Here is an 83,924-nt window from a genome sequence, read left to right on the forward strand (position 1 = left end):
GCTTTGGATGCCCCAAAAGGAGATAGCGGAGCTGTTTGGCACGACGAAGCAGACAATCAGCTACCACATGTGCCCACCCGCCCGCTCGAGCAGAAGCACGCGGTGAACTACATCGTGGAAACCATTATGGCAAGCGAGCCGGGCACCATCACCTTGGTTCCCACCGGCCCGCTCACCAATATCGCGATGGCCGTGCGTATGGAGCCGCGCATCGTTGAGCGCGTGAAGGAAGTCGTGCTCATGGGCGGCGGCTACCACGTGGGCAACTGGAGTGCCGTGGCCGAGTTCAACATCAAAGTCGACCCCGAAGCCGCTCACATCGTGTTCAACGAGAAGTGGCCGCTCACCATGGTTGGCCTCGACCTCACGCACCAAGCGCTGTGCACGCCCGCCGCGCAAAAGAGGATCGAAGAAGTTGGCACGCCGCTCGCTACGTTCGTCTCGGGCCTCATGGACTTCTTCCGCAAGACCTACCAAGACAACCAAGATTTCGTGGATCCGCCGGTGCACGACCCCTGCACGGTCGCTTATCTCATCGACCCCACGTGCGTGGAAACGCGCCGCTGCCCGCTCGACGTGGAAATCCACAGCGAGCTCACGCTGGGCATGACGGTTGCCGACCTGCGCGGGCCGGAGCCTTCTGCCGAGGAATGCCACACCCAAGTGGCAACGAAGCTCGACTTCGACAAATTCTGGAACCTCGTGACTGACGCTATTGAAAGGATCGGCTAAGTTCGCATGGCCGCTGAATCTACCAAACCCAAAACTCTCGACGAGGGCGGCAAGAACATCGTTGCCCTCATGACCGCACTGCTCGTGGCCATCTTCGCCTTCCAGCTCAACGCTTCTATGCTCTCGCCCGCGCTTGTGGCGATGCAAAACGAGTTGAACACCACCGCCACCGAAATCGGCAACACGCAAACGGTGTTCTTCACGGCCGCCGCGCTGTTCTCGCTGTTCCTTCCCCGCCTGGCCGACATCGTAGGCCGCAAGAAGGTACTCAGCGGCATGCTTCTGATTACCGCCATCGGCTGTATCGTGAGCGCTGCCGCGCAAGATGTGACCATGCTCATGGTGGGCCGCATCATGCAAGGCGTTGCCGGCCCGGTTGTGCCTATGTGCCTTATCATGCTGCACACGCAAGTGACCGAAGAGGCCCGTTATACCAAGCTGATGGCCATCCTGACCTCGGTCAATGGCGGCATCGCAGGCGTTGACGCCATTCTGGGCGGCTGGCTTGCCGGCAACTTCGGCTTCCGCTCGGTATTCATCTGCATGGCCGTCGTTGCCGTGCTCGCCGTGGTGCTCGTGTGGTTCTGCTCGAAGGAAAGCAAGGCCGAAGGCTCGCCGAAAATGGACTGGGCCGGCGTGGTTACGCTCGGCATCGCGTTTCTTTCCGCCTACTTGGCCATCAATGAGATTCAGAAGCTGGCCAAAGCCGACCTCGTGATGGTGGCCGTGCTGGTGGTCGTTGCCGCCGTGTTCTTCGTGGTGTTCTGGAACATCGAAAAGAAGAAAGACGCCCCCATGGTGTCTACCCACTATCTGAAGCAGCGCCGCACGTGGGGCCTGCTGCTTACCACGCTGCTTACCATGACCGGCGTGTTCGCCATCATGAACGGCGTTGTGCCCGCCATCGCGCAAGACGAAGCCTGCGGCGTCGCCATGGGCGCCGACGTGGTGAGCTTCGCCACGCTAACCCCGTATGCACTGCTCGGCCTGTGCTTCGGCCCCGTTGCCGGCATTCTTGCCAGCAAATTCGGCTACCACGCCGTGCTGCGCGCGGGTCTCGTGGTGTCCATTTTGGGCGCGCTGTTCGGCATTTTCGTCGCGCACAACACGAGCATCGCCACGCTTGTCGTGATTTCGGTCGTACTGGGCATTTCCTATGCAGGCACCGCGAACATCATGCTGAACGGCCTGGGCATCGTGCTTTCCCCGAAAGACAATACAGGCTACCTGCCGGGCATGAACGCAGGCGCGTTCAACCTGGGCGCAGGCCTTTCTTTCGCCGTGCTGTACGCCGCTATGGACGCCTACGCCGCGCAGGCGGGCGCCGCCGGCGGTTATGCTGCCGCCATGGTCATGGGCGCCATCCTGCTGGCGCTGGCGCTGGCAACTTCGTTCCTTATTCCGAAGGCCGAGGACGCCGACAACAGCTAGTTTCATTTGCGCCGGCTGCGCGTTCGGTCGCACAGCCGGCGCCTCTGTACGAAGCTGCGCCTTTCCTGGCAGGAATCACCGCGACTAGGTACTCTTGTTGATGGCAGATGTTGCTTCTCGAGGGCTTTCCCGCTAGAAATAGCCCTCGAGAAGCAACATCTGGATGCCATTTTTCAAATTTCGCAAGTTTCAAAAGACCTAATTTTCGCATTTTCTGCCAAAACAGCCCCGGTTTTAAACAAAAAGACCCACTCGCGACTCCCTCGCCAAAAGCAAGCCGCGCTTGGTGTTCCCCGGCGAGCGCATCGAACGCGTTCCAATGCACTCGAATGCATTCGCCAAAGAACACATCCCACCCGACCATCATTCGATTCCACGTAACGCGAAAGATCATCATGAGCAAAGTCATCGTTTTCGGCAGCCTGAACATGGATCTATCCATCGAGAGCGACCACATGCCCAATTTGGGCGAAACCATTATCGGTCGCGGATTCATCACCAACCCCGGCGGCAAGGGCGCAAACCAGGCCGTAGCTGCGGCGAAAATGGGCGCCGCGGTGTGCATGCTGGGTGCCGTGGGCGCTGACGCATTCGGCGATCAGATGATTGCAGGCCTCGCCGAGCACGGCGTGACGTGCGAATACATCACGCGCTCGGAAAGCTGCCCAACAGGCGTGGCCATTATCACACGCGTATGCGGCGACAACTTCATCACCATTGACGCAGGAGCAAACGCAAGCACCCGCATCGATGCAGTGCGACGCGCGCTCGACGAAGTGGCCGAACCGGGCGACGTGTTCTTGGCTCAGCTAGAATGCGACTACGAAACCACCTGGGCCGCGCTTGCCGAAGCGTGCAAACGAGGCCTATACGTGGCAATAAACCCCGCGCCCGCGCACGAGATTCCCGAAGCCGTGCTGCCCTGCCTGGATTTGGTGGTGGTGAACGAGGGCGAATGCGAGATGATGACGGGCATCTACCCCGCCGATGCGACGAGCGCTCGCGCCGCCGCCGACAAACTGAAAGAAAGCGGCGTGGGCTGCGTTGCCATTACGCTGGGAGCGCGCGGATCGATGGTGTTTTGCAGCAATGAAACCATTGAATCGGTGCCGCCGAAGACGCGCGCAATCGATACCACCTGCGCAGGCGACACCTATATCGGTGCGATGGTCGCAGGGTACGCACGTGGCCTGTCGCTCGCCGACTCAGTAGCGCTCGCCACGAAAGCAAGCGCCATGGCCACCACGAAGGTAGGCGCCCAGCAATCCATCCCCACGCTCGCCGAGGTCGAGTAACTCAGGGCCTCAGTAAGCGAAACCTGTTAAATGCTCGTAGCGTTTAACAGGTTTTCGCGGGCCTAATGATCCCGAGATTGAGATTGGCCCCAAGGCACCCGGCCGCCTCAAGCACCTTGCGCCTGAGGCGGAATCAACTTCAGCCGCATCCAACAGTGCCGAAGCACAACCATCGAACATGGTGATGCCGAATTCACCAGGCAGAAACCCATACACCACGCCTAAGAAAACGCGTTACATGCTACGAGTATTAGCGCGTTCACAATAGACGGAAAGTATCGCTATGCTTTTTCCAGCTTCACGCGGAAGCTGATGGCGCGGGTGGTATCGAGCCCATCGAAGCGCACGATGTAGGCGCGCTTTTGCATGTCGATTTCCTCGACAATGCCTTCGCCGAACACGGCATGGCGCACGCGGCTGCCCTGGCGGAATCGCACATCGGTACTCATGCCGGCAATCCACTGGTCGTTGGCCGCATACGCGGCGCGTGCAGCCTCGAGCGCGGTTTGATCGGGCTTGTGGGAAAACATCAGGCACTCAGGGTCGATATCGAGCAGAAACCGCGACGGATAGCGCGGCGTGCCCTTGTGCGTGAAACCTTCGGCCTCGGTAAGATACAGGCCATCTTCGGCGCGCGTCATAGCAACGAACGCGAGCCTGCGTTCTTCCTCCATTTGCTCGCGCGTTCGCGTTTTCTTCGAGGGCAGCACGCCTTCGCTCATCGAACACAAAAACACATGCTTGAACTCCAAGCCCTTCGCCGCATGAATCGTCATGAGCTTCACCTTATCGGCTGCGCCATCCATCGCGTCGGCATTGGTAAGCAGCGCCACATGCGACAGATAATGCTCGAGCGTCACTTCCTCGCCGCATGTAGTTTCGAACTCATAGATGCTCTGTTTGAGCTCAGCCACATTATCGAGCCGCTCTTGGCTTCCCTCGGTGCGCAGCATGCGATCGTAGCCGCTCTCGTTAAGCACGGCCGCCATAACATCGCTTACCGCACGCCCCTCGAACTGCCCGCGGAATCGCTCGACGAGCGCCAGAAGCTGCTTTGCCTTGGTGCGTTTGAAAATCTCATCGTCGATGGTTTGCTCGAGCGCCTCGTACAGCGTGCACTCATGCTCATCGGCCCACTCGCGCAGAAATGCCATGCGTCGCTGGCCCATGTTGCGTTTCGGCACATTCGCCACGCGCGCAAACGATAAATCATCTTGATACGCCACGAACCGCAAATAGCTCAGTGCGTCTTTCACTTCGCGGCGACCAAAGAACGGAACTCCAGAATACAGTGTATAGGGAACTTTGGCCTGCATTAATGCTTCTTCTACCGCCCGCGATGCATAATGCGCGCGATACAGCACCGCCATGTCGCGATACGCCACCCCCGCCTCATGCAGCTTCTGGGCGCCTTCCGCAATCCACGCCGCTTCTTCTTCGGGCGATTTCGCATGGTACCACACCGTGGGGCCATGAACGTCGCGCTGCGCCTCGAGCCGTTTGGGAATGCGCTGTTTGTTCTTCTCGATGAGCGAATTCGCCACACCGAGCACTTCAGGCGTGCTGCGATAATTCTCGGTCATAAGAATGGTCTTGCAACCCTCGTGAGCATCGGCGAAATCGAGCAGGTACCGAACGTCGGCGCCACGCCACGTATAAATCGTTTGATCAGGGTCGCCCACGACGAACAGGTTGCGATGGTATTCAACAAGCTTTTCCATGAGCGCGATTTGCAGCGCGTCGATATCTTGAAACTCGTCGATCATGACGTACTCAAGGCGCTGTTGCCACTTCAGCGCGATATCGGGGAAATGGTCGAAAATATGCAGCGTGATAATGATGAGGTCGTTGTAATCGAGTCCAAAGCATTTTTTCTGCTGATACAAATAACCGTAGAAAATGATGTCGTCAACTTTGCGTGCATCAAGGTATTTCTGCTTGAGCTCCGCCAGCGGAAGCGAGATAAGATCGATGTAATAATCGGGGCGCTCTATCGTTTTCAAAATCTCGATCATATCGCGCGCCTTGCTGAAGGTTTTCTCGCGCAGGGTGATTTTGCGCTCATCGTAAATCACCTGCAGCATCGCATCGATATCGGCATTGTCGAGCACCAGAAAGCTTTGCGGATACCCCACGGCATGCGAATCTTCCTGCAGCACCGAAACGCAGAAGCTATGGAACGTGCAAATGTAGCCCGTATCGTTATCGCCCGTCACGCGACGAATGCGCTGGCGCATTTCGTTGGCCGCCTTATTGCTGAACGTAACGCACAAAATATTGCCCGGCAGAATGCCCAGGTCGTTGACCAAGTACGCGAACCGATGCGTGAGCGCGCGCGTTTTGCCCGTACCCGCACCCGCGATCACGCGAACGAAGCCCTCAGTCGTGGTAACGGCTTCGAGCTGCGCAGCGTTCAGCTGAGGCTCCTCAGACATCGCAAGCCCCGTAGCTTTTTGTATGTTTGTGAAATATGTTTGCTCGTTTTCCATGCGGAACAGTATAGCAAAAGCGAACAGGTGTTCCTATATAAAAGTTAATGTGCCTGGCGAAACATGCGCTTCCGCTTCGGTCAAGTCCTGCTCGCGACGAAGGCGCCACTGGCGCCTTCTGCTCGTGCGGAATCTATCGGAAACGCACGTCTCGCCAGGCACACCACATCAAATCGATGCCTTGGCCGGCTGACCAAAGCGCTTTCGGTACGCAAGCCGCAGCTCGAACCCGAAACGCGTCGCAAGATCACCGCGCAGCATCGAGCCAACACCTTAATCATCGGGCCAAAGTATTACCTGTTCTCAATGTTTCCGATATTCTTCAGCTCGATCGAAATCATGCCGTTCGGCATGCTTACAAATTCGATGAAATCGGGGTTGTGAGAGTACTCCGTAGGGAAAGTGATTTCGATGCCCGTATCGGTACGAATTTTGTGGTTGCGAGCCAAACGCTGCGCCGCCTTCTTCTCCATAGGTACCTTGTCGGGCAAGTTTTCGGCTGCGACCGCTTCTTCAAAACGCTTCTGCATAGGCTCGTCATCGAATACTTCTTCGGCCATGTCCCACGGCGCAAGATACGCCGAATCGTCGGCGTTTTCGTTCACGTAAGCCTTTGCCTTCGAAGCCGCTACAGCCGTGTTCGCGCCGAATTCCTGTGCGACTTCCTCAACGATACGCGTCACTGTGTCGACGACTTCCTTGCTCGACGCTTCACTTGAGCATTGCAGCAAACCCTCGGGCAAAAGCAAACGCTTCTCACCCGAAATCTCGCGTTCCTTGTCACAGAACAGCACTTCGAGCGTTTTGCTTTCCACGAGCGCGTAGCTCGAAAGCTTCTGCGAAGGATTCGGCAAAATGGCGTGATGGCGCGCGATGTCGACGCGCGTGCCGAGTTCTCCCCCGCCCACTTCATGCATGAATGCAGGACGGCTATTCAGCAAAGCCACAACAAAGTAGCGCTTGCCCTGCGCCTCATATGCGGCTTCCTGATCTTCCTCACGCGTATCAGTTGAAACCTTGGGTGCATCATCTTCAAAATCGGCCACGAGCACGTCGCAGCTTTCAGGCGATTCCATATGGCTCAACTCTTCGGCGATAAACTGAGCGCACTGGCGCGATAGGCTCACGAAATCGACCTGATTGGCGAAATAATCGCGCACCTCGCCCTCAAACGATGAGCCGGGCTCAAATTCGCCACGGCGATTTTCCACGCTCGAAAGCGCTTTTCGGCACGTCTTGCCCACATACGACTTCACCTTGCGATCGGAAAGATCGAGCTCCTCTTCGGAAAACACGTTCACGCACGACTCGAAGTCGCACACATGAAGAATCGCATGGTTCACACGCAGCATACGCACCCACTTTCAAACGCCAATAAACACAGCATTCCATGGTAGCGAACTCCAGCAAACGCGCGGCCCATTCCCCGAGAAAACCTAAGAACGCGCCCCGGCCAAAAACCTGTTAAATGCTACGAGCATTTAACAGGTTTGGGCAAAAAAGAAGAGCCCGCGATTTCTCGCGAGCCCTTCTGTAAGAAGCAGGTGCTTCAGGCGAACTACCAAGGCTTAGTGAGCCAGGTCGTCCTTGCCGGAAATGTTGTGCTTCTCGATGTCGTAGGTCAAACCACCGTGCTCTTTGCCGAAGAACATGAGCATGGAGGGTGCAAGGCCTTCAATGTTTGCCAAGTAAGCATGCAACAGCGTGAAGGCGATGAACACGAACATCATGAAGTAGTGGATGATGCGCACGCTCATAGCGCCACCGAGACCATTAATAGCGGCCTCGAACAGCGGCATGTTCGCGCAGGGCGGCCACAGGCAAAGACCGGTGAAGAACATGAAGATGATCAACACAGGAATGCACAGGTAGCTGATCTTCTGCGGAACGCCAAGCTTAGCGGACAGCGGGTGATCCTTCTTGAGGAACAGGTAGTACTTAATCCACTGCGGGCCCTGGTGAAGGTTGTCGGCCTGAGGCAGCCACGTTTTGTAGTCAGGAACCACTTCGCGGGTGCCAGCGGTCGGGGCGCTCTTCACGATGAAGGCAAGCACAACACGCAGCAGGCAGTTGATGAAAAGCACGAAGCCAAAGGCAATGTGCAGGCCACGGGCAATGCCCATGAACTCAGGCCAGTACGGGAAGTGAATCGCAAAACCGGTGACGATAAGAATCACCATGGAAACGAGGTTCACCCAGTGAGTGAAGCGGAACGGAGCCGGATGGGCCTCACGGTAGTGTGCGAGATGTGCCATCTTACTTCACCCCCCACGGGCTGGTTACGGTCTCGAACTTCTTGCCGGTCTTCGGCTCGACGATATGCACAGCGCAAGCGGTGCAGGGGTCGAAGCTGTGAACGGTACGCAGCGCGTTGATCGGCTTCTCCACATCGGCAACGGGCACGCCGATGAGAGCCTGCTCCAACGGGCCATAGTTGCCCTTCGGGTCGTGCGGAGAGAGGTTCCACGTGGACGGAATGATGATCTGGTAATCGGTGATCTTGCCGCCCTTGACCTTCTCGGAATGGTAGAGAGCGCCACGCGGGGCCTCCCAGAACGCGGTGCCTTCGCCGTCGCTCTTCTCGGGAGCGCGGAAGTACTCAGAGTCGCCGCTCTTGATAGCTTCGCACAACTCGTTGACCCATTCCTTCATCAGGGTAGCGATATAGAGGGTCTCAACCTGGCGGGCAGCCGTACGACCGAGCGTATTCTGCAGAACAGAAAGGTCGCCAGCCTGAGCGCCCAAGGCCACGAGCATCTCGTCGACGTGCTGCTTGACGAACGGAACGCCACGCTTATAAGCGACGAGCACACGAGCGAACGAGCCGGTCTCGAGAGACTTGCCATCGTAGAGCGGGCACTTGTCCCAGGTGTAGCGATCGTTGACGTCGTACTCAGTAAATGCGGGCTTGGTGTCCTGCTCGAACGGCGGCAGGTCGGCGTCGCCCTCGTACCAAGAGTGGCCAACGTACTCGGTGATCTTCGACTCGTCGGGGTCGGAGATGTTGAAGTTCTCGTCAAGAACGCCAGCAGGCAGATAGCGGTTGCGCATGCGATCGGCGTAGGAAGTGCCCTCGTCGAACGGGCTCTCGAACACGCCCCAAGCAGCATAGCGGCCAATGCCCTTGCCGAACGTGGTGGCCTCGGGATAGAACTTCGCAATGGCCAGCGTGTCGGGAATCATGGTATCGGCGACCCACTGATACACCTCGTCGACGAGGCCCTTCAGGTCGTCAAGCTTCTCGGCGGTGGGAACGAATGCCGTGCCGCCAGGAACGATGGTCATGATGTGAGGCATCTTGCCACCGAGCAGCGCCGCGATCTCGGAAGCCTTCGACTGCATCTGCAGGGCTTCCAGATAATGAGCGGTGAGGATAAGGTCGGCCTCGGGAGTCATGTTGTACTCGCCGGTGTCGAACCAGTTGCCGCTGAAGATGGAGAGCTGGCCGTTGTCGGCGAACTTCTTCAAGCGATCCTGCAGGCCAACGAAGTCGGCAGACGGGGTGCCCAGCTCAGCCGCCAAGTCGTAGGCGTCAGCCGCATCGGCGCCAAGGGCGTTCAACGGGTTCACGTAGTCAAGGCCGGCCAGGTTGTACAGCCACAGAATGTTGCTGTGCAGGAACTGCGCGCCCTCAATGAGGTTGCGAATGATGCGGGCGTTGTTGGGAATGGTAATACCCAAAGCCTGCTCAGCCGCGATGGAAGCGGAATGCATGTGCGAAACGGGGCACACGCCGCAGATGCGCTGCACGATGTAAGCGGCATCTTCGGGGGTACGGTCGCGCACGACGAGCTCCATGCCACGGAAGCAGCCGCCGGAAATCCAAGCGTCGGTAACGACGCCGTCGGTAACCTCCATCTCGGCGCGAAGGTGACCCTCGATACGGGTAATGGGATCGATAACGGAACGCGTCATTTACTCGTCGCCTCCTTTCTTGGCGTCAGATTTCGGGGCGTCGTCATACACGCCGATGGACTTTTCGGGATGCTTAGCGTCCCAAGCGCGCTTCTTCTCGAACTCGGCGCCGTTCGGCACGCGGCCGGCGGCCTTCATGCCGAAGCCATGGATGACCAGGGCGACAGCTTCGATGCCGAGAACGGCAGCGGCAATGGTGCCAGGCTGGAACTTGAAGTCGCCGATGTTCAGATCGCGATGACGCTTGAAGAACGGAGTGTTGACCTCGATCCAGTTCTGGCCCGGGTTGTTCGGGTTGGCTTCGCAGCAGCCGATGCAGGGAGCGCCGGCTTCAACGCACCAAGAACGACGGTGGTTATAGCGAACAACGCCGCAGTTGGCCTTGGTTTGCGGACCACGGCAGCCCAGCGGGTACAGGCAGTAGCCCTTAGCCTCTTCGGGAGAACCGAACTGGTAAACGAATTCGCCGTTCTCGAAGTGGCCACGACGCTGGCAATTGTCGTGAATGGTCTGGCCGAAAATCTGCGTGGGCTTGTTCTCGGCGTTGAGCTCGGGCAGCTCGCCCAGCAGCAGGTACTGGATGAGCACCGCGCAGAGCCACTCGGGGTTCGGCGGGCAGCCCGGGATGTTGATGATGGGCACGTTGATGCCCTGCTCCTTGAGGAACGCCTGCACGCCCGTCGCGTTAGACGCGTTGGGAGCGGCAGCCATCCAGCCGCCATTGACGGCGCAAGAGCCGAGCGCGACAACCGCGGTCGCCTTTTCGGCGGCCTCGATCAGGTGCTCATTGCCGGTTTTGCCAGCAACGCGAAGCGCATTGCCGTTCCAACCGTTGAGCACAGCGCCTTCATACACCAAAATGTAGTTGCCGGCTTCGATGGTCTGCTCCTTGGCCTTTTCCATCGAATGGCCCGCAGCAGCGGACAGGGTCTCGCTGTAGTTGAGCGAAATGAGCTCGAGCACGACGGCGGCAGCGTCGGGAGCGTCGATCTGAGCGAAAGCCTCGGTGCAACCCGTGCAAGAAGCGCCCTCGATCCAGATGACCGGGTACAGGTCGCCCTGGCTTGCGCCGATAACCGACTCTTCCAGAGCCTGGGCCACGCGCGGAGCGGCGGCTTCACCCAAGCCAGCCATAATCGCGAGCGTGCCACACAGTTTCATGAAGCTACGACGCGAAACACCGCGCGCTTCGAGCATTCCCTGAAACTCTGAGGCAGTGGACTGTTTGTCCATTCGTACACCTCCTATTAGATGCATGGTGGAATCACTGACGGCTATGCATTATGGCGCAAATGATGCATGCAAGGTGGCAAAACCCGCCAACGGTAGCCTGTTGTGAAGACAATGCGGGAAATGGCACAACTATGTTACGCCGTCGCCGAATCGTAACATGAATGTTGACCCTGGGTATCTTTTTTTCGCCCAAATGGGGCGTTTCTGTCCGTCGTGTTCCCTTATAAGGTATCGCTGAACTGGGAATAACCTTTTTATAGTGAGGGTATACTTCTAATTATTTGGACACTTTTTAATATTTGTGGCTTGCGGAATTAAGGCAGGCTCAAAAAGTGACTAACAGGATATCCCCTAAAGCGGGGTACTTACAAATTAAGTACGACGGCCGCGCGAATCTGTCCTATTCACCGTAATGCATAAGCTTGAAAACACTACGCAAGCCACCCGTCGCCTTCGCGATGGAAGAAGCCTTCGCGCGCAAGATCGGCCATAATGGATTCGAATTCGTCGCCCTCTACCCCATCGCGGCCCGACTTACGCTCCTCGACATTCAATCGACGCAGCAATTCAGCCGAGGAAAGCCCCGGCGCGGCCATAACTTCGCGCACAAGCCATGCGCGCTTTTGGCGGCGCGAGCCTTCAAATTTGCTTTGCCGCGTATAGGCCGCAGCCCTGCGAGTCGGGTTTTTGTGGTCTTTCTTCAAACGGGCGCCCACATCGAGCAACGCGTAATACCAGCCTCGTACATCTTCGGCGGGGCATGCGCGCTCCACAAGCGGGCGCAGCTCCTTGTCGGTCACGCGTTCGGCATCGCGGAAGAAGCAGTGAATGAACACCGCGCGCACGTTCGTCTCGAGATACAGGCAGGGAACATCGCGCGAGAACGCCGTGATACCCGCCGCGGTGGCATCACCAATGCCGGGAAGCTTCACGAGCTTATCGACGCCTTCGGGCATACGCCCAGCGTATTCCGTGGAACATATATCGGCAGCGCGCTTCAATGCGAGCGCGCGGCGGTTGTAGCCCAAGCCCTGCCACTCCTCAACCACATCGGCCGAGCTCGCCGACGCGAGCGCATCAACCGTGGGAAAATGGCGCAAGAACCGCTCCCACCGGGAAAGCACACGCGACACCTGCGTTTGCTGCAGCATAGCTTCAGAAATCCAAATGGCATATGCGTCGCGCGTATTACGCCAGGGAAGGTCGCGATAGAGCGCCTGCCCCGCCTCGCGCACCCACGCTTGGAATTCCGCGATGTCGGCATCGCTGGGCTCACTCGTAAAAAGGGGCGCCTCAAGCGCCCCTTCAATGATCATCGAACCTCTCCTGAAAACAGTTTTTCGAGCGTGATCGATTCGAAATAGTCTTGCATAAGCCTATCGGCATGCTTCCAAATGCCGTGATACTCGCAACCGCCGCAACGTTCGCAATACTCCGGGTCGGCCGAGCACGGCGACATATTCATGGGCCCCTGAAGCGCAGTGAGCACATCGAGCACCGTGGTTGTCGCGGGATCGCACGCGAGTGTAAGGCCGCCCTTCGCGCCGCGCACAGTTTTCAAAAGCCCCGCATGCACCAAATCGTGCTGAATGGAGCGGGCGAACGCGTAAGGAATGCTTTCAGCGTCGGCCACATCGGACACCGACACATACGCGTCTTTATTCGCATACGCCGCACGAATGATGCGGCAGGCGTAATCGGTTCGGCGAGTAAGTTCCACGGCTATTCAACACTTTCGTCATCGTCACCAAGCGCGTCGTAGCGCCGGCTTTCGGCTTCGGCTTCTTCTTCGAAATCGCATTCGATATCTGCAATCTGCTTGCGGAAATCAGCGATCACGGCGTCTTCGAGCGCACGGTACTCGGTGGAATCGAGCGGCTGGAAGTTCGAAATGTGTTCGAACATGAGCTCCTGCGTGATGGGCTTATAGCAGCGCGCCTTCAGACCTGCGCGGTAAGCGTCTTCCACGGCCTCGCGGGCAGCGGTCACGATATCGGTGCGCGAAAGGTTGCGCGACATCTTCGTGAGCGTCGCCATGTCGAGCGATTGCACCGACGGATGCTCGGACGCAATAGTTTCCCAAATCTGACGGCGCTCAAGCTCATCGGGCAAATAAATGTCGACCACGCTCATGGGTTCCATAAGGTCGTACAAATATCCTTGGTCAGGAGCTTCGCCTCCCACGGAAGCAAGCACGTAGATGTTCGGGTTCTCGACAGCCGCGGTAACAAGCGCAACGGCTTCGCGCGCGGCACGCGACATGCTCGCGAACATCGCGCCCTCGCCCTCGGTGGAGCTGGCGGCGTCGATGAGCGGCGCGCCCCACATGTCGATGTCTTCAAGCACGAGCACGCTCGGAGCCTCAAGCGCAACGCGACCAAGCATGCGCGGCTGGTTTTTCGCCGACACCGTGACGCACAGCATGGGCACGCCCATGGGGCCCTGTTGCATTTGAATGCGCATAGCGGGAAGGCCGAGCTCGCCCACCACGGCCTGCATGAATGTGTTCGCGTCTTCGCGCGACGACGTGCGGAACACGACCGAGCCAACGGCGGAAAGGCCGTCGAGGCCGTGCTGTTCGCGCAACGTGTCCACGAGCGCACGGTATTCCTCATCGTCTTCAACGCCCAACCCGAGCGAGCGAGCGTCTTCGATAATGCTGTCGAAGCCCACCAAATCGGAATAGCGCAGCATGGGCACGGCCTTCGAAGGCGCAGCCTTGTGCACATCGGCCGAAGCGGTCGTCGGGCGCGGCTCGTCGGAATCGTCGGCAGAATCGGCGCCAGTATCGCCCGGAATATGCATCGACATGATGGGCGAAATGCCCGTAATATGCGCGTTTTGGCCGATTTCCTCGGAAATCATGTCAGCCACGCCTTCCAGATCGGCACGCGAAATGCCGAATTCGGAAAGCTTGTCGAGCGCCAAATTCTGCAGGCGCTTGGCGTATTCAGGCGCCTCGTCGGTGGACAGGTGCGGCTCAAGTTTGTCGAAAATGTATTCGGCGAGCGAGCGCTCCTTCATATCGCACGCAATGCCCCACGCCCTGCGCAGCGCCGCGATGGCCGAATCGTTCGCGACTGGCGAACGCTTGCATGCTTCCTCATAAGCCGTAAGGAACAGATGCATGGCGAGCTCACGGTCGCCCGCTTCCGCCGCCGCCTGGGCGCGCTCGAGGTAATCGTTACGTGCGATGAAATCAGCCGCCAAAGCCTCGCCATGCACAATGGCGGTGCCATGATCAGAATATTCGTCACGTTCGAAAGAGGCGTTGTCCTCTGCAGACGAGCTGCATTCAGCGCAATCGCCCTGAGGCCGATGGGCTTGATCGGGCTCTTGATTGTTGGCGATATTCGCCTCGTCGTTGTTCTGGTTGAGCACTTCGCCCACCCCCTTCAATGAATTAAACGACAATACTACAAAGGTAAGTGTAACCAAGCACCTAGCGATGTGCAAAAATTTCACGAAACGTTACTTAGAAAGAAACAGTTCCACAAATATGGAATGGGTAACGGGCGCCTCGTTTGCAGATGCGTCCGCTCGAACAGCTCGATTGAAGGCCCAAACCCCCGAGGATGTGTGATGGGCATGCACGGGGAGCTCGACGCCATAGCGAGCGGCGGGCAAACGCGAACGCCCCGTCGAAATCGCGAGCCCGGATGCCTCGTTCGCGCGCTATTTCTCGGCCTTGCAATTCCAATCGAGCGCATGCCAATCGTTTTCCCTGGCGGTGCGCGAAAGCGTGGAATCGGGCGTGACGGCGAACGCGTCGGCGGCGCGGCTCAGCATGGGGATGTCGGAATGGTGATCGCCAAACGCGCATGAAAGCTCCCAGTTGCCTACGCCGTATTTCTCGTTGGCCCATTTCGTGATAGCGCGCACCTTCGCTTCACCCTCGACGCACTCGCCGTCAACCCGGCGAGTGTAATTGCCGTTGGCGTCGACTTCCATTTCAGTGCACAGGCTCACATCGAACGGCTCGAATTCCTGGGCTCGGCGCACGATGGGCCCAAACGTTGCCGACACGATGACGACCTCAACGCCCGCATCGCGCAGCGCGTTCATGGCCGCACGCGCCTTGGGGCGAAAACGCTTCTGGCCAGCGATAACCTTGTCGTAAAAATCACGCAGGTATTCGTCGACCTGCTCTTTAGGGCCACCCTCGAACGCGGTGAACACCTGGCCGCGAACCCATGCCTCGCTTTGCGGAAGACGCAGCTTGTAGGCAGCGCCCCACGCGCCCACCTTTGCCAAAACGCGCTTGCGCAGCAAATCATCGCCGCGCAAATAGCGCACGAGCAATACGGGCGAATTGCCCTGGATGGACGTTCCGTCGAAATCGAACGCGGCAATGGCGTGCTTGCCCGTTGCCTTCGCACGTCGAGCCGCTGCTGCTGCCGCCGCCACGACCTCATCGTCAACCGCGCACGATTCCCCCGCAATGCCCGTCTGTGCCTCGCGCAGCTTCTTTTCCATACAGAAATTCGCCCCTCATGTGTGCCGGGCAATCGCCCGACTGGCACGGGGCGCACCTTTCGAGGGCGCGCCCCAATAATGGTTATTCAGCAAACTGTGAGTTATAGAGTTTAGCATAGGCCCCATTCGCCGCAAGTAGCTCCGCATGAGTTCCTTGTTCCACAATGTCACCTTTTTGCAAAACGAGAATTAAATCGGCATTGCGAATGGTCGACAAGCGATGAGCGATGACGAACGACGTGCGCCCGCGCATGAGGTTATCCATGGCCGCCTGGATGCGCCCCTCGGTGCGCGTGTCGACCGAGCTTGTTGCCTCGTCCAAAATGAGCATACGACGATTAGCCAAAATAGCTCGGGCGATAGTGAGCAGCTGGCGCTGGCCTTGGCTGATATTGCTCGCATCCTCGTTGATCACCGTGTCGTAGCCTTCAGGCAGCGTGCGAATGAAATGATCGGCGAATGCGGCTTTCGCGGCGGCCTCGACTTCGGCATCGGTTGCATCGAGTCGACCGTAGCGAATGTTCTCGCGCACGGTGGCGTTATACAGCCAGGTATCTTGCAGCACCATGCCGAATTGCGAGCGCACGTCTTCGCGCGAGAATTCGCGCACATCGTGGCCGCCGATGCGAATGGCGCCGCCATCCACATCGTAGAAGCGCATAAGCAACTTCACCATGGTGGTCTTGCCTGCTCCCGTGGGACCGACAAGCGCCACGGTTTGTCCCTCGCCCACGCGCGCCGAGAAATCGCTGATCACCGGATGCTCGGGGTCGTAGCCAAAGCGCACATGGTCGAACTCCACGTCGCTTGAAACATCGGCGGCCTGCGCCTTCGGCTGCTCGGACGCTTCTTCAGGAGCTTCAAGGAATTCGAAAATGCGTTCCGCCGCCGCGGCCATTTGCTGCAGCACGTTGGCGACCTGAGCGAGCTGCGTGATAGGCTGCGTGAAGTTTTTCACATATTGAATAAACGCCTGAATATCGCCCACCGTGATTCGACCCTGCACGGCAAAAACCGCGCCCGCAATAGCCACAGCCACATATCCCAAATTGCTCACGAAGCTCATGACGGGCATCATGAGACCCGAAAGAAACTGAGAGCGCCACGCCGATTGATAGAGCGCCTCATTCGTTTCGCGGAAAGCGGCGAATGCCGCGTCTTCCTTGTTGAACGCGCGCACGATGGCTTGGCCCGAGAACGTTTCCTCAATTTGGCCGTTGATTTCACCGAGCTTCTTCTGCTGAGCGCGGAAGTACCTCTGGCTGCGCTTCACGACGACTTTCACCAAAATGAGCGACAGTGGAATCACAAGCAGCGCGATAAGCGTCATCTCAACATTGATGGACAGCATCATAACAAGCACGCCGATCATGGTAGTGGCGCTCGTGATGAGCTGCGTCACGCCTTGGTTCAGGCTTTGCCCCAGCGTATCGACATCGTTGGTGATGCGCGAAAGCACGTCGCCGGTGCTCGTGCGCTCAAAATAGCCCACGGGAAGGCGATCAATTTTCTCGGCGATTTGGCGGCGCAGACCATAGCACGTGCGCTGCGAGACCGAGGTCATCATCCAGCCTTGTACGAACGAGCACGCCGCGCTCACGCAATACAACGCCAGCGTGGCGAGCAGAATGGCGCCAACTGCGTCGAAATCGATGCCGCCAGTGCCGCCGATTTTGGCGACGATGCCGTCGAACAGCTCGGTGGTCGCTTGCGAAAGCACCTTCGGGCCCACGATATTGAAGGCGGCCGACGCCATGGCGAACACGATGGCCGCAATGAAAGCTACTTTGAATTGCCCCATGAAGCGCACGAGTTTGCCAATAGTGCCCTTGAAGTCTTGTGCCTTTTCTCCGGGCATCATGCGACCCATGGGGCCACGCCCGCCGCGGCGGCGCGGCGATGCCGCCTTCAGCTTTGCCATTTCCTCCTGCTGGCTCATTGCGCATCACCTCCTTCCAGCTCTTCTTCCGATAGCTGCGAAAGCGCGATTTCGCGATACGGTTCACAGGCGTCCATGAGTTCGGCATGCGTGCCGCAACCCACGACGCGCCCCTCGTCGAGCACAACGATTTGGTCGGCATGAAGCACCGTGGAAATGCGCTGAGCCACGATGATCTGAGTTTTGCCGCCAAGCTGTTCGGCGAGCGCATGGCGCAGCGCGGCGTCGGTTTTGTAGTCGAGCGCGCTGAAGCTGTCGTCAAACAAAAACGCGCGAGCATCGGTGGCAAGCGCGCGGGCGATAGCCAAGCGCTGGCGCTGGCCGCCCGAAACGTTCGTGCCGCCTTGGGAAATTTCGGTTTTGAAGCCCTCGTCCATGTCGTCCACAAAATCGGCCTGGGCGATTTCCGCCGCAGCGCGCACGCGTTCGGCATTCAGCTCGTCGGCAGCGTAGTCGACGTTTTCTTCAACCGTGCCGCTGAACAGGAAGGCCTTTTGCGGAACGTAGCCCAATTGGCCGCGCAGCGCATGCAGCGACAGGTCGCGAATATCGATGCCGTCGATGGTAATGGAGCCTTCCGACACGTCAGCGAAACGCTCCACGAGTTTAATCACCGTAGACTTGCCCGAACCGGTCGAGCCGATGATGGCCGTGGTTTGACCAGGCTTCGCGGTGAAGTCGACATGCTCGAGCACGCAATCTTGCGAGCCAGGATATCTGAAGCTCACGTCGTTGAAAGCGATTTCGGCACCACCCGTGCGCGCGGCGAGTTCGTCGTCGCGACACACTACAGTCGAAGGGTCGGCGATCGAGCTTTCCGTCTTAAGCACCTCATCGATGCGCTGGGCGGCAACATCGGCACGCGGCAGCATGATAGAAAGCATGCCGATCATAAGAAAGCCCATGATAATAACCATGGAATAGGTGATGAACGCGATGAGGTCGCCCGTTTGCAACGTGCCCGCATCAACCGCGTGGCCGCCGAACCAAATGATGGCAACCGACACCAAATTCATGATGAGCATCATGAGCGGCATCATGAACGTCATGACGCGGTTCGTGAACAGCTGCGTTTTCATGAGGCGCAGGTTTGCTTCGTCGAAACGCTCTTCCTCATGGGCCTCGCGGCCGAACGCGCGCACCACGGGGATGCCCGTAAGAATCTCACGCGACACGAGGTTCACGCGGTCGATGAGCTTCTGCATGATTTTGAACTTCGGCATTGCCACTTTCATGAGGAACAGCATCACCACGGCGATGGCAAGCACGGCCGCCACGATAATCCAGCCCATAGAGAGGTTTGTGCGGGCAATCATGATGATGCCGCCGATAGCCAAAATGGGAGCGTAAAGAATCATGCGCAGCATCATGACCGACACCATTTGCACTTGCTGCACGTCATTGGTGCCACGCGTGATAAGCGAGGCGGCCGAGAAGCTTTGGATTTCAGCGTCCGAAAACGACAACACGCGCTCGAACAGGCGGCTTCGCAAGCTGGCGCCGATTTTCGCCGCCGTGCGGCTCGCGATGAAGCCCACGATTACGGCGATGACCATGCCGAGCGCGGCGAGGCCGAGCATCTTGCCGCCCGTGGTGAGCAGGTAATTCATCTGCATGGCGTTCAGATCGTAACCGAGCTGTTCATATTCGGCCTTGGCGGCGGCAATCGCCTGCTGGCCCACGATGGAATCGGCCATGTCGCCCATCTGCGACTTCACTTCATCGAGCATGGTTTGAACGTCGGGCTTCTGCACCATGCCGGCATCGTAAGCGACTTTCAGCTGGTCGAGGTCCATGCCGGTTTGATCGGCGTAATGCACTGCAACAAGCGGCATAGACATGGCATCGTCGAGTTCCGCGCGATGCTCGCGGCCGAAGTCGGTGAGTTCGTAGGTGCCATCGGAGCGTTGGAAGTAGGAATCGGCAAACAGGCTTTCGTTCTGCTCGGTTTCCATAATGGCGACCAAGTCGTGCGTGCGCTCGGTGAGCGCATCGGTCGACGCATGCTCGACGCCCGATTGCTGAATACCCACGTCAACGATATCGGATGTATAATTCGGCAACGATAAATCACAAAATGCTTGAACCGCGAGCAGTACCACGACGATCACTACCGCGATTTTATGATTCGCGAAATTCTTGATTAGGCGCATGGCTCGCCACCTTCCTTTTCGCAGCGAGGGGCGTTGCTGACGGCGGCATCCTTCCAGGGATGCGACTCTTCGAACTCGAGCATGCGGTTCACGATACGCACGAATTCGCGAGCATCCTCTTCGCCCAAGAATTCGAGCATATGCATGAAACGCTCGTCATGCAGGCGACGGCCCTCGTTTTCGAACTCGTGACCCGCATCGGTCAGGGAAATCGCGACGGAGCGAGAATCGCCCTCGCCGCGCTTGCGCACGATGAGGCCTTTTTCCTCAAGCGACTTGAGCGTTTGCGAAACCGCGCCCGGCGTCGCATGAGTGCACGCGGCAAGCATGCCGGGGCGCACGGTCTCGCCACGGGCTTCCATCATGGAAAGCATCATGAGCGTGTTGATTTCGCCACGCGTGATCCCCGGTGGCAACGGAGGTGTCGAGCGGCGTTGGCGCATGCGCTGCATCGTTTCAAACATTTCGGTGCGCAACGCTTCCAAAGATTCGCTCATATCAGCTCCTTTCGAAACTCGGATTGTTTAGTTCCTAAATATTTAGCTACTAAACAATATCGAACCTAAAAGGAATTTCAAGCGCTGTTACCTATATGTAGTCATTCGCTGAAAATGATTCATATTTTCGAGTCAAGTGCTACGCCGCAATTACCACGCCACGCAAGAGCGTCATTTTCCGAATAGCCACGAGCCACACCGAGATCAAGGCGACGTGTAGCGATTGGAATCGTAACGGCGTGCGGCTGCCGAGCCCCAAGAGCCTGCGAAAATGCGAGAATGAAGCCAAACGCCCAGAAGCCATGGGGCACAGCGAAAAGAGGCGCGTCGTTTGGAACCCACCTGTTGAAGACGCGTTAGCGTTCAAACAGCATTCGCTTCGAGCGACATGTGGCCCAAGTGGCATGACACACTTTTGTCCTATAGGCTCCACGCTTCGCGCATATCACGCTAACGTCGATTGTCACAACACCTCGGAGAATCAAGACCACCCGCATAGCGGGTGGTTTGCTCTTAGGGTATAACCTTTGGATGCCGGCCAGCGCCTCAAGGCGCCGGCCCTCACTTCGTTCAGGCCCAATAGCGTTTTGACCCGTGTCGCCGGTAGAAACCGGCCGGCAGTCACTTCCCGCCGAACGGGTCCTCGTACTCCTTCACGCTCAACTTGTCCTCGGCGATGTCCCGGGATTCCTGCTCCCGGATGTATTTCGCGATCGTCGCCTCGTTGAGCCCGACGGTCGACACGTAGTAGCCCTGCGCCCAGAGCTTCCTGTTGCCGAATTTGTGCTTCAGGTTGGCATGCCTGTCGAATATCATCAGCGAGCTCTTGCCCTTCAGATACCCCATGACGCTCGCGACGCTGTACTTCGGGGGTATCGCGGCCAGCATATGCACGTGGTCGGGCATCAGGTGGCCCTCGATTATCTCGATCCCCTTGTATTCGCAGAGCTTCCTCAGTATCTCGCCGATGTCGGCCCTTATTTGGTTGTAGATGATTTTGCGCCTATACTTCGGCGTGAACACGATGTGGTACTTGCACATCCACTTCGTGTGCGCCAGGCTGCACGCTTTCTGCGCCATGGCCTTCACACCCTTTCGTCTCGAAATCTTGACGGCCTGAACAATCGTCAATATCGAGCGAAAGGGTGGCTTTGTAAAGCGGATTGTCGTCCGCCCGCATAGCGGGCGGTTTCCTTGGCGCGGCTACGCGCGCGCCAGACTAAAGTCTTTAATGGAATGCCTCATTAAGTTCTTCTTCGCGCCCCCCTTCTAATCATGTTTTGGGTATCAATACGGGATTGCTTGAACTCAGAAGAGGCAACAGTTCCATTATGCATTCCCACAAGAACATAGATAATTACAAACGGTGCTGCGATGGCATTCAGTATTAGGATAGCGGCCAATATACCGTCCATGTTTATCCCCGCCTACCGAGAGTAAGGCTATATCCATCCGAAAAGCGCATTGGACGCAGCGTCCATCATGCCCATCAACCACACCATTACAGGCCCAGCGAACGCGCCAAGCCGGTAATGAAGAAACGGGTTAATATGCCATATGAACAGAAAGCCGATCGCGCCGAAAATCAATAGAATCAAAGCAAGCGCAAACCATCCTACGCCAGCGAATATTTCCTTAGTTCTGCTCTTCGTGTCAAGCGACTTGCCGTTTTCTGCTTCGTTCTTCTCCGTATCTGGATTCAATGTTGAACCTCTTTTCGCACTTATTGAACAACCTCAATCTGGCTCGGTGATTCGACTTCAATATTGCATGCCCCGTTGTAGACGTATATCTCGCCAGTCACGCAAATGGTCTTGCCCTCATATAAGGCTTTTGGTGATGGAGTGAACTTAGACCTGTTCTCTCCCCATATGACTGCGGTAACCCTGCTTGCATCGGGGTAAGATGCCCCAATGTCCATAAAGGTAGGTGCGCCGTTTGCTCCGCTCTCATAGTCCACGTCTATCACCTTGCCGTAAACGGTCACGGTTTCTCCAATGTGGGAACTTGCGTCTTTCCAAGAAATCGCTCCATCGGGGATGCTGCTTGTAGACGACTTCTTAGCATTTGCGTCTGGAGCTGTCGTGGACGAACCACTCTTTGAAGATTCGGCCGCATCAATACGCGGAGGCAGAAGCGAATTCTCGAAAACGGCATTGCCTTCGCCGCCCAGCTTTATTGTCTTGTAGTAATCAGTGACCCAATCGCCGAAGACATCTGCATTTGCGTCGTTGTAATCGAGCATGACGGTGTACTTGTTTGCACCCGATACGAAATGAAGATTGACCTCATGGGAATCTCCAAAATCCATACTGGTGTCTAAGACCATGTCTATTCCGTCTGCGCTAACCAATTGCAGATTGGGATAGCCCTTGTCTTGCAGCGTTCGCAGGATGGTTTCGGCGGTTTGACCCTCGGCTGGGTCTGAAAAAACCGTGAGGTACATGTCTGTTGTGGGCAAATAAATCATTGTGTACGCACTTACGTTAGGCTCTTGCAGCGACATCTTCAAAGGAGCCTCCATCGAGAAGCCATCGAATTGAACGCGCGTAAGCTCGTCCTCTTCTGCAACTTTCTCGAACACAAAGCGCATCCCATCGCCAGATGCGGAAGTCATCAGCTTGCCGTCTGATGGTTCTAGCCTGAATGCGACCTGATCATATAGATTGAAAAGAACATCGCCTTTATTCACAGACCACTTATATTCGGTTATTTCTCTTCGGCAATCAGTGCTGATCGCCCATTCGTCAGAGTTGATGGCTATAACGGCTGTGGCCATTGTTACGTAGCTTCCATCCTCTATGAGCTGTTCGGAGCTAACATTCTTACCGTCGTATTCGACACCCGAACATTTCCATATGCCCTCGTAGACAATGGAGCTACTTGAGGCATCTCGATTCCCGCAACCCGTGAGGACAAGAGAAGCAGATAGCAATAAAAACAACGCAATGATCGCCGTGATAAAGCATCTTGTCCTGCTGACATTAGACATATCTATCCCTTGCTATGTTTATCGCTTTGTAAAGGTCGCCCATCTAGAAGAGCCCTCCATTGCTGGAAGCTTAATCTCGGTTTCCGAAATGACTTCGCCAGGCATGGCACTCTTTGTGCCGTCGGGGTCGGTTCCAATCATTCGGAGCTGGTTGCCTTTGCGTTCGTAGTCGCGCCACACGCCAGTGTTCGCCTCGGTCGATACCCTGAATTGGTTGTCCTTGAACTCGACGCAGGCTTCCATCCCGTTCACGTAATTCGGGCAGTAATACTTTCCCGATACGGGTATTTCGACATCGGCTTCGGAACTCGCGCTTTGCGAAGAGCTGGATGTAGCGGTAGCCGAACTGGAAGATGAAGAGCTTTTAGAGCTGGAACACGCCGAAAGTGTAAGACACAACGATGCAGCTAGCATAAACGCTACAGCTGTTTTCAGGATGTGCACGCGTCTCGATTCGTTTCCATTGCTATGACCTGCGATACGCAGCTTGTCCATGACCCCTCCTTGCACTGGCTCCGTTTGCCAAGCCGGGATGATTTCAGGCCACGAACAGTTCCAACGACCATGAAAGAGGGCATCCCGCCTAACAGTCGCCAAACTGACCTAGAGCTACAGAACTCCAGAAGGGTACAAGATGCCCTCCTGCATACGTTCTGTAGCTATATGAGGCCTTTGCTCACGCAGAGGCTTTGTCAGTTTGGCGGTGTCTATTATAAAGGCTACGTGTGAAGAATGGGTGCTTGATGCTTATTGTGACGGCGCGTCTATGCCAAACGGTTTGTGAGCCAGCAGGGCAACGCCGCCATATCGCAACGGTCGTTCGTTAAGAGAAGGGTCGTTTGTCCAACGCAATTCGCGGACAGCTTCTTGCAGTTCCTCCGTGTTAGCCAAGGTTTCTTTTTCTGCATCCTCAACGCTTTCCCTGCGGACGACCGCTTTGAGATTAGTGAACTTGTTGGTGTGTTTGGCGCTGCACGTGTTCTTGGGATGGCCGCCCGTTTCGCCTCTGCGCCTGTCAACCACTTTGCCGCACACAGGGCAAAGGCCAGGAAGTTGCTTGTCGTTAGCTCAACAATCGTTTGCCAAAGCTCATCTACGCGAGACTTAGGCCGAAACTTCGGCTTTCCGTCAAACGTCCCCACATAGATGCTTGAAGTATGCGCGTTCGCTATGACTTGTCCAAGAAGCTTGTATGGCATTAGCGCATCGAAGTTGTCGGAGTTGCCGCTCCTGTCCAATAACTCCAAGCGCACAATCGCATGCATTTCGAAGATGACATAATCGCCGCCACCAATCCGCTCAACACTCAATGAGGGGACGAGAAACCCATTAGAGCCAAGCACGCTGTCATATTCATCGGGAACTTGAAAGTTGCCTTGACCGATATAGAAGCATTGTTCCATGTACGGAAGAACAGCCTAAATCTCTAGGGCTACATCATCATTACCATAGGCTCGCTCACGCGTAAGGATTTGGCTTTTGCCCGTGAACCTGCACACATCCTGCCAGCTCGCTAAACCTATTCCGTAGGCGATAAGAGAACAGGCGCGGTACATGTTCTCGCTCTGTACCATTGCAAGCCGCCCAACCTCATATTCTGGGGTTTGCGGAAGTTGGCCGCACATGTAAGGTGGTAGCCGCAATGCTTAACACGATAATTTCAAGCCAAGACAACAACGGCGCGGAAACCCCGCTTACGCAACTGCCAATCGTCGAAGCAATCACGGAAGAGGCGAAGCTGCCAGAGCTTCCTAACGAGCTTATCGAAGGTGTCATCAGGCGCGGAAGCAAGCTGCTCGTCACTGGTGCGTCGAAATCTGGGAAGTCTTTCTTGTTCATCGAGCTTGCGTTGGCCGTGGCAACTGGCGGCAAGTGGTGCGGCACGCAATGCGCCAAAGGGCGCGTGCTGTACGTGAACCTAGAGATTCAGGAGCCGCAGTTCATGCGCCGCGTCTATGAAGTAATGGAGAAGCCTGGCATGGTTGGCAACAGCATACCGAGAAACTTCCACATCGCAAACCTGCGGGGAAAGTTCTCCGACATCAAATCCCTTGTGAATGCCATCTTAGAATTGCTCGACGCGCGGACATACGACCTCATACTCATCGACCCAACATACAAGGTACAGTCGGGGTCGGAGAACAGCGCGGATGCCATCACGGCCTTTTGCAAAGAACTTGACAGGCTCGTTGAAGGACATGGCTGCACCGTTGCCTACACACACCATCACAGCAAAGGAAGCCAAGGCAACAAGAACGCCGAAGACCGCGCCTCTGGCTCTGGCGTGTTCGCCCGCGATGCCGACACGATAATCGACATGGTGCAGCTTTCATCCGATGAGGAAGCTGCACATTCGAAGTTCGCAATCATGCACCCGACAGCAGTGCCGTTCCGTCTGGAGTTCATCCTACGAGACTTCCAGAAGAAGCCCCCAGTCAAAATCTGGTTCGCACATCCGCTGCATGTAGTGGATGAAGACGGGGAGCTGAAAAGATGCAATCCAAGAAAAGCTGGCAGCAACAGCAACGCTATAAAAGCCAAGAGGGAAGCCTTGGAAAAGCTGGAAGGAAAGCTCGATCGGTTCATGGGCAGTCACACCGAGATAGATCGTAAAGACTTCCTTGCAGCACATCCTATGAAAAGGGAGACCTTCAACAAGCGCATCAAGAAAAGCGAGCGCTTCGAGGTTGAAAGCGGAAACCACACGTGCAAGGTAAGGCGCATAGGTTAGAAGAAGTTGTATGCAGCTTACGGGGGTACCCTCCCCTATAAGGTGTCTAGCTAGGTAGGTACCCCTAAGCAACCTTGGCAAGCCAAGTTGCCAAGGTTGCGTTTGTTCCTAGGCAACCTGCCTACCGAGATGGGGGCGACGAGAGAGACAAACAGAGTTAGCTTGGTTAGCTTGGTTAGCTTGGTTAGCTTGGTTAGCTTGGTTAGCTTGGTTAGCCATATTGAAATCGAACCAACCCAACAGGCGCATCTCTTTTGCTTTGTCACATGGCTAAGCATGGTAAACAAGTGACCTGGATGTGGCTGCGAAGATATGATTTGGTTTGTTAGCTCATAAACCTACTCAAAAGCGCCCCATCCTGGTAGCTGTGTTTAAGCTCTAGCCCCTACCTATCCCGCTTGTTAACGGGTCGCTTCGTTGGGAATGCCCGCGCTCGTGCTTGGCAGCACCGATACCTAGGCCGCTTCGGCAGACCATGCGGACAGTCCGAAAGAACCTCCCGTTCGCCCGTAACGCATGATTAGCAAGAAATCCGCTCTTGAACTGGGGATTTGCAGCCAATCAGATTCTGGAAAACAGGCGGGGTTGTTGGTCGGGAACTTCCCCATATTCCTAATATCCAGATTGTTGATATATACCCACCCCCCTACACGCTAGGGAAACGCGCGGAGCGTTAGTCCGTTGCTCGTTTTCACATTTCGGTTGCGGGGGTTGCCTGTCGTGCAGTTCGGAACATGCGACCCCTAGGGAGCATCGGCTTGCCCGTGGTTCCGAATCTCGCGGACGGCACATCGACGCGCCATCTCTGGAACAGGTGAAGCCACGGCTCGAAATGCGCCCCGTGCTAGTGGCGGCAGCAACGCCAACCAACATGAAAGGTTAGGCCAGCAATACACGGCGTTTGTGCTCGCGGTGGCAAGCGCACCGACACATGCAAGTCAGCCAAGGGAGCACCCGTAGGCTTGCTTTCAAGGCTTGCATTAACGGTGGAACGAACAGGTAACCAGCCACCACGACAAGAAAGGAGCCGACCATGACGGCAACAGCAATGGCAGAGCGCAAGGCAACGGAGACGGCAGCGGCAGCGCAGCCAGCGCGCACAGGGCGCACAGGGCGCACAGGGCGCAAGGAGCGCAGCATCAAGCAGCGCACGGTGGATGCAGCCAAACCTACCTAGTGGCGAGGGGCTACAACGTGCGCAGCACGTGGGAGTCGGAAAGCCAGTTCGGGTTCGTCGCGCAGGACGATGGGGCAGTGGCGTTCATTCGTCTGCTCTCAAACGGCATCGGCAAGGACAAGCTGCCAGACGAGCCGACCATGACCCGCGAGCAGTTCGAGCAGGTGGCCATTAAGTGGCTGAAGACGGCGGACAAGGAGCTGGTGGACGTGCCAGTGCGATTCGACGAGCTTGCACTCACGGTGCTATGCGCCGATCGCGCGCTAATCCGCCACCACATCAACATGCTTGGCATGGGCGAGAACCGACACATGCAAGTCACATACCAGATACATCCATGTGACATGCCACCAGCCCACATCCCGCCCATGTCGCCAAATTGCGGGGAGGTTCTAGCCAGCCTCCCCGCCTAACTAGCTATTCTAAGGAAGTGTTCATACATGAAGAAACACATAAAGCCGGCATCGGTTAGTCAGGTGAAGAACTGTCACGGCACACCGGCAAAAGGCTCATGGAGGTTAACGCCCACAATCGGAACTGACCCAATCACCAAGAAGCCAATTCGCAAATACAGAACATTTCACGGCACTAAGACGGAGGCAAAGCAAGCCGCCATAGACTTCGCGTGCGAAGTCGAGAGCGGCCTCAATGTTGACTTGGAGCGTCTAACATTCGGAGAGTATGCAGCTCAATGGATAGCAGAGCGGGAAGCGAGTGGAACCTTCGCTGCAACAACCATCAAGAGGAACAAGGAACTGGTAGAACACCTGAACACCTATCTTAGAGGCGTTCGCATATCAGACATTGATGCGCCGACAATCCGCAACCTATACATCTACATGACGCAAGATGGCGTTGGACATCCTACGCAGAACAAGGCAAGCGTCGTGTTGAAGCAGATAATGAGACAAGCAGTGATCAACGGAATCATCCTCACGAATCCTTGCGATCTAGTGAAGCCTCCAAAACAGGAGAAATCGACTGTCAGCATTTCCCTCGACAAGAGCGAGGTGGCCGCACTATGCAAAGCTCTGGATAAGTTAGAGACGAAGCGATACCCCCACGCTAGGGAAGCCTGCCAGAAGGAAACAGCCAACAAAGCTCATGCAACAGCAGTTAGGCTGATACTTGCAACAGGCTTGCGTCAAGGCGAGGCTTTAGGGCTGACACGGAACGATGTGGATTTCGATAACGCCATGCTTTATGTGCGCCATACGCTAGACAGGGCAACAGGCAAATTGAAAAAGCCTAAGACTGACAGCGGCGTGCGCATTGTCGCGCTTGATGAAGCAACCCTATTAATGCTCGGAAGCTGGAAAGCAGCGCAACGTTCCTATTTGAACTCACTCGGCATTGAGCAAGGAAACGACACACCAGTGATCACGAGCGAAGCGGGCACTCATATGGAAGGAAACAACCTCTATCACTGGTGGAGCAGATTCTTGAAAGCCAACAACTTGAAGAAGTGCAGACTTCACGACTTGCGCCACACTCACGCTACGTTGCTCATATCAAGCGGCACGAACATTAAAGCCGTGTCAGCTAGACTAGGCCATGCAAACATCGGCATCACATTGGACTTGTATGCTCATGCGCAAATGGAAGATGACAGGAAGGCCGCATCTGTGATTGGCTCAATCATGTACTAAGCCGCAGCATAAGCCGCAAAAGCGAATCTCATTGTCGTAGCAGTGTCGTAGCCGCCTGATTGTGTGCCTATGAAACCAAAAAGGTCAGAGGTAAAATAGCCTCTGACCTGGTGTTTTAATGGCGGGATGTACGAGACTCGAACTCGCGACCTCCGACGTGACAGGCCGGCGCTCTAACCAACTGAGCTAACACCCCGAATGGTGCGTACTTGAAAAAAGATGGCGGGATGTACGAGACTCGAACTCGCGACCTCCGACGTGACAGGCCGGCGCTCTAACCAACTGAGCTAACACCCCGTGCTACACACGTGAGTTTGAAAAAAAGATGGCGGGATGTACGAGACTCGAACTCGCGACCTCCGACGTGACAGGCCGGCGCTCTAACCAACTGAGCTAACACCCCGTATTTTCAAACTTCACCTCTCTCAAGGCAGCCAGGATAGTCTACACAAACGAAGAGATTCGGGCAAGAACTTTTTTGAAAAAATTCTTGAAGGCGGAATTTCGCCTATTTTGCCTTGAGGTCGCCCGTCTCGGAATCGTAGGCGACGTCGGCCTGCAGGTATTCCTTGCCCTTCATCCAATCGAGAACAGGGTCGACCATGTCTTTCGTGGGAAGCTCGGCTTCGGGGTAAGAAGAAATGGGATACGTGTCAGCCACAATACCGGGCAGATTCGCTTTTTCCACGAGCAAATCGCGGAATCCCTCGGGGTCGGCCTCAATCGCGACCACGGCATCGTTCCATGCGAGGCGTACGCTCTCGAGCGCAGCTTTGCCGCCCTCGAGCCACGAAGAGCGCACGGCGAGAACCGACTGGCTTACGTTGCCCACGCCTTGCGTGTCGTCGGCAAGCGTGATCATGCCCGTCGCCTCGCCCAGCGCAAGCAGGCTGCCCGGCAACGCGGCCGCCGCGACCTGGTTGTTCGTCATAGATTCGTAGCGAACTGGAAGCTTTTTGATCTCTTCGTTGACGATTTCGCCTTCTGAAGCGCCAGCGGCCTCCATAAGCTTGTCCATCACATATTCGGGCACGGTATTCGAGCCAACGCCAATGCCTTTGCCCTTCAAATCGGCGAGACTCTTGATGCCCGATTCAGGCGACGTTTGAATGCCGAAACGACCCTGTTCGGGCGTGGCGCCAAGCGTAACCCATGCGAGGTTCAAACCAATGCCGCTCACCACGAGCGACGCGGAAACCATGATATCGGTCATCGCACCGTCGATTTCACCCGCTGCGAATGCCGTGGAAAGCTCCTGTGCGCTTTGGAACGTAACGATTTCGACCTCGACGTCGTGATCGCCATAGAAGCCCTTTTGCTCGGCAACCCAGAAAGGCAGCGAGTCCTCGGTCTGCATGGTGCCGATTTTCATCGAAGTAGCTTCAGGCGCGGCGCTCTCCTGCGAAGAGCAGCCCGAAAGCGCGACCGCCGAAAACGCGGCAACCGAAGCAAGCCCGATGAAATCGCGACGCGACATTGCGCCCTTGCTCGTAACGTCGATGACGTTTTTCATGAAACACATCTCCCTTCATTGATGCGTTGCGGTGAATTGTTACCGTTTAAACAGCACATGCGATAGTACCGACATCGCTAAGCAACACAAGCAAATAATGATAGCGCCCCGCATAAGGACGAATAATCCATGCGGACGAACAAGGAAGCGGCCGCCGACTGGCGACCGCGTAGGCATCAGATGGCAAATACTCAATCGCATTTTTCTTTGCGCACCAATACGAATACCATTGAAACAATAATTCAATTCTGTGGAGAACGCATGGGGCCACGAGAAAACCCGCCCGCAATTCCCGACGCGCTCCTTGATAGATCGGCGTTCGCCAAAGGTCGGTCAGCCGATCCGCAACCGGTCGATCCGCGCTTCCTCAAAAGGAGATTCGAAAAAGTCCGCACGACGAGTTCGACAGGACCTGGGCGAATCGGAGTTCAGCATGTCAAAACATGACGGCAATGGCCAAACTAATCGAGGTTCAAGTATTCGAACGCGGCCGTAGCCGCATTTGCCCCGTCGGAAGCGGCAGTTATCACTTGGCGCAGCGGTTTTTCGCGCACATCGCCCGCAACGAACACGCCTGGCACATTGGTCGCTCCGCTCTCGCCCGCAATCGCATAGCCCGCTTCGTTAAGGGCGACGCCGGCAGCCTTGAGCACGTTCGATCGCGGATTCGTACCCACAGCAATAAATACCGCATCGGTATTCACGACGCGCTCATCGCCCGTATTCCTATCGCGAACGAGAATCGATTCCACATGCGGCATGGGCACTTCCCCATCGGTCGTCGACCGAATCGCTTCAACAGTCGAATTCAACACAAGCTCTACGTTCGACAGTTCGGAAAGAGCATTGAGGTAAAGGGCATCGGCACGGAACGAATCGCGCCTGTGCACCACGTACACCTTCTCGCAAATACGCGATAGATACAGGGCATCGCCCACGGCCGTGTTACCGCCGCCGACTACCACCGCGACCTTGCCGCGGAAAAACCCGCCGTCGCATGTTGCGCAATACGAAACGCCTCTGCCACGCAGCTCAGCTTCCCCCGAAACACCGAGCTCTCGAGGCTCGGCTCCTGTCGCGACGATAACTGCCCGAGCGGAATACTGAACACCAGATGCGCAGGTCAGTAATTTCTTTACAGCGTCAACATTAAGATCAACCACTTCATCGGGAACGCGCTCAGCGCCAAATCTTTCGGCTTGCGACGCCATTGCAAACGAAAGCTCGAACGCATCTACGCCCTCGGCAAAACCCGGATAATTATCGAGTCGCTCCGTTTGGGTCATTTGCCCGCCTGGCCCCATTCGCTCGAAAACCGCCACCGACAATCCAGCGCGAGCCGCATAGAGCGCTGCGGTCATGCCGGCAGGCCCGCTTCCTACTACGGCAACATCGAGCTCGGTTCGTTCATCAATCATGGCGCGACCCCTTTCCTTTAAGAAAAAGGCGGCAAGCATTGATGCCTTGCCGCCTTAGCCGTACATTCGCTCTAAAGCGCCCGCCAAGACGCCATTTTCTCAAAAGGTCCATCGCGATGCGATCAGGGATCTCAATAATTAATCGAGCAACGCGAGCACGTTCGCTTTCGGTTGCGCGCCCATTGCAGTGCGCTTCACCTGACCGCCCTCAAACACCATAAGCGTGGGCACACTCATAATGCCGTAACGCTGGGCGAGATCAAGCGATTGATCGATATCGACCTTGTACACCGCGGCCTTGCCGGCAACCTCGTTCGCCACCTCATCGAGCACAGGAGCGAGCATCTTGCAAGGACCGCACCACGTTGCGAAAAAGTCAACGAGCACAGGGCCGGTCGCCTGCAACACCTTGGAATCGAATTCTTGAGAAGTAATGACCTGAGCCATAACGCCCTCCTTCGTTTGTCGCCTTACATTCGCGACCTCTTAATTGTTACCGATAAGATAGCATATAGAATATGAAAAGCAAGTAAATCTCTGTAACGTTGCCCCAACGTCAACTAAGCAACGCTTGACCCATGGGCTCAAATTGTTCACCATGGAAATAAAACAGCCTGCCCATGCGTGCAGGAAGCTCTGGGAAGATACGTGAAGCACTCCGATGCGTACCCAGCACCCAGCCCGCCCTTGCGCGCGGGAAGCTCAACCGAAGGAGCAACAATGCAATCATCATACGTCTACGATACCTCCGATCGGGCCCCGGCATACAAAGACGCCCAAACTGTTAACGTGAACCTCGTTTTGGAGGGCGGCGCAATGCGCGGACAGTTTACTGCAGGCGTGCTCGACTTCTTCATGGACCAAAACCTTTGGTGCGAGCATGTAATCGGCACGAGCGCGGGCGCGTTGAATGGCTACAACTACGTTGCCGGCGAGCTCGGGCGCACCTGCTTTTTGAACACGAAATACTGCGACGACCCGCGCTATCTTTCCATGAAGAATTTTGTACGAACGGGCGATGCCCTCGGTCGCGATTTTGCGTTCCACGAGATTCCCGAAACGCTCGAACCCTTTAACTTCAAGGCATTTCGCGAATCCCCCATGGAGCTCACGACCGTCGCAAGCGACCTTGAAACCGGTGAAGCCGATTACCATGTAATGGAGACCGCCGATGACGAGCGCGATATCGAATACCTACGCGCATCGGCAAGCATGCCTTTGGTGTCGCATATCGTTGAGCTCGACGGCAAAAAGCTGCTCGACGGCGGCCCGTGCGACAGCATACCGCTGCTGCATTCCATGCTCATGGGCAATACCGACAAACACATCGTGGTGCTCACGCAAGACTCGACATTCGTGAAGGGCCCAAACAAAACCATGCCCTTGATCAAGCGCATATATTCCGACTACCCCCGTTTCGTCGATCGCGTCGAATATCGCCATTTCGAATACAACCGTTGCTATCGATGGATCAAACGCCTGCATGACGAAGGCAAAATTTTCATGATTCAACCGAGCGAGCCAGTAACGGTTTCCAGCATGGAACGTGATGCCGACAAACTGTTCGCGCTTTATGAACAAGGTTTACGGGTCGCGGCGGAAAACTGGAACGCACTGCAGGATTACCTGGCGAAATAAGCGAACTCGATTTCGTCCGCAGAGGCGCCGGCACCAATGCAACCGCCTATGCTATTTCCCCGAGCTTGGGCATATATCAGCCAAGAAGCACTCCTGGCATTTCGGGCGACGGGCCACGCAGAATTCGCGTCCAAAATGGACCCACTGATGATTGATGTACAACCAATCGGGCTGAGGGTAGATTTTCATGAGCTTCGCCTCAACCTTTTCGGGCGTATCGTCGTTGCGCGTCGCAAACCCCAGCTGATGGGCGATGCGGAATACATGCGTATCGACGGCGATGCCCTGAGGGTCTCGAAACGCCTGACACATAACCACATTTGCCGTTTTGCGCCCTACCCCAGGAAGTTTCTGCAAATCGACCATAGTACGCGGCACTTCGCCACCAAATTCGGCAAGCACCGTTTGCGCACACGCCTTCAAGTTCTTCGCTTTACTGCGGAAAAACCCGAGCGGATGAATAATCGCCTCTATGTCTTCAATGCTCGCCGCCGCCATGGCCTCTGGAGTGCCGAATCGCGCAAATAATTCGGGGGTCACCTTATTCACGGCCGCATCGGTGCACTGAGCCGACAGAATAACCGCCACGGTAAGCGTAAACGGGTCGACGTGATCGAGCGAGCATGCGCCTTCGCCGTAATGCTCAAACATGCGCTGTTCGATTTCGGCAGCACGCTCACGTTTCTGCGTAAGATTCTCACGAGGCATGGCTATTCGTCACCCTTCGCATCAATATCGCTTTCAAGAACCTCGGCCGAATCGCTTCCGTCGCCGATCATGGCGCCAGCAGCACGCTGTTCGGCAAGTTCAGCGAACTTCGCTTGCATAGTAGGGTTTTTTCGCGTGAGCTTCTTGATGGTGAGGTCTTGTGCCTTATCGTTGGCCAGGCGCAAATTACGCTCGCTGCCGAGCAAAGCATCTTTTGTTTTCTGCAAATGGTCGATGGTCTTGTCGATTTCCTCAATCGCCGTTTGGAACTTGCGGCTTGCCAGGTCATAGTTCTTCGAGAACTTCGTTTTGAACTCTTCCATCGAGTTTTCGAAGTTCGTAATATCGATATTCTGGTTGCGCACCTCGGCAAGCTGCGTTTTGTATTGCAGTGCCGAAAGCGCAGCATTGCGCAGAATGGAAATAATCGGAATGAAGAACTGCGGGCGAATGACATACATCTTCGGGTAGCGATACCCCATATCGACAATGCCTTCGTTATAAAGCTCGTTGTCGGGCTCGAGCATGGTGCACAATACCGCGTATTCGCAACCTTTCTTCGTTCGATCGGAGTCGAGCTTTTTAAAGAAGTCTTCGTTTTTATGCTTGGTTTTCGTTTCGTCGTTCTCGTTCTTCATCTCGAACATGATTGAAACGATTTCTTCGCCGGTTTCGGGGTCGCACTCGCGGAATACGAAGTCGCCCTTCGTGCCTTCGACAATGTCGTTATCTTTTTCAAAGTATGCATGCGGGAACGCCGTAGCTCGAATTTTGTTGAACTCGATTTCGCAGTGCTGTTCGAGCGACTCGCCCACCATTTTCGTCGAAAGACGCGCCTTCATTTCTTTCACGCGGGCAATTTCGTCGTCTTTGTACTTGATGAGTTCGTCTTTCTGAGCAAGCTCATGCGTCATTTGCTCGCGCAACGCCGCCTGAGCCTGAGCCGCCTTAGCGCGCTCGAGTTCAACAGTCGCCTTCGCTTCGTCACGCTCGCGCTCAGCCTGAACGCGCGCCTGCGACACAGCAAGATCTTTCTCGGCGGCGAACTGCTGCGATTGCGATTCGATTTGCTGCCTCTGGGTTGCGATGGTCTGCTGCAGCTTCGCCGATTCCTCGGCGGCCCGTCGCGACGCCTCGATCTTCTCCAACGCCAACTTCTGCGAGTATTCCTTCGACTGCGATTCGATTTGTTGTTTGAACGCGGCTTCTTGCGAAGCGATTTGGGTTTTGAGCGCTGCGATTTCAGCATCGCGTTTCGCGGTGGCATCGATAAGCGACTTTTCATGTTCGGCCTGCGTGGCGCGCTTTTGCGATTCCTGGTCGGCCGAAAGCTTCTCGACTTCGGCCTGAAGCTTGGCAATTTCCGCCTGTTTTTCAGCAAGCGCCGTTTTTATATCGGCATCGGCCTTTTGGCGCTCCGCCTGCTGCACCTGCTGCATTTCTTTCTCGGACGCCTTCGCCGCCTGTTCGCTCTGCTCAAGCGCCGCCGCAAGCTTCGCTTCAAGCTCCGCGATACGCGCCTCGCTTGTGGCCTGGGCGTTTTGCGCCTCGCTTTTCACCTTCGACACGGCAAGCGCCACAGCTTGCTCGTTTTGCTGCTTCAGCATGCCTTCGCGCTGGGCGATTTCCTTATCGAACTCCTGCGTGCGAACCTGACGCACAATGTCGGCGAACCCACGCTCGTCTACCTGGAACACCTCGCCGCAATGGGGGCACTTGATTTCATTCACGTCGCACGCCTTTCAACGAATCGTTTTCTGGCGCTTATTATCGCTCAAAGTCACGTGATATGCGAATGTCATTTCGAATATCTGTTCGAATTATTTGGTATCGAAAGCATGATGCCCTATTGCGCGAGATTCAAGCACAGCACGCAACTCAGCCTGCACCGCCTGCTCGGTATTCTTGCCAATAATGCGCTTTGAAATCTGCTTCACCGCCCAGCGGCCATTCCCCATAGCACAGCTGTGGCCCACCATGCGCAAGATCTCGTAATCGTTCATGGAATCGCCGAACGCCATCACGTTTTCAGCCGCAACGCCGTGGGCAGCAAGCACTTGATTAATGCCGGTCGCCTTGTTCACGCCGCGCTGCATCACGTCAATCCACTTCGCTCCCGAAGGAGCGAACACGAAATCGGCCTCGAGCTCGCGCGACAGGATATACGCCATGTCCATTTGAGCGCTGTCGCATGAAATCGAGACTTTCACAATCGACGTGTCAGGCGACGGCAAATCGCGCAGCACCACCGGGTTGGGCAAATCTTTGTCGAATTCCGCATCGAAGCATGCGGGGTCGTCGAGCAAATAGCTGTTCGTGCGGTCATACACCACCATGTGAAGGTTGTCGAACTCTTCCACAAGCGCATACAAGCGGCGCAGCGCAGCATGGGAGAACACTTCGCGATCGACGAGCTTTCCGCGCACGAATACCTGCGCGCCATTGCTCGCAACGAAATCCATGCGATCGGCCACGGGCTCGAAAAACGCGCGCAACGTATCGTAACGACGGCCCGACGCCGCGACAAAGCGAATACCCGCGGCATCGAGCGCGCGAACAAGGTCGAATGTTTCAGGGGGAACCTGCGAGCGCTCGTCAAGCAACGTGCCGTCCATGTCACAGGCAATGAGTTTAATGTCTTCATACGTTTCCATATGCGGGCCTCCTTCAGACTCGCGCCCGAACCCTTCGGGCGACCTAGCAATTCTTCTTGGTGCAGCCATAGTACGTCCCGCAAAACGAATCGACGCCAAGCGTTACCGCTTTGACGTCGATTTGACCGGTTGCGCATATTCGCGCCACGATATGGAAGATGAAAGCCGCGCTCGATTGCGCAAAACCGCAGTCCGAAAGCCGACGCGGCCTTTACGCGCCCAGCTTCTTGCAAATAGCCTCAACAATCTCGTCGACTGGCGAGAGCGTACCCTTAGCCACATCGCCGCACGCAAGTTTGCCAATACCAGGGCCAACCAGCTCAATGCCACGCGCGGCAAGCGTCGCAAGGTTCGCCTGGGTTGCGGCGTTTTCATACATATGCGTGTTCATCGCGGGGCATACAATAACCGGACACGTCGTTGCCAAAAACGTGGAGGACACCATATCGTCGGCGATGCCGTTGGCAAGCTTCGCGATGATGTTCGCCGTCGCAGGCGCCACACACATGACGTCGGCCTCCTGCGCAAGCGTGATGTGCTTGATGGACGCATCGTAGCTGTAATCGAACGTATCGGTGAACACCATATTCTTGGAAAGCGCCTCGAACGTGAGCGGCGTCACGAATTTCGTCGCATTCTCGGTCATGATAACTTGCACGTCAACGCCGCGCTTGCCCAAATCGCTTACAACCTGGCACACTTTGTACACCGCGATGCCACCCGAAACCGCGATAAGCGCCTTTTTCGCCATGGAGCATTCCTTTCCGCAACTCAAATTCCGCAGGCAAGTATAGCCCAAAGAAAAAGGGAACCCACCCGATTGCGAATGAATTCCCCCACATTTCCCTACCGATAAGATAGGGAATTTCAAAAAAGGGCCGGCACGAAGCCAACCCTTTTCAATCGCAAATCTATGCAGTTTTCGCAGCGCAGTTCAACTACAGAATCTGATCGGTTTCCTTGAACTTCACCACATCAACCTTCTTGGCCGACTTGTAAATGGTCATAGCGCCCCAGTACGCAACACCGGCGAAGATAAGCGAGTTCAGGCCCGGAATGCCAATAGCCAGAATCGAGGAGCCCTCGCCCACGCAGAACGCGAGCGCCCACACGATAAGCGCGATGGGGTTCCACTTCTCAACCTTCTGAGGCAGCTTGCCCGACGGGCGGGTTTCTTCCAGAACAGCACGGTTGCGCTTCAGGATGAAGTAATCAATAACCATGATGCCAGCCGCAGGCGGAATAGCAACGCCAAGCAGCGTCAGGAAGTTCGTGAAGTAGTTGATGACGCCGATAACGGAAAGCAGCGTGCCAATGATACCGAGCGTCCAAGTCATGACGTTGCGGTTAATCTTCACGTTGAACAGCGCATTGATGGCAGTGGCAACGCCAAGGCCCGACGAATACAGGTTCATGTCGTTGAGCTTGACGGTGGAAGCGACGACGATAATCACGCCCAAAACACCCGAAGTCGCCATCATAATATCGGTCACGTTGTCGGTGCCGGTTGCGTGAGCCAGAATAACGGCAAGCAGGTTCATGCCGAGCTCGCCCACGAAAGTGCCGATGAGGGTCATCCAAAACACTTGGGTGCCATTCTTCAGGTAGCGCGCGTAGTCGGGCGTGCAAATGGCGCCCGCGATAAAGCCGCCGGCGACCATGGTAGTAGCCGTGCCGAACGCCAACTCGGGACCGGGATGCGGCGAGTTAAGGAATTCGATGAGACTGTGGTCCTGCAGCACAATGGCAGCAGAAATAACGACGGCGGCAATGAACAGCGGCACGAACACGGTAGCAAAGCGGGCAATCCAACGAATGCCAGCAATAACCAGAAGCGTAATACCCAAGCCGGTAATGATTGCCCAAATGGGGAAATTCAGCACGCCGGTGATGGAAAGCATGCCTTCAGCGAACACGGAGTTCTGAACGCCGAACCAGCCAACCATCGAAATGGCAACGACGCCGCCCAAAATAGCTGAACCATTTTTGCCGAGGCCGCACCAGCGAGACAGCAAGCTCGTCGAAAGGCCTTCGCGAGCGGCCGCGGTGCCGAGTGCCCAGCTTACGACCTGCAGAATAACCGAGCCGAGCATGGTTGCCCAGAATGCGCCCCAAAACGTCATACCATAGCCAAGTGTTGCACCCAAAACCAGCTGGGAGACGCAGCAAATGGCGCCAATACGAATCATCAAAATTTGCCAGAGCGGTTGCTTGGCTCCCTCAGGAACGCGCGACAGTGAGTAGTCGTTGTCGATGGGTTCGTTCGCCATGGAGACCAACCCCCTTCTTTCTTTACGGTAGTGTTCCGAATACGACCGACGGTCTTCGAAGCGAACGTCGCGCACCGCAGGCGTGGCCAACCCGCACGCGACGGCCCTTTCGGCGACCGTCAAATTAAAGCGAGATTATACACTGTTACTTTAGTGTGACAGAGTAACAAGTTTGTTAACACCCCTATATATGGGAATTTCTAGCAGCTGAACACAAAAGGGGCCCAAAGGCCCCTTTTTGGAAGAGATGTTGCAATTCTACACGACAGGCGAGCGGCTCTTTTGTTCCGCCGAGCGGAAAATGCGCAGCGTGGCCGCACTCGCGTGCAAGCAAGCACCCCATGCCGCCTTAATTGACGCCCTGGCTCAACACCCCGAACCACGTTCGCCGCGTGCTCGGCCGCATAGCCCGCCCCGCGACTAGCCGCAATCTGAGTTTTCGTTTGACGGCTAGCCAGGCAACCGGACAGCCCGGCCAACAAGCCAACCAATCAATTAGCGGGCCGGCCGGCCAGTCAGTAAGCCAACCAGCCAGCCCGTCAACCTTTCAGCTTGCCGTTTACTTCACCTCGTACTGCGGCAAATCTTGCAGCGCGATTACCGGCAAACCATACGGATTCTCGTCAAGCGCTTCAAGCGCAGCCGTAAACGCGCTTGCGCCCGAAAGCGCGGTCACGCACGTCACGCCATGCTTCACAGCTTCAGTGCGCATGAAGTACCCATCGCCACGCGTTTCCGAACCATATGGTGTATTCACGATAAGCGCGATTTCGCCATTGGAAATCATGTCGCCAACATTGGGATGCGGCTCGGAAATCTTGCGTACGACCTCACAGCGCACGTTTCCGCCACGCAGCGTGCGCGCGGTGCCTTCAGTCGACACAATGCGGAAGCCCAAACGCTGAATCGTGCGTGCGATGGGAAGAATATGACGCTTGTCGCGATCGCATACCGAAATGAACACGGTGCCTTCCTTCGGCAGCTCGTAGCTCACGGCGAGCTGCGTTTTCGCATAAGCCTCGGGATACGTGCTCGCGATGCCCATGACCTCGCCCGTCGATTTCATCTCGGGGCCCAGCACCACGTTCGCGCCCGGGAAGCGACCCCACGGCATAACGGCTTCCTTCACGCAGAAGTAATCCATACGGCGATCGTCAGCCGGCAAGCCCAGGCTTTCGATGCTGCGACCGCTCATGATAAGCGCCGCGCACTTCGCCAGGGGCACACCGGTCGACTTCGACACGAACGGCACCGTGCGGCTCGCGCGCGGGTTCGCCTCAATGACATAAATCGTCTCGCCTTTGATGGCGTACTGCACATTGAGCAGGCCGCGCACGCCCAGGCGCAGCGCCAGACGACGCGTGATGTCGCGCAGCTCGCCGACCAAACGGTCGCTGAACGAGAACGGCGGAATGCAGGTGGCCGAGTCGCCCGAGTGGATGCCAGCTTCCTCAATATGCTCGAGCACGCCGCCCACATACACCTGCTCGCCGTCGCACAGCGCGTCAACGTCACATTCGATAGCGCCCTCGAGGAAGCGGTCCAAATACACCGGATGATCAGGAGAGATGCGCGTTGCCTCGGCCATGAAGGTGCGCAGATGCGACGGGTCGTAGGCGATTTCCATACCGCGGCCGCCGAGCACGTAGCTCGGGCGAACGAGCAGCGGGAACCCAATGCGATTGGCGACGCGTTCGGCTTCCTCGAAGCCCGTGGCCATACCTGCGGCGGGGTACGTGATGTCGAGCTCGTCGAGCACCGCGCTGAAACGTTCGCGGTCTTCGGCCAGGTCAATCGCCTCGGGGCTCGTGCCCATAATGGTCACGCCCGATTCCTGGAGCGCATGCGCGAGCTTCAGCGGCGTTTGGCCACCGAGCGTCACCACAACGCCGTCGGGCTGCTCAACATCGACGATGTCCATGACGTCTTCGTAGGTGAGCGGCTCAAAATACAGACGGTCGCTCGTGTCGTAGTCGGTGGACACGGTTTCGGGGTTGCAGTTCACCATGATGGTTTCATAGCCGGCCTCGTGCAGCGCGTAGCTCGCATGCACGCAGCAGTAGTCGAACTCAATGCCCTGGCCAATACGGTTGGGACCTGCGCCCAAAATCATGGCTTTAGGCTTGTCGACGGACACGATTTCAGAATCGCCGAAGCTCGGCGCCGCGCCCGCTGCCGCAACATGGGGCGTTTCGTAGGTCTTGTAGTGGTATTCGGTTTTGCCCGCGAATTCGGCCGCGCACGTGTCGACGGTTTTGAACGTAGGCACAACGCCAAGGCCCTTGCGATAGGCACGCACAATAACTTCTTTCGTGCCCGTGAGGTGGGCGATTTGAGCATCGGAAAAACCGTATTGTTTCGCGATGCGCATAGCCGGCGCGTCGAGGTCTTCCAGGCGCAGACCTTCGAGCTGGTTTTGCACAGCGGCCATATCGGCGATGCGATGCAGGAACCACGGGTCGATGCCGCACGCCTCGTGCACCGCATCAACGGTCCAACCGCGACGCAGAGCCTCGGCCACATAGAAGATGCGATCTTCCGTGGGGCGTGCCACGCATCCATCAAAATGCTCTTCGTCGAAATCGTCTTTGCCATCGGCGCCCAGACCCGCGCGGCCGTTTTCCAGCGAGCGCATGGCCTTGCCGAACGCTTCCTCAAACGTGCGGCCGATGCTCATGATTTCGCCCACGGCCTTCATACGCGTGGACAGCGTGGTGTCGGTACCCTTGAATTTCTCGAATGCGAAACGCGGCACCTTCACCACGCAATAGTCGATAGAGGGCTCGAAGCATGCTGGCGTGACGCGTGTGATGTCGTTCGTGATTTCATCGAGCGTGTAGCCCACGGCCAGGCGCGCAGCAGCTTTCGCGATGGGGAAACCGGTCGCCTTCGACGCGAGCGCCGATGAGCGGCTCACGCGCGGGTTCATTTCGATGACGATCAGGCGGCCGTTTTTCGGGTTGAGCGCGAACTGCACGTTCGAGCCGCCCGTTTCGACGCCGATTTTCTCCAGGATCGCGAGCGAGGCCACGCGCATGCGCTGGTATTCCACGTCGGAAAGCGTTTGCGCAGGCGCCACCGTAATAGAGTCGCCGGTATGCACGCCCATGGCATCAACGTTTTCGATAGAGCACACGATGATGCCGTTGCCGGCCTTATCGCGCATGACTTCCATCTCGTATTCTTTCCAGCCGATGATGCTTTCTTCCACAAGCACCTCGCCGGCGGGAGAAAGCTCCAGACCCTGCGCCACAATCTCGCGCAGCTCCTGCTCGTCGTAGGCGATGCCGCCGCCCGCGCCGCCGAGCGTGAAGCTCGGGCGAAGCACGCAGGGGTAGCCCACCTTGCCGGCAAGCTCAACGGCATCTTCAACGGAGTACGCATAGCCGCTGCGCGCGCATTCCAAACCAATTTCTTCCATGGCCTCGGCGAACAGCTTGCGGTCTTCGCCGCGCTCAATAGCCGCCAAATCGCAGCCAATCATTTCGACGCCATATCGATCGAGCACGCCCGATTTCGCCAGCTCAACGGCCGCATTCAGACCCGTTTGGCCACCAAGGGTAGGCAGCAGGGCGTCGGGATGTTCTTTAGCGATAACGCGCTCGATGAACTCAGCGGTAATGGGTTCCACATAGGTGCGATCGGCCAAGCTGGGATCGGTCATGATGGTAGCGGGGTTCGAATTTACGAGCACCACTTCATAGCCGTCTTCCTTGAGCACCTTGCACGCCTGAGCACCCGAGTAGTCGAACTCGCACGCCTGGCCAATAACGATGGGGCCCGAGCCAACAACGAGAATGCGTTTGATGTCGGTACGTTTGGGCATTGTCTAGGCCTCCTTCGAGCCGAAGACCCAACCAGCGAGGCGGTCTTGCGAAATGTTGATGTTCAGGTAGTCGGCGTCGCCGTCCATCAGGCGGCAAAACGCCGTGAACAGGTAGTGCGCATCGGTGGGACCAGGATTGGCCTCGGGATGGTACTGCACCGAGAAAGCATTCTGGTCGAGCAGCTGAATGCCTTCGCATGTGCCGTCGTTCAAGTTAACGTGCGTCAGGCGAATGCGGCCGAAGCGCTCGTTTTCAACGACGGGGGCAATGCGGCGCTGCGACCAGAAGCGAAGGTCGCCGTCGGCCGTATGCTCGGCCACGCCGCCCGAAAGTTCGGGCACAAGCTTGCCGAGGCTCGGGAACACCAGGCCGAAGCCGTGGTTCTGCGCGGTAATTTCCACCTGGCCGCTCACGAGGTTCATGACGGGCTGGTTGCCGCCGCGATGGCCGAACTTGAGCTTTTCCATTTCGCCGCCGCTTGCAAGGCTAATCATCTGGTGGCCCAGGCAAATGCCAAACACCGGCACCTTGCCAATAAGCTCGCGCGCCTGCTCGTAAGTTTCGGTCACGGCATCGGGGTCGCCCGGGCCGTTGGAGAGGAAGACGCCGTCGGGTTCCATGGCAAGCACGTCGGCAGCGGGAGTGTCCCACGGCACGACGGTAAGGTCGCAGCCCACACGCACGAGGCCCACGAGAATCGACTCTTTCACGCCGCAGTCATACGCAACCACGTGATATTTCTTCGGCGCGGGAGCCGCCACGGCGAACGCCTGGCTTTCAGGCACCTTATCGAACGATTCCGTGGCGGCGCGGCTCACGGTTTTGGCGAGGTTGCGGCCCACCAGGCTCGGAGCTGCGGCGACCTTTTCCGCGAGCGAAGCAGCGTCAAGATCTTCGGTGGATAAAATAGCGGTCTGCGCACCGAAATCGCGAATATGGCGAACGAGCGCACGAGTATCGATGCCCTCGATAGCCACAATGTTCTCGCGCTCGAGGAATTCGGGCAGGCTCATGCTCGAACGCCAATTCGAAGGGGTGCGGCACATGTCATGCACGACCAAGCCACGCAGAGCGGGCTTGGCCGACTGCGTGTCGTCGAGGTTCACACCGTAGTTGCCAATCTGGGGATACGTCATCGTGACAATCTGGCCCGCATACGAAGGGTCGGTAATAACCTCAAGATAGCCCTCGAGCGATGTGTTGAAGCAAATCTCGCCCGTAACTTCGCCCGGGGCACCGCATGCCCAGCCGTCGAATCGGGTTCCGTCCTCCAATAACAAAATAGCCGCCTTGCGAGCTTTTTTGCTCGTGGCGGCTATAAGTTTCTCTGCAATTGTCATGGCTTTGGCCCCTTCTTGGCCAGCTGCCAACACTGTTGCCGCAGACACGTGCCCTGTGGCGGTTTGGGTAGCTTCCATTTGCGTCTCCTTTTCGGTCTCTCGGTACCGGTTTAAAGGCACTTTCGCTCCAAATTGCATATTTATAACGAAAAGTGTATTAAACAACCCTTGATTTGCATTTGGGCGATTATAACGGCGAATCCCGTCTATGGGAGAAATTTCTATAATCCACCACACTAAAGCGCGGTGAGCGGCGACGTAAATCAGAATGCGATTTTCTGCCAAAAGTTGCGAATTCGGGGGCTTGGCAAAAGTGCGAGCCCGTTGCTTTAGTCATATATCCCCAGGTCGCGGTTAGGCCATGTTAACAATTCGTGGGACAATTAGCCTTTTCAACAGCGTATTCCCTTGAAAAAGGGCGTTTCATGCCCCCGAATTCGCAACTTTTGGCAGAAAACAGAGGAATCATTTACGCTGAGCCCGAAAGGCGGGGGCACGAACAAAAAAAGTTGGACCGATAACATCAGCCCAGATTGGAGTTTGTATGCATACGAAAGAACACGTCGAGCCGCTCATCGTCCGCGTCAGCGCCTGAGCGCAAAACCCACGTAGCGGCTAAACTGCGTCGCGGCGCGTATTGCTCCGAAAGCGTCATCTTGGCAAAAACGCTTCTCACGTGACGGTGCGCCTTCGCTGCTCAGCGACGCGCCTCATCTAACGACATGTCTTACCTGGCAACATGTCCGCCTAGCGGGGCGTCTTGTCTAATAAGGCATACCGCCCAGTAGCACGTCCTCCCTGCGGTGCGCACCCCATCCAGCAGCACATCCCGCCTAGCGACGCAGTGCATCTGGCAAGCACTTCTCACCTGGCGGCGCTTCGTGCCTTATGGTACGCCCCGCCCAACGGCCGATAATACAGCGAGTCCCGTGGCAGTCGTGCCGCCACGGGACTCGTCAAACCATATTCAAATGAGGCTAGCAGAAAAGCAGCAGGGGCAAAAGCCTACAACAGCGCAGGCACATACGTGAGCACAGCGAGCATGCCAACACCCACTACGATGCAAGCCGCCATCGATTTCGTCTTCGCACCCACCACGAGCACCACAGCGGCAGCCAACAGAGGCATGCCCCACAGCGCGATGTCGCCCGAAGCGACTTTCGCGGGATCAAACAGGTCATTCGTCACCAGGGCGGCAAAAGCCGCGGGCGGAATGAAATTCAGCGCACGCACAAACCGTTCAGGCAATTGTTTGCCCTTGAGCAAGAAGATGGGAAGGCAGCGGCAGGCGAGCATACACGCCAGGCACACGCCAAAAATAATGAGGAAGCTCGTAACGTCCATTACCTACTCCCCCACTTTCATAGTCGTGTTGCGATTATCGTGGTGCACGCTCGAAAATGCAAACGCGGCACCCACGCCCACAAGCGCTCCGATCAAAATGGCGGGACCAGCAAGGCCCACGCATTTGCAGGCAATGACACCCGCGATGGAGCCAAACACGGCGACCAGATTTGCAGGAGTCACTTTCTGCATGCACAGCAAGCAAATGAACAGCGACGTCATGGCAAACGAAGCGAGTGCGGTGGGCAGCGAGATCGCCGAACCGATGAGTGCACCCGCGACATTGGAAACGGTCCACGACGTAAGCGAGAACAAATTCACGAGCAAGGCGTGCTTCACCGACCAGTTGCCATTAATCATGCGCGCCAAATTCACGCCGAAGCTCTCGTCGGTTACCGTGGCGCCGAAAATGAACGCCAGGCGCTTGCCCGCGCTGCCGCAGAATTGCGAAAGCGATGCACCATAGAGCATTTGGCGCGTGTTCACAAGCGCGACGCTGGCGATAATGGCCGAAATCGGGTTGCCCGCGAGCCACATATTGGGAATCATGTATTGGCCAGCGCCTGAATAGAACAGCAGGCTCATTATCGCAATCATCCACACGTCCATGCCAGCAGCCACGCCCAAGATGCCGCACGGAATGCCCAGCACGATATAGCCGAGCACAATGGGCCATGCGGCCTGGAAGGCCTCTTTTTGCATAGCGGCAGAGACGCCGCTTTTATGAGCGACGCTCGTTTCGGCAACAACGGGTTCGGATGCGGCCGATTCAACGACGCCCGATTCAGCGCCGTCTCGTTCGGCGGCGGCAGATTCAACCGCCGCCTGATTTTGTTTCAAATTTGTTTCAGACATAGTGCCGTGATTATAGAAGGGCGCTGCCGCTTTTCCAACCGTCACGCACAGATATTTCACGCTCGCCAGGACGTATTTGGGTTGTAGAGGCGCACCACCAGCACGAACCCGCCACCTGTTAAATGCTCGTAGCGTTTAACAGGTTCTCCTCGCGCGCGTTCCAACCTCCCATGCCTGCCATCAGTTACTACCCGCTAAATGTTCGACATCTGCTAAGTGCTCGTAGCATTTAGCAGGTTTTCCACAGCAGATTCCCCGCAATGCGCTTCCCTATAGCGAACCTCCCATAGTGGACCCCCCCTCACAACAGGCCCCATAGCGGAACTCCCCAGCACCTGCCGTAACCGCAAACAGCTCGCCATCTGACAGAGGAATGCGAACTGTACGCGAGAACGCAGAGACACGAGCTAAGGACAGCCGGCGGCACGTCATGAAATCGGAGCAAAGTCCAAACCGCCTCGAACAAAACCAAAACGCACTAAAGCTGGAACTGAAACCTGTTAAACGCTACGAGCATTTAACAGGTTTCGACGCATCAAACAGCGACCCATGCTTCAGCCCGCCCGGGCTTGGTGCAACCTACGCTTCGCGCGGCACGCCTTCGGGTGCCTCAGCATCCCGCGCCGCCAGCCTCGGCTCGCCTTTCGAAACCCACCCAAGCTTCTTGCCGAAAAGCGCGGCCACAACGAAAACGACGATTGGGTACAAATAGCAGAAGAAGGCATACCCCATGTAATCGACGCAAGAAACGCCCAGAATGGTAACCATGTAAATAGCACACGTGTTCCACGGCACAAGCACTGACGTAATGCCCGCCGAGGAATTCACGATATTGCCCCACGCCGCGCGGTCGACGCCGCGGCGGTTGTATTCGTCGCGGTAGACCAACGTCGACATCGTGATCGCCGGATACTGGTCGGGCAAAAGCGCGTTGAACAGCGCGCCCGAGAACACGGTTGCGCCTGCAAGCGCCACAAAATTCTTGAGCCTTCTCACAATAGGCTCAACCATCGAAGCCATGAGCCCGCAATGCTGCATGATGCCCGCATACGCCATAACCAGCAAAATAATGGAGATGGTCTCGAGCATCTCGTTGATACCACCCGTGGAAAGCAGCGTGTCGATAAACTGCGCGCCCGTATTCGACTCGGCGCCCCTCACCATAGCGCCCAGAAGCATCGACGCATCGACGCCCTGGTAAAACACGGCCTCAATCGCGCCAACGGCGATGCCCGCCAAAAACGACGGAATCGCAGGCACCTGAAAAGCGATGCAAACGACCATGACCACAAGCGGAATGAGCGTCACGGGGCCAATATTGAAAGAACCCTCCAGCCCAGAAAGAATCGCCGCCGTAGACGCGCCAGCATCGCCCGACGTATCAAGGCCGAAGCCGATAACGGCATAGATTCCCGTGCACGCCAAGCACACGGCAATCACCAAAGGAAGGAACCGCTTGCACAGCGCAAACACGTCGACCTCGGCGATAGCGGCCGCCAAATTTGGACCATCGACCAGGGGCGATACAATCTCGCTCACATACGCCGCGCCCACAATGGCGCCCGCCGCCATGCCGAGCGGCACATCGAGCGCCGCAGCGATGCCGATGAACGCCAGGCCAATGGTGCCAGCGGCGCCCCATGCGCCCACGACAATGCCAATCACGAGCGTCGCCAGGAAGCACACCGGCAAGAACAGTTGCGGCGTAACCACCTCAAGCCCGTAATAAATCATCGTGGGCACCGTGCCCGACAGAATCCAAACCGCGACCATAACGCCAATGCAAATAAGAATCAGGCACGCTTCCATCGAATCATCGATGCCCTTCTTCATGGCATCGAGAATTTCCTCCCAATCAAACCCCAGGTACAGCGCGATAAAGCCCGAAATCACGCAGCCGATGAGCATGGGAATCTGCGGATCGGTGCCCAGTCCCACAACGCAGCCGAACATTACCGCCGCAAGCAGACCGAAGGCGAGCATCCCATGGCGAAACTTCGCCTCTTTTTTCGTTTTCTCGGCCATAATGCCAACCCCCATGCCCCTCGAACAGGGCACAACAAAAAGAGGACGCACGCCCTTCTCGCGTACGCCCCTTTCTCTCATTTCCCTTACATGTTCGCCCTGCAATGAGCGCCTTCTTGGCCGCATGAACGCGTCGGCCCATCGAGCCGACCGAAGCAATCCGAGGGCAAACTCGCGCAACGCCGCGCAAGCTTCGGCCCGAAAACAGGCACGCGCTCACTCGCGGTCGCCCGCATGCAACAGCGCTTATTTCACAAGCAGAATGATACCAATCACCGTGAGCAACACATAAGTCACCTTAATGAACGTTGCCTGGCTGATACGCTTCTGCAGCTTGTTGCCGAGCCATATAGCCACGAGCAGAAGAGGGATAGCAATGGCGACCATGACCAGGCAATCGGGCGTGTAGTGCCCTTGGCTAAGCTGCAGCGCGGCATACACGAAATTGAGCACCATCCAAATGCACGAAAGCGTTGCGCGGAACTGGTCTTTGTCCTGAAGGCGCTGGAGCGCATAAATCGCGAGAATGGCGCCGCCCGAAACGAACATGCCTTGAATGAGGCCTGCGAGCACTAGCAGCACAGCGAGCAGCCACTTTGGCATGAATCGCTGTTGCTTGAGCACCAATCCGCGCACACCCACGACCACCACAATGGCGCCGTAAATCTTCGACAGAATGCCCAGCGGCAACACCGCGTCGAGCCAAATGCCCACAAACATGAACGGCGTCATAACCGCAAGCATAATCGCGAGCTCGCGCCAATTGATGTGCTTCCAATTTTGAATGGCGATAAGACCGCAGCCGATCATGCCGGTGGCGTTGAGCATGGCGACGCTCTCTTGCATGCCGACGGTCGCCATGCCCGCAGGCATCGCGATAATATTGCCGGCAAAACCCGTTATCGCCTGAATGGCATAGGCAATGAAGAACACGCCCAAAAATAAACCGCGACCAACCACGAAAAACAGCCTTTCAATCTCTCATATTCGAAACAAGCAGCCTCTACCGGCGTACCTCATTCGGGAAACGCGACGGCATACATCGCAATCGATTCGCCCAAAGGCCAAGCCCGACCAAAGAGAAGCCCGCGCCCAGCGGAAACGAATCATCCTGTAAGTTTCGCACGCATTCTCGCCGCTTGCGGTTGCTAAATTGTAAACAACGAAGTCTTCGCATCAACTCTGTACTATCGTGCGCTAAAGTATACAGAGCAATTAACCGACGCGGCACGCCACGCCGCGCATTTCGCCGAACGTTCAAGCAAAACTAGAGAGAGTGCACCCATGCGCCCTTATCAAATCTGCGTGTGCGGAGATTCCGCCATCAATATCGTTGTCGCCGATACCATCTCGGCCGAAGCAAGCGCCCTTGTGCGCAGCGCCGCCGCGCGCATTCAGGCAGCGGGCATTGCAGGTATCGAAGACATCGTTCCCACGTTTTGCGCCGTCATGGTCGCATACAACCCCGAAACTATTTCCTATGAGGAATTGGTTTCAGCCGTGCACGCCAATCTCGACGGCCTTTCCGCCGAAGGGGCCTCGGCCGGCAAAACCATCGTGATTCCCGTGTGCTACGGCGGCGAATTCGGCCCCGACCTGGAGCATGTCGCGCAATTCCACAGCATCACCCCCGATGAAGTGGTGCGCTTGCACACCGAGCCCACGTACCTCATCGCGATGCTGGGCTTTCTGCCGGGCTTCGCCTACCTAAGCGGTTTAAACCCCGATTTGGAAACGCCCCGTCTCGAAGTACCGCGCGTGCGCATCGAAGCCGGCGCTGTGGGCATTGGCGGCGCGCAAACGGGCATCTACCCCTTGCCCTCGCCCGGCGGATGGCAAATCATCGGCCGCAGCCCGCTGCGCCCCTACGACGCAGAACGCGAGCCAGCGTTTTTGTATGCCGCGGGCGATTCCATTGAATTCGAGGCCATTTCCCCCGATGAATATGCGGAAATCGAGGCCGCGCTGCAAGCTGGAACCTACGAATACCGCGTGAAGGAGGCGATGTAAATGGCAAAATTCACCGTGTGCGTGCCAGGTCTTCTGACCACCGTGCAAGACCGCGGCCGCATGGGATACGCCGCGAGCGGCTTCTCGCCTTCGGGCGTCATGGATCGCCGCGCGTTCTCGCTCGGGAACCTGCTTGTGGGCAATGCGGCGAATGCGCCAGCCATCGAATTCGCCTTCGCGGGCCCTACGCTCGAATTCGAAAACGACGCCGTCGTCGCCATTACGGGCGCCGATTTCAACCCGCGCCTCGACGAAGAGCGCGCGCCCATGTACCAGGCGTTCGTGGTGCGCGCCGGCCAGCGCCTCTCGATGCCGGCCGCCGAGCGCGGCGTATACGGATATTTGGCCATCGCCAACGGCGGCGTGGATGTGCCCCGCGTCATGGGCAGCGCTTCCACCAACCTGAAGTGCGGCCTGGGCGGCTTCGAGGGGCGGCGCTTCACGTTCGGCGACGTGGTGAACTTTCACGACACCACGCCGAACCCCTACTACGATTTCGGCCCCAACCACTACCGCAACGACCCGTTCTACCATTTCGAGTACCTCACGCAGGAAATTCGCGTAGTGCCCGGCCCGCAAAGCGATTTGTTCACGAGCCGCGGCATTGACACGTTCTATAAGGAACGCTACCAGGTAAGCGCGCAAACCGACCGCATGGGCTGCCGCCTCGATGGTCCGCAAATCGAATCGAGCCGCGGTTCCGACATCATTTCCGACGGCATTGCGCTCGGCTCAATCCAGATTCCCGCGCAGGGCACCCCCATCGTAATGCTCGCCGACCGCCAAACAACGGGCGGCTACGCGAAAATCGCCACCGTCGCGAGCGTCGACATTCCGCTGCTTGTGCAGCGCGCGACCAAGCAGTACGTGCAGTTCAAGCCCGTTTCGGTCATCGAAGCACAGCGGCTGCTCGTGGCCGAACGCGATTACTACCGCAACGTGCGCGCCAACGCACGGGGCAGGCTCACGCTGGAAATGCCCTGCATCGAGCCGAACGACCACGCGGGCGAGCCCACCATGCCTCCGGTGGAATAAGCGGAGGAAGAAACGGTCGCGGCCCGGAAAACGAGCCGCCCGCGCAAACCGACCGATGCGATACGCGCGACATACGGCTTTAGCCGAGCGCCGCGCGCAGCATACAGAACGCGACCACGGCGTATGAAGTGGCGGGCGCCGCCCCGACAAAGCGGCAGAAAGATACGCGAGGAAGCACCATGGCACAAGAACAGCTCAGCATTTCCGACATTCCCGCAAACATCACCCCGCGCGAAATGCGCCATATCATTCGCGAAGGACGCTTCAGCGGTCCCACGAGCGGCTTGTGCCCAGGCTACGCGCAGGGCAACCTCATCGTGCTGCCGAAGGAAGACGCCTATGACTTCCTGCTGTTCGCGATGCGCAACCCCAAACCCTGTCCCATTTTGGAGGTTTCAGAGGTGGGCGACCGCTTCTTCCATACCAGCAGCGCCGACTGCGACATCGCCAACGATTTCCCGCGCTACCGCGTTTACCGCGACGGCGTAATGGTCGACGACCCCATGAGCGTCGAAGATTTGTGGCGCGACGATTTGGTCGCATTCCTCATTGGCTGCTCGTTCAGCTTCGAAAGCGAGCTCATCGAGGCCGGCATCGAGATGCGCCACAACACGCAGGGCCGCAACGTGAGCATGTATATCACGAACATCGCGTGCGAGCCGGCGGGCAAGATGTCCGGCAACATGGTCGTGAGCATGCGCCCCATCCCGTATGAGCAGGTCGTTCAGGCTGTGCAAATTTCAGGCGCCATTCCGAAGGTCCACGGCGCACCGATTCACATCGGCGACCCCAGCGTCATCGGCATTGACGATATCTCCAAGCCCGATTTCGGCGATGCGGTCGATATTCACGAGGGCGAGGTGCCCGTGTTCTGGCCGTGCGGCGTCACCCCGCAGTCGGTCGTCATGAACGTGAGGCCGAAATTCGCCATCACCCACGCGCCCGGCTGCATGCTCATCACCGACACGAAGAACATCTCCCTGAAGTTTTAGCAACCTTGAACCGCACCTGTTAAATGCTCGTAGCGTTTAGCAGGTTTATCGCAGCCCGGAAGCGCCCGAGACAATTGCCAAACACAATTGGTAGGAATCGCGTCGGCAGAAACCGCGTTAACCCATCGGCGATTTTCCGTCCGCAATGCCGCCCGCGACCCGCACTCCATGACGCATTCGACCTTGAACCTGTTAAATGCTACGAGCATTTAACAGGTCTCAGCGTAAAGCAAATTCTGTCCCACCACATCCGAAAGGAACGCCTTTATGACACGCGTAGATCTGAACAGTGATTTGGGCGAAAGCTTCGGCCGCTATTCCCTCGGTCTCGACGACCAGGTGATTCCTTTGGTCACGAGCGTGAACATCGCATGCGGAATGCACGCTGGCGACCCGTGCGTCATGCGTCGCACCGTTGCCGCCGCAGCGGCCGCCGGCACCTCGATTGGCGCGCACCCGGGATATCCCGACCTGCAGGGCTTCGGCCGCCGCGACATGGCGCTTTCCCCCGATGAAGCCTACTCATTCGTGCTGTATCAAATCTCGGCGCTTGCCGGTTTCTGCAAAGCGGAATGCACTGCGCTCGCCCACGTGAAACCGCACGGGCAGCTTTACAATCGTGCCGCAAAAGACGCCGCCCTCGCCGAGGCAATCGCCGCCGCGGTGCACGATTTCGACCCCACGCTCGTGCTCGTAGGCCTCGCTGGCGGAAAACTCATCGAAGCAGGGCGAGCGGCGAACCTTGCCACCGCGCAGGAATTCTTCGCCGACCGCAATTACATGGCTAACGGCACGTTGGTGCCGCGCAAACAGGAAAACGCCGTGATCGCCGACGAGGACTTCGCCGTAGCGCGCGTGGTACGCGCGGTTCAGGAAGGCACCATCGAAGCGGTTGACGGCAGCACTATCGAGGTTGCCGCCGACACTATTTGCATTCACGGTGACAATGCCCACGCGCTCGAATTCGCCAAGAAAATTCGCACCGCACTCGCGCAAGCAGACGTAGAGCTGAAACCCTGCCGAACACAATAAAAAGAAGAGGCCTCGCGCTATCCGGAAGCGTTTCATGCAGAATCTTAGAGCGCTTCTGGATAATTCAAACAACCTATCAAGCTGGCAGGAATAGCGCACGTCTTTTCACACTGAATAATTTACATACCATTTCTTATACATGCTTATCCACGTCATTATTTCGGCATGGCCAGTTACCGACTTGTTAAACTCTTCCACTGCCACTCTAATGCGCTAAAGCGTTGAGTACCATCATAATAAACAAGTTACATTATTCGGTTTTGCGCTCGCACCGCCCACCACGACGGGGCGCACGCAAGGCCGAAGCCCGAAAAAAGAAAGGAACGCCATGAGCAAAGTCATCGAAAAGCTCAAGAACGTTGGCCCGGGTGCTCTCGTGGCCGCGGGCTTCGTCGGCCCCGGCACGGTTACCACGTGCACCGTTTCTGGCGCGAGCGTCGGCTACACCATGCTGTGGGCCCTCGTGTTCGCCACCGTCGCCACCATCATCTTTCAGGAAATGGCCGCCCGTGTCGGTATTGCCAGCCAGAAAGGCCTTGGCGAGAACATTCGCGACCACATCCCCAATCCCGTGCTGAAGGGCCTGGCTATCGCGATCGTCATTATCGCTATTTTCATCGGCAACGTCGCCTATGAAACCGGCAACATCACCGGCGGCATTTTGGGCATCCAGGCCGTCGCACCTGGCATTCCCATGGGCGCCATCGTCGTTGTCGTGGGCCTGCTGGCAGCCGTCGTGATGTTCATCGGCCACTACAACCTCATCGAAAAGGTGCTCACGGCCATCGTCGTATTCATGGGCGTGGTGTTCTTGGTCACCGCGCTTGCTTCCAACCCCGATTGGGGCGCCATCGTCTCCGGCATGTTCACGCCTCAGCTGCCCACAAATAACTCCACCGGCCTTATGACCGCCATCGGCCTCGTCGGCACCACCATCGTTCCGTATAACCTGTTCCTGCATGCCTCTTCCGCAGCCGAGCGCTGGAAGGACCCCGAGCAGATTTCCGATGCCCGCTTCGACGCCGTGCTCTCCATTGCCTTGGGCGGCATCATTTCCATGGCCATTCTGGTCTGCGCCGCTGCAAACCTTCACCCGCTGTGGACGACCTGGGAAGTTGACGGCGCTACCGTCGCCGGCATCACGACCGCCGCGGGCGACCAGATTACAAGCGCAAAAATCAACGGCCAGGTCATGGCTCTCGCCCTCACCCCACTTCTGGGCGACTGGTCTACATGGATGATCGGCCTTGGCCTTCTTGCCGCAGGTTTCTCTTCGGCCATCACCGCTCCCCTTTCCGCAGCGTACGCCGTGAATGGCGTGCTCGGCTGGGGCAAGGGCCTGAAGGACGCGAAGTTCAAGATCGTTTGGGCCATCGTCCTCGTATGCGGCTGCTGCATGGCAATCGCTTGGGGCAAGAGCCCGACACAGCTCATCCTTGTTGCGCAGGCCGCAAACGCAATTCTGCTGCCCATCATGGCGTTCTTCGTCATCTTCTGCGCAAACGGCAAAGACCTGGGCAAGTTCAAGAATCATGCCTTCGCCAATATCGCTGGCGTCATCATCATCGTGGTTACGCTGTTCATTTGCTACCGCAACATGACGAACTTCCTCACCTCACTGCAAACCCTCATCGGCATGTAGCTATCAATGCTCGGGAAAGGCCGCTCTTCGGAGCGGCTTTTTTCATGCACCGCTACATGTCCACTGCCCACCTCGTTTTACGAAGAGCTTGCCGAGACCAAGGTACGCTACCTTTCCCTTCGCTCGTTTTGCGCTCACCTGGCTGTGCTTAACTTTGAGATGAAGACAGGCGCAAGCGCAGACGACCTCGGTATACCCATCGAAAAACAGGGTGTGCTGCCAACAGGCGTTCATGATGTTTCGCGTCTAGTCTGCGAGCCAAACGCGAAACGACGGAACACACAAAAAAGGCGCCCTCCCGAAGGAGAGCGCCTTTGAGCCTCTTGAAGAGTCGTCAGCAGGATTACTGCTTGTCGGCGATAGCAGCCTGAGCGGCAGCCAGGCGAGCCAACGGCACGCGGTAGGGGCTGCACGAAACATAGTCGAGACCAATCTTGTGGAAGGTCTTGACCGAATCAGGGTCGCCGCCATGTTCGCCACACACACCGCACACCAGGTCGGGATTGCCCTCGTGACCCAGCTCAACGCCCATCTTCACGAGCTTGGCAACGCCCGGGTCGACGGTCGCGAACGGGTTGTAAGGCAGCAGCTTCTCGGCGAGGTACTGCGGAATGAACTCAGCCTCAACGTCATCGCGGCTGAAGCCGAACGTCGTCTGAGTGAGGTCGTTGGTGCCGAAGCTGAAGAAGTCAGCCTTGGTGGCGATTTCATCAGCGGTCACAGCAGCACGAGGCAGCTCAATCATAGTGCCAATGGGAAGCTCGAGCTCAACGCCCTGCTCCTCGGCAACTTCGGCGATAACGCGCTCGGCGACGCCGCGCATCTTGTCGAGCTCCTTCACCGTGGAAACCAGCGGAATCATGATCTCGGGCTTGGGATCGAGACCTTCCTTCTTGAGCTTGGCAGCTGCGGTCGCGATAGCGCGCACCTGCATCTCGGGAAGAATGGGATACACGATACCCAAACGGCAGCCGCGCAGGCCCAGCATCGGGTTCTGCTCAGCCATGGAATCGATCTTGTCCATGAGCTCGCGCTTGGCCGCGATTTCCTTCGCGTCGGCGCCAGTGGCCTCCATGCGGGCAATTTCCACGTCGAGGGCACGCGGGCTCTCGAGGAACTCGTGCAGAGGCGGATCGAGCAGGCGAACGATAACCGGCAGGCCATCCATAGCTTTGAACATGCCGTAGAAGTCGCCCGTTTGAGCCTCGAACAGCTGCTCGACAGCTTCCTTGCGAACCTCTTCATCCTCGTTCAGGATGAAGGTCTGAATGATCTGCTTGCGCTCGCCCAGGAACATGTGCTCGGTGCGGTCGAGGCCAATGCCCTCGGCGCCGAAGTCGCGGGAAAGCTGTGCGTCGGCCGGGTTGTCGGCGTTGGCGCGAACGCCCAGGCGGCGATACTCGTCGGCCCACTCGAGAATGGTGTCGAGGTCGCCGGTGAGCTCAGGCATAACCAGGTCGACGGCGCCCAGAACGACGATGCCGGTGGTACCGTCGAGCGAAATCATGTCGCCCTCGTGAATCACGATATCGGTGCCGGTGAGCGCGGCTTCCTTCTTCTCAGAGTCAATCTTGAGCTGCTCAACGCCGCAGACGCACGGGGCACCCATGCCACGGGCGATAACGGCAGCATGGCTGGTTTTGCCACCATGGCTGGTGAGAATGCCTTCGGCGGCGATCATGCCAGCAAGGTCGTCGGGAGTGGTCTCCCAGCGAACGAGCACGCACTTCTTGCCCTCTTCAACAGCCTTCACGGCGTCGGCAGCCGAGAACACGGCACCGCCCACAGCAGCGCCCGGAGAAGCGTTCAGGCCACGAGCGAGCACATCGTAGTTAGCGTTCTTGTCGAACTGCGGGTGCAGCAGCTGGTCGAGCTGGGCAGGGTCGACGCGGCACACAGCCTCTTCCTTGGTGATGAGGCCTTCTTTTTCCATCTCAATGGCGATATGCAGCGCGGCGGCGGCGGTACGCTTGCCCACGCGGGTCTGAAGCATCCACAGTTTGCCCTGCTCGATGGTGAACTCGATGTCGCACATGTCGCGATAGTGGTTCTCGAGAATGGTGAACACGCCCTCGAGCTCCTTGCCGGCTTCTTGCAGGCCGTCGACATGCTTCAGCTCGGCGATGGGGCTCGTGTTGCGAATGCCTGCAACGACGTCTTCGCCCTGGGCGTTCACCAGGTAGTCGCCGTAGAATTCCTTCTCGCCGTTTGCGGGGTTGCGGGTAAATGCAACGCCGGTAGCGGAAGTCTCGCCCTTGTTGCCGAACACCATGCACTGCACGTTCACGGCGGTGCCCAGATCGTCGGCAATCTTGTTCTGCTTGCGGTAGAGCACCGCGCGCGGGTTGTTCCAGCTGCCGAACACGGCCTCGATGGCGAGCTTCAGCTGAACGTCGGGGTTCTGCGGGAAAGCGACCGCGCCGTCAACGACGAGCTCGGGATGCTCTTCGGCGGAAACGTTCTGGGAGAAAATCTGCTTGAATTCGGCAACGAGTTCCTGCAGGTCTTCAGCGGAAAGCTCGGTGTCGCTCTTCACACCGCGAGCGAGCTTCTTGGCGGTAATGGCGTTTTCGAACAGGTCGCCGTCGAGGCCCATGACCACGTTCGAGAACATCTGGATGAAGCGACGATAGCTGTCCCACGAGAAGCGGGCGTTGTCGGTGTGCTTGATAAGGCCATAGACCGACTCGTCGTTCAGACCAAGGTTCAGAACCGTGTCCATCATGCCGGGCATCGACATGGGGGCGCCGGAACGAACGGAAACAAGCAGCGGATCTTCGGCATCGCCAATGCGCTTGCCGATACGCTTCTCGAGGTCGAGGCGATACTCCTGAATGGTGTCGAGCGCGCCTTCGGGCCACGTGTTATTCGCGTTTGCATATTCCATGCAGGTTTGGCAGGTGATCGTGAAGCCCGGAGGCACGGGCAGGCCAATGAGGGCCATTTCAGCGAGGTTCGCGCCCTTGCCGCCAAGGATGTTCTTCATATCCTTGTTGCCTTCAGTAACGTTGTTGCCCTCAGCGTCCTTGCCGAACGCGTAGACACGCTTAACGTCTGCAGTCAATGTCTTCTCCTAACATATGAAGTCTAAAAAGTACTGCACCGTGTAATTATCACTCAATCGCACTTTTTTGAAGAGGGTGAGCCAGCTCGAAGTACCGTAATATCTCCTGAGCGGTTTCTTCTACGGCTTTATTGTCGGTTCTAATCACAATACATCCAAGTTTTCGCATAAGCGCGCGAGCCTCTTCGAGGTCTTGATAGACCATTTCGGGCTCGGCGTAGCTCGCGGCGACCATGGAAGCGATGCGCCCCGAACCGCCCAAGCGGCGCTGACGAATGCCCACGAGTACATCGGGAGTCGTCATAAGGCCGAAGATGCGCGACGAATCGCAGTCGTAAATCTCCTTCGGCGGCTCGGTTCCAAGCGCAAGCGGCACATTGGCAACCTTATAGCCCTCCATGCCCATGTAGATGGAAATAGGAGTTTTGCTCGAACGCGAAACGCCCAACAGCACAATATCGGCATCAGGCAAATCTTGCGGATTGCGGCCGTCGTCGTGCTCCACCGTGAATTCCATAGCGGCGATACGGCGGAAATAATTCTGGTCAACCGTGCGCATAAGGCCCGGGTCGCGACTCGCTTCAAGCCCCGAGGCTTTCTCGAGAGCCGAAATAGGACCACCCATCAAGTCGACCGCATGCATACCGCGCTCATCGCAAAACGCTTGCATCAAATGACGCATTTCATCGTCGACAAGCGTATAAAACACTACCAAGTCATCGGGTTTGCCCTTCGCGCGATGCGATTCCTGATGTTTGGTCAAAAAACCTGCGATTTCGTTGAAGCTGCGTACCTTAGGCAGCGTTTCAATGTATGGGTCGGAATAACCGAACTGCCCCGCCGCGGCGCGTGCGAGCGAATGAGCCGTCGCGCCAAGCGAGTCGCTTACAATATGAATCGTGGGAAACGGCGTGTCGTTGTTCACTCCAATAAATCCTTCATTCGATGCCATGCATGTCCCCTCTCTGAAGCGCCCTGCTTTGCAGCACTCACTCCATATTGTTTCATACACCACAAAAGAAAAGGGCGGCAATCGTCCCACGAGACCGTCGGGTTCAAGCATGCTCTTCTTTCGAAAACGAAACCCCGCCGGACAAGCACAACAAAAGCAACAGGAACGATAGCCTGCTGCGGCCTTGGCGAAAGCCTCGCTGCCCTCTCGGCAAATAGGAAAGGGCCCGCCGCATGGCAGGCCCTTCAAAACTCTATTTCTTAGCCATTTTGCCGAAATCGGCGACGTCTTTGAACACAGCGACGAAACGGTTGAGCAAGCGCAGGCGGTTCTCGCGAATCGTCTCATTCTCGTCCATGACCATAACGCCGTCGAAGAACGCGTCGATGGGAGCGCGCAAATTCGCGAGCTCGGCCAAGGCGGCAGCGTATTCGTTGCCGGCGAGATGCTCTGCGACTTTGCCTTCAGCAGCGGCAACCGCGTCGAGCAGCGCACGTTCCTCGTCGCCAAGCAGCGACTCGTCAACGTTCGTACCCAGCTTCTCGTCGCGCAGGTTGTTCGCGCGAGCGTACGCAGTGGCCAAATCGTCGAACGTCTCAGCCTGCTGCTCGCGGGCGGCTACAAGCGCGCGCACGCGCTGCATGAACACAACGGGCTCTTCAACGCTCACGGCGAGCACGGCGTCGATGGCATCGGGGGCAGCGCCCTCGTCTTTCGCCATGACCTTCGTGCGCGTGATGAAGAAGTCGACCACATCAGCGCGAACGGCGGCGGCATCGAACTCGATACCCTGAGCCGCGTAGCTCGCAAGCGCCACGTCAATGGCGGCACCGAGCGAAATGTCGAGACCCTTATCGGAAAGCAGCATAGTCACAATGCCCAGCGCGCTGCGGCGCAACGCGAACGGGTCGGAAGAGCCCGTGGGGCCCTGGCCAATGGCGAACAGGCCGCAAATAGTGTCGAGCTTGTCGGCAATGGCCACGATGCAGCCAACGCGCTCGGCCGGCACATCGTCGCCCGAGAAACGCGGACGGTAGTGGTCGGCGATGGCACGCGCCACGGCGTCGGTCTCGCCGGCGGCCTTGGCGTAGTAGCTGCCCATGATGCCCTGCACGCTCGTGAATTCCACAACCGCGCCCGTGACCAGGTCGGCCTTGGCCAAATAGGCGGCGCGCTCGGCGTCGGCGGCTTCCTGGCCCGTCGCGCCGGCGTCGGCGGCGATGGCCTTGGCGAGCGCAACAATGCGATCGGTCTTGGCGCGCGTGGTGCCAAGCTTTTCCTGGAACACGACGGTGTCGAGGCGCTCAACGTAATCTTCGAGCGGCCGCTTCAGGTCTTCGTCGTAGAAGAACTTCGCGTCGTAAAGGCGAGCGGCCACGACGCGCTGGTTGCCGTCGACGATGTTCGCCTCGAACTTCGGATCGCCGTTCGAGGTGATGAGGAACTTATTCGCAAGCGTCCCATCGGCGTTGAACAGCGGGAAATAGCGCTGGTGCACGAGCATGGCGTCAACGGTGATTTCCTTAGGAACCGCCAAGAACAGCTCGTCGAACTCGCCCACCATAACCGTGGGGAACTCGGCGAGGTTCACGACTTCAGCCATGGTTTTCGCGGGAAGCTCGGCCACAAGGCCCGTCTTCTCTTCGATAGCCGCGACCTGCTCGCGAATGGAAGCCTCGCGCTCGGCCTCGGTGGGCACCACGTTGTGCTCGCGAAGCACATCGATAAGAGCGTCGGCCGAAGCGACCTCCCACGGTCCGGGCGCTAAGAAGCGATGGCCACAGGTGGTGTTGCCGGCGGTAAGGCCCGCGAACTCAACGGGAACCACCGCGTCGCCGTGCATGGCGAACAGCCAGCGAACGGGGCGGCTGAAGTGCTCGTGGCGCGAACCCCAGCGCTGCGAACGCGGCCAGTAGATGGAGGTGATGAGGTTCTGCAAAATATCAGGCAGAAGCGTGACCACCTGCACCGACGGGGTCGATTTCACGGCGTATACATATTCGACGCCGTTCTCGTCGCGGCGCTCAAGAGCGCTTGCGTCAACGCCCTTGCCGCGAGCGAAGCCCAGGGCAGCCTTCGTGGGGTTGCCGTCGGCGTCAAACGCGATTTTCGCAGCGGGGCCGCGGAAGGTTTCGGTCAAAGCCTCGGTGGCCTCGGGCACAGCGAGCGCGCTCACGATAAGGCGGCGCGGCGTAGAGTACACCGAAATCTCGCCATGGGGAATGCCCGCGCCATCGAGCGCGTCGGCGAACATGCCGCCGAGCTTTTCGGTTGCGGCATGCAGAGCGAAAGCAGGCAGCTCTTCGGTGCCGATTTCAAACGTTAGCGTCTGATTCGCCATGATTTACGCCTCCTCGCCTTCCTCGGCCGGCTTCACGCCAACCACGTGTTCCAAATAGCTTGCGCAGCACGCCTTGGCAATGGTGCGCACACGCAGAATGTAGCCCATGCGCTCCGTGGCCGAAATCACGCCGCGCGCGTCGAGCAGGTTGAAGGCATGCGAGCACTTCAGCACGTAGTCATACGCGGGAAGCGGCAGGCCAGCAGCCAACACGCGGTTGCACTCGGCCTCGTAGCGGTCGAATTCGCCGAACAACATGTCGGTATCGGCAACCTCGAAGTTGTACGCCGAAAACTCGCGTTCGTTTTCCAAGAACACGTCGCCGTAGGTGAACTCGAGGCCGTCGTCGCCACGACTCCACACGATGTCGTACACCGAGTCGACGCCCTGCACGTACATAGCCAAACGCTCCAGGCCATAGGTAACCTCAGAAGGAACAGGGTCGCACTCGAAGCCGCCAACCTGCTGGAAGTAGGTGAACTGCGTCACTTCCATGCCGTCGATCCACACTTCCCAGCCAAGGCCCCAAGCGCCCAGCGTGGGCGATTCCCAGTCGTCCTCGACGAAGCGCACGTCGTGCTCGGCGACCGTGATGCCGATGGCCTCCAAGCTGCCCAGGTACAAATCCTGAATGTTGTCGGGCGAAGGCTTCATGAGCACCTGGAACTGGTAGTAGTGCTGCATGCGGTTCGGGTTTTCGCCATAGCGGCCGTCAGCCGGTCGGCGGCACGGCTGCACATAGCACGAACGCCAGGCGTCGGGGCCCAGCGAGCGCAGCGTGGTGGCCGTGTGGAACGTGCCCGCGCCTACTTCGTTGTCGTAAGGTTGCATAACAACGCAGCCGTTGTCTGCCCAGTAGCGCTGCAGTCGCAGGATGATCTCCTGAAACGTGGGCGCCTCGGGCCTGGGAGCTTTGCTCATTTACAGCACTCCTATATGGTTGAGGGGCCAATAGATCGCGACAGCGCGGCCGGTGACGGTTTTGCTGTCGATGGGTCCGAAATAACGGGAATCCGCAGAATCGGTTCGATTATCTCCCATTACCCAAAGATAGCCTTCGGGAATGGTATAGGGATAGCTTATAGAAACATTCGCCGCAGTTTTCAGCGGCTCGGAGGGCTTGCCTTCGGTATAGGGCTCGTTTTGCGCCACGCCGTCGATATACACGGTGCCATCGATGAGGTCGACCGTTTGGCCGCCCGTGGCAATAACGCGCTTGATGAGCGTGCGACCCGCGATTTCAGGGTCTTCGAACGTCACGATGTCGCCGGCCTGCGGCTCGTGCGTGTAATAGGTGATTTTCTCGGACCACACGTTGTCGCCCACTTCAATGGTGTCTTCCATAGAGCCCGAGGGAATCGTGTACGGGCATACCACGAAGTTTTGGAGCAGCCACACCAGACCGATTACGAAAACGATGTAGAACACCCACGAGAGCGCTTTGCGTAAACCCCCACCGGCGCTTGAGCCATGCTGGCCATAAGCCATGAAACGTGCATCCTCTCAAATAAAAAGGCGCCCCGTTAGGCGCCTTCGATTGTGCCATCGCGCAATGATAGCAAAAAAGCCCGCTCGGCTTGCGAAACATTGGCACTCTCCAACAAATCGGGACGCAAGCGTGCCGTACGAATGAGCGATTGCTGGCGACGCCACGCATCGACCTTGCCATGGTCGCCCGACAACAGCACACTGGGAACCTCCATGCCGCGGAAATTCGCGGGGCGCGTGTACTGCGGGTATTCGAGCAGACCGTCGTAGAAGCTCTCGTCGATGGAGCTGCCCTCATCGCCCAGCACGCCCGGAATCAGGCGCACCACGGCGTCGATGATCACCATGGACGCAAGCTCTCCCGACGTGAGCACGTAATCGCCCAGCGAAATGCACTTATCGGCAAGCGAATAGGCGCGCTCGTCGATGCCTTCATAATGCCCGCAAATAAACAGCAGGCGGTCTTTCTCGGAAAGCTCGGTGGCAACGCCCTGGTCGAACGGCTCACCGCAGGGTGTGAGGAAGATGGTGTAGGGTGCGGCACCCTGCGCGACGATATCGTCATACGCCTCAAAGATGGGCTCGCACTTCATCACCAGGCCCTGGCCGCCGCCGTACGGGTCGTCGTCGGTGGTGCGATGGCGATCGTGCGTCCAATCGCGCAGGTCGTGCGCGTGGAAATCGAGCGCGCCCGATGCCTGCGCGCGCTTCATGATCGACTCGCCCATAACCGAATCGTACATATGCGGGAACGTGGAAAGCGTATCGATGCGCACGGTACTACTCCTCCTCCGATTCCGACATATCAACCAAGCCGGCCGGCAGGTCCATGTAGATCACGCCCTCGGCTTCGTCGATATCGACAATGAAATCTTCCACAAAGGGAATGAGCACCTGCTCGCCCTCTTCGGTTTCCACCACAATGAGATACTGCGTCGGCATCTCGCGCACTTCCACGATCTCGCCCACATACCCCTTGGTTTCGTCTTCCACCTCAAAGCCCACGATGCGCTCGGTGGCATACGAGGCGCCTTCCTCGAAGCCTTCTGGCAAATCGGCGCGCTCGACAATCACATGGCTTCCCACGAGCTTCTCGGCGACATCGAGGTTTTTCACGCCGGAAAACGCCACAAGCCAATCGTGGCCGCCGGCATGCGTTGCCTCTTTTACTTTTGCTTCGCGCGGCCCATCGATCGTGGGCGGCACGAAGTGAACGCGAAGGCCCTCAGATAAAAGAAAAGGAAGGCCCCGTACTGGGCGTACGGTGAGCCTTCCCTTCAAGCCTTGCGTTGCGACGAGTTCGGCCACATCGGCCCAACGACGCGACATATACGCTACCCTTCGACGAGTTCGACTTCCACGGCGTTGCCGTTGCCACATGCGGCAGCACGGGCGAGCACGCGAATCGACTTGATTACGCGACCCTGACGGCCAATCACCTTGCCAGCGTCGTCTGCGGCCACGCGAATCTCCACGAGCTCGCAGCCGTCGTTGGTAAAGGTGGAAGTAACTTCCACGGCGTCTACGTCATCGACGAGAGGCTCGACGATGCCGCGCACCAACTCGACGATGCCGGATGAAGTCTCGGCCATGACTACTGAGCCTTCTTGACCGTATCGATCAGACGAACAACGGTGTCGGTAGGCTGAGCGCCCTTGGCCATCCAGTCGGCAACCTTCTCGAGGTCGAGGGTGATCTCAGAGGGATCGGTGTTGGGGTTGTAACGGCCAACCTGCTCGATGTAACGGCCATCGCGGGTGCAGCGGCCATCGGCCACGACGACGCGGTAGACAGGATGCTTTTTTGCGCCATGGCGGGCGAGGCGAATCTTGACTGCCATTTAGAAAACTCCTTAACGTGTTTTACTACGAATTCAAAACATGCGAGGGAACATGATATCTCCTGCTCCCCCACTTTTCAAGCCGACCTCGCGAAAGATGTGCCCAGCGGGGCCGGTTTATGCGGGGTTTGTGAAGCCGAAGCCCCCAAACCCCGATTATTTGCGTGTGCGGCGGCGCTTAGTGACGACGACGCGGGGTGCGATGCTCGTTGGCTTCGCGGTTGGAACGACCTGGACGATGGTCGGTTTTCTCGCCGCGGTCGCGACGCTCGCCGCGATCTTCGCGCTCGCCGCGATCTTCGCGCTCACCGCGCTCGTGGCGAGGCGCCGGGGCAGAACCTTCAGGAGCATCGGGCTTCTCCAAGCGGTCGAGCGAGATTTTGCCCGACTTCGGATCGATCTCGATAACCTGGACCTTCACCATGTCGCCCATGGAGAGCACGTCCTCGACCTGGCCGACGCGACCATTGGCCATGCGGGAGATGTGCAGCAGGCCGTCCTTGGAAGGCGTGAGCTTGATGAACGCGCCGAAGCTCTGGATGCCAACCACGGGGCCTTCGTAAACCTCGCCCACTTCGGGGACCTTCACGATAGCCTCGATGGCAGCGCGAGCAGCCTTGCCGGCTTCCTGGTCGACGGACGCGATATGCACGGTGCCGTCTTCCTGAATCTCAATCGAGGCACCCGTGGAATCCTGGATGCCGCGAATGGTTTCGCCGCCCTTGCCAATGACCTCGCGAATCTTGTCGACCGCGATGTGAATGGTGTCGATGCGCGGCGCGGTGTCGCGCAGCTCTTCGCGGGGCGCGGCGATTTCTGCGAGCATGGCCTGCAGAATGAAGTGGCGGCCAGCCTTGGCCTGCTTCAGCGCGCGGCCGAGAATCTCGGTGGACAGGCCCTTGGCCTTGTTGTCCATCTGAAGGGCGGTAATGCCCTTCTCAGTGCCCGTGACCTTGAAGTCCATGTCGCCCAGGAAGTCTTCCAGGCCCTGGATGTCGGAAAGAATGACGATGTCGTCGCCTTCCTTAATAAGGCCCATGGCGATGCCGGAAACGGGAGCCTTGATAGGCACGCCCGCGTCCATGAGCGCCAGGGTGGAACCGCAGGTGGAAGCCATCGAAGAGGAACCGTTCGATTCCATGATCTCGCTCACCACGCGAATTGCGTAGGGGAACTCGTCTTCGCTGGGCAGCACCGGCAGAAGTGCGCGCTCGGCGAGGGCGCCATGGCCGATTTCGCGGCGCTTGGGAGCGCCCATGCGACCCGTTTCGCCCGTGCAGTACGGCGGGAAGTTGTACTGGTGCATGTAGCGCTTGGATTCCTGCGGGTCGATGGTGTCGAGGCGCTGGGCTTCGTTGAGCAGACCCAAGGTGCAAATGGAAAGCGCCTGGGTTTGGCCGCGCTGGAACAGGCCCGAACCATGCACGCGAGGCAGGTAGCCGGGACGAATGTAGAGCGGACGAATCTCGTCGGCGGCGCGGCCGTCGGCACGCTCGCCCGACTCGATGACCATGCGGCGCATGGCATGCTTCTCAAGAGCCTTGCAGGCGGCGGCGATGTCGCTGCCCCATGCGGCGCGCTCTTCCTCGGTGAAGTCGTTTTCCTTGATGGACGACTTCAAGGCCTCAACCTTGGCGATGCGCGAAAGCTTGTCGGCATCGTGCAGGGCTGCGCTCATCTCGTCATAGTGGGCGTCGACGCGCTCGGCGATGGAGGCGTCGGGCACATGCACGGGATATTCCTTGGGCTCGGGAGCGACCTTGGCCAAGAATTCCGCCTGCTTCTCGCAGAAGGCGGCGATGGCCTGCTGGCCGAACTCCATGGCGGCGAGCATGTCTTCCTCAGAAACTTCCTGAGCGCCGGCTTCGACCATAGAGATGTAGTCTTTGGTGCCAGCGATGGTGAGCTCGAGGTCGCTCGTCTCCTGCTCGGCATAGGTGGGGTTCACGATGAACTCGCCGGTCTCGGCGTTGCGGGCGATGCGCACGCAGGCCGCCGGGCCGTCGAACGGGGTGCCGCCGCACAGAAGCGCGGCAGAGGCGCCGCCCACGCAAATGCAGTCGGGCGGGTTCTGGCCGTCGCACGCAAGCGTGGTAGCCACAATGTGGACTTCCTGCTTGAAGCCGTCGGCGAAGCCGGGACGAATGGGACGGTCGATCATGCGGGCGGTAAGGGTGCCCTTGTCGGAAGGCTTGGCCTCGCGCTTGAGGTAGCCGCCCGGAATGCGGCCGACGGCGTACATCTTCTCGATGAAGTCGACGGTCAGCGGGAAGAAGTCGTAGTCCTTCTGCTCCTTGGAGACAACAGCGGTGACCAGGCACGTGGTTTCGCCCTGCGTGACGAGCACGGCGCCGGTGGCCTGCTTGGCGAGCTCGCCGGTTTCCAGGCGGTAGCTCTTGCCGTACAGCTCGAAGCTCTCGACGATCTTTTCCATGTAGAAAGTTCTTCTTTCTCTTCTTCTTCGGAGGCATGCTCTTCATGCCCCTCGCGAGCAAGCGGGGCCCCTGCCCTGCCCGACCGCTATATACTGCAAAAGCCCGCCGAAGCGGGCTCCATGCAAGACTTAGATGTTGTCGCGAATGCCGAGCTTCTTGATGAGAGCACGGTAGTTCTCGATGTCGCGATCCTTGATGTACTTGAGCAGACGACGACGCTTACCGATGAGCTGCATAAGGCCACGACGGGTGTGGTTGTCCTTCTTGTGCTCCTTGAGGTGCTCGGTGAGGTGCTTGATGCGGTGCGTCATGATGGCGACCTGAACCTCGGCGGAACCGGAATCGCCTTCGCCTTTGCCGTACTCAGCGATGAGTGCCTTGACGGTCTCTTTGTCAATGGAACGAGTGGTTGCAGTCATTGCTCCACCTTTCTTGACACGCGAACGTGCCATCGCGCGGCTGTTGCGAGCCGCTTGCTTTCATTCGCCCAATGCCGCGAATCCATGCAGGTGGTGCGTGGAAACAAGGCCCTGGGTAATTGCAACCGTTGCAGTATATCAGACAATCCCGGCACTTCGCGGGAATTTCACAAGCTTCGAAACCTGAAAACCTACCGGACGCCTCCCCGCCGCGAAATGCCCGCCACGCGTGGGACACTCGCCACCCGCCAACGACCGCCACCTGTTAAATGCTCGTAGCGTTTAACAGGTTGGCCGAACCGCGAACACGCCAGGAGCGCAAAAACCTGTTAAACGCTGCGAGCATTTAACAGGTTCCCGCAGACACCAACCCCAAGCCCGCACTAACACGCATAGAATCGCCAGGTGCCGTCGACTTCCTCACGGCGGAGCTTGCCTTGGTTTTCCAGATAGCGCACGCCAACGAACGCTTCGAGCATAGAGTAATATCGCGAAATCGAAGGCGCCGCACGCCAGGCGGTCTCATCTTTCTGCGTGAGCGAACGCCGCGCCAACTCTTCGCCACCAATGCCGGGGCACTCGCGTGCGGTCGCGACCATGCGGTCGCAATGGCGCAGCTTGCGCGACACGATATCGGCCGCGCGCGAACGCAGCGTTTGTCCGCCGAATCCCTCGCCATGTCCGGGAAGCGTCCAGTGCACGTGCTGGAGCCATTCTCCATCAACGCCATGCGGCTGCGAATCGTCACGCTCATGCACACCGGCACCGACAGCCCCATCGGCCATCTGCACGCGCGCATCGACCCTGCCAAGCTGCAGCTCATCGGGCTCCTGCACGCGCGCGCCACGCGGGCCATGCAGCTGCCGCCCGCCCGAACCGAAGAAGCGCTTCTCACCGAAGCGCTCCGACTGCATGCCGCTCGCGCCGAACACGCGCTTGCCGTCGGAACGCCACAGGGCAAGCCGCTGCGGACCATCGCCGCTCAGGCCAAGCCCTTCCATATACAGCGCAAGCGCATCTTCGCCATCGAACGGCGCATCGACGCTCGGCGTGGTGCCGAAAATCACCTCGTCGCCCGTAAACGACGGCGCGCCGTCACGCCCCACCAAGCACACCAAATCGAGCGTATGCCCCGGTACCTCAACGACGTCGAACACGAAGCGCCCCACATGCACCTCGTCACCCTCGCGCACGAAACGGTAGTCGAACGCGCCCGGCGGCAGAAACGTGGGCTCGTAATCGTTGCGCGAATATTCCTCGGCATCGGCCGGCGTCGCACCCATCTTCAGCATGCGCCGCACGAACAGCCCGCGCGCGGCTTCGGCGCGAATAGGACTGCGCTCCTCGAAGCCCACCTCGGACACATACACGCACGTGCCCTCGGGAAACAGCACCCGCGCCGCCTCGGCATGATCGAAGTGCGTATGCGTCAAAAACACCTTGCACTCCCCTGGCGCCACGCCAAGCTCGAAGAGCGCATTGCGCACACGGCGCATACCCACTTCATTGGCCGCACCCGGGTCAACCACCAAGCAATCGCCGCCGTCGCGCACAATGTAGCAATTCGACTCGCCCGAGCCTAAATTAACGAAAGGAACCCGAACGCAATACACGTCCGGGTTCGAAAAAACTTTGTCCATGAATTAACGTGCCTTGTAAACCGAATCGATTCCCTCGAGCGCGCTCGTCTCGGCGAGCGACTTGCCCTTGGTCTCGGGGGCAATGAACCACGACATAACCAGGCAAATGCCCACAAGCACCGCCGCCACGAGCATCGTGGGGCCAACGCCGAACGCAGCCAAGAACAGCGGCGTGCCGTACGTCGACACAATAGTGCCAATGCGCGAGAAGCCAATGGCGATACCCACGGCCGAAGCGCGAACCTCGGTCGGGAACAGCTCGTTGGGATAGAGCCACTGCAGAATGCCCGGGCCTCCGCTGAAGAATGCGTACATGCCGAACGCAAGAATCACAACGAAAATCGGTGCCGCGGGCCACACGCCAAGAATGGTAAGGCCCGCACCCATGAATACCAAGCTAATGAGCAACAGCTTGCGACGGCCCATGGAATTCAGCCAGAACATCGCGGGAATAGAACCAATCAAGAAGAACAAGCTCACGACGCTCTCGCCCAAAATCGACTCCTGGCCCTCGCCCAAGCCGAACGCGGTCATAATATCGGGGCCGAACGTGTAAATGGCGTACATCGGCACCACCTGGCACAGAATGAACACGCCCATGAACACCATGCGTTTCATGTAGCCGGAATGCAGCAACATGCGCAGCGAGGTCTTCGGCTGCTCTTCCTCATCCTCGAGCTCGACGTCTTCGCCGAACACGCGGTGCACGATTTCGTCAGCCTCTTCCTTGCGACCCTTCTTCGCGAGCCACATAGGCGATTCGGGAATATCGTGACGGCCAACCAACAGAATAATGCAGGGAATAACCGCCGAACCGAGCATCCACTTCCAGCCGTCGGGCACGGTATACAGGAAGTAACCCACGAACGCGGCCACCGTAGCACCCAAATACCACGCCGCCGACACCGCGCCCATCGAAATGCTGCGGTATTTCTTCGGCGTGAACTCGGCGATAAGCGAAGTCGCAATGGGATAGTCGGCGCCTACGAACACGCCGATGAAGAAGCGCGCCGCGACGAGCTCCCACGGGTTGCTGCAAAAAACGCTCAGGATCGAGAAGAGGGCAATGGCAACCAGGTCGATTATGAACATTTTCTTACGGCCGATGGCATCGGTCAGATAGCCGCCGGCAATGGTGCCCACCAGAATGCCCAGCATAACCGACGCGCCAATAGCGGCCGATTCGGACGCGGTGAGGTTGAACATGGGGGTAATTTGCGTAAGCGCCACGCCGATAAGCGAAAGCACGTAGCCGTCCAAGAATGAACCGCCACTCGAAAAAATCGCGATCTTGCGCAAAAACGGCGTCATCGCAACGTCGTCGATGGTCTTTTTCGCCTTGCGTTTCACATATCGAGCGACGCGCTCGGGCGACCATTTGCCATGTTCTTCGACGTACGCGCGCTGCGTGCGCACGTCGGGGCTCGCCTGGTGCAGAATCTCTTCACGAGCCATATCGTTGTTTTCGCGAGCCATATCGCTGTCGTTCTTAGGCGGACTCACAACTTGAGTCGTTTTCTTAATAGTGCTCATTGTTCCTCCTTTGAAACGTAATCGCCTATAAGAAGGCTCGCCGAACCACTCCAGCGAGCCCCACTACTAACTAGAAATGCCGCGTGTGAATGCTATGCGCGCTCGGGGTCCCATTCAACGATACCATTGTTAAGGAACGGCTTCGAATCGGGAGCGTCGGCGTTGACCATTCGGAACCTTGCCTCGCCCTCGGCCGTCTTCCATACCACGGTGCGCAGGCGCACGCCAGGCAGAACGGGGGAAGTGAAGCGGCACTTGAAGCGCGTCATAGCCTCGGGATGACCCGGGAACAGCAGGGAAATCACATGGCGCATCGCCACGCCCGCGCTGCTCACGCCGTGAGCGATCGGACGCTCGAGGCCGGTCTGCTCGGTATAGGACCAGTCGATGTGCTGCTGATGCCAGTCGCCCATCATGCGGTATACGAGCGGCCAGTTGTAGCCGTAGGTTTCCTCGTAAGCGAAGTCGGCTTCGCGATCGGGGTAATCAACAGCGTCCTTCGGGGGAAGCTCGCCGCCCCAACCGCCGTCGTAGATGCAGCAGTCATAAGTATCAACCGTGCACAGGTGCGTGCCGTCGGCGGAATACGACTTGCCCACCTGCTTCGAGAGCGAGCCGCGACCCTCGCCGCGGTCCCAAATGGCCTCTTGAGTCACATAGGTCTCAATGTGGTCAGACATCTTGAACGGAGCATGGAAATGCACGTCAATGCCGTAGTGCAGCGAACCGGAATAATCGAAGCCGTAGTCGAGCGTCGTCGTCATTTCCTCGTTCACGGTCAGCGGCACGGCGAAGATCGGGAGAACCTTCAGGTCGGGGTTTTTCGCGTCGTGTTCGTTGACATATTCCAAGTCAACGCGACCGTCCCAGCCAGCACCGCATCCGAGCGCACAAATCTCCAAATCTTTGAAGGTGTAGTCACGCACGAAGGGCCCGAAGGTCTTACCTACGATTTCAGTTGAAATAGCCAATGTCCTCCCCTTTCAGCAAACAACTGATCTATATGAAGAAACCAATTTAATGCAGAAGCTTCTTCGCACACTTCCCCACACTTGTATGGGGCAGCGCATCCACCACCTCTACGATGGTTGGAACCTTGAAATGGGCCAGGTTGTGGCGGCAATGCTCAAGCACGGCCTCCACATCGGGCTCGACGTTCGGCTCGAACACGAGGAACGCCTTCACCGCCTGGTCGCGAACCGGGTCATCAACGCCGATGACCGCCACCTCGGCAAGGCCGGGGAATGTATTCAGAACCTCTTCAACTTCAGAGGCGGAAATGTTTTCGCCAGCGCGCTTGATCATGTTGGACTTGCGATCGACGAAATACATCCAGCCGCCCTCGTCGAAATAGCCCTTATCGCCCGAGCGCATCCAGCCTTTGCAGTCAACGCAGGAATTCGTAGCGGCCTCGTCGTTGTAGTAGCCCTTCATAAGGGAGACGCCCATCTCGCCATGGAAGACGATGTCGCCCACCTCGCCGGCAGGAAGCACGTTGCCCTCGGAATCGACCACGCGCACGTCATAGCCCAGGCCGCTGCGGCCCACGCTCGGCCAGCGGCGCTCGCCATACGGCAAATCAGTCGTGACCCAGCACACCGACTCGGTAAGGCCATAGCAGTTCTGCAGGCGCACGCCGAAACGGTTCTCGAACTCGTCTTTCTCAGGCTCCTCAATAGCCAGGTAATACTGCACCGACTTCACGTTGTGGTCGCGCTCGCCTTCCACCACGGGCTGCATCATAAGGGTGCGCACCATCATGGCGACGAGCTGCAGAGCGGTGGCACCGAATTCGCGCACCTGCGACCAATAGCGACGCGCGCTGTATTTCTCGACGAAAACGAGCGTCGCGCCACAGGTAAGCACGGGCATAAGCGCCGCCGTTTGAAAATTGGAATGGAACGCCGGCATGGTCGTGAGCAGTCGGTCGTCGGGCGAAAGGTTGCACTGCCAATCGCCGTAGTAGCCGCCATAGAGCATATTGGCGTGGGTTAGTTCAACACCCTTCGGGTCGCTCGTAGTACCCGAGGTGAAAATAATCATGGCCGTATCGAGCGGGTCGATGTCGATCGAAACCGAAAGCTCGCTTGTCTGCTCAGCGACTTCCGCATCGAAGTCGCGCGCCGTGCCGAAAAGCCCCTCGTCACCCGCGTGCGCGATGAACAGCGTAGGCACATTGTGCGGCTCTCCGCCAAGCGGACCGGCAATGCAGCTTTCCACACCCGCGCAGTAGTAGCACTGGCAATCGGGCTCGGCGATAACCACCGAAATGTCGCACTTCTCGTACACGTACACGCATTCGGCAAGCGTGTGCTGCATATTGATGGGCACCGCCACCGCGCCGAGCTTGGCGCACGCCATGCAGCATGCGATGTGCTCGGGGCTGTTGTAGAGCTGCACGCCCACATTTTGGCCGGCAGTCACGCCGACCGAGCAAAGAAGATTCGCAACGCGATTGATGTATGCATTGAATTCGGCATAGGTGAAATCGCGCTGCGAGCCATCTTTGCCATGAAATTCAAGGAAGGTATGCGACCCCCTGTTAGTGGCGAGCCATTCCCACATGTCAGCCAAATTCTGGTTTCCCACAATAGTTGCCATGCGCTAAACCTTTCCCCGAATTCCTGGTAAAAATCCCCAGTTTTAAATGTGGCCCGCACGAATGCGGGCCACATCGGCAATTACGCCGCGATAGAAATCGCGAAATCCCGCTTAGTTCTCGCCAATCTTGACGACGTTCTTCTCAGCGAGCTCCTGCACCTGCTCGGCGGTGTAGCCAAGCTTGGTGAGGACGTCCATGGTGTCGCCACCCTGGGCAGGCATCGGGCGCCAAATCTGGCCCGGGGTCTGCTCGAAGCGAGGCATGGGAGAGAGGCCCTTGAAGGTGTCGCCGTCTTTGGTCTCCCACTCGACGAAGTTGCCACGGGCAGCCATGTGCTTGTCGGCAACCATGTCTTCGAACTCGTAAACGCTCTGAGCGGCGATAGCATGGTCGGCCAGAATTTCTTCGAGCTCCAGCTTGTCATGCTCGAGCAGCCAAGCCTCAAGGCGCTTCTCAAACTCTTTAGCGATGGGCATGGACAGCCACAGGGAAGCGGTGTCCTCGGGCAGCTCGGGGGTGCCCCAGTGCTCGCCCAGGCCGAGCTCTTCGATGATCCACTTGTTCTGGCGAATGCCGAACAGGTTCAAAGCGATGAAGCCGTCCTTGCACTTGTACACGCCAATACCGCAGAGGTTGACGTTGCGAGCGCCAGCGCGAGGCCACTTGATGCCCTCGTTGAGGAAGTCAACCAGGTAGTACTGGCTCATGTACATGATGCCCTCATACATTGCCCAGTCGATGCTCTCGCCCTTGCCGGTGCGATCGGCCTTGCGCAGTGCAGCCAGGGAGGCACCAATGAGCAGGTAGGAGTTGATGTAGTCACCGGAGTACGGCATGGAAATCATCGGCTGCTCAGCGGTGCCGTTCTGGCAAGTGAGGCCAGCGTAAGGGCCAACGGTGCCGTCGTAGGCAGGACGCTTGACGCGGTCGGGGTCGCCGAATTTACCGTAGCCGGAGCAGTGGACGATGATGAGCTTGGGGTTAACGGCCCACATATCCTCATCGGTGAAGCCCTTGCGATCCCACGTGCCGCCCTTGGAGGACTCGAAGAAGATGTCGGTGTCCTTGAGCATCTTCAACAGAACTTCTTTGCCCTCGGGGGTGAACTGGTTCAGAGCGACGGAGCGGCAGTTACGACGCTCGGCCTGAGCAGCGTTCTTAGCATCGCGAACGGTGTCGCCATAGCCCGTGTTCTCGAGCCACGTAACATCGGCACCCCAGTCAGCCATGATGTTGCAAGCGCGAGGAATAGCTTCCTCCATTGCAGCGAAGACGATTTTGACGTCGTCGAGAACACCAAAGCTCGGTTTTTCGGTAGGAATGGCAGCCATATTGCTGGTCCTTTCTCGTTTCTCAGGGTGCGCCGCGCCCTCACACGGCGCACCTGTTGAGATTTCCCCAAATGCGAGGCGACTTGCGCCTCACGTTATTAGTAAACGCTGCACGGCCCCGCCCACGACGGGGCCATACGATGCGAATTACTGGCGATACGCCTTGATAGCGTTCTTGGAAGCGGTGAGAATCATCATCTCGTCGGTGCCACCGGAGACACGGTCGACACGCAGGTCGCGCCAGATGCGGTTGATGCGGTGCTCAGAAGCAACGGCGATGCCGCCCATGACCTGCATAGCGTCGTCAACGACCTCGAAGGAAGCGTTGGCGCAGAAGTACTTGCACATTGCAGCCTGGCCAGCGTCGACGTCGCCGCCGAGGTTGGTGTCGGCGTTCCAGGCAGCTTCGTAAAGCATGTTGCGCATGGAGTCGAGCTTGATGGCCATGTGGCAGAACTTCAGGGAGTTCAGCTGGAAGCGAGCGACCGGCTTGCCGAAGGCAACGCGAGCCCAAGCATGCTTGGCAGCGTCTTCGAAAGCAGAGATAGCCGTGCCGTAGTCGCACGCAGCAACGAGCCAGCGCTCGAAGTTGAAGTCAGCGACGCCGCGGTTGAAGCCGTTGCCCTCTTTGCCGAAGAAGTCCTTCTCTTCCATCTCGACGTTGTCGAGGTAGACCTCGCAGCAGGAGTCCATACGCAGGCCCAGCTTGGTGAGCGGGGACAGCGAGATGCCCGGCTTGGACATGTCGACGAAGAACTCGGAAATGACGTCCGGGTTGTCAGCGTCGCGGCACATGATGATGAGATACTTAACGCCCTTGGAAGAGGTGATGAAGGTCTTGGTGCCGTTGAGGTAGATCTTGCCATTCTCGCGCTTGTAGGTGGTCACGAGGCCGGAAACGTCAGAGCCGGCGCCCGGCTCGGTGCAAGCGGAGTTCACAACCTGCTCGCCCGTGCCCAGGTACTTCAGGCAAGCATCGATCTGCTCCTGAGTGCCCTCGCGGACGATGGTGTTGTAACCGGTGAGCAAGTACAGAACATAGGTCGGGGCACCGTACTGGCCGAGAACCTCGTAGATCGCCATCAGCGTGGTGATGGGCTGCTCGAGGCCGAGGCCACCGTGCTCCTCATCGAGCATGATGCGGTCGAAGCCCATTTCGCAAAGGCCCTGGGCCCAGCGCAGCGGGTACTCATGCTTCTCATCGCACTCGTGGAAGTAGGTCTCCCAGTTCTCGCTCTCCATGTAGTCGCGGTAGGACGCCACGATGAGCTCTTGTTCGTCGGTCAGATTGAAATCCATTGAGGAACCTCCTTATTGGTTGCACTCACATCCGGCCTCGCCGGAATATGACAGGATTGGGGGTGGGCATCTGCCCTATTGAAGCTACGCCTGATGGCGGGTCTTCCAGAATTCAGCGGAATGTTCGATGCACTCAGCAGCTTCATCGAGCATTCGGGAGTAGTGAACGAATGCATGCAGCACGCCTTCGAACACTTCGTGCTGGTTGCGCACGCCGTTGGTGTCGAGAACGCGATGCAAAAGCTCGGAATCGTCGCGCAGCGGGTCAAGACCGGCAGCGGCGATGTAGCACACAGGCATGCTCGTCGTAAGGTCGTTGTGGAACATATCCACGTACGGTGCCTTGGTTTCGGTAGCCAGGTCGTTGAGCCAGCACTCGTTGTAGTAGATAAGGTCTTCCTTGCGCATGCCGTCGATATCCCAACCGTACAGGCGCTGCGACATGGAATCTTCCAGGCCATAGAAGCCGTAATACAGAAGCAGGCTCTTCACGAAGGAGTTGTCACCCTCTTCGTCGCGCAGCCACAAATTCGATGCCATCGAAAGCACTGCGCCGCCCGAGTCGCCGGCGAATGAAAGGTCGTCGCCGTCGATGCCTTCTTCAGCACCATGCTCGTGCAGGTGTTTGGCGACCATCACGCACTCCTGAATGTTGGTGGGATATTTCGACTCAGGAGACAGGTGGTAGTCGACGCTCACGACAACCGCGCCCGTTTTCTCGGCGAGAATGCGGCACACGCGATCGTGGGTGTCGGGGCTGCCCACAACAAAACCGCCGCCGTGAATAAATTCAATCACGGGAAGCTTCTCAGCTTCGACGGGGTAATAGTAGCGAGCCATGAATTCGCCCATGGGACCTTCGAACGTACGCTCGACGGTCTTGGCCATAACCGGACCGCCCTCGTTCCAGAAGCGGCGCTCGCGCACGTAGTTCTCGCGCATCTCGGCGAATCCCACGTCGGTGACGAAGGCGTCGCCTGCAAGCTCTGCCGACTTCTGGAGGACGGCTTTCATCTGATCGTTCATGAGCAACTGCGGATCGACTTTGTTTTCCATACTCAATCCTTTCTCGATGACTTGGGAAAGTGGAGAGGCGTTTGGCGTCGCCTCTCCACGAGGCCAGCGGATTCGCTGGTAGTAAGGGACCTGTGCGGCCGGTCAGCGTTATGCGAGCCGGCCGCTAAAGTGCTTGAGAGTTACTTGGCCTGAGAGGCAGCGTGCTTCTTGGTAGCACGGATGCACAAGACCAGGAAGAGGATGCCGAGGACGGCGAACATGATCTCGAAGCCGAAGATCTGGTTGAAGGCTGCGACGCCGGAAGCGTCGATCAGCGAGCCGTACCAGGTGTGAATGAACACGTCAGGCAGGAAGCCGATAACGGAAAGGATGCCAGCGGCGGTGCCGAAGATTCGCATCGGAATGCCGAGCTCGGAGAGCGGCGAAGAGCCGATGGAGAAAGCGCCGTAGGTGGCGAAGCCGAACACGACGACCAGGCAAGAAGCCATGATGGACATGCCGGGATCCTGCGGCAGAACGATGAAGGCGCCCAGAACCACGATGGCGAGCACGAAGCAGCCCATGATGGTCTTGGAGGACTTAGCCTTAGCGGCGATGGCGCCGATAACCGGGCCAGCGAGCAGGCCAATACCATAGGTACGAATGAGGCCAACAACGTTCACGACGTTGGCGTCGGTACCCAGAGCCTGAGACAGGTACGGAGTGGTGTAGGTAGCGCCCTGGTACACGCAGTAGACGCAGAAGTAACCGAGGCAAGCCCACAGAACGCCGGGGGTCTTGATGGCCTCAGCGGCATCGGAGAGGCTGAAGAGCTTGGAATCCTTGTTAATCTCACCCTTGAAGTCGGGGATGAAGATGAAGGACAGAACGCCGAGGATGGCAATCAGAACACCAAGGAAGATGATGACCGACTGCATAGCGAAGGTCGTATCGGGAATAGCAGCAACGATAGCAACGTTGATCATGCCGATAACGAGGCCGGCAACACCGTAGATGGAGTAGGAAACACCGATGCGGGCAGGATACTCATCCTCTTCGCAGCACAGACGAATAACCTTGAAACGGGTGCCCCACCAAATCAGGATGGAGGTAAGGCCCATGCCACCGAACAGCACGTAGCACATCTGCACGGAAGGAAGCATCGCGTAGAGGAGCGTGAGCACTGCGGTGCCGATGAAGCCAACCCATGCGAGGGTACGCATACGGAACTTGTCGGCGAGAATGCCCGAAGGCAGGTAGCAGATAAGAGCGACGATGCCGTAGAAGGACACCATTGCGCCCAAGTCGGCGTTGGTGCAGCCGAGAGCCGTCATCAGAGGATCGTAGAAGACGCCCTTCAGATACATCGGCGTGTAGATGATGGAGGAACCCATCGAAATGAGGATGATCAAGAACCACTTGTGGAAACCAGTGAGGTCCTTGTACGTCACCTCGCCCTTGCTCTTTGCAAGAATGGACATGTGTTTTCCCTTTCTCGTTTACCTTAAGAAAGCATTGCTTTCCGGTACGAGCGCCCCTCTCCTTGCTTATGAAGTTCTTGATCGTTTTCCGAATTGCTCCGTTCAAAAGAGCCAAGGACTTCATAAGAACTCGCGGGACGCGTGTCGCGCATGCGCGACGCCAAATAGGTAGGCCCCTTAAGCCCAGCGAATTCCGCCTCCTTCCAAGGGATCGTGCCATCGTATGAAGCCTTATTCCGGATATTCAGCTTTGTTGCCGACTCCCGGTTCCCCAAAGGCCTCATCGATCAGACAAGTTGCATTTTGTGGCCGAATCGTGAAGTGCGCTATCGCTTGTTGACTATGAATCGCTCTTTACTGGCAAACGAGTTAGTGGATAATTGGAGCATACTTAAAAAACTGTGATGCAGGTTTAATCCAGGTGAATTACCCTATTCAGCATAAATCTGGCCTATTGGAACAAAAAAATCGATAAGCCAGATTAATAAATCGGCACATGCCGCACTGCGCGAGGGAAAGGATGGGGAACGCTGTGAGTATGGTTTCCTTCTTCGGAAGCGATGCGGAATCGGTAGAAAAAAGGGATGCGTTAGGCGTCCATTATCTTGGTCTGAGCCTTGCACTCGCGTGGTTTTATTGCCTGTGGTTCTCGCCAAGCGTGTTCGTGTGCATGCCGCTCATGGGCCGTGCCATGGTGTATTCCTGGCTTGCGAGCCTCGCGTTTTCGGCGCTTGCATTCCTCGTAATGCCGTTGGCGCTCCGACGCATCAATATATATGAGCACCCTACCCTTGTATGGGTTTCGGCCGGAATGCTCGCCGCAGGCACGCTGTTGTTCACGCTTGCGAAACCCTTGGCGACACTGCCCCTTTTTATTTGGGTCGTGTTCCCCATTGTGCTGGCCGTGGCCAACGCACTTCTGTGGGCCGCATGGGGCGAATTCTACACGCGCAAACGCTCGACGTTCGCGGTAGGCGAATTCGCGCTTGTCTACGGATCGGTGATGCTCGCAGCAATGATCATGACCGAGATTTTGCCCGCGCCTGTATCGAATGTGTTCGTGGCGCTGCTGCCCATTGCGTGCGGCGCAGTATATAAGTACGAAAGCAAGACGATTGAGGGACTTGTATTCCCCACGCTTTTGCCGAAGGCGATTCGCAAAAAGACGAATCGCGCAACGCTTATTATATCGGTTTCGCTGTGCATCGCGTGCGTGGCCTGCTACTTCACGATTGCTATAGTTCCTGAAGATAATATCCTCACAGATGCGGCGGCGTACCCCTTGGGAATGGGTTTGGCAGCAATTCTGTGCCTTGTTATTGCGTCAATCGCGCGCGTTGGCAAACGCACCGAAGCCGCATACAAGCTTCTTCCCTACTTCATGGTTGCTGCCATTGTCGCCATTGCCTTTTTCCTGAGCAATCACGTCGAATTTGACACAATTGCGTTCACGCTCGCTGTGATTCTGGCCGGCATTTTCGAGTTGTTCGTGATTTCGTATTTCGGCACCATGTCGTCGAAGGGTTACATGGCTCCCGTTGCGGCGTTTTGCGCGTCGAGCGCCATTGTGCGCCTGGGCTTTTCGATTGGCGAGGTTTGGGCCGTGCTCTATGAAGACATTCAGGGCATTTGGAACACGCTTGTTGAGCCCACGTCGCTGTTCCTTATGTGCCTTGTAGCGCTGTCGCTTATTCCGCTCGTGCGCAGCGAAGGCGACATCATTCACATAACCACGACGCCTGCCACGCAGAACGATACCGAAGAGATTTGCGACGCGGTTATCGTGGAATTCAAGCTCTCGAAGCGCGAGGGTGAGATTTTGAAGCTCGTGGCACGCGGCTACACCGTGGACAACATCTCGAACAAACTCGTGATTAGCCCCTACACCACACAGACGCACATTCGCCACATTTACGCGAAGATGAACATTCATAAGCGCAGCGAGCTATTGGACTACATCAACATGCACCGCGACAGCGACAAGCCCGTACGACCCACCGCAAAGGCCGAAAAGAAGTAACGGGATCGGGAGAAGATGATTGAGGCGCCCTGCGGGGCGCCTCTTTTTATTTCATCTTCGAAATCTCGACAATCCTGTCAACCAGCATGTCCACGTAAGTCACAGGACGACCGAATATCGGGGTTTCGCCATCGGCGGAAAGCTCCGCACGCCTTGCCACGGCGGCCTCAGAAGGCCCACCAGCCCGATACAATTCCCACAGTTGATCATAAGGAAGAACTGGCTTTCTGTATTCAGGAATGCGATCTTTCCTTCTAAGCTCCGACACCGCCTCTTCGGGAGTGTAAACCTTTGCACCGGGCGCAAAATGCAGCAAAAGCCAGTACTCGAAACAAGGGCTGGAGTTCGCCGCGCGAATCTTCTTCGAGGCAGCCTTCTGAAGCACATCACGATAACGCCGCCTTTTCTCCTCGACCTCGCTTTCCGCGTCGATAAGAATCCACGCCTCGACATCAAGTCCTTTCGCGCAATGTTTCTTAGCCTCGCGTGCAGCACACTCCATTACGCCGTTAGGATCAGGCTTATCGGACTTGAGGGGAATCATCCAGCTGGCGCGAAACCTGCTTTTCAATTCCTTGAAATAGTTATATTCAGTCTCGCCTTCGCAAACGATCAACAAGGTCGGCTTAGCACTCCTGCCACCTTCGGTTCGACCTCGGACTCTACGCTTTGCCGCCATGCTACAGCACCTCCTCAATGAAGGGAACCGCGCCGTAAGCACCATATAGATACCTGTTCAGTATGTTGTCATCCTTTCGCGGAGAATAAGCGGACAACGGATAGAGCTCGCTTGCTCCCTCTCTTCCCCCCTTCTCAACAAACCAGAACTGGTCTCGGCGCATGAAGTCGCCATCCATGATGGACAAATCGTGGGTAGTAAAGATAAGTTGGGCATTCTTGGAATTAAGCTTCCTATCGAAGAACAGCGACACCAAGTTTCTCAGCAAAATCGGATGCAGACTTCGCTCAGCCTCATCTATGACAAGAGTCTTGCCCGTCGCGATGGCGTCGAGGAAGTCGACAGCCAGATTGAGCATGGTCACCGTGCCGAGAGACTCGTCCTCAAATCCAAAACCAACTCTCTGACCCGCAATCACGTGCTGGAACTGGAAAGTAATTTTCTTGTCAGAAGGTTTTATCTCGTCGATGCCCTTGCCAGTAAGAGCCTCAAAAATAGCCTTGACCTTATCGGTCGCTACTTTCTGGCTCTCGCGCTCCTCGTCAGTAAGGTCGCTCACCGCAAGCTGAGCACCGGTAATCCCAAGATCGGCAGACTTCACTGCCTCGACAGCCTTAGAGAAACCGTCCTCTCCCAAATCTTTCAGTTTTTCCAGCAGAATCCCGTAATCCACAGGCTGAGCATGGTCATACACCCTAAGCCCGTTCACAAACCAGTCGAAAACCGTCACGCAATCCGCAACTCCGAACTTAGAAAGGAGCCCTATCACCAAACCGTTGTCGGTGAAACCCTTTAGTTTGGATGAAATCCCAGTGTAGGTAGATCCCTGCTTCACGCGATACGTGCCATCGTCGAGCAAAAAGCGCTCGAACACAAGCCTCTCGCTCTTTGGCTGAGCCTTCAGGGTCTCACGAACGACGCCTCTATCATCAATAACAAACTCGTAGCTAAAGCGCGTCATCCCAAGAAGAATGGAAAACGAAAACAAGGACGGCTCGCCCGCATTGTTAACGAAAGCCTCCCTAACACCACCGTTGCCCAAAGGAACCCGTCCGAGGACGATGCCCCTGGCAAAATCCATTGCCCTCAAGAGGTTTGTCTTGCCCGAAGCGTTGGGACCATAGATAACTGCAACGCTGAGAACTCCAGCAGCATTCGTACCCGCAGGCCTCACGGGTGCCATATTATCAGGGTGTTCCTTATAAGCATTGACAGGAAGCATGCTAAGGCAGGCATCGCCCTTGAACGAGCGGAAATTGCTGCACTTGAACTCGATTAGCATAGCAAATCCTTTCTATATTGATTTATCGTTATATTACGCTCTTTATTGTGAGATCCCCACATTTATTTGCCGTTTATAACGATTTCTTCGATTTTGAAGCATGTTGCCATGATTGGCAGACACCCCACAGACCCCCACGCGTACCCCGCATGGACAAGGCACTGCGTAGCGCTCGCGGGCAAAACCGCGACAGTGACCTGCATCAAGATTTTGGACGCCGAAACTCAAGGGATTAAGGTGGGCACTTTGACAATCACCCTAAAGCCCGGAATTAGCCTCGTTTTCCAACAAACTGTCGGGAAGGGAAAAACCATGCAGAACAAAGGCGTCTCTTAAATCCGATAAAATCTCTTTACTAAGAGAGCCGCAGTCAATAAGCTCAATCGCTTGCTGATAGCCCTCGCAACCCACGCAATCGATGCTAGCGCCCTTCATACGCGCAATCAAGAATTTCGCCTTGTCCTCATTCGCCAAGGCGCTTTCGCCAATTAAAGCAATCAATTCCTTGTCGAGAAAAAAGTCGTTCTCATATTTCCAATTGCAGTGCTCCGAAAAGATCTTAACAGCCCCCGTAATCACGTAGGAATCGTCGTTCTTCTCTTTATTGCATAAACGAAGCAAGTGATGGGCGGATTTTCTATAGCACGCCTCGTCTTCCAATAGCAGATTGATTGTCGAATTAATCCATCCGCGCCATTCTCGCTCGCGGTCCGCTTTCGAGAGACGCACGTCCATTCGACGAGAACCCATACAGCAGCCGAACACGACGCAGGATTGTGTCTACATGCGCCAAAGAGCTCTTCTCTCGACGCGGAACCGTCGTAGAGAATCGACGACCAAAGAAACGTCTTCTTTATCCTCGCATTGCGAACATCTTCATACGGCTCGCCATCGGAAAGAACTTGGCGCCAATAGACCCGAATGTTCCGCCATAATTCTTCAGATATGACACTCAAATAGCTCAAACCGCACCAAGCTCCCTGAGCGTAACCGGAATCTTCCTCTAGTAAAGGAAGCATTTTCGATGAGAAAACATCGTTCACGGCGTTGATCCAGTAGTTCGCCTCAGAAAAGACAATCGTCGCGAAGGAATTACCCGCTTCTTTATCGCTCATCGAAGCCAATAAAAGTTGCTTAATTCTTATCTGAAATGCGCGTTCTGTGCATTTAGTCTCGGAAAGAAGCTGTTCACCTCCCGAATCCCATCGGATACCATTGTTTAAGCGGCATTCGGGCGAGGGGAGGTGGAGAGAATGCCGAGAAGCAAGAACGGGCAGCTCACCCAGGGGGACCGCATGGCGATCGAGCAGCAGCTCAAGGATGCCGGCCGCTGCCGGAAATCGCCAGGGGACTGGGCGTCGCGCCGTCGACCGTGGCCCGCGATGTTGATGTTCACTAAGAAGTGGTCCGAGTGATCACTGGGAAATGAGCACCGTGAGCACGAAAAATTGAGCAGTTTAAGCAAGAGGGCCGCGCCCCGGGGACCGGGGGCGCGGCCCTCGCCGTATGG

The 83,924-nt window shown here is 57.4% G+C and carries 66 protein-coding genes and 3 tRNA genes; 14 read left to right on the forward strand and 55 right to left on the reverse strand.

Annotated elements, in window-relative coordinates:
- The 3 genes from DMP05_RS06290 to DMP05_RS06300 all read left to right on the forward strand — a co-directional run.
- The coding region (locus DMP05_RS06290) for a nucleoside hydrolase (protein ID WP_148039698.1) at positions 1 to 732 on the forward strand (732 nt) is incomplete at its 5' end.
- Positions 733 to 738: 6 nt separating this feature from the next.
- Positions 739 to 2,163 carry a uridine transporter UriT gene (gene uriT / locus DMP05_RS06295; RefSeq protein WP_123219648.1) on the forward strand — a complete coding sequence of 475 codons (1,425 nt, stop codon included), beginning with the start codon at positions 739 to 741 and terminating at the stop codon, positions 2,161 to 2,163.
- Between the two features lie 395 nt (positions 2,164 to 2,558).
- Positions 2,559 to 3,458 carry a ribokinase gene (locus DMP05_RS06300; RefSeq protein WP_123219649.1) on the forward strand — a complete coding sequence of 300 codons (900 nt, stop codon included), beginning with the start codon at positions 2,559 to 2,561 and terminating at the stop codon, positions 3,456 to 3,458.
- Positions 3,459 to 3,739: 281 nt separating this feature from the next.
- Here the strand turns inward: DMP05_RS06300 and DMP05_RS06305 are convergent, their stop codons facing one another.
- From DMP05_RS06305 to DMP05_RS09745, 16 genes are all read right to left on the reverse strand, one after another.
- The gene (locus DMP05_RS06305; RefSeq protein ID WP_123219699.1) at positions 3,740 to 5,893 is read right to left on the reverse strand and encodes an ATP-dependent helicase; all 2,154 of its coding nucleotides are present in this window, start codon (positions 5,891 to 5,893) and stop codon (positions 3,740 to 3,742) included.
- Positions 5,894 to 6,240: 347 nt separating this feature from the next.
- Complete coding sequence (locus DMP05_RS06310) at positions 6,241 to 7,299, reverse strand: nucleoid-associated protein (protein ID WP_244595077.1); 1,059 nt, start codon at positions 7,297 to 7,299, stop codon at positions 6,241 to 6,243.
- A gap of 216 nt (positions 7,300 to 7,515) precedes the next feature.
- Positions 7,516 to 8,202 (reverse strand): cytochrome b/b6 domain-containing protein, encoded by a 687-nt coding sequence (locus DMP05_RS06315; protein ID WP_114615442.1) that lies wholly within the window; start codon positions 8,200 to 8,202, stop codon positions 7,516 to 7,518.
- A gap of 1 nt (position 8,203) precedes the next feature.
- Positions 8,204 to 9,862 (reverse strand): nickel-dependent hydrogenase large subunit, encoded by a 1,659-nt coding sequence (locus DMP05_RS06320; RefSeq protein WP_123219650.1) that lies wholly within the window; start codon positions 9,860 to 9,862, stop codon positions 8,204 to 8,206.
- Positions 9,863 to 11,095: a hydrogenase small subunit gene (locus DMP05_RS06325; protein WP_123219651.1), complete on the reverse strand. Its 1,233-nt coding sequence runs from the start codon at positions 11,093 to 11,095 to the stop codon at positions 9,863 to 9,865.
- Between the two features lie 431 nt (positions 11,096 to 11,526).
- On the reverse strand, positions 11,527 to 12,411 hold the full coding sequence (locus DMP05_RS06330) for an HhH-GPD family protein (RefSeq protein ID WP_123219652.1): 885 nt from the start codon (positions 12,409 to 12,411) through the stop codon (positions 11,527 to 11,529).
- On the reverse strand, positions 12,408 to 12,815 hold the full coding sequence (locus tag DMP05_RS06335; RefSeq protein ID WP_114615446.1) for an RrF2 family transcriptional regulator: 408 nt from the start codon (positions 12,813 to 12,815) through the stop codon (positions 12,408 to 12,410). Before DMP05_RS06335 ends, DMP05_RS06330 begins: the two co-directional genes overlap by 4 nt.
- Before the next feature lie 2 nt (positions 12,816 to 12,817).
- Positions 12,818 to 14,476, reverse strand: a complete 1,659-nt coding sequence (locus tag DMP05_RS06340) for a hypothetical protein (RefSeq protein ID WP_148039699.1) — start codon at positions 14,474 to 14,476, stop codon at positions 12,818 to 12,820.
- Between the two features lie 294 nt (positions 14,477 to 14,770).
- Positions 14,771 to 15,571: an HAD family hydrolase gene (locus DMP05_RS06345; RefSeq protein WP_123219654.1), complete on the reverse strand. Its 801-nt coding sequence runs from the start codon at positions 15,569 to 15,571 to the stop codon at positions 14,771 to 14,773.
- 82 nt (positions 15,572 to 15,653) lie between these two features.
- A complete protein-coding gene (locus DMP05_RS06350) occupies positions 15,654 to 17,510 on the reverse strand; it encodes an ABC transporter ATP-binding protein (protein ID WP_123219655.1) in 1,857 nt (618 codons plus the stop codon).
- The gene (locus DMP05_RS06355) at positions 17,507 to 19,663 is read right to left on the reverse strand and encodes an ABC transporter ATP-binding protein (RefSeq protein ID WP_123219656.1); all 2,157 of its coding nucleotides are present in this window, start codon (positions 19,661 to 19,663) and stop codon (positions 17,507 to 17,509) included. Before DMP05_RS06355 ends, DMP05_RS06350 begins: the two co-directional genes overlap by 4 nt.
- Positions 19,654 to 20,160, reverse strand: a complete 507-nt coding sequence (locus tag DMP05_RS06360) for a MarR family winged helix-turn-helix transcriptional regulator (protein WP_123219657.1) — start codon at positions 20,158 to 20,160, stop codon at positions 19,654 to 19,656. The genes DMP05_RS06355 and DMP05_RS06360 overlap by 10 nt, the downstream gene beginning before the upstream one ends.
- Before the next feature lie 621 nt (positions 20,161 to 20,781).
- Positions 20,782 to 21,240: an IS200/IS605 family transposase gene (gene tnpA, locus DMP05_RS06365; protein ID WP_123219658.1), complete on the reverse strand. Its 459-nt coding sequence runs from the start codon at positions 21,238 to 21,240 to the stop codon at positions 20,782 to 20,784.
- A 362-nt stretch (positions 21,241 to 21,602) separates the two neighbouring features.
- Positions 21,603 to 21,863 (reverse strand): hypothetical protein, encoded by a 261-nt coding sequence (locus DMP05_RS06370; protein ID WP_123219659.1) that lies wholly within the window; start codon positions 21,861 to 21,863, stop codon positions 21,603 to 21,605.
- Positions 21,864 to 21,883: 20 nt separating this feature from the next.
- Complete coding sequence (locus DMP05_RS06375; protein WP_123219660.1) at positions 21,884 to 23,152, reverse strand: hypothetical protein; 1,269 nt, start codon at positions 23,150 to 23,152, stop codon at positions 21,884 to 21,886.
- An 18-nt stretch (positions 23,153 to 23,170) separates the two neighbouring features.
- Positions 23,171 to 23,647, reverse strand: coding sequence for a hypothetical protein (locus DMP05_RS09745; RefSeq protein WP_148039700.1), 477 nt, complete (start codon positions 23,645 to 23,647; stop codon positions 23,171 to 23,173).
- Between the two features lie 1,147 nt (positions 23,648 to 24,794).
- Between DMP05_RS09745 and DMP05_RS06390 the strand changes: the two genes are divergently transcribed.
- From DMP05_RS06390 to DMP05_RS06405, 4 genes are all read left to right on the forward strand, one after another.
- Positions 24,795 to 25,883, forward strand: a complete 1,089-nt coding sequence (locus tag DMP05_RS06390; RefSeq protein ID WP_123219663.1) for an AAA family ATPase — start codon at positions 24,795 to 24,797, stop codon at positions 25,881 to 25,883.
- Between the two features lie 1,033 nt (positions 25,884 to 26,916).
- Positions 26,917 to 27,060 carry a hypothetical protein gene (locus tag DMP05_RS09825; protein WP_161957486.1) on the forward strand — a complete coding sequence of 48 codons (144 nt, stop codon included), beginning with the start codon at positions 26,917 to 26,919 and terminating at the stop codon, positions 27,058 to 27,060.
- A gap of 17 nt (positions 27,061 to 27,077) precedes the next feature.
- Positions 27,078 to 27,473 (forward strand): hypothetical protein, encoded by a 396-nt coding sequence (locus DMP05_RS06400; protein ID WP_148039701.1) that lies wholly within the window; start codon positions 27,078 to 27,080, stop codon positions 27,471 to 27,473.
- 27 nt (positions 27,474 to 27,500) lie between these two features.
- Positions 27,501 to 28,709 (forward strand): tyrosine-type recombinase/integrase, encoded by a 1,209-nt coding sequence (locus DMP05_RS06405; RefSeq protein WP_123219666.1) that lies wholly within the window; start codon positions 27,501 to 27,503, stop codon positions 28,707 to 28,709.
- Positions 28,710 to 28,828: 119 nt separating this feature from the next.
- Here the strand turns inward: DMP05_RS06405 and DMP05_RS06410 are convergent.
- From DMP05_RS06410 to trxA, 6 genes are all read right to left on the reverse strand, one after another.
- Positions 28,829 to 28,905: transfer RNA gene (locus DMP05_RS06410), tRNA-Asp, on the reverse strand.
- Between the two features lie 24 nt (positions 28,906 to 28,929).
- Positions 28,930 to 29,006, reverse strand: a tRNA-Asp gene (locus DMP05_RS06415).
- Between the two features lie 29 nt (positions 29,007 to 29,035).
- A tRNA-Asp gene (locus DMP05_RS06420) sits at positions 29,036 to 29,112 on the reverse strand.
- Positions 29,113 to 29,217: 105 nt separating this feature from the next.
- Entirely contained in the window at positions 29,218 to 30,222 is a 1,005-nt protein-coding gene (locus tag DMP05_RS06425) for an ABC transporter substrate-binding protein (protein ID WP_244595078.1), read from the reverse strand.
- 461 nt (positions 30,223 to 30,683) lie between these two features.
- Positions 30,684 to 31,640 (reverse strand): NAD(P)/FAD-dependent oxidoreductase, encoded by a 957-nt coding sequence (locus tag DMP05_RS06430; protein WP_123219667.1) that lies wholly within the window; start codon positions 31,638 to 31,640, stop codon positions 30,684 to 30,686.
- Between the two features lie 138 nt (positions 31,641 to 31,778).
- Entirely contained in the window at positions 31,779 to 32,087 is a 309-nt protein-coding gene (trxA, locus tag DMP05_RS06435; RefSeq protein WP_123219668.1) for a thioredoxin, read from the reverse strand.
- Positions 32,088 to 32,360: 273 nt separating this feature from the next.
- Between trxA and DMP05_RS06440 the strand changes: the two genes are divergently transcribed.
- Positions 32,361 to 33,278, forward strand: coding sequence for a patatin-like phospholipase family protein (locus DMP05_RS06440; RefSeq protein WP_123219669.1), 918 nt, complete (start codon positions 32,361 to 32,363; stop codon positions 33,276 to 33,278).
- Between the two features lie 51 nt (positions 33,279 to 33,329).
- Here DMP05_RS06440 and nth read toward each other — a convergent pair whose 3' ends face one another.
- From nth to DMP05_RS06495, 11 genes are all read right to left on the reverse strand, one after another.
- Positions 33,330 to 33,986, reverse strand: coding sequence for an endonuclease III (nth, locus tag DMP05_RS06445; protein ID WP_123219670.1), 657 nt, complete (start codon positions 33,984 to 33,986; stop codon positions 33,330 to 33,332).
- 2 nt (positions 33,987 to 33,988) lie between these two features.
- Positions 33,989 to 35,716, reverse strand: a complete 1,728-nt coding sequence (locus DMP05_RS06450; protein WP_170151667.1) for a DUF2130 domain-containing protein — start codon at positions 35,714 to 35,716, stop codon at positions 33,989 to 33,991.
- A 90-nt stretch (positions 35,717 to 35,806) separates the two neighbouring features.
- Positions 35,807 to 36,640, reverse strand: coding sequence for an HAD family hydrolase (locus tag DMP05_RS06455; protein WP_123219671.1), 834 nt, complete (start codon positions 36,638 to 36,640; stop codon positions 35,807 to 35,809).
- A 211-nt stretch (positions 36,641 to 36,851) separates the two neighbouring features.
- A complete protein-coding gene (locus DMP05_RS06460; RefSeq protein ID WP_123219672.1) occupies positions 36,852 to 37,391 on the reverse strand; it encodes a flavoprotein in 540 nt (179 codons plus the stop codon).
- A 187-nt stretch (positions 37,392 to 37,578) separates the two neighbouring features.
- Entirely contained in the window at positions 37,579 to 38,910 is a 1,332-nt protein-coding gene (locus DMP05_RS06465) for a purine-cytosine permease family protein (protein ID WP_123219673.1), read from the reverse strand.
- A 559-nt stretch (positions 38,911 to 39,469) separates the two neighbouring features.
- Positions 39,470 to 42,736 carry a carbamoyl-phosphate synthase large subunit gene (gene carB, locus DMP05_RS06470; RefSeq protein ID WP_123219674.1) on the reverse strand — a complete coding sequence of 1,089 codons (3,267 nt, stop codon included), beginning with the start codon at positions 42,734 to 42,736 and terminating at the stop codon, positions 39,470 to 39,472.
- Between the two features lie 3 nt (positions 42,737 to 42,739).
- Entirely contained in the window at positions 42,740 to 44,155 is a 1,416-nt protein-coding gene (gene carA, locus DMP05_RS06475; protein WP_123219675.1) for a glutamine-hydrolyzing carbamoyl-phosphate synthase small subunit, read from the reverse strand.
- Between the two features lie 927 nt (positions 44,156 to 45,082).
- Positions 45,083 to 45,421, reverse strand: coding sequence for an AzlD domain-containing protein (locus DMP05_RS06480; protein WP_114616415.1), 339 nt, complete (start codon positions 45,419 to 45,421; stop codon positions 45,083 to 45,085).
- Positions 45,422 to 45,424: 3 nt separating this feature from the next.
- A complete protein-coding gene (locus DMP05_RS06485) occupies positions 45,425 to 46,321 on the reverse strand; it encodes an AzlC family ABC transporter permease (protein ID WP_311718979.1) in 897 nt (298 codons plus the stop codon).
- 534 nt (positions 46,322 to 46,855) lie between these two features.
- A complete protein-coding gene (locus DMP05_RS06490) occupies positions 46,856 to 48,316 on the reverse strand; it encodes a Na+/H+ antiporter NhaC family protein (RefSeq protein ID WP_244595079.1) in 1,461 nt (486 codons plus the stop codon).
- 231 nt (positions 48,317 to 48,547) lie between these two features.
- Positions 48,548 to 49,261, reverse strand: coding sequence for a sulfite exporter TauE/SafE family protein (locus DMP05_RS06495; protein WP_123219676.1), 714 nt, complete (start codon positions 49,259 to 49,261; stop codon positions 48,548 to 48,550).
- A gap of 324 nt (positions 49,262 to 49,585) precedes the next feature.
- On the opposite strand from DMP05_RS06495, the gene pxpB reads away from it, so the two are divergent.
- The 5 genes from pxpB (at position 49,586) to DMP05_RS06520 (ending at position 55,012) form a co-directional block, all read left to right on the forward strand.
- Positions 49,586 to 50,311 (forward strand): 5-oxoprolinase subunit PxpB, encoded by a 726-nt coding sequence (gene pxpB / locus DMP05_RS06500; RefSeq protein WP_123219677.1) that lies wholly within the window; start codon positions 49,586 to 49,588, stop codon positions 50,309 to 50,311.
- Positions 50,312 to 51,346, forward strand: coding sequence for a 5-oxoprolinase subunit C family protein (locus tag DMP05_RS06505; protein ID WP_123219678.1), 1,035 nt, complete (start codon positions 50,312 to 50,314; stop codon positions 51,344 to 51,346).
- A gap of 179 nt (positions 51,347 to 51,525) precedes the next feature.
- Entirely contained in the window at positions 51,526 to 52,338 is an 813-nt protein-coding gene (locus DMP05_RS06510) for a putative hydro-lyase (RefSeq protein ID WP_123219679.1), read from the forward strand.
- Between the two features lie 267 nt (positions 52,339 to 52,605).
- Positions 52,606 to 53,370 (forward strand): LamB/YcsF family protein, encoded by a 765-nt coding sequence (locus DMP05_RS06515; protein ID WP_123219680.1) that lies wholly within the window; start codon positions 52,606 to 52,608, stop codon positions 53,368 to 53,370.
- A gap of 328 nt (positions 53,371 to 53,698) precedes the next feature.
- Positions 53,699 to 55,012 carry an Nramp family divalent metal transporter gene (locus tag DMP05_RS06520; protein WP_123219681.1) on the forward strand — a complete coding sequence of 438 codons (1,314 nt, stop codon included), beginning with the start codon at positions 53,699 to 53,701 and terminating at the stop codon, positions 55,010 to 55,012.
- 343 nt (positions 55,013 to 55,355) lie between these two features.
- On the opposite strand, the gene ppdK is transcribed toward DMP05_RS06520, so the two are convergent.
- The 19 genes from ppdK to DMP05_RS06615 all read right to left on the reverse strand — a co-directional run bounded on the left by ppdK (position 55,356) and on the right by DMP05_RS06615 (position 78,433).
- Positions 55,356 to 58,076 (reverse strand): pyruvate, phosphate dikinase, encoded by a 2,721-nt coding sequence (ppdK, locus tag DMP05_RS06525; protein WP_123219682.1) that lies wholly within the window; start codon positions 58,074 to 58,076, stop codon positions 55,356 to 55,358.
- Positions 58,077 to 58,125: 49 nt separating this feature from the next.
- Positions 58,126 to 59,028 carry a pyruvate, water dikinase regulatory protein gene (locus DMP05_RS06530; RefSeq protein WP_123219683.1) on the reverse strand — a complete coding sequence of 301 codons (903 nt, stop codon included), beginning with the start codon at positions 59,026 to 59,028 and terminating at the stop codon, positions 58,126 to 58,128.
- Between the two features lie 253 nt (positions 59,029 to 59,281).
- Positions 59,282 to 61,369: a glycine--tRNA ligase subunit beta gene (glyS, locus tag DMP05_RS06535; protein ID WP_123219684.1), complete on the reverse strand. Its 2,088-nt coding sequence runs from the start codon at positions 61,367 to 61,369 to the stop codon at positions 59,282 to 59,284.
- Positions 61,370 to 61,372: 3 nt separating this feature from the next.
- Positions 61,373 to 62,290 (reverse strand): glycine--tRNA ligase subunit alpha, encoded by a 918-nt coding sequence (locus DMP05_RS06540; RefSeq protein ID WP_114616038.1) that lies wholly within the window; start codon positions 62,288 to 62,290, stop codon positions 61,373 to 61,375.
- The gene (gene lepB / locus DMP05_RS06545; RefSeq protein ID WP_114616039.1) at positions 62,291 to 62,857 is read right to left on the reverse strand and encodes a signal peptidase I; all 567 of its coding nucleotides are present in this window, start codon (positions 62,855 to 62,857) and stop codon (positions 62,291 to 62,293) included.
- Between the two features lie 35 nt (positions 62,858 to 62,892).
- Positions 62,893 to 63,633 carry a tRNA (guanosine(37)-N1)-methyltransferase TrmD gene (trmD, locus tag DMP05_RS06550; RefSeq protein WP_123219685.1) on the reverse strand — a complete coding sequence of 247 codons (741 nt, stop codon included), beginning with the start codon at positions 63,631 to 63,633 and terminating at the stop codon, positions 62,893 to 62,895.
- Between the two features lie 4 nt (positions 63,634 to 63,637).
- A complete protein-coding gene (gene rimM, locus DMP05_RS06555; RefSeq protein ID WP_123219686.1) occupies positions 63,638 to 64,186 on the reverse strand; it encodes a ribosome maturation factor RimM in 549 nt (182 codons plus the stop codon).
- Positions 64,187 to 64,191: 5 nt separating this feature from the next.
- Positions 64,192 to 64,449, reverse strand: a complete 258-nt coding sequence (locus DMP05_RS06560) for a KH domain-containing protein (RefSeq protein ID WP_114616042.1) — start codon at positions 64,447 to 64,449, stop codon at positions 64,192 to 64,194.
- 2 nt (positions 64,450 to 64,451) lie between these two features.
- Positions 64,452 to 64,697: a 30S ribosomal protein S16 gene (rpsP, locus tag DMP05_RS06565; RefSeq protein ID WP_114616043.1), complete on the reverse strand. Its 246-nt coding sequence runs from the start codon at positions 64,695 to 64,697 to the stop codon at positions 64,452 to 64,454.
- Positions 64,698 to 64,875: 178 nt separating this feature from the next.
- Positions 64,876 to 67,131 (reverse strand): polyribonucleotide nucleotidyltransferase, encoded by a 2,256-nt coding sequence (locus DMP05_RS06570; RefSeq protein ID WP_123219687.1) that lies wholly within the window; start codon positions 67,129 to 67,131, stop codon positions 64,876 to 64,878.
- A 129-nt stretch (positions 67,132 to 67,260) separates the two neighbouring features.
- Positions 67,261 to 67,551, reverse strand: coding sequence for a 30S ribosomal protein S15 (gene rpsO / locus DMP05_RS06575; RefSeq protein ID WP_123219688.1), 291 nt, complete (start codon positions 67,549 to 67,551; stop codon positions 67,261 to 67,263).
- 383 nt (positions 67,552 to 67,934) lie between these two features.
- The gene (locus DMP05_RS06580; RefSeq protein WP_123219689.1) at positions 67,935 to 69,191 is read right to left on the reverse strand and encodes an MBL fold metallo-hydrolase; all 1,257 of its coding nucleotides are present in this window, start codon (positions 69,189 to 69,191) and stop codon (positions 67,935 to 67,937) included.
- A gap of 3 nt (positions 69,192 to 69,194) precedes the next feature.
- Positions 69,195 to 70,724: an MFS transporter gene (locus DMP05_RS06585; RefSeq protein ID WP_244595080.1), complete on the reverse strand. Its 1,530-nt coding sequence runs from the start codon at positions 70,722 to 70,724 to the stop codon at positions 69,195 to 69,197.
- 92 nt (positions 70,725 to 70,816) lie between these two features.
- On the reverse strand, positions 70,817 to 71,695 hold the full coding sequence (locus tag DMP05_RS06590; protein ID WP_123219690.1) for a MaoC/PaaZ C-terminal domain-containing protein: 879 nt from the start codon (positions 71,693 to 71,695) through the stop codon (positions 70,817 to 70,819).
- A 46-nt stretch (positions 71,696 to 71,741) separates the two neighbouring features.
- Positions 71,742 to 73,325: an AMP-binding protein gene (locus tag DMP05_RS06595; RefSeq protein WP_123219691.1), complete on the reverse strand. Its 1,584-nt coding sequence runs from the start codon at positions 73,323 to 73,325 to the stop codon at positions 71,742 to 71,744.
- A 111-nt stretch (positions 73,326 to 73,436) separates the two neighbouring features.
- Positions 73,437 to 74,657, reverse strand: coding sequence for an L-carnitine CoA-transferase (gene caiB, locus DMP05_RS06600; RefSeq protein ID WP_123219692.1), 1,221 nt, complete (start codon positions 74,655 to 74,657; stop codon positions 73,437 to 73,439).
- Between the two features lie 147 nt (positions 74,658 to 74,804).
- Positions 74,805 to 75,956, reverse strand: a complete 1,152-nt coding sequence (caiA, locus tag DMP05_RS06605; RefSeq protein ID WP_114616050.1) for a crotonobetainyl-CoA dehydrogenase — start codon at positions 75,954 to 75,956, stop codon at positions 74,805 to 74,807.
- Positions 75,957 to 76,040: 84 nt separating this feature from the next.
- Complete coding sequence (gene aes / locus DMP05_RS06610; RefSeq protein ID WP_123219693.1) at positions 76,041 to 77,012, reverse strand: acetyl esterase; 972 nt, start codon at positions 77,010 to 77,012, stop codon at positions 76,041 to 76,043.
- A gap of 140 nt (positions 77,013 to 77,152) precedes the next feature.
- Positions 77,153 to 78,433, reverse strand: coding sequence for an MFS transporter (locus DMP05_RS06615; protein ID WP_123219694.1), 1,281 nt, complete (start codon positions 78,431 to 78,433; stop codon positions 77,153 to 77,155).
- A gap of 538 nt (positions 78,434 to 78,971) precedes the next feature.
- Here DMP05_RS06615 and DMP05_RS06620 point away from each other — a divergent pair.
- Positions 78,972 to 80,453, forward strand: a complete 1,482-nt coding sequence (locus tag DMP05_RS06620; protein ID WP_244595082.1) for a helix-turn-helix transcriptional regulator — start codon at positions 78,972 to 78,974, stop codon at positions 80,451 to 80,453.
- 46 nt (positions 80,454 to 80,499) lie between these two features.
- On the opposite strand, the gene DMP05_RS06625 is transcribed toward DMP05_RS06620, so the two are convergent.
- From DMP05_RS06625 to DMP05_RS06635, 3 genes are all read right to left on the reverse strand, one after another.
- Positions 80,500 to 81,072 (reverse strand): RloB family protein, encoded by a 573-nt coding sequence (locus DMP05_RS06625; protein ID WP_161957488.1) that lies wholly within the window; start codon positions 81,070 to 81,072, stop codon positions 80,500 to 80,502.
- A gap of 61 nt (positions 81,073 to 81,133) precedes the next feature.
- Positions 81,134 to 82,414 (reverse strand): AAA family ATPase, encoded by a 1,281-nt coding sequence (locus DMP05_RS06630; RefSeq protein WP_123219697.1) that lies wholly within the window; start codon positions 82,412 to 82,414, stop codon positions 81,134 to 81,136.
- 258 nt (positions 82,415 to 82,672) lie between these two features.
- Complete coding sequence (locus DMP05_RS06635; protein WP_123219698.1) at positions 82,673 to 83,149, reverse strand: hypothetical protein; 477 nt, start codon at positions 83,147 to 83,149, stop codon at positions 82,673 to 82,675.
- Between the last annotated feature and the right edge of the window lie 775 nt (positions 83,150 to 83,924).

Origin of the sequence: Slackia isoflavoniconvertens, from assembly GCF_003725955.1 — a bacterium.
In the GTDB taxonomy this organism is placed as follows: domain Bacteria; phylum Actinomycetota; class Coriobacteriia; order Coriobacteriales; family Eggerthellaceae; genus Slackia; species Slackia isoflavoniconvertens.

What these genes read in the sequence shown, in the direction of transcription:
- uriT (WP_123219648.1), top strand. Translation starts at nt 739, where the DNA reads ATGGCCGCTGAATCTACCAAACCCAAAACTCTCGACGAGGGCGGCAAG.
- DMP05_RS06300 (WP_123219649.1), top strand. Translation starts at nt 2,559, where the DNA reads ATGAGCAAAGTCATCGTTTTCGGCAGCCTGAACATGGATCTATCCATC.
- DMP05_RS06305 (WP_123219699.1), bottom strand. Translation starts at nt 5,893, where the DNA reads ATGTCTGAGGAGCCTCAGCTGAACGCTGCGCAGCTCGAAGCCGTTACC.
- DMP05_RS06310 (WP_244595077.1), bottom strand. Translation starts at nt 7,299, where the DNA reads ATGCTGCGTGTGAACCATGCGATTCTTCATGTGTGCGACTTCGAGTCG.
- DMP05_RS06315 (WP_114615442.1), bottom strand. Translation starts at nt 8,202, where the DNA reads ATGGCACATCTCGCACACTACCGTGAGGCCCATCCGGCTCCGTTCCGC.
- DMP05_RS06320 (WP_123219650.1), bottom strand. Translation starts at nt 9,862, where the DNA reads ATGACGCGTTCCGTTATCGATCCCATTACCCGTATCGAGGGTCACCTT.
- DMP05_RS06325 (WP_123219651.1), bottom strand. Translation starts at nt 11,095, where the DNA reads ATGGACAAACAGTCCACTGCCTCAGAGTTTCAGGGAATGCTCGAAGCG.
- DMP05_RS06330 (WP_123219652.1), bottom strand. Translation starts at nt 12,411, where the DNA reads ATGATCATTGAAGGGGCGCTTGAGGCGCCCCTTTTTACGAGTGAGCCC.
- DMP05_RS06345 (WP_123219654.1), bottom strand. Translation starts at nt 15,571, where the DNA reads ATGGAAAAGAAGCTGCGCGAGGCACAGACGGGCATTGCGGGGGAATCG.
- DMP05_RS06350 (WP_123219655.1), bottom strand. Translation starts at nt 17,510, where the DNA reads ATGAGCCAGCAGGAGGAAATGGCAAAGCTGAAGGCGGCATCGCCGCGC.
- DMP05_RS06355 (WP_123219656.1), bottom strand. Translation starts at nt 19,663, where the DNA reads ATGCGCCTAATCAAGAATTTCGCGAATCATAAAATCGCGGTAGTGATC.
- DMP05_RS06360 (WP_123219657.1), bottom strand. Translation starts at nt 20,160, where the DNA reads ATGAGCGAATCTTTGGAAGCGTTGCGCACCGAAATGTTTGAAACGATG.
- tnpA (WP_123219658.1), bottom strand. Translation starts at nt 21,240, where the DNA reads ATGGCGCAGAAAGCGTGCAGCCTGGCGCACACGAAGTGGATGTGCAAG.
- DMP05_RS06375 (WP_123219660.1), bottom strand. Translation starts at nt 23,152, where the DNA reads ATGTCTAATGTCAGCAGGACAAGATGCTTTATCACGGCGATCATTGCG.
- DMP05_RS09745 (WP_148039700.1), bottom strand. Translation starts at nt 23,647, where the DNA reads ATGGACAAGCTGCGTATCGCAGGTCATAGCAATGGAAACGAATCGAGA.
- DMP05_RS06390 (WP_123219663.1), top strand. Translation starts at nt 24,795, where the DNA reads ATGCTTAACACGATAATTTCAAGCCAAGACAACAACGGCGCGGAAACC.
- DMP05_RS09825 (WP_161957486.1), top strand. Translation starts at nt 26,917, where the DNA reads ATGACGGCAACAGCAATGGCAGAGCGCAAGGCAACGGAGACGGCAGCG.
- DMP05_RS06405 (WP_123219666.1), top strand. Translation starts at nt 27,501, where the DNA reads ATGAAGAAACACATAAAGCCGGCATCGGTTAGTCAGGTGAAGAACTGT.
- DMP05_RS06425 (WP_244595078.1), bottom strand. Translation starts at nt 30,222, where the DNA reads ATGAAAAACGTCATCGACGTTACGAGCAAGGGCGCAATGTCGCGTCGC.
- DMP05_RS06430 (WP_123219667.1), bottom strand. Translation starts at nt 31,640, where the DNA reads ATGATTGATGAACGAACCGAGCTCGATGTTGCCGTAGTAGGAAGCGGG.
- trxA (WP_123219668.1), bottom strand. Translation starts at nt 32,087, where the DNA reads ATGGCTCAGGTCATTACTTCTCAAGAATTCGATTCCAAGGTGTTGCAG.
- DMP05_RS06440 (WP_123219669.1), top strand. Translation starts at nt 32,361, where the DNA reads ATGCAATCATCATACGTCTACGATACCTCCGATCGGGCCCCGGCATAC.
- nth (WP_123219670.1), bottom strand. Translation starts at nt 33,986, where the DNA reads ATGCCTCGTGAGAATCTTACGCAGAAACGTGAGCGTGCTGCCGAAATC.
- DMP05_RS06455 (WP_123219671.1), bottom strand. Translation starts at nt 36,640, where the DNA reads ATGGAAACGTATGAAGACATTAAACTCATTGCCTGTGACATGGACGGC.
- DMP05_RS06460 (WP_123219672.1), bottom strand. Translation starts at nt 37,391, where the DNA reads ATGGCGAAAAAGGCGCTTATCGCGGTTTCGGGTGGCATCGCGGTGTAC.
- DMP05_RS06465 (WP_123219673.1), bottom strand. Translation starts at nt 38,910, where the DNA reads ATGGCGAACGAACCCATCGACAACGACTACTCACTGTCGCGCGTTCCT.
- carB (WP_123219674.1), bottom strand. Translation starts at nt 42,736, where the DNA reads ATGCCCAAACGTACCGACATCAAACGCATTCTCGTTGTTGGCTCGGGC.
- carA (WP_123219675.1), bottom strand. Translation starts at nt 44,155, where the DNA reads ATGGAAGCTACCCAAACCGCCACAGGGCACGTGTCTGCGGCAACAGTG.
- DMP05_RS06480 (WP_114616415.1), bottom strand. Translation starts at nt 45,421, where the DNA reads ATGGACGTTACGAGCTTCCTCATTATTTTTGGCGTGTGCCTGGCGTGT.
- DMP05_RS06490 (WP_244595079.1), bottom strand. Translation starts at nt 48,316, where the DNA reads ATGGGGGTTGGCATTATGGCCGAGAAAACGAAAAAAGAGGCGAAGTTT.
- pxpB (WP_123219677.1), top strand. Translation starts at nt 49,586, where the DNA reads ATGCGCCCTTATCAAATCTGCGTGTGCGGAGATTCCGCCATCAATATC.
- DMP05_RS06505 (WP_123219678.1), top strand. Translation starts at nt 50,312, where the DNA reads ATGGCAAAATTCACCGTGTGCGTGCCAGGTCTTCTGACCACCGTGCAA.
- DMP05_RS06510 (WP_123219679.1), top strand. Translation starts at nt 51,526, where the DNA reads ATGGCACAAGAACAGCTCAGCATTTCCGACATTCCCGCAAACATCACC.
- DMP05_RS06515 (WP_123219680.1), top strand. Translation starts at nt 52,606, where the DNA reads ATGACACGCGTAGATCTGAACAGTGATTTGGGCGAAAGCTTCGGCCGC.
- DMP05_RS06520 (WP_123219681.1), top strand. Translation starts at nt 53,699, where the DNA reads ATGAGCAAAGTCATCGAAAAGCTCAAGAACGTTGGCCCGGGTGCTCTC.
- DMP05_RS06530 (WP_123219683.1), bottom strand. Translation starts at nt 59,028, where the DNA reads ATGGCATCGAATGAAGGATTTATTGGAGTGAACAACGACACGCCGTTT.
- glyS (WP_123219684.1), bottom strand. Translation starts at nt 61,369, where the DNA reads ATGGCGAATCAGACGCTAACGTTTGAAATCGGCACCGAAGAGCTGCCT.
- DMP05_RS06540 (WP_114616038.1), bottom strand. Translation starts at nt 62,290, where the DNA reads ATGAGCAAAGCTCCCAGGCCCGAGGCGCCCACGTTTCAGGAGATCATC.
- lepB (WP_114616039.1), bottom strand. Translation starts at nt 62,857, where the DNA reads ATGGCTTATGGCCAGCATGGCTCAAGCGCCGGTGGGGGTTTACGCAAA.
- rimM (WP_123219686.1), bottom strand. Translation starts at nt 64,186, where the DNA reads ATGTCGCGTCGTTGGGCCGATGTGGCCGAACTCGTCGCAACGCAAGGC.
- DMP05_RS06560 (WP_114616042.1), bottom strand. Translation starts at nt 64,449, where the DNA reads ATGGCCGAGACTTCATCCGGCATCGTCGAGTTGGTGCGCGGCATCGTC.
- rpsP (WP_114616043.1), bottom strand. Translation starts at nt 64,697, where the DNA reads ATGGCAGTCAAGATTCGCCTCGCCCGCCATGGCGCAAAAAAGCATCCT.
- DMP05_RS06570 (WP_123219687.1), bottom strand. Translation starts at nt 67,131, where the DNA reads ATGGAAAAGATCGTCGAGAGCTTCGAGCTGTACGGCAAGAGCTACCGC.
- rpsO (WP_123219688.1), bottom strand. Translation starts at nt 67,551, where the DNA reads ATGACTGCAACCACTCGTTCCATTGACAAAGAGACCGTCAAGGCACTC.
- DMP05_RS06580 (WP_123219689.1), bottom strand. Translation starts at nt 69,191, where the DNA reads ATGGACAAAGTTTTTTCGAACCCGGACGTGTATTGCGTTCGGGTTCCT.
- DMP05_RS06585 (WP_244595080.1), bottom strand. Translation starts at nt 70,724, where the DNA reads ATGAGCACTATTAAGAAAACGACTCAAGTTGTGAGTCCGCCTAAGAAC.
- DMP05_RS06595 (WP_123219691.1), bottom strand. Translation starts at nt 73,325, where the DNA reads ATGGCAACTATTGTGGGAAACCAGAATTTGGCTGACATGTGGGAATGG.
- caiB (WP_123219692.1), bottom strand. Translation starts at nt 74,657, where the DNA reads ATGGCTGCCATTCCTACCGAAAAACCGAGCTTTGGTGTTCTCGACGAC.
- caiA (WP_114616050.1), bottom strand. Translation starts at nt 75,956, where the DNA reads ATGGATTTCAATCTGACCGACGAACAAGAGCTCATCGTGGCGTCCTAC.
- aes (WP_123219693.1), bottom strand. Translation starts at nt 77,012, where the DNA reads ATGGAAAACAAAGTCGATCCGCAGTTGCTCATGAACGATCAGATGAAA.
- DMP05_RS06615 (WP_123219694.1), bottom strand. Translation starts at nt 78,433, where the DNA reads ATGTCCATTCTTGCAAAGAGCAAGGGCGAGGTGACGTACAAGGACCTC.
- DMP05_RS06620 (WP_244595082.1), top strand. Translation starts at nt 78,972, where the DNA reads ATGGTTTCCTTCTTCGGAAGCGATGCGGAATCGGTAGAAAAAAGGGAT.
- DMP05_RS06630 (WP_123219697.1), bottom strand. Translation starts at nt 82,414, where the DNA reads ATGCTAATCGAGTTCAAGTGCAGCAATTTCCGCTCGTTCAAGGGCGAT.
- DMP05_RS06635 (WP_123219698.1), bottom strand. Translation starts at nt 83,149, where the DNA reads ATGGACGTGCGTCTCTCGAAAGCGGACCGCGAGCGAGAATGGCGCGGA.